The sequence below is a fragment of the Xenorhabdus budapestensis genome (assembly GCF_002632465.1).
In the GTDB taxonomy this organism is placed as follows: domain Bacteria; phylum Pseudomonadota; class Gammaproteobacteria; order Enterobacterales; family Enterobacteriaceae; genus Xenorhabdus; species Xenorhabdus budapestensis.
In genome coordinates this window covers 1-115343 of the sequence record NZ_NIBS01000008.1, presented here as the reverse complement: position 1 = coordinate 115343, position 115343 = coordinate 1, and the positions used below count along the sequence as shown (strand labels likewise).

101 protein-coding genes, 1 other RNA gene and 2 pseudogenes are annotated in these 115343 nt (G+C 42.1%); 59 read left to right on the top strand and 45 right to left on the bottom strand.

What is annotated here, in order from left to right; all coding sequences use genetic code 11:
- Positions 1 to 34: 34 nt before the first annotated feature.
- Genes Xbud_RS09640 through Xbud_RS09630 form a run of 3 tightly spaced genes read left to right on the top strand, consistent with a single transcriptional unit; the run spans position 35 to position 1769 of the window.
- On the top strand, positions 35 to 706 hold the full coding sequence (locus Xbud_RS09640; RefSeq protein ID WP_099135862.1) for a CsgG/HfaB family protein: 672 nt from the start codon (positions 35 to 37) through the stop codon (positions 704 to 706).
- 38 nt (positions 707 to 744) lie between these two features.
- Complete coding sequence (locus Xbud_RS09635) at positions 745 to 1101, top strand: DUF4810 domain-containing protein (RefSeq protein ID WP_099135861.1); 357 nt, start codon at positions 745 to 747, stop codon at positions 1099 to 1101.
- Positions 1101 to 1769, top strand: coding sequence for a DUF799 domain-containing protein (locus tag Xbud_RS09630; RefSeq protein ID WP_099135894.1), 669 nt, complete (start codon positions 1101 to 1103; stop codon positions 1767 to 1769). Before Xbud_RS09635 ends, Xbud_RS09630 begins: the two co-directional genes overlap by 1 nt.
- Positions 1770 to 1859: 90 nt before the next feature.
- On the opposite strand, the gene Xbud_RS09625 is transcribed toward Xbud_RS09630, so the two are convergent.
- Positions 1860 to 3200: an MATE family efflux transporter gene (locus Xbud_RS09625; protein WP_099135860.1), complete on the bottom strand. Its 1341-nt coding sequence runs from the start codon at positions 3198 to 3200 to the stop codon at positions 1860 to 1862.
- 429 nt (positions 3201 to 3629) lie between these two features.
- On the opposite strand from Xbud_RS09625, the gene Xbud_RS09620 reads away from it, so the two are divergent.
- The 3 genes from Xbud_RS09620 (at position 3630) to Xbud_RS09610 (ending at position 7803) form a co-directional block, all read left to right on the top strand.
- Entirely contained in the window at positions 3630 to 4976 is a 1347-nt protein-coding gene (locus Xbud_RS09620; RefSeq protein ID WP_099135859.1) for an NCS2 family permease, read from the top strand.
- Positions 4977 to 5249: 273 nt separating this feature from the next.
- Positions 5250 to 6899 (top strand): Na+/H+ antiporter, encoded by a 1650-nt coding sequence (locus Xbud_RS09615; RefSeq protein ID WP_099135858.1) that lies wholly within the window; start codon positions 5250 to 5252, stop codon positions 6897 to 6899.
- A gap of 4 nt (positions 6900 to 6903) precedes the next feature.
- Positions 6904 to 7803 carry a carboxylate/amino acid/amine transporter gene (locus Xbud_RS09610; RefSeq protein WP_099135857.1) on the top strand — a complete coding sequence of 300 codons (900 nt, stop codon included), beginning with the start codon at positions 6904 to 6906 and terminating at the stop codon, positions 7801 to 7803.
- Here the strand turns inward: Xbud_RS09610 and metR are convergent.
- Positions 7688 to 8644 (bottom strand): HTH-type transcriptional regulator MetR, encoded by a 957-nt coding sequence (metR, locus tag Xbud_RS09605; RefSeq protein WP_145956622.1) that lies wholly within the window; start codon positions 8642 to 8644, stop codon positions 7688 to 7690. The two genes, Xbud_RS09610 and metR, sit on opposite strands and share 116 nt — an antisense overlap.
- Before the next feature lie 107 nt (positions 8645 to 8751).
- Between metR and metE the strand changes: the two genes are divergently transcribed.
- The 15 genes and pseudogenes from metE (at position 8752) to hemB (ending at position 22923) form a co-directional block, all read left to right on the top strand.
- On the top strand, positions 8752 to 11040 hold the full coding sequence (gene metE, locus Xbud_RS09600; protein WP_099135856.1) for a 5-methyltetrahydropteroyltriglutamate--homocysteine S-methyltransferase: 2289 nt from the start codon (positions 8752 to 8754) through the stop codon (positions 11038 to 11040).
- A 6-nt stretch (positions 11041 to 11046) separates the two neighbouring features.
- A pseudogene (locus Xbud_RS09595) lies at positions 11047 to 11268 on the top strand (GntT/GntP/DsdX family permease); the annotation flags it as partial.
- Positions 11243 to 11299 carry a hypothetical protein gene (locus tag Xbud_RS21325; protein WP_422645771.1) on the top strand — a complete coding sequence of 19 codons (57 nt, stop codon included), beginning with the start codon at positions 11243 to 11245 and terminating at the stop codon, positions 11297 to 11299. The pseudogene Xbud_RS09595 and the gene Xbud_RS21325, both read left to right, overlap by 26 nt.
- 160 nt (positions 11300 to 11459) lie before the next feature.
- Positions 11460 to 12839, top strand: coding sequence for a GntP family permease (locus Xbud_RS09590; protein ID WP_099135854.1), 1380 nt, complete (start codon positions 11460 to 11462; stop codon positions 12837 to 12839).
- Between the two features lie 238 nt (positions 12840 to 13077).
- Positions 13078 to 13833, top strand: coding sequence for a uridine phosphorylase (udp, locus tag Xbud_RS09585; protein ID WP_099135853.1), 756 nt, complete (start codon positions 13078 to 13080; stop codon positions 13831 to 13833).
- Positions 13834 to 14018: 185 nt separating this feature from the next.
- Positions 14019 to 14801, top strand: coding sequence for a tyrosine-protein phosphatase (locus Xbud_RS09580; protein ID WP_099135852.1), 783 nt, complete (start codon positions 14019 to 14021; stop codon positions 14799 to 14801).
- A gap of 111 nt (positions 14802 to 14912) precedes the next feature.
- Positions 14913 to 15443, top strand: coding sequence for a DedA family protein (locus Xbud_RS09575; protein ID WP_099135851.1), 531 nt, complete (start codon positions 14913 to 14915; stop codon positions 15441 to 15443).
- Between the two features lie 116 nt (positions 15444 to 15559).
- A complete protein-coding gene (gene rmuC / locus Xbud_RS09570; RefSeq protein ID WP_099135850.1) occupies positions 15560 to 16915 on the top strand; it encodes a DNA recombination protein RmuC in 1356 nt (451 codons plus the stop codon).
- A gap of 73 nt (positions 16916 to 16988) precedes the next feature.
- Positions 16989 to 17744 carry a bifunctional demethylmenaquinone methyltransferase/2-methoxy-6-polyprenyl-1,4-benzoquinol methylase UbiE gene (gene ubiE / locus Xbud_RS09565; RefSeq protein ID WP_099135849.1) on the top strand — a complete coding sequence of 252 codons (756 nt, stop codon included), beginning with the start codon at positions 16989 to 16991 and terminating at the stop codon, positions 17742 to 17744.
- Position 17745: 1 nt separating this feature from the next.
- Positions 17746 to 18399, top strand: a complete 654-nt coding sequence (gene ubiJ, locus Xbud_RS09560) for a ubiquinone biosynthesis protein UbiJ (protein ID WP_099135848.1) — start codon at positions 17746 to 17748, stop codon at positions 18397 to 18399.
- Positions 18386 to 20014 (top strand): ubiquinone biosynthesis regulatory protein kinase UbiB, encoded by a 1629-nt coding sequence (ubiB, locus tag Xbud_RS09555; protein WP_099135847.1) that lies wholly within the window; start codon positions 18386 to 18388, stop codon positions 20012 to 20014. Before ubiJ ends, ubiB begins: the two co-directional genes overlap by 14 nt.
- Positions 20015 to 20224: 210 nt before the next feature.
- Positions 20225 to 20482 (top strand): Sec-independent protein translocase subunit TatA, encoded by a 258-nt coding sequence (gene tatA / locus Xbud_RS09550; RefSeq protein ID WP_099135846.1) that lies wholly within the window; start codon positions 20225 to 20227, stop codon positions 20480 to 20482.
- A gap of 9 nt (positions 20483 to 20491) precedes the next feature.
- Complete coding sequence (tatB, locus tag Xbud_RS09545) at positions 20492 to 20980, top strand: Sec-independent protein translocase protein TatB (RefSeq protein WP_099135845.1); 489 nt, start codon at positions 20492 to 20494, stop codon at positions 20978 to 20980.
- Between the two features lie 3 nt (positions 20981 to 20983).
- Positions 20984 to 21763 (top strand): Sec-independent protein translocase subunit TatC, encoded by a 780-nt coding sequence (gene tatC, locus Xbud_RS09540; RefSeq protein ID WP_099135844.1) that lies wholly within the window; start codon positions 20984 to 20986, stop codon positions 21761 to 21763.
- A gap of 143 nt (positions 21764 to 21906) precedes the next feature.
- A complete protein-coding gene (gene hemB, locus Xbud_RS09535; RefSeq protein WP_099135843.1) occupies positions 21907 to 22923 on the top strand; it encodes a porphobilinogen synthase in 1017 nt (338 codons plus the stop codon).
- Between the two features lie 100 nt (positions 22924 to 23023).
- On the opposite strand, the gene dxs is transcribed toward hemB, so the two are convergent.
- The 3 genes from dxs to xseB form a co-directional block, all read right to left on the bottom strand.
- Positions 23024 to 24889, bottom strand: a complete 1866-nt coding sequence (gene dxs, locus Xbud_RS09530) for a 1-deoxy-D-xylulose-5-phosphate synthase (RefSeq protein ID WP_099135842.1) — start codon at positions 24887 to 24889, stop codon at positions 23024 to 23026.
- A gap of 172 nt (positions 24890 to 25061) precedes the next feature.
- Complete coding sequence (ispA, locus tag Xbud_RS09525) at positions 25062 to 25979, bottom strand: (2E,6E)-farnesyl diphosphate synthase (protein WP_099135893.1); 918 nt, start codon at positions 25977 to 25979, stop codon at positions 25062 to 25064.
- Between the two features lie 4 nt (positions 25980 to 25983).
- Positions 25984 to 26241: an exodeoxyribonuclease VII small subunit gene (xseB, locus tag Xbud_RS09520; protein ID WP_099135841.1), complete on the bottom strand. Its 258-nt coding sequence runs from the start codon at positions 26239 to 26241 to the stop codon at positions 25984 to 25986.
- Positions 26242 to 26491: 250 nt separating this feature from the next.
- On the opposite strand from xseB, the gene thiI reads away from it, so the two are divergent.
- Complete coding sequence (gene thiI, locus Xbud_RS09515) at positions 26492 to 27940, top strand: tRNA uracil 4-sulfurtransferase ThiI (RefSeq protein WP_099135840.1); 1449 nt, start codon at positions 26492 to 26494, stop codon at positions 27938 to 27940.
- A gap of 83 nt (positions 27941 to 28023) precedes the next feature.
- Here the strand turns inward: thiI and yajL are convergent, their stop codons facing one another.
- On the bottom strand, positions 28024 to 28617 hold the full coding sequence (gene yajL / locus Xbud_RS09510) for a protein deglycase YajL (protein WP_099135839.1): 594 nt from the start codon (positions 28615 to 28617) through the stop codon (positions 28024 to 28026).
- The gene (gene panE / locus Xbud_RS09505) at positions 28580 to 29491 is read right to left on the bottom strand and encodes a 2-dehydropantoate 2-reductase (protein WP_099135838.1); all 912 of its coding nucleotides are present in this window, start codon (positions 29489 to 29491) and stop codon (positions 28580 to 28582) included. The genes yajL and panE overlap by 38 nt, the downstream gene beginning before the upstream one ends.
- 178 nt (positions 29492 to 29669) lie before the next feature.
- On the opposite strand from panE, the gene Xbud_RS09500 reads away from it, so the two are divergent.
- Positions 29670 to 30161: a YajQ family cyclic di-GMP-binding protein gene (locus Xbud_RS09500; RefSeq protein WP_099135837.1), complete on the top strand. Its 492-nt coding sequence runs from the start codon at positions 29670 to 29672 to the stop codon at positions 30159 to 30161.
- 130 nt (positions 30162 to 30291) lie between these two features.
- Here the strand turns inward: Xbud_RS09500 and Xbud_RS09495 are convergent, their stop codons facing one another.
- The 9 genes from Xbud_RS09495 to Xbud_RS09455 form a co-directional block, all read right to left on the bottom strand.
- Positions 30292 to 31674, bottom strand: a complete 1383-nt coding sequence (locus tag Xbud_RS09495) for an MFS transporter (protein WP_099135836.1) — start codon at positions 31672 to 31674, stop codon at positions 30292 to 30294.
- A gap of 208 nt (positions 31675 to 31882) precedes the next feature.
- On the bottom strand, positions 31883 to 32767 hold the full coding sequence (cyoE, locus tag Xbud_RS09490; RefSeq protein WP_099135835.1) for a heme o synthase: 885 nt from the start codon (positions 32765 to 32767) through the stop codon (positions 31883 to 31885).
- 12 nt (positions 32768 to 32779) lie between these two features.
- Positions 32780 to 33112, bottom strand: a complete 333-nt coding sequence (locus Xbud_RS09485; RefSeq protein ID WP_038262173.1) for a cytochrome o ubiquinol oxidase subunit IV — start codon at positions 33110 to 33112, stop codon at positions 32780 to 32782.
- The gene (locus tag Xbud_RS09480) at positions 33112 to 33723 is read right to left on the bottom strand and encodes a cytochrome o ubiquinol oxidase subunit III (RefSeq protein ID WP_099135834.1); all 612 of its coding nucleotides are present in this window, start codon (positions 33721 to 33723) and stop codon (positions 33112 to 33114) included. The genes Xbud_RS09485 and Xbud_RS09480 overlap by 1 nt, the downstream gene beginning before the upstream one ends.
- The gene (gene cyoB, locus Xbud_RS09475) at positions 33723 to 35705 is read right to left on the bottom strand and encodes a cytochrome o ubiquinol oxidase subunit I (protein WP_099135833.1); all 1983 of its coding nucleotides are present in this window, start codon (positions 35703 to 35705) and stop codon (positions 33723 to 33725) included. Before cyoB ends, Xbud_RS09480 begins: the two co-directional genes overlap by 1 nt.
- Before the next feature lie 4 nt (positions 35706 to 35709).
- Positions 35710 to 36675: a cytochrome o ubiquinol oxidase subunit II gene (gene cyoA, locus Xbud_RS09470; RefSeq protein ID WP_099135832.1), complete on the bottom strand. Its 966-nt coding sequence runs from the start codon at positions 36673 to 36675 to the stop codon at positions 35710 to 35712.
- A gap of 349 nt (positions 36676 to 37024) precedes the next feature.
- Positions 37025 to 37792, bottom strand: coding sequence for a nucleoside-specific channel-forming Tsx family protein (locus Xbud_RS09465; protein ID WP_099135831.1), 768 nt, complete (start codon positions 37790 to 37792; stop codon positions 37025 to 37027).
- Positions 37793 to 38025: 233 nt separating this feature from the next.
- Positions 38026 to 39552, bottom strand: coding sequence for a muropeptide MFS transporter AmpG (ampG, locus tag Xbud_RS09460; RefSeq protein WP_099135830.1), 1527 nt, complete (start codon positions 39550 to 39552; stop codon positions 38026 to 38028).
- 83 nt (positions 39553 to 39635) lie between these two features.
- The gene (locus Xbud_RS09455) at positions 39636 to 40223 is read right to left on the bottom strand and encodes a lipoprotein (protein ID WP_099135892.1); all 588 of its coding nucleotides are present in this window, start codon (positions 40221 to 40223) and stop codon (positions 39636 to 39638) included.
- A gap of 244 nt (positions 40224 to 40467) precedes the next feature.
- On the opposite strand from Xbud_RS09455, the gene bolA reads away from it, so the two are divergent.
- The 9 genes from bolA (at position 40468) to Xbud_RS09405 (ending at position 51001) form a co-directional block, all read left to right on the top strand.
- The gene (gene bolA, locus Xbud_RS09450; RefSeq protein ID WP_099135829.1) at positions 40468 to 40791 is read left to right on the top strand and encodes a transcriptional regulator BolA; all 324 of its coding nucleotides are present in this window, start codon (positions 40468 to 40470) and stop codon (positions 40789 to 40791) included.
- A 393-nt stretch (positions 40792 to 41184) separates the two neighbouring features.
- The gene (tig, locus tag Xbud_RS09440; RefSeq protein ID WP_099135828.1) at positions 41185 to 42489 is read left to right on the top strand and encodes a trigger factor; all 1305 of its coding nucleotides are present in this window, start codon (positions 41185 to 41187) and stop codon (positions 42487 to 42489) included.
- Positions 42490 to 42747: 258 nt separating this feature from the next.
- Complete coding sequence (clpP, locus tag Xbud_RS09435; protein ID WP_099135827.1) at positions 42748 to 43371, top strand: ATP-dependent Clp endopeptidase proteolytic subunit ClpP; 624 nt, start codon at positions 42748 to 42750, stop codon at positions 43369 to 43371.
- A gap of 144 nt (positions 43372 to 43515) precedes the next feature.
- Positions 43516 to 44787, top strand: coding sequence for an ATP-dependent protease ATP-binding subunit ClpX (gene clpX, locus Xbud_RS09430; RefSeq protein WP_099135826.1), 1272 nt, complete (start codon positions 43516 to 43518; stop codon positions 44785 to 44787).
- A 208-nt stretch (positions 44788 to 44995) separates the two neighbouring features.
- On the top strand, positions 44996 to 47350 hold the full coding sequence (lon, locus tag Xbud_RS09425) for an endopeptidase La (RefSeq protein WP_099135825.1): 2355 nt from the start codon (positions 44996 to 44998) through the stop codon (positions 47348 to 47350).
- A gap of 240 nt (positions 47351 to 47590) precedes the next feature.
- Entirely contained in the window at positions 47591 to 47866 is a 276-nt protein-coding gene (hupB, locus tag Xbud_RS09420; protein ID WP_169923052.1) for a nucleoid-associated protein HU-beta, read from the top strand.
- 170 nt (positions 47867 to 48036) lie between these two features.
- On the top strand, positions 48037 to 49911 hold the full coding sequence (gene ppiD, locus Xbud_RS09415; RefSeq protein WP_099135823.1) for a peptidylprolyl isomerase: 1875 nt from the start codon (positions 48037 to 48039) through the stop codon (positions 49909 to 49911).
- A 147-nt stretch (positions 49912 to 50058) separates the two neighbouring features.
- A complete protein-coding gene (locus Xbud_RS09410) occupies positions 50059 to 50442 on the top strand; it encodes a ComEA family DNA-binding protein (RefSeq protein ID WP_099135822.1) in 384 nt (127 codons plus the stop codon).
- A gap of 148 nt (positions 50443 to 50590) precedes the next feature.
- Positions 50591 to 51001 carry an acyl-CoA thioesterase gene (locus Xbud_RS09405; RefSeq protein ID WP_099135821.1) on the top strand — a complete coding sequence of 137 codons (411 nt, stop codon included), beginning with the start codon at positions 50591 to 50593 and terminating at the stop codon, positions 50999 to 51001.
- A gap of 37 nt (positions 51002 to 51038) precedes the next feature.
- Here Xbud_RS09405 and queC read toward each other — a convergent pair whose 3' ends face one another.
- Together queC and Xbud_RS09395 are read right to left on the bottom strand one after the other, a co-directional pair.
- The gene (gene queC, locus Xbud_RS09400) at positions 51039 to 51737 is read right to left on the bottom strand and encodes a 7-cyano-7-deazaguanine synthase QueC (RefSeq protein WP_099135820.1); all 699 of its coding nucleotides are present in this window, start codon (positions 51735 to 51737) and stop codon (positions 51039 to 51041) included.
- Between the two features lie 32 nt (positions 51738 to 51769).
- Complete coding sequence (locus tag Xbud_RS09395; RefSeq protein WP_099135819.1) at positions 51770 to 52822, bottom strand: PLP-dependent cysteine synthase family protein; 1053 nt, start codon at positions 52820 to 52822, stop codon at positions 51770 to 51772.
- Positions 52823 to 52943: 121 nt separating this feature from the next.
- On the opposite strand from Xbud_RS09395, the gene Xbud_RS09390 reads away from it, so the two are divergent.
- The 5 genes from Xbud_RS09390 to amtB all read left to right on the top strand — a co-directional run bounded on the left by Xbud_RS09390 (position 52944) and on the right by amtB (position 58813).
- On the top strand, positions 52944 to 53405 hold the full coding sequence (locus tag Xbud_RS09390) for an Lrp/AsnC family transcriptional regulator (protein WP_099135818.1): 462 nt from the start codon (positions 52944 to 52946) through the stop codon (positions 53403 to 53405).
- Positions 53406 to 53473: 68 nt separating this feature from the next.
- Positions 53474 to 55222 (top strand): SmdA family multidrug ABC transporter permease/ATP-binding protein, encoded by a 1749-nt coding sequence (locus Xbud_RS09385; protein WP_099135817.1) that lies wholly within the window; start codon positions 53474 to 53476, stop codon positions 55220 to 55222.
- Positions 55206 to 56999: a SmdB family multidrug efflux ABC transporter permease/ATP-binding protein gene (locus tag Xbud_RS09380; RefSeq protein ID WP_099135816.1), complete on the top strand. Its 1794-nt coding sequence runs from the start codon at positions 55206 to 55208 to the stop codon at positions 56997 to 56999. The genes Xbud_RS09385 and Xbud_RS09380 overlap by 17 nt, the downstream gene beginning before the upstream one ends.
- Positions 57000 to 57178: 179 nt before the next feature.
- Positions 57179 to 57517: a P-II family nitrogen regulator gene (gene glnK / locus Xbud_RS09375; protein ID WP_038262238.1), complete on the top strand. Its 339-nt coding sequence runs from the start codon at positions 57179 to 57181 to the stop codon at positions 57515 to 57517.
- 15 nt (positions 57518 to 57532) lie between these two features.
- The gene (amtB, locus tag Xbud_RS09370) at positions 57533 to 58813 is read left to right on the top strand and encodes an ammonium transporter AmtB (RefSeq protein WP_099135815.1); all 1281 of its coding nucleotides are present in this window, start codon (positions 57533 to 57535) and stop codon (positions 58811 to 58813) included.
- Positions 58814 to 58919: 106 nt separating this feature from the next.
- On the opposite strand, the gene tesB is transcribed toward amtB, so the two are convergent.
- Positions 58920 to 59789: an acyl-CoA thioesterase II gene (gene tesB, locus Xbud_RS09365; protein ID WP_099135814.1), complete on the bottom strand. Its 870-nt coding sequence runs from the start codon at positions 59787 to 59789 to the stop codon at positions 58920 to 58922.
- An 878-nt stretch (positions 59790 to 60667) separates the two neighbouring features.
- On the opposite strand from tesB, the gene ffs reads away from it, so the two are divergent.
- Positions 60668 to 60764: signal recognition particle sRNA small type (gene ffs, locus Xbud_RS09360), an RNA gene on the top strand.
- A 131-nt stretch (positions 60765 to 60895) separates the two neighbouring features.
- Here the strand turns inward: ffs and Xbud_RS09355 are convergent.
- The 4 genes from Xbud_RS09355 to Xbud_RS09340 all read right to left on the bottom strand — a co-directional run bounded on the left by Xbud_RS09355 (position 60896) and on the right by Xbud_RS09340 (position 66823).
- On the bottom strand, positions 60896 to 61099 hold the full coding sequence (locus Xbud_RS09355; RefSeq protein ID WP_010845060.1) for an HHA domain-containing protein: 204 nt from the start codon (positions 61097 to 61099) through the stop codon (positions 60896 to 60898).
- A gap of 46 nt (positions 61100 to 61145) precedes the next feature.
- A complete protein-coding gene (gene tomB, locus Xbud_RS09350; RefSeq protein ID WP_099135813.1) occupies positions 61146 to 61514 on the bottom strand; it encodes an Hha toxicity modulator TomB in 369 nt (122 codons plus the stop codon).
- 960 nt (positions 61515 to 62474) lie between these two features.
- On the bottom strand, positions 62475 to 65609 hold the full coding sequence (locus tag Xbud_RS09345; RefSeq protein WP_099135812.1) for an efflux RND transporter permease subunit: 3135 nt from the start codon (positions 65607 to 65609) through the stop codon (positions 62475 to 62477).
- Positions 65610 to 65623: 14 nt separating this feature from the next.
- A complete protein-coding gene (locus Xbud_RS09340; protein WP_099135811.1) occupies positions 65624 to 66823 on the bottom strand; it encodes an efflux RND transporter periplasmic adaptor subunit in 1200 nt (399 codons plus the stop codon).
- 151 nt (positions 66824 to 66974) lie between these two features.
- Here Xbud_RS09340 and acrR point away from each other — a divergent pair, with 151 nt between their 5' ends.
- A complete protein-coding gene (gene acrR / locus Xbud_RS09335) occupies positions 66975 to 67625 on the top strand; it encodes a multidrug efflux transporter transcriptional repressor AcrR (protein WP_145956621.1) in 651 nt (216 codons plus the stop codon).
- A gap of 161 nt (positions 67626 to 67786) precedes the next feature.
- Complete coding sequence (gene mscK, locus Xbud_RS09330) at positions 67787 to 71275, top strand: mechanosensitive channel MscK (protein ID WP_099135809.1); 3489 nt, start codon at positions 67787 to 67789, stop codon at positions 71273 to 71275.
- A 36-nt stretch (positions 71276 to 71311) separates the two neighbouring features.
- Here mscK and rsmS read toward each other — a convergent pair whose 3' ends face one another.
- Both rsmS and priC read right to left on the bottom strand, forming a co-directional pair.
- Positions 71312 to 71482 carry a pleiotropic regulatory protein RsmS gene (gene rsmS, locus Xbud_RS09325; RefSeq protein ID WP_099135808.1) on the bottom strand — a complete coding sequence of 57 codons (171 nt, stop codon included), beginning with the start codon at positions 71480 to 71482 and terminating at the stop codon, positions 71312 to 71314.
- Positions 71483 to 71499: 17 nt separating this feature from the next.
- A complete protein-coding gene (gene priC, locus Xbud_RS09320) occupies positions 71500 to 72042 on the bottom strand; it encodes a primosomal replication protein PriC (RefSeq protein ID WP_099135807.1) in 543 nt (180 codons plus the stop codon).
- Between the two features lie 208 nt (positions 72043 to 72250).
- On the opposite strand from priC, the gene apt reads away from it, so the two are divergent.
- The 9 genes from apt (at position 72251) to Xbud_RS09275 (ending at position 82810) form a co-directional block, all read left to right on the top strand.
- Positions 72251 to 72802 (top strand): adenine phosphoribosyltransferase, encoded by a 552-nt coding sequence (gene apt / locus Xbud_RS09315; RefSeq protein WP_099135806.1) that lies wholly within the window; start codon positions 72251 to 72253, stop codon positions 72800 to 72802.
- A 97-nt stretch (positions 72803 to 72899) separates the two neighbouring features.
- The gene (gene dnaX / locus Xbud_RS09310) at positions 72900 to 74918 is read left to right on the top strand and encodes a DNA polymerase III subunit gamma/tau (RefSeq protein WP_099135805.1); all 2019 of its coding nucleotides are present in this window, start codon (positions 72900 to 72902) and stop codon (positions 74916 to 74918) included.
- A 47-nt stretch (positions 74919 to 74965) separates the two neighbouring features.
- Complete coding sequence (locus Xbud_RS09305; protein ID WP_099135804.1) at positions 74966 to 75295, top strand: YbaB/EbfC family nucleoid-associated protein; 330 nt, start codon at positions 74966 to 74968, stop codon at positions 75293 to 75295.
- Positions 75295 to 75903: a recombination mediator RecR gene (gene recR, locus Xbud_RS09300; RefSeq protein WP_099135803.1), complete on the top strand. Its 609-nt coding sequence runs from the start codon at positions 75295 to 75297 to the stop codon at positions 75901 to 75903. The genes Xbud_RS09305 and recR overlap by 1 nt, the downstream gene beginning before the upstream one ends.
- A gap of 225 nt (positions 75904 to 76128) precedes the next feature.
- The gene (htpG, locus tag Xbud_RS09295; protein ID WP_169923053.1) at positions 76129 to 78018 is read left to right on the top strand and encodes a molecular chaperone HtpG; all 1890 of its coding nucleotides are present in this window, start codon (positions 76129 to 76131) and stop codon (positions 78016 to 78018) included.
- Between the two features lie 173 nt (positions 78019 to 78191).
- Positions 78192 to 78836: an adenylate kinase gene (gene adk, locus Xbud_RS09290; protein WP_099135801.1), complete on the top strand. Its 645-nt coding sequence runs from the start codon at positions 78192 to 78194 to the stop codon at positions 78834 to 78836.
- Positions 78837 to 79008: 172 nt separating this feature from the next.
- On the top strand, positions 79009 to 79974 hold the full coding sequence (gene hemH, locus Xbud_RS09285; RefSeq protein ID WP_099135800.1) for a ferrochelatase: 966 nt from the start codon (positions 79009 to 79011) through the stop codon (positions 79972 to 79974).
- 215 nt (positions 79975 to 80189) lie between these two features.
- Positions 80190 to 81305, top strand: a complete 1116-nt coding sequence (gene wzz(fepE) / locus Xbud_RS09280; RefSeq protein WP_099135799.1) for an LPS O-antigen length regulator Wzz(fepE) — start codon at positions 80190 to 80192, stop codon at positions 81303 to 81305.
- A 194-nt stretch (positions 81306 to 81499) separates the two neighbouring features.
- On the top strand, positions 81500 to 82810 hold the full coding sequence (locus Xbud_RS09275; RefSeq protein WP_099135798.1) for an inosine/guanosine kinase: 1311 nt from the start codon (positions 81500 to 81502) through the stop codon (positions 82808 to 82810).
- Between the two features lie 58 nt (positions 82811 to 82868).
- Here the strand turns inward: Xbud_RS09275 and ybaL are convergent, their stop codons facing one another.
- Positions 82869 to 84581, bottom strand: coding sequence for a YbaL family putative K(+) efflux transporter (ybaL, locus tag Xbud_RS09270; RefSeq protein ID WP_099135797.1), 1713 nt, complete (start codon positions 84579 to 84581; stop codon positions 82869 to 82871).
- A gap of 215 nt (positions 84582 to 84796) precedes the next feature.
- On the bottom strand, positions 84797 to 86041 hold the full coding sequence (locus Xbud_RS09265; RefSeq protein ID WP_099135796.1) for an MFS transporter: 1245 nt from the start codon (positions 86039 to 86041) through the stop codon (positions 84797 to 84799).
- 341 nt (positions 86042 to 86382) lie between these two features.
- Here Xbud_RS09265 and ushA point away from each other — a divergent pair, with 341 nt between their 5' ends.
- Positions 86383 to 88041 (top strand): bifunctional UDP-sugar hydrolase/5'-nucleotidase UshA, encoded by a 1659-nt coding sequence (gene ushA / locus Xbud_RS09260; protein WP_099135795.1) that lies wholly within the window; start codon positions 86383 to 86385, stop codon positions 88039 to 88041.
- A gap of 637 nt (positions 88042 to 88678) precedes the next feature.
- Here ushA and ybaK read toward each other — a convergent pair.
- The 3 genes from ybaK to copA all read right to left on the bottom strand — a co-directional run bounded on the left by ybaK (position 88679) and on the right by copA (position 92714).
- Positions 88679 to 89155, bottom strand: a complete 477-nt coding sequence (ybaK, locus tag Xbud_RS09250) for a Cys-tRNA(Pro)/Cys-tRNA(Cys) deacylase YbaK (protein WP_099135793.1) — start codon at positions 89153 to 89155, stop codon at positions 88679 to 88681.
- Positions 89156 to 89229: 74 nt separating this feature from the next.
- A complete protein-coding gene (locus tag Xbud_RS09245; RefSeq protein WP_099135792.1) occupies positions 89230 to 90033 on the bottom strand; it encodes a TraB/GumN family protein in 804 nt (267 codons plus the stop codon).
- A 128-nt stretch (positions 90034 to 90161) separates the two neighbouring features.
- Positions 90162 to 92714, bottom strand: coding sequence for a copper-exporting P-type ATPase CopA (copA, locus tag Xbud_RS09240; RefSeq protein WP_099135791.1), 2553 nt, complete (start codon positions 92712 to 92714; stop codon positions 90162 to 90164).
- Between the two features lie 86 nt (positions 92715 to 92800).
- On the opposite strand from copA, the gene cueR reads away from it, so the two are divergent.
- Positions 92801 to 93205 carry a Cu(I)-responsive transcriptional regulator gene (gene cueR / locus Xbud_RS09235; protein ID WP_099135790.1) on the top strand — a complete coding sequence of 135 codons (405 nt, stop codon included), beginning with the start codon at positions 92801 to 92803 and terminating at the stop codon, positions 93203 to 93205.
- Here cueR and Xbud_RS09230 read toward each other — a convergent pair.
- From Xbud_RS09230 to tesA, 5 genes are all read right to left on the bottom strand, one after another.
- The gene (locus Xbud_RS09230; protein WP_099135789.1) at positions 93196 to 93654 is read right to left on the bottom strand and encodes an NfeD family protein; all 459 of its coding nucleotides are present in this window, start codon (positions 93652 to 93654) and stop codon (positions 93196 to 93198) included. The two genes, cueR and Xbud_RS09230, sit on opposite strands and share 10 nt — an antisense overlap.
- Before the next feature lie 63 nt (positions 93655 to 93717).
- Positions 93718 to 94638 (bottom strand): SPFH domain-containing protein, encoded by a 921-nt coding sequence (locus tag Xbud_RS09225; protein WP_099135788.1) that lies wholly within the window; start codon positions 94636 to 94638, stop codon positions 93718 to 93720.
- Between the two features lie 45 nt (positions 94639 to 94683).
- Positions 94684 to 95562: a co-chaperone YbbN gene (locus tag Xbud_RS09220; RefSeq protein ID WP_099135787.1), complete on the bottom strand. Its 879-nt coding sequence runs from the start codon at positions 95560 to 95562 to the stop codon at positions 94684 to 94686.
- Positions 95563 to 95672: 110 nt separating this feature from the next.
- Entirely contained in the window at positions 95673 to 96449 is a 777-nt protein-coding gene (locus Xbud_RS09215; protein WP_099135786.1) for an SDR family oxidoreductase, read from the bottom strand.
- Between the two features lie 65 nt (positions 96450 to 96514).
- Positions 96515 to 97147 (bottom strand): multifunctional acyl-CoA thioesterase I/protease I/lysophospholipase L1, encoded by a 633-nt coding sequence (gene tesA / locus Xbud_RS09210; protein ID WP_211283511.1) that lies wholly within the window; start codon positions 97145 to 97147, stop codon positions 96515 to 96517.
- On the opposite strand from tesA, the gene ybbA reads away from it, so the two are divergent.
- Together ybbA and ybbP are read left to right on the top strand one after the other, a co-directional pair.
- A complete protein-coding gene (gene ybbA, locus Xbud_RS09205) occupies positions 97118 to 97804 on the top strand; it encodes a putative ABC transporter ATP-binding protein YbbA (RefSeq protein ID WP_099135785.1) in 687 nt (228 codons plus the stop codon). The two genes, tesA and ybbA, sit on opposite strands and share 30 nt — an antisense overlap.
- Positions 97801 to 100233 (top strand): putative ABC transporter permease subunit YbbP, encoded by a 2433-nt coding sequence (gene ybbP / locus Xbud_RS09200; protein WP_099135784.1) that lies wholly within the window; start codon positions 97801 to 97803, stop codon positions 100231 to 100233. The genes ybbA and ybbP overlap by 4 nt, the downstream gene beginning before the upstream one ends.
- An 86-nt stretch (positions 100234 to 100319) precedes the next feature.
- On the opposite strand, the gene Xbud_RS09195 is transcribed toward ybbP, so the two are convergent.
- Both Xbud_RS09195 and Xbud_RS09190 read right to left on the bottom strand, forming a co-directional pair.
- Entirely contained in the window at positions 100320 to 101375 is a 1056-nt protein-coding gene (locus Xbud_RS09195; protein ID WP_099135783.1) for an LLM class flavin-dependent oxidoreductase, read from the bottom strand.
- Positions 101376 to 101422: 47 nt separating this feature from the next.
- A complete protein-coding gene (locus Xbud_RS09190) occupies positions 101423 to 102709 on the bottom strand; it encodes an MFS transporter (RefSeq protein ID WP_099135782.1) in 1287 nt (428 codons plus the stop codon).
- A gap of 312 nt (positions 102710 to 103021) precedes the next feature.
- Between Xbud_RS09190 and Xbud_RS20470 the strand changes: the two genes are divergently transcribed.
- Both Xbud_RS20470 and Xbud_RS20465 read left to right on the top strand, forming a co-directional pair.
- Positions 103022 to 103351: a riboflavin synthase gene (locus Xbud_RS20470; protein ID WP_244589900.1), complete on the top strand. Its 330-nt coding sequence runs from the start codon at positions 103022 to 103024 to the stop codon at positions 103349 to 103351.
- Complete coding sequence (locus tag Xbud_RS20465) at positions 103348 to 103557, top strand: riboflavin synthase (RefSeq protein WP_244589899.1); 210 nt, start codon at positions 103348 to 103350, stop codon at positions 103555 to 103557. The genes Xbud_RS20470 and Xbud_RS20465 overlap by 4 nt, the downstream gene beginning before the upstream one ends.
- Before the next feature lie 65 nt (positions 103558 to 103622).
- On the opposite strand, the gene purK is transcribed toward Xbud_RS20465, so the two are convergent.
- From purK to ppiB, 4 genes are all read right to left on the bottom strand, one after another.
- Positions 103623 to 104690, bottom strand: a complete 1068-nt coding sequence (gene purK, locus Xbud_RS09175; RefSeq protein ID WP_099135781.1) for a 5-(carboxyamino)imidazole ribonucleotide synthase — start codon at positions 104688 to 104690, stop codon at positions 103623 to 103625.
- Entirely contained in the window at positions 104687 to 105250 is a 564-nt protein-coding gene (gene purE / locus Xbud_RS09170) for a 5-(carboxyamino)imidazole ribonucleotide mutase (protein WP_099135780.1), read from the bottom strand. Before purE ends, purK begins: the two co-directional genes overlap by 4 nt.
- A 144-nt stretch (positions 105251 to 105394) precedes the next feature.
- Positions 105395 to 106117, bottom strand: a complete 723-nt coding sequence (gene lpxH / locus Xbud_RS09165; protein WP_099135779.1) for a UDP-2,3-diacylglucosamine diphosphatase — start codon at positions 106115 to 106117, stop codon at positions 105395 to 105397.
- A 43-nt stretch (positions 106118 to 106160) separates the two neighbouring features.
- Positions 106161 to 106655, bottom strand: coding sequence for a peptidylprolyl isomerase B (gene ppiB / locus Xbud_RS09160; RefSeq protein ID WP_099135778.1), 495 nt, complete (start codon positions 106653 to 106655; stop codon positions 106161 to 106163).
- Between the two features lie 282 nt (positions 106656 to 106937).
- Between ppiB and cysS the strand changes: the two genes are divergently transcribed.
- Both cysS and Xbud_RS09150 read left to right on the top strand, forming a co-directional pair.
- Entirely contained in the window at positions 106938 to 108320 is a 1383-nt protein-coding gene (cysS, locus tag Xbud_RS09155; RefSeq protein WP_099135777.1) for a cysteine--tRNA ligase, read from the top strand.
- 450 nt (positions 108321 to 108770) lie between these two features.
- Entirely contained in the window at positions 108771 to 110063 is a 1293-nt protein-coding gene (locus Xbud_RS09150) for a dicarboxylate/amino acid:cation symporter (RefSeq protein ID WP_099135776.1), read from the top strand.
- Between the two features lie 60 nt (positions 110064 to 110123).
- Here the strand turns inward: Xbud_RS09150 and Xbud_RS09145 are convergent, their stop codons facing one another.
- Positions 110124 to 111605 carry an aldehyde dehydrogenase family protein gene (locus Xbud_RS09145; RefSeq protein ID WP_099135775.1) on the bottom strand — a complete coding sequence of 494 codons (1482 nt, stop codon included), beginning with the start codon at positions 111603 to 111605 and terminating at the stop codon, positions 110124 to 110126.
- A gap of 396 nt (positions 111606 to 112001) precedes the next feature.
- On the opposite strand from Xbud_RS09145, the gene Xbud_RS09140 reads away from it, so the two are divergent.
- Positions 112002 to 112358: a DUF6694 family lipoprotein gene (locus Xbud_RS09140; RefSeq protein ID WP_099135774.1), complete on the top strand. Its 357-nt coding sequence runs from the start codon at positions 112002 to 112004 to the stop codon at positions 112356 to 112358.
- 111 nt (positions 112359 to 112469) lie between these two features.
- On the opposite strand, the pseudogene Xbud_RS09135 reads toward Xbud_RS09140, so the two are convergent.
- Positions 112470 to 112775, bottom strand: a pseudogene (locus Xbud_RS09135) (SprT-like domain-containing protein); the annotation flags it as partial.
- A 592-nt stretch (positions 112776 to 113367) separates the two neighbouring features.
- Here Xbud_RS09135 and Xbud_RS20935 point away from each other — a divergent pair.
- The gene (locus Xbud_RS20935) at positions 113368 to 113496 is read left to right on the top strand and encodes a hypothetical protein (RefSeq protein WP_280176106.1); all 129 of its coding nucleotides are present in this window, start codon (positions 113368 to 113370) and stop codon (positions 113494 to 113496) included.
- Between the two features lie 56 nt (positions 113497 to 113552).
- Here Xbud_RS20935 and Xbud_RS20930 read toward each other — a convergent pair whose 3' ends face one another.
- Both Xbud_RS20930 and Xbud_RS09120 read right to left on the bottom strand, forming a co-directional pair.
- Positions 113553 to 114194, bottom strand: a complete 642-nt coding sequence (locus Xbud_RS20930) for a tail fiber assembly protein (RefSeq protein WP_280176105.1) — start codon at positions 114192 to 114194, stop codon at positions 113553 to 113555.
- The gene (locus Xbud_RS09120; RefSeq protein WP_244589898.1) at positions 114194 to 115288 is read right to left on the bottom strand and encodes a tail fiber protein; all 1095 of its coding nucleotides are present in this window, start codon (positions 115286 to 115288) and stop codon (positions 114194 to 114196) included. Before Xbud_RS09120 ends, Xbud_RS20930 begins: the two co-directional genes overlap by 1 nt.
- Between the last annotated feature and the right edge of the window lie 55 nt (positions 115289 to 115343).

The following is a 115343-nucleotide window of genomic DNA, read 5'->3' as shown; positions in this document are numbered from 1 at the left end:
GCATTTAACTAAAAACTCTCAGGAAGACATAATAATGAAAATTAAACTCACTTTAGCTTCACTTTGCTTCGCTTCACTCATGTTGAGCGGGTGTGCGACGGAGTCGTCATCGACTCTTCAGGTGCAAAAAGTTTCTTCATATAACACCACCTACAAAGGAATTCGTAGCCCTATTGCGGTAGGTAAATTTGAAAACCGCTCAAGCTATCAAAATGGCATTTTCTCTGATGGTATCGATCGTTTGGGTAACCAATCAAAAACTATTCTGGTGACTCATTTACAGCAAACTGGTCGTTTTAATGTGCTGGAGCGTACTAACATGGCTGAATTGAAAACAGAGGCCGGGTTACAAGGCAAAGCACAGAAGCTGAAGGGAGCTAATTATGTTATCACTGGTGCTGTTACTGAATTCGGCCGCAAGGAAGTAGGTGACCATCAGTTATGGGGCATTTTGGGACGGGGAAAATCACAGATTGCCTATGCAAAAGTGATGCTGAACGTTGTGAATGTTGAAACGTCTGAAGTTGTTTTCTCTTCAGCGGGAGCAGGGGAATATAAATTATCCAGCCGCGAAATTATTGGCTTCGGTGGTGCATCTGGTTATGACTCTACTCTGAATGGCAAGGTGTTGGATTTGGCGATCCGTGAAGCTGTTAATGACCTTGTGTCTGGTATTGAAAGTGGTGAATGGAAACCAACGAACTAATATTCTAATAACTAATAATACATAGGGAAAACTTTTTAATGTTTTTGATGAAAAAGACGGGAATGCTGCTGGGCATATTATTATTGGCCGGATGTGTGCAGGCACCTAAAAACATTTATGAATGGGGTGAATATCAGCCAACAGTTTACCAATATTACCAACAGGATAAGACCGGGCCACAAGAGCAGATCCAGGCATTGCAAAAAGTCATTGAACAAGCCAGAGCCAAAGACAAACCCGTTCCTCCCGGGCTGCACGCTCAAATGGGGTTGCTCTATAGTAAAATAGGCAATATTGAAGAAGCCTTTCAGCAGTTTGAAATAGAAAAGAAATTATTTCCTGAATCCGCACAGTATATGGATTTTCTGCTGAATAAAGATAAGGGAGTGAAATGATGAACCGTTTTTGGGGCGCAGTCGGCGCTTTATTATTGCTGGTATTGACAGGATGTGCCAAGCAGACACCTTACGATTATAGTGCATTGAAGGAAAGTGACCCTAAATCGATACTGGTTCTGCCTGCTGTGAATAAATCCGTGGATGTGAAGGCGGCTGGCAGTGTGGTTTCTCAAGTCACTTATCCGTTGGCGGAATCAGGATATTATGTTTTTCCTGTCGCGGTTGTCGAAGAGATATTCCGGCAGAATGGTGCAGTAGATGCGCAGGATATCCACAATATCAGCTATAAAAAGCTACATGATATTTTTGGTGCGGATGCAGCGCTTTATCTGGATGTCACAGAATACGGTACACAATATCAGCTCATTAGCAGTGATACCCGCGTGACAGCGAAAGCTCGCCTGGTTGATCTGCGGACTGGTAAACAAGTGTGGAGTGGTGTAGCGACAGCTTCTACCGCAGAAAATCGTAACAATGGCGGTGGTGGAATTATTGGTATGTTAGTGTCTGCGGCTATTGAGCAAATTGCGAACACTGTGATGGATAAAGGCCACGATATTGCAGGCATTACCAGCAATCGTCTGTTGAGTGCAGGAGGATATCAATATGGCCACCTGCTGTATGGGCCGCGTTCAGAACATTATCGTAAAGAAAAACTAGAATAATTTTAAAATGCCGCAGACAATAACTGCGGCATTTTTTACTGTCATTTTTACAACTAACTTTTACAACTATAGTTTTGCAGTTAAACACGATTAAACATCTAATCGTTTGGTTTGCCATTTCTTAGATTTCCAGCGCCAGGCGTTTACCAGCCCTCGTATCCATTCATCGCAGAAAAAGCCAATCCAGATCCCCAGGATCCCCATCTCCATGGTAATTCCCAGAAAATAGCCAACAGGGATAGAAATACCCCACATGAAGAGCAGAGCAGTACAAAGCGGGAATCTGGCATCACCGGAAGCACGCAGGGCATTGACCATGACGATATTAAAAGTACGCCCCGGCTCCAGAAATACAGACAGCAGGAATAAAGGCAGCAGAAGCTCAATGATCTTTTGGTCTTCTGTCATCAGGCCAAGGAGCGGTTCCCGGAAAATCCAGAAAAATAATACGACACCAACTGTGACAACAACGCCGATTTTCAGACTGTTTATCCCACGGATATAGGCATCTTCAAAACGTTTTGCTCCGACAAGATGGCCGACCATAATTTCATTACCGATACTGGTGGAGATACCAAACAGCATGATGAACAGCGATAATTGAAAATACAGAGTCTGTGCAGCCAGAGAAGTTTCACCCATCAAACCGATAAAAGCCTGTGCGGTCATATATTGTAATATCCACACCAGGTTTTCACCGGCAGCCGGTAAACCGATATGCAGGATTTTGCCAAGCATATTCTTTGACCAGCATATCAGTAATTTCGGGGACAGCTTGATTCTTAAACCATAAAATAACAATCCGCAGAGGAGAATAACAGCAACCGTACGACCAAATACCGTAGACCATGCCACGCCTTCCAGTCCATATTTAGGTAGACCAAAGAACCCGTACAGGACAATCATATTACCGACAATCGTCAGCAGATTGGCAATCAGGGTGACATACATGGCAGATTTTGACTTACCATAAACCCGCAGACAAGCAGCCAAAATAATTGAAATTGCTTCCGGTATCAGGCAGATACCTAAAATATGCAGATAAGCAAATCCATCCTCCATCAGGTTTTCTGGCAGATTCATGATGCGCAAGATTTTATAGCCGAAGAAAATCGTCACCAAGGCACAACTAAAACCCAACACAAAATTAAAGGCGATGGAAATATGGATCGCCTGACTGGCTTTATCTCTTTTTCCTGAGCCGAGATATTGTGCAATTACAACGCTGCAACCAACACTAATGAAATTAAAGATCGTAATGAACAGATCAAAAACATGATTACCAACCCCCATAGCAGCTAAGTAAGCCGAAGAAATATGGCTGACCATATATGTATTGATTAGCAACGTCGCCATATGAAGAAAAATATCGATGAAAATCGGCCAGCTCAGTGAAAAAAGCGAACGATCTGTAACATCAGATTGATGCATTATAAAACCTATTAATTAAATTGAATGGTCTTTTGTGGTGTGAAATACCCAGAAAGTATCTATGATTTTACTTGGTTTACTGGTTGATTGGTAGACAAAATGCGTTATTCCCCGATAGTGATGAAGTAAAAACTTTTATTATAAATATTCACTGATTTCCTGTTTTTCCTTAAGACTGCCAATAGGGGGATTGGCAACAAAATTCATGATTATGACTTGATTCTCATCCCCGATTCACCAGATAATCCTTTGCCTCAAAATATCTCACCATTTTTTACCTCAAAAGCCAAACGATTGCGTATGGAAATGGCTGGACTAATAAGCTCAGCATTTTTGAGATTATCAAATGACGTAATCGTTTTCGTCGGGTAAGAGGGGAAAAATGGTGAGGAATCGGATAGATATTCAACATATTGGCAGGGGATAAACATGTCTGGCACGCAGGCACCAACTCAATGCAAACTTGATAAGTATTTTAAGATAACTGAACGCGGAAGCTCGATACGTCAGGAAATTCTCGCTGGATTAACCACATTTTTGGCGATGGTTTATTCCGTTATTGTTGTGCCAGGTATGCTTGGACAAGCCGGATTTCCCCATACCGCAGTATTTATTGCTGTATGTTTAGTTACAGGGGTTGGCTCATTATTGATGGGATTATGGGTTAATTTACCGATGGCAATTGGCTGCGCAATCTCACTGACGGCCTTTACTGCTTTCAGTCTGGTATTGGGGCAGCAGGTCAGTATTCCTGTCGCATTGGGCGCTGTTTTCCTGATGGGATGTCTGTTCACAGTTATTTCCGTTACTGGTATTCGCGCTTGGATATTACGCAATATGCCAATGGGGATAGCTCATGGAGCAGGTATCGGCATCGGATTATTTTTGTTACTTATTGCAGCAAATGGCGTTGGACTGGTGATTAAAAATCCCCAGGCGGGGTTGCCGGTTGCTTTTGGTTCGTTGACCGCTTTCCCTGTAATAATGACCTTGCTAGGGTTAGCGGGGATTATCGGACTGGAAAGGAAAAAAGTTCCCGGTGGTATTTTGCTGGTTATTATCGCTATTTCAATTATTGGCCTGATTTTTGATCCGGCAGTGAAATATCAAGGATTTTTTAAATTGCCAACGTTGGGGGAAGACGGGCTTTCTTTGATGTTTAGCATGGATATTATGGGGGCTTTACAGCCTGTTGTATTACCGAGTGTTCTTGCACTGGTGATGACAGCGATATTTGATGCTACAGGCACTATCAGGGCTGTAGCAGGGCAGGCCAATCTGTTGGATAAAAGAGGGCAGATTATTAATGGCGGTAAGGCGTTAACGGCTGATTCGGTCAGTAGCATTTTCGCCGGAGCAATTGGCTCTTCTCCTGCTGCCGTTTATATTGAATCCGCAGCAGGAACCGCAGCAGGAGGAAAAACAGGGTTAACCGCAGCGGTTGTCGGTATCTTATTTCTGCTGATATTATTCCTTTCTCCATTATCATACCTGGTTCCTTCATATGCGACAGCGCCTGCTTTGATGTATGTCGGGTTGTTGATGTTGAGTAACGTACGCAAGCTGAATTTCGATGATGTTGTCGATGCAATGTCAGGATTACTGTGCGCTGTATTTATCGTTCTGACTTGTAATATTGTTACTGGTATTATGCTGGGGTTTGGTGCCTTGGTTGTTGGACGTGTTTTTTCTGGTGAATGGAGCAAACTGAATATCGGTACGGTAATTATTGCTATTGCATTGGTGGTATTCTACGCTGGCAACTGGGCCATTTAATTAAAAGGATACTCAAAAGATTATGCGCAAACGATTAAAGTTTGCGCGTGTATTTCCAGGTTAGATAATTTTTAAAATCTGTCAAATTTTCGACAAAATTCCGTAGATAAGTATAAAATAGACAAATGACTTGCTGGTCATTGATTCACAATATGATTGTTTTTTGTTTTTCCAGAATAACTTCAATTTTTGCGGTTATTAGCGCTGTTATTACAAGAAAAAAACAGTCACAATCTCTTCACCGACGGATTTTTGGCAATTTGTAAGGGTAACATGGAAATATTCTTTACTATCTTGATCTTGATTTTGGTGGTGTCAGTTTCTGGTGTTCTTACTAAAGTGATCCCATTCCGTGTCCCTTTGCCGATAGTGCAAATAGCAATGGGGGCATTGCTGGCCTGGCCTCATTTTGGTTTACACGTTACTTTCGATCCTGAATTATTCCTCGTTTTACTTATCCCTCCTCTATTATTTGTTGATGGTTGGAAAACACCGACCAGAGAATTTTTTCAACATGGGCGTGAAATAGTTATTCTGGTTTTAGTATTGGTCCTGGTGACAGTTGTCGGCATTGGTTATTTGATTTACTGGTTACTGCCGAGTATTCCACTCATTGCTGCATTTGCTCTGGCAGCAGTGTTGTCACCAACTGACGCAGTTGCATTATCTTCGATTGTTGGGAAAGGGGGTATTCCTAAAAATATGATGAGCGTGCTGGAGGGTGAAGCATTGATGAACGATGCTTCCGGTCTGGTTGCTCTGAAATTTGCCGTGGCAATTGCTATGGGGACAATGGCATTTACCGTCACGGGTGCAACATTCGAATTTTTTAAAGTGGCTATTGGCGGCTTGGCGTCGGGTATTGCTGTCACCTGGTTGTACAGTAAATCACTACGATTGATGAGTCGCTGGAGTGGTGATGATCCTGCCACTCAAATCATGTTTATGATGTTATTGCCATTTGCTTCTTACATGATTGCTGAGCATATTGGTTTCTCCGGTATTCTGGCCGCAGTTGCTGCGGGTATGACTATCAGTACGGCGGGAGTGATCCGCAATGCGCCTTTGGATATGCGTTTGCGTGCTGATAACGTATGGGGAATGTTGGCGTTTGTGTTCAACGGCCTGGTATTCATCATGCTGGGCTTACAGTTGCCGGGGATTTGGGAGACGTCTGTTGCTCAGGCAGAACTTGATCCACATGTTGAAACCTGGATGCTGTTCGCTGTGGTAGGTATCATTTATGCTGCGTTGGTACTGCTGCGATTCTGCTGGCTATGGTTGATGAAAAATACCAGCAAGGTATTGATGAAGAAAAAACCGCTGGAATTTTCAACCTACACTACACGTGAATTGTTGCTGGCTTCGTTTGCTGGTGTCCGCGGGGCAATTACTCTGGCTGGTGCTTTATCCGTACCTCTTTTCCTGCCGGATGGCGATCCATTCCCTGCTCGTTATCAGTTGATCTTTATTGCCGCAGGTGTGATTCTGTTCTCTCTGTTTGTTGGCGTTATTGCTCTGCCGTTATTGCTGAGAGGCATGAAAGTGGGAGACAAACAGTCTGGTTTCAATGAAATCAGAATGGCGAAAGCGGCGATGGCTGAAGTTGCGATTGTCAGTATGAATAAAATGGAAGAACGTCTGTCTGTCAGCACTGAAGAAAAACTGGATGCCGAAGTGATTAGTGAGGTCGCTTCCCGAGTCACCGGTTATTTGCGACGCCGTACTGCCGGGACTGATGAGGGTGAACACAGCTTGTTGGTTGAAGATCTGGAGCGGCGTTTCCGCCTGACGGCGTTACGGGCTGAGAGGGGAGAGCTATATCACTTGCGTGCAACTCGTAAGATTAGTAATGAAACGCTACAGTCGCTCCTGCATGACCTGGATTTGCTTGAAGCGCTGTTGGTAGGTAAATCTCAATAAAAATATGTGGCTATTAACAATTACAACACTTTTGTGGGCCGCTTCATTCAGCCTGATTGGTGCTTATCTCGCCGGTCAGGTTGATAGCTGGTTTTCTGTTCTTGTCAGGGTAGTGTTAGCTGCTCTGGTATTTCTGCCATTTCTGCGTTGGCGTGGGTTATCACTGAAAGTCATTGCACTGTATATGGCAGTGGGAGCTTGTCAGTTAGGTGTGATGTATTTGTTTGTATTTCATGCCTACCACTATCTGACGGTAGCAGAATTTTTGCTGTTTACGGTCATGACTCCACTGTATGTCACATTAATATACGATTTGATGGGACGCCAACCGCTGCGTTGGGGCTATGCACTCAGTTCGTTACTGGCTGTGGCGGGAGCTGCGATTATTCGTTATGACCGGTTAAGTGAATCCTTCTGGATTGGTTTAATGTTGGTGCAATTGGCAAATATTTTCTTCGCCATTGGTCAAGTTGGTTATAAACGTTTGATGGAAGTGTATCCGATACCACAGAGAATCGCATTTTCGTGGTTCTATTTAGGCGCTTGTGTTGTTGCAATTATCGGCTGGCTAATGTTTGGCGATCCACAGAAACTGCCGACAACCCAATTACAATGGGGAGTTCTGATCTGGTTAGGAGTAGGGGCTTCCGGTATTGGCTACTTTATGTGGAATTATGGCGCAACCCAAGTGGATGCCGGAACACTGGCGATTATGAATAATATGCTGGTTCCGGCGGGGTTATTGGTCAATTTTGTAATTTGGCAGCAGCATCCAAATTGGTTGGGCTTTACCATTGGAGGCAGCCTGATTGTTGCGTCGCTTTGGGTGCATCATCGTTGGATATTGAGACCCGCTTCACAAACGGCAAATTATCCACTGCGTGCTGACGCGCAGAACGAATAAATGTGTCAATAGTCGGTTGGCGTTGCTCCCCTTTACGGCAGGCTGCGTACAACCGGCTCCATAACCCTTCTCCCAATGTCTGAGTGACAACTAATCCTTGTCTTTCGAATGTTTCCACCGCCCAATGAGGCAATGCTGCAATACCTAAACGGGCGGCCACCATTTGAATTAGTAATAACGTGTTATCGACGGTTTTCAAGGTCGGAGTAACATCTGCTGGTTCAAGAAAACGTCTCCAGATATCAAAACGTTGCCGTTGAACCGGATAAATCAGCAAGGTTTCGGGGGAGAGATCCTGTGGCTGGATATCCCGCTGATTAGCCAATGGATGATCCGGTGCAACTACCAGTTTCACTTCATAATCAAACAACGGCGTATAGTGCAGTTTACTGTCTGGAATAATGTCGGATGTCAGTACAATATCCAGCTCTCTCTGTTGCAGCGCCGGCTGTGGATCAAAAGTTACCCCGGATTTAAAATCCACATTGACCTGCGGCCAGCTTTCCTTAAAACGCTTAAGTGCAGGAGTGAGCCACTGAATACAGCTATGACATTCAATGGCAATACGCAAGTTAGTCTCTTGCGGCTCATTGCACTCGTGTAGGGAGGCTGTGATCATAGGCAAAATTTGTTCTGCCAATCTTAGTAGCACTTCACCTTGATGAGTCAGTTTCAGGGGCTGACTTTTACGAATGAAAAGCCTATATCCCAGCCGATGCTCCAGTTCACTGAATTGGTGTGAAAGAGCCGATTGTGTTTGATGCAGATGATTTGCTGCTGCTGCCAACGAACCACAGTGATTTAATGCTTGCAGTGTTTTTAAGTGTTTTATCTCGATCATGAAAAACCTTCAAGTTGATTATGAATAATTTGCGCTTGTGGTTTATACATTACCTGTTGATTATAGAAGTGTAAACATCTAGACGGCTAAAATTTGCGGGTGACAACATGACAGTTTTGAATCATACATTAGGTTTTCCACGTATCGGCTTGAAAAGAGAGCTAAAAAAAGCACAAGAAAACTATTGGGCAGGTAAAATTTCTCAACAAGAATTGCTGGAAACAGGGAGTGAATTACGTGCACGTCACTGGCAACAGCAAAAAGAGGCAGGTGTGGATTTAGTTCCTGTTGGTGATTTTGCTTGGTATGACCAAGTATTGACGACCAGTTTGCTGTTAGGGAATGTACCTCCTCGCCATCAAAATAAAGATGGAAACATTGATTTAGATACACTATTCCGTATTGCTCGTGGTAGGGCTCCTACAGGTACTCCGGCTGCTGCATCAGAAATGACCAAATGGTTTAATACCAATTATCACTATATTGTGCCCGAATTTCAGCAGGGCCAGGAGTTCAGGCTCGGATGGCCTCAATTACTGGATGAAATTGATGAAGCATTAGCATTGGGACATAAAGTGAAGCCTGTTTTGTTGGGGCCAGTGACTTACTTATGGCTTGGAAAGGTGAAAGGAAAAGCTTTTGATCGCCTCTCACTGCTGGAGGATATTCTGCCGGTATATCAGCAAATTCTGGCTGAACTCGCAAAACGTGGTATCGAATGGGTACAGATCGATGAGCCTGCGTTGGTACTGGAACTACCAGAAGATTGGCTGGCAGCATTCCCGGCAGCTTATCAGGCACTCCAGGGGCAGGTTAAATTATTGCTGACAACGTATTTCGATAGCATCAGCCATAATCTGGAAACCATTAAGGCACTGCCGGTACAAGGTTTGCATGTTGATTTGGTGGCAGGGCAGGACTCTCTCAATGAATTGGAAAAATCTTTACCGGAGTCATGGCTGCTTTCGTTGGGAGTTATTAATGGACGCAATGTCTGGCGGGCAGATCTGAGTGCGAAATATGAACTTATTGCACCGTTGGTGGGCAAACGAGATATCTGGGTCGGTACTTCTTGTTCATTGCTGCATAGTCCGATTGATTTGAATGATGAAACCGGATTGGATGAAGAAGTTAAGAGCTGGTTTGCTTTTGCACTACAGAAATGTACCGAGTTATCTCTGTTGTCTCAGGCAATAAACGCACCTGAAGGCAGTAAACAGACCGAATTGAATAAATTGGATAGTTATAGTGCTCCAATTCGTGCCCGTCGTAGTTCCACAAGAGTGAACAACCAGGCTGTGGCTGAACGTCTTGCTAAGATCCAACCACAAGACAGTGAGCGCAATCAGGTTTATTCAGAGCGCGCCAAACTTCAGCGCCAACGGTACAAATTACCTTTGTGGCCAACAACAACCATCGGTTCTTTCCCACAAACAACAGAGATCCGTGGCTTACGTTTAGATTTCAAGAAAGGCCGTGTTGATGGTAATCATTATCGCATCAATATTTGTGAGCACATTAAACAGGCGATCAATGAACAGGAGCGACTGGGATTAGATGTACTGGTGCATGGTGAAGCTGAACGCAATGACATGGTGGAATATTTCGGTGAGCATTTTGACGGTTATGTCTTTACTCAGAATGGTTGGGTACAAAGCTATGGTTCCCGTTGCGTAAAACCACCGGTAATTATCGGAGATATCAGCCGTCCAGAAGCGATTACGGTCGATTGGGCAACGTATGCACAATCTCTGACTGATAAACCAGTAAAAGGCATGTTAACAGGGCCGGTGACCATTCTTTGTTGGTCATTCCCAAGGGAAGATATCAGCCGGGAAACCATTGCTAAACAGATTGCACTGGCTTTGCGTGATGAAGTGGATGATTTGCAGGAAGCGGGTATCGGCATTATTCAAATTGATGAACCGGCATTACGTGAAGGCTTACCGCTGCGCAGAGAAGAGTGGCAGGAATATCTGGATTGGGCGGTGGATGCTTTTAAACTGAGTGCAGCAGTGGCGAAAGATGATACACAGATCCACACTCATATGTGTTATTGCGAGTTCAATGACATTATGCCTTCCATTGCGGCGTTGGATGCGGATGTCATTACTATTGAAACCTCCCGTTCAGATATGGAATTGCTGGATTCATTTGAAGATTTCTCATATCCGAATGAGATTGGGCCGGGCGTGTATGATATTCACTCACCTAATGTGCCGAGTGTTGAATGGATTGAAGCTTTATTGCGCAAAGCTGCCGAGCGCATTCCTGTTGAACGCTTATGGGTTAACCCGGATTGTGGTTTAAAAACCAGGGGTTGGACAGAAACCCGCCAGTCACTGGCGAATATGGTTGAAGCGGCAAAACGTCTGCGTGATTCAGTGAACGACTAAATTAATTTGAGCAACAAGTTGCCCACCACACTAGATAAGCGTGGTGGGCGAGTTGATTTTCTTGGTGAGCCAATTATTGTTTTGGCAATTAGTGTATTATTGGCAATTTATACGCTAATGCCCAAAGTTAACAAGCATGAGGTAATTGAACATCTGGAAAATAGCTTAAAGATGGCAGGTGTTATTCTGTTGGTTACTGGTGCTGGTAGCGCTTTGGGTGCAGTATTACATGAAAGTGGAACCATGTAAGTCGTCGTAATGGCGCTCTGTAAAGGGCGCTTTTCTTTATTCTGGATATTCCAAATAAAATCCTCATTACTTTAATTAAGACTTCAAGTTTTGGTACAGCTTGTAACAAGAACTTTGACTGACATACCATGCACATTTATCACCAATAATACAGATTGAAACGGGGTTTTATGGTGGAATTTTACATTCCAATTATTGGATTGGGAGTGGCGGTATTTACGCTGATTTTTCTGGTTTTACGTACTCGTATTCATGTACTTCTTGCCATGTTAATTGCTGCGGTTATCGCAGGAGTATCCGGTGGTTTAACCATGAGCAATGTCGTTGAGGTTATTGCTAAAGGGTTTGGTTCGACATTGGGCAGTATTGGTATTGTGATCGGATTGGGAAGCATGATGGGGCGAATATTGGAAGCCTCTGGTGCAACTGAACAAATTGCCTATAGCTTGATCAAGTGGTTAGGTAAAAAGCGCGAAGAATGGGCGCTGGCAATCACGGGTTATATCGTCAGTATTCCTATATTTGTTAATTCGGCTTTTGTGATCCTCTATCCTCTGGTGAAAGCATTGGCGAAGAAAGGCAAACGGAATGTACTGACGTTAGGAGTAGCATTGGCCGGAGGGCTGGTGGTGACTCACCATATTGTTCCACCAACACCGGGGCCGCTTGGTGTGGCCGGAATATTCGGAGTAAGCGTAGGTAAAGTGATGCTGGTGGGTATGATACTGGCTATCCCATGCGTTATTGGTATTACCTGTTATGCCAAATGGTTAGAGACTAAATATCCTGAATATCAGCTTGTTGAGACAGAAGAAAATCTGCGACAAATTCATCAAAGTTATATGGAAGATAAATCGAACACGCCATTACCAGGATTATTTATTTCTCTTTTGCCTATTGTTGTGCCTATCGTGCTGATTTTCATTAATGTTGTGAATGGATTATTGTTGAAAACGGCTCTATTTATCGGTAAGGAAAACCATTTTTACTTTCAGGTTTTTAATTTTCTTGGATCACCCATTATCGCTCTGGCAATCAGTGTATTGCTGGCGGTTTATAAGCTCATGCCAAATGTTAGTAAACAAGAGGTTATTGAACATTTGGAAACCGGGTTACAAACCGTGGGTATTATTTTATTAGTGTCAGGTGCAGGAGGGGCGCTGGGAGCTGTATTAAATGAAGGTTCAACCGGGACAATACTGGCACAATATATAGCCAGCCTGCCAATAACTCCTGTCTTGATCCCATTTATCATTGCGACGTTAATACGCATTATTCAAGGCTCTGGTACTGTGGCAATGATTACAGCGGCGTCTATTTCAGCGCCTGTTATTAAACAGATACCGGATATTAATATGTTGGTGGCTGCTCAGGCTGCAATGATGGGAACACTGTTCTTCAGCTATTTTAATGATTGTTTTTTCTGGGTAGTTAACCGGATGATGGGTATTAAGGATGTGAGGCATCAAGTGATCGTCTGGTCGATTCCGACAACAATTGCATGGGGAATTGGACTGTGTGGCATATTGCTTCTTAACTTAATCTTGTAAATGATCCAACGGCGCTCTGTGAAGAGCGCTTTTTTGTGATTATTCTTCGAATATTATTTCCATTTCGGCTCTATACTCACCGTATTATTCATCACACATAAATGTGATATTAGTCACGATTTAATGTATGCGTTTCTTTAGTCGATTAACTAAAGGTGACTTTCATCGCCAAAAAATGTCAGAGTATTCATTAAGTTTAGGCATCTGTATTTTGAATTATTCCTGTTGAGGAGCCAATATGTCTGATGTATTTCATTTAGGTATTACCAAAAACGACTTACAGGGCGCAACTCTGGCTATTGTTCCAGGCGATCCTAACCGTGTTGAGAAAATTGCAAGATTGATGGATAACCCAGTTCATCTGGCTTCTCATCGTGAATTTACAACATGGAGTGCCAAAATTGATGGTAAGCCAGTTGTTGTCTGCTCCACGGGTATTGGTGGCCCATCAACGTCAATTGTTGTAGAAGAATTGGCGCAATTGGGTGTACGCACTTTCTTACGTATTGGTACAACTGGGGCGATCCAGAAGAATATTAATGTAGGTGATGTGTTAGTGACTACTGCCGCAGTTCGTCTGGATGGAGCTAGCCTGCACTTTGCTCCGATGGAGTTCCCGGCTGTGGCTGATTTTGAATGTACCAATGCACTGTATGCAGCAGCAAAAGCATCAGGTTCCACAACTCACGTCGGTGTGACCGCTTCTTCTGATACTTTTTATCCAGGACAGGAGCGTTACGATACCTATTCTGGTCGTGTTGTCCGTCGCTTTCAGGGCTCTATGAAAGAGTGGCAGGAAATGGGGGTGATGAACTTTGAAATGGAATCAGCGACTTTGTTGACAATGTGTGCAAGTCAGGGACTGCGTGCTGGTATGGTTGCGGGTGTGATTGTTAACCGTACTCAGCAGGAAATTCCAGATGTTGAATTGCTGAAAAAAACAGAAAGTAATGCATTAGGCATTGTTGTAGACGCGGCTCGTCGTCTGTTGTAATCACTCTATTCACGGGCCGGAATATTCTGGCCCGATCACCTAAACTTTCTGTTTTCTCCACTTTATTTCATTCTGAAATCTGATAATGTCATAACATTTTGCATTAATAACAACCTATTTCAATTACAGTTTGTTGCGATAACAGTCTGTTCCAATAACGTGTACTTCAATAAGAAAGAGTGATTATGACCACAACATTTCTATCTCACCCCTCATTACTTCCTTTGAATGGCGGGATCAACTTCCGTGATTTAGGCAATAAAACACTGAACAATGGTTCTAAGATTAAGTCAGGTTTGTTATTTCGTTCAGGCTCTCTGGACATGTTGACTGATAACGATCAGGCTTTTTTGATGGAACAAAATCTTTTCCAGATCATTGATTATCGTGATAGTAGTGAAATTGAGGACAGGCCAGATCAGGTGTGGCGTGGAGCGAATTACCATCATGCTCCGGCTAATCCGCTTTCCAAAGAAGTTGATGCTAATCTGGAGAGGCTGAGTCATGAAGCGTTGGAACAGTTTGATGCGAAAGATTTTATGTTGCGTCTGTATCAATTGTTACCAATTAATAATCCTGCTTATAAGACATTAGCTAAGCTATTGCTACAGCCTGAGAAAGGTGGAATTGTACAACATTGTGCTGTGGGTAAAGACAGAACAGGTGTCGGCTCTGCTCTGGTATTGTTTGCTCTGGGGGCAGATCTGGATACAGTGATAGAAGACTATTTGGTGACAAATATCACTCTGGCACCGTATCGTGAATATCTATTGAATGAACATGCAAAAGTGATGAGTGATAGTGTGGTTGAAAAATTGGCTTATGTGTATTCAGTCAGGGAAGAATTTTTGATGATCGCACTGAACAGTATCAATGGACACTATGGTAGTGTGGATATCTGGTTGGAAAAAGACATTGGGCTCAATATTGCAGATCGTGAAAAATTGCAAAGTTATTTCCTCGAATAAATCTATTTTTTGGAATGAATTTTTTTGAACAAAAAAATAGCAGGTTAGTATCGATTGATTAATTTGTTGCTAACCTGAAATCCGGTAAAGATTAACACAGGAAAGATTAATGTGAGCCTGCATGAAATCATCGAAGTCATCACCAATTTTGTAAAAAATCATGAAGTATGGGCAATCCCTATTATTTTCTTGCTCGCTTTTGGTGAATCTCTGGCATTCATTTCTCTGTTATTGCCAGCCACGATCATCTTGTTGGGGCTGGGAGCTTTGATTGGTGAGAGTGGATTAAATTTTTGGCCGATATGGATAGCCGCTGCCGCAGGAGCCTTCTTTGGTGATTGGGTTTCTTATCTATTTGGTTACCATTTCAAGGAAAATGTCGGCAAAATGTGGCCGCTTTCACGCCATCCACAAACATTGGTTCGTGGCCATCAATTTTTTGAACGCTGGGGTGTGTGGGGCGTTTTCATTGGCCGCTTTTTTGGCCCTTTAAGAGCGGCAATCCCATTGGTGGCAGGTATTTGTGCGATGCCAAAACGCCATTTCCAGCTTGCTAATTTCACTTCTGCGCTGATTTGGGCATTTGGTATTTTAGCTCCGGGAGCTTTTGGAATACGTTGGTTAGCAGAGTGGATGGGTTAATTGCGAGCCGCTTTGCAAACTGAAAGAAATCCGGTGAATAATCTGGACATCTATACAGCCTCTATTTAACTTACATTAAAGCAAAGTGGCTGGGGTAAAGTTAGTGGGGGGTATAGGTGGATATCCATTTGTTATACATGTTAATTGGTGGATTAAGTGGATTATTAGGCGGAGGTTTTTTCGTCTGGTTTTCTGTTCACCAACGTATTCAATACAAAGAAAAGGAACTGCGTGAATTACACAGTCAACTTGCGGTTAGTCATGAAAAATTAGAGCAATCCCATTATTGGCGCACTGAATGTGAACAATTAAACCAAGAATTGCTTGCTCAGCGTGAAATCAACAGCGTGCAGGAAGCCGAGTTGCGTGAGTTGAGTACTCGGCTTGAAGAAAGCAGGCTGGCTGCGGAAGAAAAACAACGTCTCTTGATTAATAGTGAACAACGTCTGAATACCCAATTTGAAAATCTCGCCAATCGTATTTTTGAACAAAATCGGCGGCGTACTGATGAATACAGTCGCCAAAGTCTCAATGACCTGTTAATGCCTTTCCGTGAACAATTAGAAGGGTTCCGTCGTCAGGTGCAAGATAGTTTCGGACAGGAAGCACGCGAACGTCATACTCTAACCCATGAAATCCGTAACCTTCAGCAGCTTAATGCTCAGATGGCAAAAGAGGCGATTAATCTGACAAAAGCCCTGAAAGGGGATAACAAAATGCAGGGTAATTGGGGCGAAATGGTCTTGGCACGGGTTTTGGAGGCATCCGGTTTACGTGAAGGACATGAGTTTCATACACAGGTTAACATTAAAACAGAAAATAGAGATCGTTTTCAGCCTGATGTGATTGTGCACTTACCACAAGGAAAAGATGTCATTATTGATGCCAAAATGTCATTGATTGCTTATGAACGTTATTTCAATAGCGATGATGAAACAGAGCAAGTACAGGCATTACAGGAGCATATAAACTCTATAAGAGGTCATATCCGGGGACTTAGCCGTAAAAATTATCAACAGTTACCCGGAGTGCGTTCACTGGACTATGTCTTGATGTTTATCCCTGTAGAGCCTGCTTATCTGGTGGCACTTAACCAGACTCCCGAAATACTCGACGAGGCACTGAAGCATAATATTATGCTGGTTAGCCCCTCTACACTTTTGGTGGCTGTTCGCACTATCAATAACCTTTGGCGCTATGAATATCAAAGCCAGAATGCACGTTTGATCGCGGAAAAAGCGGCCAGAATGTATGACAAAATGCGATTGTTTGTGGATGATATGCAGGGCTTAGGACAAAGCCTTAGTAAAGCACAGGCAAGTTACCATTTGGCAATGAAAAAGCTGACAGAAGGAAAGGGGAATTTGATTAATCAGGCTGAAGGATTTCGTGATTTAGGTGTGGATATTAAACGCCCCATCGATTCACAGATTATTGATAAATCTTTCCAATCGTTATCAATTAATGAGTAAAGTCTGAATAGGGTTTTACCGGAAAGGCTGGTACACTTGCTATAATTTTTTGAATGAAAAGCGGACAAATAACATGGCAGATCAATCGAAAGAAACCACTCATTTTGGTTTCCGTACCGTAGTCAAAGAAGAGAAAAAAGATATGGTGGCAGAGGTATTTCACTCTGTCGCATCAAAATACGATTTGATGAATGACTTGATGTCGTTTGGCATTCATCGTATCTGGAAGCGTTTCACTATTGATGCAAGTGGTGTGCGCCGTGGTCATAGAGTCCTTGATCTGGCAGGGGGAACAGGGGATCTGACAGCGAAATTTTCCCGCCTTGTAGGTGAAAAGGGAGAAGTTGTTCTGGCGGATATCAACGACTCTATGCTGAAAGTCGGGCGGGAAAAATTGCGCGATAACGGCATAGTCGGTAATGTCAGCTATGTTCAGGCTAATGCTGAAGAATTACCATTTACGGATAACTATTTTGACTGCATTACTATTTCATTCGGCTTGCGTAATGTCACGGATAAAGACAAAGCCCTGCGTTCTATGTACCGTGTCCTGAAACCAGGTGGGCGTTTATTGGTACTGGAATTTTCTAAACCTGTGCTGGCACCGTTGAGTAAAATTTATGATACCTATTCGTTCCACATTCTGCCACGTATTGGTCAGGCGGTTGTTAAAGATGCGGATAGTTACCGTTATCTGACAGAATCCATTCGTATGCACCCCGATCAAGAAACATTAAAAGCCATGATGGAAACAGCTGGCTTTGAGCAAGTTTCTTACAACAATATGACGGGGGGAATTGTTGCACTGCATAAAGGGTTTAAGTTCTGAAATGGAAACTCCCTCATTAAGTCACAGTGTGAATTCTACGGTATTATTTCCGGTTCTGACTGCTTTTCTGGAAACAACTCTGAATCATCTGTTGTACCGCGAAACCATATTGAAATCAGCCCGTATGCGACTAGCGGGAAAAATTCTTTCTATCGAACTGAAAGAACTTGAGACACCATTGGTATTGGTTTTCAATGAAAGACAGTTAGATGTTTTAAGCCAATGGTCAGGAGTTGTTAATTGTTCGATGAAAACGACATTACCAGCATTGCTTAAACTACGGGATCGTCAATGTCTTTCATCTCTGATTAACAGTGGTGAAATTGTCATTGAAGGGGATATGCAGGTTATTCAGCAGTGGTCGGCCTTGCTGGATATGCTGGAATGGGATCCTGCCCATTACCTTTCACCTTATGTCGGTGATATTTTGGCAGAAGGTATCAATCGGGTAATGAAAAACAGTATCAGTTTTGCCCGTAATACCATCACAAAGCAAAAAACTTACCTGGCAGAATCATTGACGGAAGAGTGGAGAATGGCACCTGGTGCTTTGGAATTGGCTTATTTCAGTGAAGAAGTTAATGCTGTTGCCAATGAACTGTCTGACATGGAAAAGCGTCTGGCAGTAATGGAGGAGAAATATGACTCCCAGTGAAATAAAACGCCTCTATTTTATCATTAAGGTTTTTCTTACCTATGGGCTGGATGAGTTAATCCCGAAGATCCGACTGACATGGCCGTTGCGTTTTGGGCGTTATTTCCTGTTTTGGCTGCCTAATCGACATAAAGATAAACCGCTCGGAGAGCGCTTACGCTTAGCATTGCAAGAGCTTGGCCCGGTATGGATTAAACTTGGTCAAATGCTTTCTACCCGGCGGGATCTGTTTCCTTCCGCCATCTCTGATCAGCTCTCTTTATTGCAGGATCGGGTCATTTCTTTTGATGGAGCCGTTGCCCACAAATCGATTGAGACGGCATTGGGGGGAAGCCTGGAAACGTGGTTTGAGGATTTTGCTCTGCATCCTCTGGCTTCTGCCTCCATTGCTCAGGTGCACACTGCACGGCTTAAAGAGAATGGAAAAGAGATCGTCATTAAAGTGATCCGCCCTGATATTTTACCCGTGATAAAGGCGGATGTACGGTTAATGTATCGTTTGGCAAATTTGGTTCCTTTATTGCCTGATGGTCGTCGTCTTCGTCCACTTGAAGTGGTTCGTGAGTATGAAAAAACGCTGCTTGATGAGTTGAATCTATTGCGTGAAGCTGCAAATGCTATTCAACTGCGTCGCAATTTTGAAGATAGCCCTATGCTTTATGTACCGGAAGTTTATCCTGATTATTGTCGGGAGAATGTCCTGGTCATGGAGCGTATTTATGGTATTCCCGTGTCTGATGTTGCGGCTTTGGAAGCGCAAAATACCAATATGAAGTTACTTGCTGAGCGTGGTGTTCAGATATTTTTTACTCAGGTATTTCGTGATAGTTTCTTCCATGCAGATATGCATCCGGGCAACATCTTTGTCAGCTATGAACGACCGGAAGATCCCACTTATATAGGTATTGATTACGGTATTGTTGGTTCTCTGAACAAAGATGATAAACGTTATCTGGCAGAAAACTTTATTGCTTTCTTCAATCGAGATTATCGAAAGGTAGCGGAACTCCATGTGGATTCAGGCTGGGTTCCGGTAGATACCAATGTGGAAGATTTTGAGTTTGCTATTAGAACGGTATGTGAGCCTATTTTTGAAAAACCACTGGCAGATATCTCATTTGGTCATGTGTTGTTGAACCTCTTCAATACAGCCCGTCGTTTTAATATGGCAGTGCAACCTCAGTTAGTCCTGCTACAAAAAACACTGTTGTATGTCGAAGGGTTAGGACGCCAGCTCTATCCTCAGCTTGATTTATGGAAAACGGCAAAACCGTTTCTGGAAGATTGGCTGCATGATCAAGTTGGTCTTCCAGCTATTATGCGTGCATTTAAAGAAAAAGCACCCTATTGGGCGGAAAAACTACCAGAATTTCCTGAACTGATTTATGGCACATTGCAACAACATAAACGTTTACAAACGAGTATTGATAAGATATCACAACAGTTAAAACAGCAACGGAATAATCATCGAAAATCTCTTTACTTGCTGGGGATTGGTGCAACATTGTTTATCTGTGGTGGTTTATTTTTTATCACCAACCTGACTCATTTATCATGGGGATTGATGGGCGTGGGAATAATATCGTGGATATTGGGCTGGTTTAAACTTAAGTAACCATTGGCCGGAAAGAAAATAAGTAAAAAGAAGTAAAGATTATTTTGCTGTAGTTTTTGGTATGGTTGCGGGTATTTTCGAACATAAAGTTCGTAGTTTATAATGAAATTATTAATAATATGTACCTGAGGTAGATTTCAAGATGTAGTCAACAAAACTACAAACTGAAAGATGAAGGGTATATTCCCCACGAACATGAGGTAGATCAGTATGGGTGGTATAAGTATTTGGCAATTACTCATTATTGCTGTCATTGTTGTTTTGTTGTTCGGGACTAATAAACTACGTACATTAGGTTCTGATTTGGGAGAGTCGATAAAAGGCTTCAAAAAAGCGATGAGTGATGATGAAAAGTCAGATCAGACTGAGAAAAACAACCATGATGCTGACTTTGAAACTAAAAATCTCACTGAAAAGCCCACCGTTGCTCAGTCTGAAAAATCAGAGAGCAAAGACAAAAAAGAATAGGTATAAATTGTGTTTGACATTGGTTTTAGTGAACTGCTGTTGGTGCTGGTAATTGGCCTGATTGTCCTGGGGCCTGAGCGTCTGCCTGTTGCTGTCAAAACTATAGCAGGCTGGATAAGGGTATTACGATCACTGGCAGTCAATGTCCAGAGTGAACTTGCAAAAGAATTAAAGTTGCAGGAGCTTCAGGATAGCTTGAAAAAAATGGAAGAAAAAGCAGACTTACAGTCTCTTTCTCCAGAATTAAAAGCATCAATGGATGAATTAAGGGAAGCGGCTGAATCGTTGAAGAAGTCGTATCAGCTTACTTCTGAAGAAGCTAAAGAGCTGGAAGAAGACGAAACGCATTTTCACTCTCTTGAATCTGATCCAGTACCAGAGCAGAAACTAAACCAATATAGAGAACAAGTAACAGAAAAAAAGCTAGAAGAAATCTCAAAAGAAAGTACCAAACAGAATACAAAGCAATCTCCTGAAAAATCCAATAGTGAACACTAAAACATGTCTGTGGATGATACTCAACCTCTTATCAGTCACCTGATTGAACTGCGTAAGAGGATTTTGAATAGTTTGATTACTGTGCTGGTAGTTTTTCTGGCATTGGTTTATTTTTCTAACGATATATATCGATTTATTGCTGCGCCTTTAATGGAACAATTACCTAAAGGTGCGAATATGATCGCAACGGATGTGGCATCCCCTTTCTTCACGCCGATCAAACTTACCATCATGGTATCAATTTTTGTTTCGGCACCCATGATCCTGTATCAGGTATGGGCATTTATTGCACCGGCTCTGTATAAACATGAACGGCGTTTGATTGTGCCGCTGTTGTTGTCCAGTAGTGTCTTATTCTACCTGGGGATGATTTTTGCTTACTTCGTCGTATTTCCCTTCGTATTCGGTTTTTTTACTAAAACAGTCCCCACTGGCGTGTTGATTGCGACGGATATCAGTAATTATCTGAGTTTCGTTATGGCGCTTTTTATGGCATTTGGTGTCTCGTTTGAAGTTCCAATCGCCATTATTCTGCTGTGTTGGAGTGGGGTAGTAACACCTGAATCACTGAAAAGAAAACGCCCTTATATTCTGGTCGGGGCGTTTGTAGTAGGGATGCTACTCACTCCCCCGGATGTCTTCTCGCAAACTTTGTTGGCTGTTCCCATGTACTTGCTATTTGAACTGGGGGTTCTGTTTTCTCAATTTTATGTGGGAAAACATAAGCCATCTAAAACGGATGATGAATCGGAATATGATGCAGGTGACAACTCAGGCAGGTGATAACTCAGAAAAGTAATCAGGCTACCTACCAGTCATAATTATCGCCAACTGTCTGATAATGTTAAGATCGGCAGTATTACAAGTAAAGTGATGGCAAAATTAACCCAGTGTATTACCGCTGGGTTTTACATTAGGAGAGCAGAATGAGTTATGTATTTCCAGGTACATTTCCTGGCCGTCGTATGCGCCGTGTGCGTCGTCATGATTTTTCCCGCCGCCTATTCGCTGAAAATCAACTGACCGTTAATGATTTGATCTATCCGGTGTTCGTGATGGAAGGAACTAATCGGCGGCAGGAAGTGCCTTCCATGCCGGGAGTGTATCGTCTGACAATCGATCTTCTGCTGAAAGAAGCCGAAGAGATTGCCCGACTGGGTATTCCTGTTTTGTCTCTGTTTCCGGTTATTGAAGCAGATAAAAAATCACTGGACGCTAAAGAAGCTTATAACCCTGATGGTCTGATCCAACGCTCTGTTCGTGCCTTGAAAGGTGCTGTTCCAGAGTTAGGCTTGTTAACTGATGTTGCATTGGATCCATTTACTACTCACGGGCAAGATGGTGTTATTGATAAGGATGGCTATGTTATCAATGATATCACTAAAGAGATTTTGGGGAAGCAGGCGCTATCTCATGCAGCAGCAGGGGCTGAAATTGTTGCTCCCAGCGATATGATGGATGGCCGTATCGGTGCTATTCGTGATCAGCTTGAGAATGATGGCCATATCAACACGCAGATCATGGCTTATTCGGCTAAATATGCTTCTTGTTACTATGGGCCATTCAGAGATGCTATTGGATCCAGTAGTAATCTGAAAGGCGGTAACAAGATGACTTATCAGATGGATCCGGCAAACAGTGATGAAGCATTACAGGAGATCGCGCAGGATTTACAGGAAGGTGCAGATAGCGTGATGGTAAAACCTGGTATGCCTTATCTGGATGTGATCCGTAGGGTAAAAGATACCTTCGGTGTGCCGACATTCGCTTATCAGGTGTCTGGTGAATATGCGATGCATATGGCAGCCATTCAAAATGGTTGGTTGAAAGAACAACCCGCGATTATGGAATCTTTACTCTGTTTCAAACGTGCAGGAGCAGATGGGGTTCTGACTTATTTTGCCAAGCGTGTAGCACAATGGCTGCATGAACAGAAATATTAATGAGTCCTTATTTACCTTAAAAAATATCGTAACTTGAGATATTGGGTAAAAAACAATAACGGATGAATAAATAAAAAGGATATTCATCCGTTATGACAGGCTATTTATTCAGATATTTTTCGATAGCGCTCAAAATACCAGTTGTATCCAGCCCTAAGTCAGCATGAAGCTCTGCCTGTGTGCCTTGCGGTATAAAGTAGTCAGGTAAACCGAGGTTTAATACCGGAACTGGCTGACTTGCCTGCATCAGCAATTCATTGACGCTACTACCGGCTCCTCCCATGATGGAATTCTCTTCTAACGTCACCAGTAAATCATGTTGAGAAGCCATTTCTAGTACCAATTCTTTATCCAGAGGTTTGATAAAGCGCATATCAACAACGGTTGCATTCAAGGACTCTGCGGCCTGTAGTGCGTTTGGCAGTAATGTGCCGAAGTTCAGGATAGCAATGCGTTCTCCTTGACGACGAACAACACCTTTGCCAATTGGCAGTTTTTCCAGTGGCTGGAGTTCTGCCCCTACACCTGTACCTCGTGGATAACGAACAGCAGCAGGGCCATTTTGATAGTGGTAACCCGTATGCAGCATCTGACGGCACTCATTTTCATCACTCGGTGCCATGATCACCAGATTGGGGATACAGCGCAGGAATGAAAGGTCGAATGCTCCCTGATGAGTCTGCCCATCGGCTCCGACAATCCCGCCACGGTCAATGGCAAACAGGACCGGTAAGTTCTGGATAGCAACGTCATGAATAAGCTGATCATAAGCACGTTGCAGGAAGGTAGAGTAAATCGCGACAATTGGTTTATATCCCCCGATTGCCAGCCCTGCTGCAAATGTCACAGCATGTTGTTCGGCAATAGCAACGTCAAAGTATTGTTCAGGGTACTCACGAGAGAAACGTACCATGCCAGAGCCTTCTCTCATAGCTGGAGTGATCGCCATGAGTTTTTTGTCGGAGGCTGCTTCTTCACACAACCATTCACCGAAGATTTTGGAAAATGTCGGGCGGGTATCTGTACTTTTTGGCAGGGAGCCGGTAGATGGATCAAATTTAGGTACAGCATGCCAACTGATTGGATCTTTTTCCGCAGGAGCATAACCACGGCCTTTTTTGGTCATGATATGCAGAAATTGAGGCCCTTTTAGTTCACGCATGTTTTTCAATGTTTGAACCAGCGCCAATACGTCATGACCATCAATCGGGCCGATATAGTTAAATCCAAGCTCTTCGAACAGTGTTCCGGGAACAACCATACCCTTAAGGTGTTCCTCGGTCTTTTTCAATAACTCTTTGATAGGGGGCAGGCCAGAGAAGACTTTTTTACCACCTTCACGCAGAGTTGAGTACAATTTTCCTGAAAGCAATTGTGCCAGATGGTTGTTCAATGCTCCAACGTTCTCGGAAATAGACATTTCGTTGTCATTGAGGATGACAAGCATATCAGGATCAATATCACCTGCATGGTTCATGGCTTCAAAAGCCATACCTGCGGTAATGGCACCATCACCAATCACACAGACTGTCTTACGGCCCTTACCTTCATGTTCTGCTGCAATTGCCATACCCAATCCGGCACTGATTGAGGTCGATGAATGACCGACGCATAGCGTGTCATATTCGCTTTCATCTCGCCACGGGAAAGGGTGGAGACCATTTTTCTGGCGAATAGTGTCGATACGATCACGGCGTCCGGTCAGAATTTTATGTGGATAGGCCTGATGACCGACATCCCAGACTAAATTGTCAAAAGGTGTTTTATAAACGTAATGAAGTGCGACCGTTAATTCGACAGTTCCGAGACCGGAAGCAAAGTGGCCGCTGGAGCGACTGACACTGTTTAGCAAAAATTGGCGCAGTTCATCGCATAACTTTGGCAAAGTGTCTTTGGGTAGCAGGCGTAGTTCTTCAGGGGTTTCCGCCAATGCCAATGTTGGATATTTCGCTATATCAATGTTCATGCTATGCCTGTTAAAACGCTATGCACGTTATAAATTGAAGATTAAGAACCCTGGAATTATCAGCATGTAATTGTTGGGCTCTCCCTATAAGGCCATGTTCCATTTTATTGATTTTGGATGTATGTAACCGGTAACTTACAAAACGGTGATTGTCATGGTCATGACCGGTTTTTTAGCTGTTTCTTTCAATGATGAAACCTGCCAGTTGTTTTAAAGTCACAGTATTATAGGATTGATTTTCCAGTTCTGTGAGTGCAGCAATAGCATCTTTATAAAGATCTTTGGCTTTTTTCTGGGCTTGCTCCAAGCCCAATAATGCAGGGTAGGTGCTTTTTCCAAGTTGCTGATCATTCCCCTGACGCTTGCCGATAATTTTTGTATCACCAATGACATCCAGAATATCATCATGCACCTGAAACGCGAGGCCGATTGCCTGTGCATATTGATCCAGCCAAGGCAACGCTTCATGGCCACGTGTGCCCGCACCGTAAGCACCCAATCTGACCGCACAACGAATTAATGCACCTGTTTTGTGTCGGTGGATTTGTTCCAGCGCAGCAAGATCAATCTGTTTCCCTTCGGCTTCCAAATCCAATGATTGCCCGCCACACATGCCCGCAATACCACTGGATGTTGCTAATTCAGCAATCATTGCAAGACGGTCAGATAATGCCACATTTGGTATCTCTTGCTTTGCCAGAATTTCGAAGGCTAATGATTGCAACGCATCTCCAGCCAGGATCGCGTGATCCTCGCCAAATTTAATATGGCAGGTAGGTTGGCCACGACGTAAATCATCGTTGTCCATTGCAGGCAAATCATCGTGGATCAGTGAATAGGCATGGATACACTCTAAAGCGATGGCTGGCGCATCAAGGCTCTCTTTGGAAAGACCAAACATTTCACCCACAGCATAAACTAAAAATGGGCGAAGCCGCTTTCCACCCAGTACAGCACCATGTTGCATTGCTGTTGCTAACGGGCTGTCCAAAAAGGGTAATGAAGAAAATGCTGCCATCAACTTATTATTGATATGTTGCTGGCAATTGTTTAATTGCTCTTCAAAAGGAGCCTTATATTGTTCAGACATAAAGTTACTCAGCATCAGGCGAAAATTCATCAAGTGGAGATTGTGCATCATGATTCAATAAAATTTGCACTCGTTGTTCCGCTTGTTGGAGGGTTTTTTGCCCTTGTCTCGCAAGTTGAATGCCACGCTCGAATTCATTTAATGCATCTTCTAAAGGGAGTTCCCCTGATTCCAGGCGAATGACAATTTCCTCCAGCTCTTTCAGGGAAGTTTCAAATGCTGGTGCTTGCTCGGTTTCTGATGTTCGATTTGCATTAGACATAATAATTTTAAAGTGTGATTATTTAACGAATTACAGTAAGATAATTTCGTTACAGACTTGCAGAGTACCCTACTACACTGAAAGAAATAAATCATTCGTTACCACTGTTTTTTTACAGAAGATGATCTGTTTTTACAGGAGATGTAGTGAGATGGTGTTATACTCTACGCCTTATCCAACTGAACCACTTAAAAACAATCATTGATACTATTTGTGATAGTTCAATATTGAATGACTACAATATCTTACTATGAAGTTTATCATTAAATTATTCCCAGAAATTACGATCAAGAGCCAAACTGTCCGTTTACGTTTTATTAAAATCCTTGCTAGCAATATTCGTAATGTGCTGAAAACATTAGGAGAAGAGATTGCTGTTGTTCGCCATTGGGATAATATCGAAGTTCGAGCTAAAAATGATAATCTTGGGGCAGAAATTTGTGATGCACTGACACGTATTCCGGGTATTCACCATATCCTGCAAGTAGAAGAGAGAGATTTTCGTGACTTGCATCATATCTTTGAACAAACCTACGAAGCATATGGGCATTTACTGCATGGAAAAACATTTTGTGTCCGTGTGAAGCGTCGTGGTAAACATAGTTTCACTTCCAATGAGGCTGAACGCTATATCGGTGGCGGCCTGAATCAGCATATTGAATCTGCCAAAGTGAAACTGACTCATCCAGATGTGACGGTAAATCTGGAAATTGATCAGGATAAACTGATCCTGGTTAAAGCTCGTCATCCGGGGAGCGGCGGATTTCCTATCGGAACGCAGGAAGATGTTCTGTCCCTTATCTCAGGCGGGTTTGACTCTGGGGTCTCCAGTTATATGCTGATGCGCCGTGGCTGTCGTGTACATTACTGCTTCTTTAATCTTGGTGGCTCTGCCCATGAAATTGGTGTGAAACAGGTAGCTCACTACTTATGGAACCGATTTGGCAGTTCCCATAAGGTTCGTTTTGTTGCCGTCGATTTTGAACCAGTTGTTGCTGAAATTCTGGAAAAAGTGGATGACGGTCAAATGGGTGTTGTGCTGAAAAGAATGATGGTCAGAGCTGCTTCCAAGATTGCAGAACGTTATGGTGTGCAAGCAATCGTGACAGGAGAGGCATTGGGGCAGGTTTCCAGCCAGACATTGACTAACTTGAGACTGATTGATAACGCTTCGGATACGTTGATCCTCCGTCCACTGATTTCTCACGATAAAGAACACATTATTAAGCTGGCACGCGAAATTGGAACGGAAGATTTTGCTCGTACTATGCCGGAATTTTGTGGTGTGATCTCTAAAAGTCCAACTGTCAAAGCCGTTAAAGCTAAAATTGAAGAGGAAGAGGGTAAGTTCGATTTTAATATTCTAGAGCGTGTGGTAAGTGAAGCCCAGAACTTGGATATTCGTCAGATTGCTGAACAGGCCAGCGAGCAGGTTGTGGAAGTGGAAACAGTCACTGAATTTTCTGCGAATGATGTATTGTTGGATATTCGCTCACCAGATGAACAGGATGATCACCCACTGAGTATGGAAGGTATCGAAATTCAATCATTACCTTTCTATAAGTTGAGTACCCAGTTTGGTGATTTGTCGAAAGAGAAAAATTATCTGCTTTATTGTGAACGCGGTGTGATGAGCCGTTTGCAGGCGCTTTACTTGCGTGAACAAGGTTTTCAGAATGTGAAAGTTTATCGGCCTTAATCTGAGTTAGTACATCTGAAAGAAACATATAAGCTGCTGGCAGAATAGATTTCTGTTAGCAGCTTATATTAACAGATTCACTACTATAGATTTTGGTAGTTATTTATACCGGGTGGTAAGACTAATTGAGCTGCCACTTCTGCTGCCTTGCCTTTTCCTTTCAGTAGTTCAATCAGCTTCAGGGCGAAGTCAAAAGCAGTTGCAGGCCCCTGACTGGTGAGCAAATTAACCCTCTCATCAAAATAAACCCGACGATCGATCCACTTTTCTGGGGCTATTTTATCTTTCATACCTGGGTAGCCTGTCATATTTCCAATCGGGAAAAGCTGATGATATTCCAGTACAACGGCTGGAGATGCACAGATTGCTGCAATGATTTTACCCTGACTTTGGGCTGTGCGGATTTTCTCTACAACTAATAGATTATCGCGAAAACATTCTGCCCCTTTTATCCCTCCTGGCAGAATAACAGCATCAAAATCTTCATCAATAACATCGAATAAGGGAGTATCTGCAACAATTTTAACGCCGCGCGAGCAGGTTAATGTCAGAGCTCCATTGGTCACTGCACTAGCGACGGTGACATTGATCCCAGCTCTGACCAACAAATCAATGGTCGTGACAGCTTCTATTTCTTCACTACCGTGTGCGAGGCAAATGAGAGCTGAAGTGTTCATATTTCTCCTCCTTGCGTTTGATAAAACGATAAATGTGGATGTTTTCTGTAAGCACCAGCCCATGTACACGGGCTCGGTGTAGTAAAAATCCGGTAATGTAATCTATTTCTGTAGGCCGTTGTGCCCGAATATCTTGCCGCATAGATGAAGAGTTTTCAGATGTTCGCTCAATAACATCCATCACGTAATTGATAAGCGTTGGCTTGGTGATCTGAAGGCCCTCTTTTTGCATCACCTGATAGATCTCATCACATAATGAATGGATATTTGTAACGTGATGCGATAATTCGCCATTCTTACAATCATAAATTACGGTGAGTGGATTGATAACACAATTGACGGCAAGTTTTAGCCAGCTGATGGTATAGATATCATCGTGCCATGTTACGTCTGGTAAGGCGTTATGCAAAATATTGGCTAAAAAACTGAATTTATCAGTATCAGGCAATATAGAACCAATATGGGTTATACCTTGTGATTTGTGATAAACAGTACCACTTTCCTGATATGCCCCATGAGTCGTCACTCCCGATAAGATGGGATTGGGCAGAGATAAAAGTTCATCTTGTGTTCCCATTCCATTATGCAGTAAAAGGATCGGACAATGAGGGGAAAGTTTGGGGGCAAGGTTATTGATAGCAGCAGAAACTTGCCAGGCTTTTAGGTAAACAAGTAACAATTCGCTTTCGGCAAGATGTTTTTCATCATTGGCAGGAAGTTGTTGTTCAAATACCTTACCCTGAAAGTTATCAATATGAATGTCGACAAAAGGTTGTGGCGCTTTTAGCCATGCCTGAATTTGGTGATGTTGTCGGGATAAGGCAGCAAGCCACAGTTTACCCATTGCACCACAGCCAAGAACAGTTATTTTCATCGTTCTTCCTTGAGAAATGCCTTCATTGGGAACCTCAAAATTATGCTGATCTGAATTCCAAACGCGCTAAGATAACGTAAATTCCAAAAGATCACTTAGTGTGGGGAGTATAGATCTTTTGCCAATAATGGAAAGCGGTTATCATGCCGGATTATTGATTAGCTGGAGGTGACTGATAATGCCATCATTTGATATTGTTTCAGAAGTTGATATGCAGGAAGTGCGTAATGCGGTAGAGAATGCGCAGAGGGAATTAACCAATCGTTGGGATTTCCGCAATGTCAATGCGAGTTTTGAACTAAACGAAAAGAGCGAATCGGTCAAGATTGCGAGTGAGTCTGATTTTCAGGTTAATCAACTGGTCGATATTCTGCGTGAAAAACTTGCTAAGCGAGGAATTGACAGCTCTGTACTGAATATTCCTGAAAATATGGTGCATAGCGGTAAAACTTACAGTGTGGAGGCAACTTTGCTGCAAGGTATTGATACACCGTTAGCGAAAAAAATCGTCAAGCTGATTAAAGATAGCAAGCTGAAAGTTCAGGCACAAATTCAGGGCGAGCAAGTGCGAGTTACCGGTAAAGCTCGTGATGATCTGCAAGGTGTTATTGTATTAGTTCGTGGCGCAGAGTTGGGGCAGTCTTTCCAATTCACTAACTTCCGTGACTAACTGTTTTCCGTGACTGACTGCTGATATCAGCAGATTTACTTTTTTCTCTGGTCAAAATATTTAAGGGAAGCTGAGTAATTTCAATTGTTACAAATGCTTCCCTAATAAATTCATTATTTATAGAGCCCTATTATCTCAGAGCTTCTTGGGTATGAGAAAACACAATCTGTTCTAGTTGCTCACGATTAGTTTGTTTAGTATCGACTTTGATATAGGCACTCAGTTCGTCCAGTACAATAATGACATCTTTCACACCCGCTTGAGACAATATTTTCTTTTCCAGAATTTCTGGGGCATTTAATTGAGTTGGCAAGATGAGCCTGATACTACTGACATAAGGTGGTTGACGTAATGTGAGGCTGAGAATAAACCAGAATATGGTGAGAATAATACCGCCCATAAATACTAATGATGCGCCTTGCAGTTCATATAGCATTCCACCGATACTGCCTCCCAGCGCGACACCAAGGAACTGGCTGGTAGAGTAAACGCCCATTGCTGTACCTTTGTAGCCTGCTGGTGCTTCTTTGCTGATCAATGAAGGCAAAATAGCTTCCATGATATTAAAAGCAAGAAAGAAAATCTGAATACCTGCAAATATTCCCCAAAGATGTGACCCCAAAGACCACAGAATAAATTCAGCAATGAACAACATGCCGATACAAAGCAAGAAAACCTGTTTTATGCGGCGTTTTTTCTCCGCATAAATAATAAATGGTAAAACAGCAATAAAAGAAATAAGTGTAGTAATTAAATAAACTTTCCAATGTTGTTGGGGAGGAAAACCTACTTTTTTCATGATCAAGGGCAGGGCAACGAAGCTGGACATCAATAAGGTATGTAGGCTGAGAATACCAAAATTGAGTTTGAGTAATTGAGGATCAGAAAGTACACGCCGGAAACTGCCACGGACAATGCCAGATTCACGATTTAATAAATGATTATGTGTTGATGGGACAGCGAATAGTGTTATTAAGATACCACCGCTGGCAAGAATTGCGATCGTACCAAATAAACCATTTAATCCGATGTGATGGGCAATAACAGGGCCGACAACAATAGCAAAAGCAAATGTGATGCCAAAGCTGATACCAATGAATGCCATTGCTTTTGTACGATTTTGTTCGCGGGTAAGATCTGATAATAACGCCATGATTGCAGCAGAGATTGCACCTGCACCTTGCAAAGCTCTTCCGGCGATAATTCCCCAAATAGAGTCGCTAAAGGCAGCAATGATACTGCCTAATACAAAAATGAGTAGTCCACCTATTATCAAAGGTTTTCGACCAATTTTATCTGAAAGTAACCCGAATGGAATTTGAAATATTGCCTGTGTTAAGCCGTAGATACCGATTGCAATTCCTATCAGGGCCTCAGTAGCATCCCGTAATTCTAAACCATAGGTCGTCAGGACGGGTAAGACCATGAACATGCCTAACATGCGTAGAGAAAAAACGGAACCCAAGCCCCATGTTGTCCGGAGTTCAAGGGGAGTCATTTGATTATCGTTCATGGATACCTGATACCTCAAAAAATTCGATATGGCATTTTGCTTAGAAAGGAATAAATTGATGCAATATGCTCATTTCATGCAGATTACCAACGTATTGGTTACTAAATCATATTTATCAAGAGTGATCTAAACGAAGTAATTTATTAATGTTTGTAAGAGATAAAGAAAGGAAAAATGGCAAGGATATGTTTCCCCTGCCATTTTGATATTATCGGACGTAAGTCAGCATTATTTCTGGAGATGCTGCGGAGTCCACAGACATCATGACGCTCAATGACATGATAGCGACAATAGAAAATACAAATAACTTACGAGCCCAGATATGGTCATTAGTGGTTTTATAACCGGATAATGCCATACCCAGCCACCAAATACTTACCGCAGCAGCGACAATCAGGTATTTGTAACCTGCGTAGCCACTGATTGCTAACATCAGAGTGGCAACCATAAATGCCAGAATATAGAGGGTAATATGGTTTTTGGCCACAGAGATACCCTTAATTACAGGCAATACTGGAATATTGGCAGCCTGGTAATCTTTGAACCGAAAAATAGCAATGGCGTAAGAGTGGGGCATCTGCCATAAACTGAAGATCAACAACAGAATGAGAGCCCCTGTGTCAAATTGTCCGGTTACTGAACAATAACCAATGACAGGTGGTGCAGCGCCTGACAAGCTGCCAACCAGCGTGCCATAAATAGACTTCCTTTTCATGTAGAGGCTATAAACCCCTACATAAACGACAAACCCGATGAGAGCTAACTGCATTGCTAAGGCATTGGCTGCCACATTGAGCAGCACAATGCCAACAATACCTAACACTGAGGCGTAAATCAGGCTGATTTTAGGATTGATAAGCCCTTTCACAAGGACCCTTTCTTTTGTTCTTTCCATGATCCTGTCGATATCGCGGTCGATATAGTTGTTGAATACACAACCTGATGCTACCACCAGCGATACCCCGACCATTGTTGCAAAGAACAAGGGGTAATCTATTACGCCCTTGGAAGCGAGTAGAAAACCACCAATCGCAGAAATTAGATTTCCGAAAATAATTCCTGGTTTGGTCACTTGCAGGTATTGCTTAATCATTCAAATCAACCCTTAATCAACCATCATATTGATGTTCAGGTTGTACATAATCCACAGGGAGCCAACAACAACAATAGCGATGACAAGTATTGTGAATATTAAAGCAACGAGATTCCAACGCTCTTCAGACGATGTATTCATGTGCAGGAAGCAGATGAAATGAACAAAGATCTGAATAACAGCCATAACAACTACTGTTGTCAGGATTGTGCTGTGTGAGGCAGTACCATCCATCACCATCCAGAATGGGATCACGGTCAAAATAACTGACAGAACAAAACCAATCATATAGGTTTTGAAACTACCGTGGCTGGCGCCGGAATGAGAAGTATTTGGATGACTCATTACATAGCTCCCATCAGATAAACGACAGTAAATACACAAATCCATACAACGTCAAGGAAGTGCCAGAACAGGCTCAGGCAGTTCAGGCGCGTACGGTTCACGTCAGTCAGGCCACGGCGTGAAACCTGAATCATCAGAATGATGATCCAAATCAGGCCAAAAGTTACGTGCAGACCGTGAGTAGCAACCAGCGCGAAGAAAGCAGACAGGAATGCGCTGCGGTCAGGGCCATAACCTTCTATGATCAGTTTATGGAATTCATAAACTTCCATTGAGACGAAGCCCAGGCCGAACAGGAAAGTAACAAATAGCCACAGGTTAACTTGACCGATTTTGCCTTTGTTCATGCTCAGCATGGCGAAACCATAGGTGATACTACTGAACAGCAGCAGGAAGGTTTCTACCAAGACAAATGGTAGTTCAAAAATCTGTTTACCTGTTGGGCCACCCGCAGTGCCATTAACTAGTACTGCATAGGTAGCGAACAGACTTGCAAACAGAATCAAGTCACTCATCAGGTAGATCCAGAAACCAAATATCTTGTTGGCTCCTGTGTCGTGGTGCCCATGAGCGTCATGGGCAGCTGTACTGTTAAGGGTTTGAGTCGACATTATTTTATACCTGCCTTTCTCAGTTCTTCGTAACGCTGATTTTCAATTTTCTCGACTTCAGCCACTGGAACGTAGTAATCAACGTCTTCGTCAAAGCTTTTCACGATGCAACTGATGATAATGCCTGCGAAACTTGCAATAGCCATCCACCAGATATGCCAGATCAACGCAAAGCCTAAGATCAGACAGAATGCACTAATGATTACGCCAGCACCTGTGTTTTTAGGCATATGAATTTCTTTATATTTAGCAGAGCGCTTATATCCAGTGCCTTTTTCTTTCATGTCCCACCATGCATCACGAGTCTGGATGTGTGGAACTTCTGCGAAGTTATAGAACGGAGGTGGAGATGAAGTTGACCATTCCAGAGTACGAGCACCCCATGGGTCACCAGTCAGATCGCGGTTTTGTTCACGGTCACGGATACTCACGTAGAACTGGATAACCTGGCACAGAATACCAAGTGCGATCAGGACAACCCCGCCTGCTGCAACAACCAGCAGAGGATTGAATTCTGGGTTGATATCCTGGCTCAGACGACGAGTCATACCCATAAAGCCCAGAGCATACAGAGGCATAAAGGCAACGAAGAAACCAGTGATCCAGAACCAGAAGGCACGGACACCCCATTTTTCATTCAGTGTGAAACCAAATGCTTTCGGGAACCAGTAAGTTGTACCAGCGAAGCAGCCGAATACAACGCCACCAATGATAACGTTATGGAAGTGAGCAATCAGGAACAGACTGTTATGCAGTACGAAGTTCGCACCAGGTACAGCCAACAGAACACCTGTCATACCACCAATGGAGAAAGTGACCAGAAAGCCGACAGTCCACAGCATAGGTGTTTTGAACTCGATACGGCCACGATACATGGTGAACAACCAGTTGAAGATCTTAACCCCAGTTGGGATAGATATAATCATCGTGGCGATACCAAAGAAGGCGTTAACGTTCGCACCAGAGCCCATGGTAAAGAAGTGGTGCAGCCATACAATGAACGACAAAATGGTAATAACGATTGTCGCCCACACCAGTGAGGTATAACCAAACAGGCGTTTTTTCGAGAAGGTTGCAGTGACTTCAGAGAAGATACCAAAGACAGGTAGAACCAGAATGTAAACTTCGGGATGGCCCCAAGCCCAGATCAGGTTGATGTACATCATCATGTTGCCACCCATATCGTTGGTGAAGAAATGGGTGCCCAGATAACGATCTAGGGTTAACAGTGCAATAGTAACTGTCAGAATAGGGAACGCAGCAATGATAAGTACGTTGGTGCACAGTGAAGCCCAGGTGAAAACTGGCAATTTCATCATGGACATACCTGGTGCACGCATGCGCAGGATAGTCACGAAGAAGTTAACACCAGTTAGCAATGTACCTACACCGGAGAGCTGAAGGCTCCATATCCAGTAATCAACGCCAACTCCCGGGTTATATTCCAGACCGGACAGAGGCGGGTAAGCCAGCCAGCCAGTTTGAGCGAATTCACCTACACCCAGAGAGAGGTTGATCAGAGCGACACCTACAACAAATAACCAGAAACTCAGAGAGTTCAGGAATGGGAATGCAACGTCACGTGCCCCGATTTGCAGAGGAACCACAATGTTCATCAGACCAACAACGAAAGGCATTGCCATGAAGAAGATCATGATAACGCCGTGAGCGGTAAAGATCTGATCATAATGGTGCGGGGGCAGGAAACCTGCTTCACCAGCGGAAGCCAGAGCTTGCTGTCCCCGCATCATGATGGCATCAGCAAAACCGCGCACCATCATTACCATAGCAACAACTATGTACATGACCCCGATTTTTTTGTGGTCGACGCTTGTCAGCCATTCAGTCCAGAGCCATTTCCATTTACGGAAATAGGTTAGGACACCAACAACTGCCAGTCCCCCAAGAAGTATCCCAATCAATGTCACCACAATAATGGGTTCATGTAATGGGATTGCATCAAGTGTTAATTTTCCCCACATGTCTTTATTCCTCAACACCTGCATGAGCCGGCTGACTCATATTCATATTATGACCCGCAGCTTCACCATGTTCTGTTTTTCCGTGACCAGATACACCAAACATACCACTATGGCCCATATCACCCATAAATTTGGTGATAGTTTCTTGGAACAGATTTGGTTTCACGCTTGAGAAGTATTCAACTGGGTTGTTTTGACTAGGTTTAGCTAACTCATTGAATGCTTGCACAGTATCCAGGGTTTTAGATGATGCTTTAACTTTCTGCACCCACTCTTCAAAACTTGCACGATCCTCAGTTGCTGTTGCAGTGAATTTCATGCCGGAGAAACCATGTCCACTATAACTGGCCGAGAAACCGTCGTATTTACCTGCTGAGTTAGCAATTAAATGCAGTTTTGTCTGCATACCTGCCATTGCATAAATCTGACCACCTAACTGAGGGATGAAGAAAGAGTTCATCACAGAGTCTGAGGTGATTTTGAAGTTAATTGGCACATCTTTAGGGAATACAATTTCATTTACAGTTGCAATACCCTGTTCCGGGTAGATGAATAGCCATTTCCAGTCAAGGGAAATAACTTCAATCGTTACCGGTTTCACATCACTGTCTAGTGGCTTATATGGATCGAGTTGATGAGTCGTTTTCCATGTAATCGTCGCCAAAGTGATGATAATCAGGATAGGCACAGTCCAGACGACAAGCTCAATTTTATTTGAGTGTGCCCAGTTTGGACGATAGGTAGCAGATTTATTGGCTTCCCGGTAACGTAAAGCAAAAACGATTGCCATTACGATAGCCGGGATAACAACGATCAGCATTAGGCCAAACGCTGTCAGTATCAGCGTTTTTTGTTCAACGCCGATCGCCCCTTTGGGATTCATCAATACCATATCGCAACCACTTAGCATTAAAGTGGCTGCGAGTAATGACGATAACCCAATAGTTTTTTTGTATTTCATAAGTCTCATTGAGCGACCCCAGATAACAAAAGCTTTATTGTCGTTTCATCAGTGCGGGCATTCTACGGTAAGGTTACTGGAGTGTAAACAATTGTAATAGAAGCAGGATGGCTTATAGGTTTTTTATGCTAGAGGGATCACATGTAATATGAGATTTAACAAAAAGTTAACTTCAGGTCGTCATTGTATCTAAGAAATCAAAATAGGCAATATTTTTAAAGTAACTCTCTATTTTTAAAAATAATTTTTTTGATGAAAATCACATATTAGTGTTTTTGAACTGACTTTTTATTGTAATGAAATGATCGTTTTTGATATTGATGAGCAGTTCAATACTGCTCATCAGTTAAACTAATTGTTAGAAATTATATTTTACACTGTAAACAATACCATCCTGAAGGAAATCTTCGCCTAGTTTATTATTGGCATAGCGGTATTGGATACCAGTAGTAAAAGAAGTGTGTGGAGTCCACCATAATCCCAGAGCCCCGTTAACACCATCACGGCCACCATTACCATAGCGTTTATTACGGTTCAGTTCGATTTCATTCCAGTTTGTGACACTGAATTTTTGCTCCCAAAGATTGAAATCGTATCCCGCAACCCAGCCTACGACATAACCGTTATTTCCTGAGTAGAAAGTTTGGTCAACATAGTGCAGGGCAACAAAAGGTTTGAACCACAGACCAGCAAAGGTCGTGTTATAGCCCAATCCATAGAGTGTGTTTACTTCATGGAAGTTGCCACCGTTAGCTTTCCCAGGTTGTGAGTAGGTTCCATAAACGTGTCCATAAAGGTTGAAACCTGTTTCTCCCAGATAAAAACGCCCTGTTGTTTTGAAAGCGTAACGTCGATTATCACCAGGTTGTGCAGTTTTGCTGTTAAATGGGTTTTCTAAGTCAAAGAAGCCATATAGCTCTCCCCAACTGAAACCAGCTCCACCTTCTAGTTCCAGATAAGCAAAGTCGTCTTTGTGAGAGGTCTGCCCTGTTTTATGTGTAGTGTGTTTGCTCCAGTCAAGGTAGTTCATGCTGACATTGGCAAACCCCCACTGATATTCCGCGCTGGCTGAAGCAGAAACCAAGGCAGTAGCAACTGCGGTGAGTGTCAGAATATGTTTTTTCATAAATTCCCTTTATGTGTTTTTTTAAACATATAAAAAATATTATGGATAGTTCGAAACAAAATGAATGCGAACATGAGAATAATAATATTTATTAGTATAAATATTTCCCTATAAGAAAAGATGTTTCTTAGGTCACATAATTTCAGTTTTTTATTTTTATTGTGATAATTATCACTAAATGGGAGCAACAAAAGACTGAACTTTGTCAGTCTTTTGTTGCAACGGGCAGAATTTTAAGCAAGTTTACTTTTCTTCAATGCCACATAATCCAAGGTACCTCCCAGTAGCAATCCTATGGCACCAATGACAACACTCCAGGAGAGCATAGGAGATATAAAGTCACTGATCTCATTGAAAAGCAGAATATATTTTGGAGAAATAAACAATATCAAAGTGACTAAATGAGTTATCACAAATAGTAGGCTACTTATAATTAACCAGGTAATAAAAATAAGTGCAGCCAATGTCATGGTCAGGAAGGCTAACCGATAGTAATGACTGAATAATGTTCGAGAAATGAAATTATCAGTTTTTTGGGTATAAGCCAGTGTTTTGCGGCAGACAAGTAAGAGAGCAAGCCCCGGTAATCCAAGCACAACGGAGAACAAATAAAACATTGGCCAACCATGTACTTCGGCAAACCAGCCTGCAACTGGACCAACATAAACCCGTCCTATTGCGGATAGTGCAGAAAGAAGGGCAAATTGGGTTGCTGAAAATGATTTATTACAAAGCGTCATTAGTAAGGCAACAAATGCTGCCGTGCCCATACCGCCACAGATATTCTCCAGAAAAATAGCGCCACCCATAACATAAATATCCTTAGGAGTGACGGCAAGTATCCAATAACCGAAATTTGAAACGGTTTGAAGGAGTCCGAAGATCATCAATGCACGGAACAAGCTCCACTTCTGCATCAAATAACCACCATACAGAGCCCCTATAATGGTGGCAGCCAGGCCAAGGGTTTTATTAATCATACCGACTTCAGCCGGATTAAAACCTACTCCGCGAATAAGAAAAGGGGTACTGAGTGAGAGGGCAAAAGCATCAGCCAGCTTATACATCACTATTAAGAGCAGAATAAGCCAGGCATTGTTTCGACTAAAAAAGTCAAATAAAGGCTCAAATACAGCTTGATGTAATGTTTTTGGTGGCGCTGCGTCAATCTGAGGTTCTTTAGCAGTAAGAGTGGCATAAACGCCAATCAGCATCAGACCTGCCATTAACCAGTACATACTATGCCAGCCAATATAAGTCGCTATCAATAACGCCAAGCCGCCGGAAACCAGCATTGCTAGCCGATATCCCAGTACAGAAATAGCCGCTCCAGCCCCTCGTTCTTCCTGTAGCAGAATGTCAGTTTTATAGGCGTCAAAAATAATATCTTGAGAAGCCGAGAAAAAGGCGACAGCAACAGCTAATGCAGCTAACCACCATAAATGTTGCGATGGGTCGAGAAATCCCATTGCCCCGATACTGACAATGAGTAAAAGTTGGGTAATGAGCATCCATCCGCGCCGACGTCCTAAGAACGAGGGGGAATAACGATCCATTGTAGGTGCCCAGAGAAATTTAAAAACATAGGCCTGACCGACTAAAGTGAAAAAGCCGATAGTTTTGATATCAACGTTTTCGACAGTCATCCATGCCTGTAATGTTCCTGCGGTGAGGGCAAGGGGGAGACCAGAGGCAAAACCCAATAAAAGAAGAATACGGTAGTTGCGTATTGTAGATAAACTCAGTGTGTGATTCGTCATAAGCCCTTCTAATACTTTCTGCCCATAATCTATCAGAGGAAAGTTCAACAAAATCAGGCAGAAAGTCTATATTCTGTTACCTGTTAGCGAACGTTCTGTTTAATGAAGGTGCTGATTGACGAATCTTGAGCCATGTCTGCAATCACATCAGATAGTACAGTAGTAACGGCATCAGCGATTTTGGGGTTAGTTGCGTTTAATGGACCCTGAGCATTATAGCTGGTGCGGTAGTTTTTGATTTGCTTACTACCATCTTGAGCATAAACAATAATTGAGATTTCTGCTTTCGCTGCAATATCGTGGCGTAGGCTTCCTTCCTTTACTGTCGCATAAAGTTGATTCACAACGACTTGTAAATTGGCATTCGCCGGAGAGCCAATCATATAACCACGAGCAACCATTTGCTTTTCCAGTGCTTCTTGCAGTAAAAAGCGTAAATCACGTGAAGGCAGCAGCGTAACTAATTTTGCATCACGGTTAATTTGGGCCAGGGCTTGAGATTGCCGATGATCGACCCCACTAATACTGATTGTAATCGCTTTCATTGTAGGATCTGCCGATGGCAAGGTAATTTTAGGTTGAATAGCCAATGTATTGCTGGTGTCTGCACAGCCAGATAAGTTGGCTAGAAAGAGAAGTGCGATAAATGGAGTCAATATTTTCTTTAGCATGTAAGTGTTCTCATTCAGAATACGGATACCCGATATAGTAATACAGGCAGTATAAACTGTCGCAATCATAGCATTGCCGTAGGTAACGGCATATCCCTAATGCTTACTAACTGAAAGATGTGGGGAAATGCTTAAAGTAAACTCTATAAAAGATATTTGGATGCCCTGATGTTATAAATCACGGGAAATAAACTAGAATCAATATATGGTTGATTAATAACCTTTGGTGACTAAGGAGAATGAGATGGTTCGTCAGGAAATAGAAACAAAGTTACAGGCGGCATTTAAGCCTTCTCATCTGGAAGTGATCGATGAAAGTTATCGTCATAATGTACCAGCAGGTTCTGAAAGTCATTTTAAAATCATTGTGATCAGCAATGCGTTTGTTGAGCAGAGAATCCTCAATCGCCATCGCTCAGTATATAGTGTTTTGGCTAAGGAGATGGAAGAAGGAGTACATGCTTTAGCGCTTCATACTTATACAGAAAAAGAGTGGGCTGAATTGGAAGATACCGTTCTGGCCTCACCTGCATGTCGGGGAGGAAGTTCAACGACATCAACTTTATAAGGTTGTACTGTATAACAATACCGTACAACAACATATTACTTAATTTTTTATTAATCTGGTTTTCAAGTTAGACTACAGCCTTCGGGCTGTATTTTTGTTTATATTCATACCGAATGGTCAATATCATGATGTAGCCATTGGGCAATGCATATCACATTAAGTCAACGAATAGTGCATGCTTTTGTCTGCAATTCTCGACTCATACTGTCTGAATCGCTATAATGCTGCGTCTAAATTTTTACAATAGTTTCGTTCGGGGCGCTTCTGATCACAGGGATTCTCGGTTTTTAAATGCGACCGCCCCGGTTCTTGAAGAGTGATGTAATTAACCTGTTTTAGACGTTGCACCATTCTGAAGTTGACCGAGCACTATGATTTTTTTGAGGTAACAAGATGCAAGTTTCTGTTGAAACAACTCAAGGCCTTGGGCGTCGTGTGTCAATCACCGTTCCTGCTGCCGACATTGAAAAAGCAGTTAACAGTGAACTGGTTAATGTAGCGAAGAAAGTTCGTATTGACGGTTTCCGTAAAGGTAAAGTGCCTATGAATATCGTCAAACAGCGTTATGGTGCTTCCGTTCTGCAAGATGTTCTTGGTGATCTGATGCAGCGCAACTTCGTCAATGCAATCATTGAGAATAAAATTAATCCAGCTGGCGCACCAAGCTACAAACCAGAACAGTTTAAAAACGGTGAAGACTTCACTTTTGCAGTTGAATTCGAAGTTTATCCAGAAATCGAACTGAAAAGTCTGGAAGACATTGAAGTTGAAAAACCAGTTGTTGAAGTAAAAGATGCAGACGTTGACACAATGCTGGAAACTTTGCGCAGACAGCAGGCTGATTGGAAAGAAACTGATGAATCAGCGGTTGCAGAAGATCGTGTAACTGTTGATTTCAATGGCTCTGTTGATGGTGAAGAGTTTGAAGGCGGTAAAGCAACTGATTTCGTTCTGGCAATGGGACAGAGCCGAATGATCCCAGGTTTTGAAGAGGGTATCGTTGGTCACAAAGTGGGTGAAGAATTCACAATCGATGTCACTTTCCCAGAAGACTATCATGCAGAAAACCTGAAAGGTAAAGCAGCGAAGTTTGCTATTAACCTGAAGAAAGTTGAACAGCGTGAACTGCCAGAACTGACTGAAGAATTCATCAAGCGCTTTGGTATTGCTGATGGTACTGTTGACGGCCTGCGTGCAGAAGTTCGCAAAAATATGGAACGCGAACTGAAAAATGCAGTGCGTAACCGCATTAAAACTCAGGTTCTGGATGGTCTGGTTAAGACTAACGAAATTGAAGTTCCGGCGGCGGTTGTTGACGGTGAAATTGATGTACTGCGTCGTCAAGCAGCTCAGCGCTTCGGTGGTTCTGAAAAACAAGCTTTGGAACTGCCTCGTGAGCTGTTTGAAGAGCAGGCAAAACGCCGTGTTGTTGTTGGCTTACTGTTAGGCGAAGTTATCAGCAGCAATGAGCTGAAAGTTGATGATGAGCGTGTTAATGCGCTGATCGAAGAAATGGCTTCTGCTTATGAAGATCCGAAAGAAGTTTTTGAATACTATAGCAAAAATCAAGAAATGATGAACAATATTCGCAACATTGCTCTGGAAGAGCAAGCTGTTGAATTGGTTCTGAGCAAAGCAAAAGTTTCTGAAAAAGAAACTGGCTTCAACGATCTGATGAATCAGAACCAACTGGCATAAGTTTTATTTATTGATTACCTGAGGTAATGAATTTTTCTCTCAGTGATGTAAACCCGCAAGCTTGGCCTGCGGGTTTTTTATTGTTCTTGAAAAAAACAGATTTAACCTCATATCCTTTCTTACTATTATGTAAAGGCTTACTACTTTTTATAGAGGGAGAGTCCTCTGTTAGTTAACTTTGGATCATGGTCATCATCGCTTATCTCACGTAGAATCAGTTATGAATGGCACCAGCGTGAGTTCTATTAGGAGACGGAAATGTCATACAGTGGCAAGCAAGATCAATATGCACCTAACATGTCTTTGGTGCCGATGGTGGTTGAACAAACAGCACGTGGAGAACGTGCGTTCGATATTTATTCCCGCTTATTAAAAGAGCGAATTATTTTTCTGACTGGCCCAGTTGAAGATCATATGGCGAATTTAATTGTCGCTCAAATGCTATTCCTGGAAGCAGAAAACCCAGAAAAAGACATTCACTTATATATCAACTCACCGGGTGGGGTTATCACAGCTGGTATGTCTATTTATGACACGATGCAATTTATTAAACCAGATGTGAGTACTATTTGTATGGGGCAAGCCTGCTCAATGGGGGCCTTCCTGCTAACAGCTGGCGCAGAAGGAAAGCGTTTTTGTTTGCCAAATTCCAGAGTTATGATCCACCAACCACTGGGCGGATACCAGGGACAGGCGACAGATATTGAGATCCATGCGCAGGAAATACTCAAAGTTAAAGCTCGTATGAATGAATTGATGGCAAAACATACGGGACAGACACTTGAGAAGATCGTTGAAGATACAGAACGTGACCGTTTCTTGTCAGCCGCGGAAGCCGTAGAATACGGATTGGTTGATAGTATATTTACCCATCGCAACTAATTTATTGATAATTAATTTATTACTCCAACACTATAATTTTAAGGTGACTTTTTGTGCTAACACCTAATTCGGCGGAGTAATGGCAGCGTTTTTTCTGTTATGCCAGAGAGACTGGGATAACAGCTCATAAAGTGAGGTTGACTGATGACAGATAAGCGCAAAGACGGTTCAGGAAAGCTGCTGTATTGCTCTTTCTGCGGGAAAAGCCAACATGAAGTTCGGAAGTTAATAGCTGGCCCGTCAGTGTATATCTGCGATGAATGTGTCGATTTATGTAATGATATCATTCGCGAAGAAATTAAAGAGCTAGTACCACATCGTGAGCGTAGTACATTACCTACCCCTCATGAAATTCGTCAACATTTGGATGATTATGTCATCGGTCAGGAAATGGCGAAAAAAGTGCTAGCAGTAGCTGTTTATAACCATTACAAGCGACTGCGTAATGGAGACACCAATAGCGGTGTAGAGTTAGGTAAAAGTAATATTCTGCTGATTGGGCCAACAGGTAGTGGTAAGACTTTATTGGCAGAAACCCTTGCCCGTTATTTAGATGTGCCTTTTACTATGGCTGATGCCACGACTTTGACTGAAGCGGGCTATGTTGGGGAAGACGTAGAAAATATTATCCAAAAACTTTTGCAAAAATGTGACTACGATGTACAGAAAGCACAGCGTGGTATCGTTTATATTGACGAAATAGATAAAATTTCTCGTAAATCTGATAACCCTTCAATAACACGTGACGTATCAGGTGAAGGTGTTCAACAAGCACTTTTGAAATTGATCGAAGGCACAGTGGCAGCCGTTCCCCCTCAAGGTGGTCGTAAACATCCACAGCAGGAATTCCTTCAGGTTGATACTTCTAAGATTCTGTTTATCTGTGGTGGAGCGTTTGCCGGTTTAGGCAACGTTGTCAGCCAGCGTTTGAATGTCAGCTCTGGAATTGGTTTTAGTGCTACAGTTAAAGGTGAATCGGATAAGGCGACAGAAGGTGAATTGCTTGCTCAGGTTGAACCGGAAGATTTGATCAAATTTGGACTTATTCCTGAATTCATTGGCCGTCTGCCTGTTGTGGCAACGTTGGGTGAACTTAATGAAGAAGCGTTGATCCAAATCTTGCAAGAGCCAAAAAACGCTTTGACAAAACAGTATCAGGCTTTGTTCAATCTAGAAGGTGTTGAGCTGGAGTTCAGAAAAGAAGCACTGACAGCGATTGCGAAAAAAGCAATGGCGCGTAAAACAGGTGCACGTGGACTGCGCTCAATTGTGGAAGGTGTTTTGCTGGATACAATGTACGATCTTCCATCAATGGAACATGTAGAAAAAGTTGTTGTTGATGAGACAGTTGTTGAAGATAAATCCGCACCATTATTGATATATAGCAAGCCGGATGCTCAAGTTTCTGGTGAGTGACGAAAATGGGGTAGGAAGCACCAGCTATCAATACGCATTGAAAAAATAAAATGAGGGAGAATCCCTCATTTTGCTTTTTGCAGACATAGGCTATTGAATGTCAGATTCCTGTCCCCATATATTTTATATTCTTTGAAGTGAAACTCGTGAAAACCGTGTTTCACGAGATTCCTAAAAACTGGCGAAAGCTAAACGAAGAGAGAGCTCTATGAACCCTGAGCGTTCCGAACGCATAGAAATCCCTGTATTGCCTTTGCGTGATGTAGTGGTTTACCCACATATGGTGATCCCTCTGTTTGTTGGGCGAGAGAAATCGATTCATTGTCTGGAAGCAGCAATGGATCATGACAAACAGGTCATGTTGGTAGCGCAGAAAGAAGCATCCACCGATGAACCGGGAGTTAATGATCTGTTTTCCGTAGGTACAGTGGCTTCTGTTCTACAGATGTTAAAATTACCAGACGGTACAGTGAAAGTTCTGGTTGAAGGCTTGCAGCGTGCTCGTATTACAACATTAACGGATAATGGAGAGTACTTTTATGCGCAGGTTGAATATCTGGATTCCCCGATTGTTGATGAGCGTGAGCAAGAAGTCCTGGTAAGAACCGCCATTAATCAGTTTGAAGGCTATATCAAGCTGAATAAAAAGATCCCGCCGGAAGTATTGACATCATTGCACAGCATTGAAGATGCAGCAAAATTAGCAGATACCATCGCTGCCCATATGCCATTGAAAATCAATGACAAACAGGCTGTTTTAGAGATGTCTGATGTTGTTGAACGCATTGAATATCTGATTGCTATGATGGAATCAGAAATCGATCTGTTACAGGTAGAAAAGCGTATTCGTAATCGCGTCAAAAAACAGATGGAAAAAAGCCAGCGCGAATACTACCTGAATGAGCAAATGAAAGCGATTCAGAAAGAATTGGGTGAGATGGATGATGCACCTGATGAATATGAAATGCTGAAACGTAAGATCGAAGACGCCAAAATGCCAAAAGAGGCACGGGAAAAGGCGGAAGCTGAGTTACAAAAATTAAAAATGATGTCCCCAATGTCAGCAGAAGCAACAGTTGTTCGTAGCTACATTGACTGGATAGTGCAGGTTCCCTGGAATGCACGTAGCAAAGTGAAAAAAGATTTGCTGAAGGCGCAGGAAATACTTGATATAGACCATTATGGTTTGGAGCGAGTGAAAGAACGTATCCTTGAATATCTGGCAGTGCAAAGCCGGGTTAGTAAAATCAAAGGCCCAATTCTTTGTCTGGTTGGGCCACCGGGTGTGGGTAAAACCTCACTGGGACGTTCTATTGCTCGTGCGACAGGTCGTAAATATATTCGTATGGCTCTGGGCGGGGTACGTGATGAAGCTGAAATACGTGGGCATCGTCGTACCTATATCGGTTCAATGCCGGGTAAATTAATTCAAAAAATGTCCAAAGTAGGGGTTAAAAACCCACTGTTTTTATTGGATGAAATTGACAAAATGTCATCTGACATGCGTGGTGATCCTGCTGCTGCTTTGTTAGAGGTACTTGATCCTGAACAAAACGTGACATTTAACGATCACTACCTTGAAGTGGACTATGATTTGTCCGATGTGATGTTTGTGGCAACATCCAACTCTATGAACATTTCGGCACCTTTGTTAGATCGTATGGAAGTGATCCGTTTATCAGGTTATACCGAAGACGAGAAGCTAAATATTGCCAAGCGTCACTTGTTGCCGAAACAGATAGAACGCAATGCCTTGAAAAAAGGTGAATTGACCATTGATGATGGGGCGATTATTAGCATAATCCGTTATTACACCCGTGAAGCCGGGGTGCGTAGTTTGGAACGTGAAATTTCTAAGCTGTGTCGTAAGGCAGTCAAGGCTCTGTTGATGGATAAGCAGCTTAAGCATATCGAAATCAATGCTGATAACCTGAAAGATTATCTGGGTGTTCAGAAAGTGGATTATGGTCGTGCAGATACTGAAAACCGTGTTGGTCAAGTCACTGGGCTTGCATGGACAGAGGTCGGTGGTGATTTGCTGACAATTGAAACAGCCAGTGTACCGGGTAAAGGGAAATTGGCTTATACCGGTTCGTTGGGTGAAGTGATGCAGGAATCCATTCAGGCCGCACTGACTGTAGTTCGGGCTCGCGCAGATAAGTTGGGTATTAGTTCGGATTTCCACGAAAAACGTGATATTCATGTTCATGTCCCGGAGGGTGCAACACCGAAAGATGGTCCAAGTGCAGGCATCGCAATGTGTACAGCACTGGTTTCTTGTCTGACAGGTAATCCGGTTCGTGCTGATGTAGCGATGACAGGTGAAATTACTCTGCGTGGTCTTGTTTTGCCTATCGGAGGTTTGAAAGAAAAACTGCTGGCAGCTCATCGTGGTGGAGTTAAAACGGTCATTATCCCTTATGAAAATAAACGAGATCTAGAAGAGATCCCACAAAACGTAATTCAAGATTTGGAAATTCATCCGGTTAAGCGTATGGAAGACGTTTTAACTATTGCTTTACAGGATCCTGCATTTGGTGCTGAGGTTGTCTCACTAAAGTAGTACAAAAATAGTGAGCTAACTCAAGACTCTTTATAAAAACTAGGTTGGTAAGTCAATTCAGGCTTGCCAGCCTTTTTTTGTCTCATTAAGTTAGTTTAATCTAAAGATCTGATTAAATATTTTGCTGTTCTATAATTTCTTGCTAATACTGGAATTGGTTGAGATGACGGCGAGACTGTCGTGTTATCCGTTCTAAATAGGTATTTGTTACGTTAGTAAAACAAAATGGGGATGATAAGAGTGAATAAGTCACAACTGATCGACAAAATTGCTGCTGATGTAAATATTTCTAAGGCAGCTGCCGGGCGTGTAGTAGATGCATTCATTTCTTCAGTATCTGGTGTATTGAAAGGCGGTGATGATGTCGTTTTGGTAGGGTTTGGCACATTTACTGTACGTGAGCGTGCTGCTCGTACAGGACGCAACCCTCAGACAGGCAAGGAAATCAAAATAGCAGCAGCAAAAGTACCCGCTTTCCGTGCAGGAAAAGGGCTGAAAGATGCTGTTAACGGGTAATGAACATAAATAACCTGTCTCATTTACTATGACAGTTATAAACTGACTGGATCTAACTGATAGGTTGGAATATAAGCGCATCACTTGATTGATGCGCTTTTTTTCTCTTAGCGTTCGAATTAGCGTAAGATGATAGTTTCTTTTTCACTAAAGCGGAGTTTTACGTCTTTATGATGGATAACCTACGCACGGCGGCAAACGGCCCAGTGCTTAAAATCGTGTTGGCTCTAATTATCCTGACCTTTTTGGTGACAGGTGTAACAGGCTACCTGTCAAGTGAAGGCGGTAATTATGCTGCCAAAGTGAATGGTCAAACCATTAGTCGTGCTCAGTTAGAGCAGGTATTTCAACAAGAAAAAATTTCATTACAGGAAAGACTGGGAGATCAATTCTCAACTCTGCTAAGTAATGAGCAGCAAGTGAGACTGCTGAAACGCCAGTCATTGGATAGTCTTATTAATGCGGTTTTGCTTGAACAATATGCAAATAAACTGGGTCTATCAGCAAGTGATGAGCAAGTGAAGGCAGAGATCCGCAAACAACCTTATTTCCAGACCGAGGATGGCAAATTTGATAACAATAAATATCTGGAAACGTTAACCAGAGTAGGCCGGAGTCCAGATGATTATGCGGAACAAGTTCGGCAGGAATTGATTACCCGTCAACTTCGTGCAACGTTATTGGGCTCAGAAATTGCTTTGCCGACAGAAATTAAACAGATGGCAGAATTGTCTTTGCAAGAAAGAACGGTTCGTTTGGCAACTCTTGAACTGAAATCAGTTGAAGCAAAGCAGACAATAACAGAGCAAGAACTGAAAAATTACTATGATATGAATAGTAAACGCTTCACAGTGCCTGAGAAAGTCAAAGTCAGCTATATCAAGATGGATGCTGCGGATGAACTGAAAAATGTTACCGTAACTGATGTTGATATTGAAAAGTATTATAAAAATAACCTGTCAAAATATACACAACCAGAAAGGAAGAAATACAGTCTTATCCAACTTGTATCTGAAGCTGATGCAAAATCGATTCTTGATGAATTGAAAAAAGGTGCCGATTTCAGCAAATTGGCAGCAGAAAAATCGACAGATAAATATTCTGCTCAGCAAGGAGGGGAGCTAGGCTGGATGGAAGACAGCTCTTCACCTGATGAGATTAAATCTGCTCATTTAACGGAAAAAGGGCAACTTTCTGATGCCATCAAATTATCTAATGGGTATGCAATCTTCCGTTTGGATGATATTAAACCTCAGGTAGTTAAGCCATTAGCGGATGAGCGCACAACAATAGAAAAAACGGTAAAACAAGAAAAAGCAATTGATGCGTTTTATGCATTGCAGAGAAAAGTCAGTGAAGCTGCCGCCAATGATAATGAGTCCTTAGCTGCGGCAGAACAGGCCGCTGGTTATAAAGCTGCTACTACTGATTGGTTTGACCGAGATCATATCCCAGCTGATATTAATTTCAGTCAGGTAGTTCAGGCTATTTTCTTTGGTAATCTGATGGATGATAAAGGCGCTTCAGGAACAAATTCTGATGTAATCTCTGTTGATGGTGACAGGGCTTTTATTATTCGGGTGGATGATGTTAAACCTGAATCTATTATGCCATTTGAAGAGGCTAAAACTCAGGTTACTGAATTGGTAAAACGTCAAAAAGCTGAAAAACAGTTACAGGTTGATGGTGAAAATCTTCTTACAGCATTAAAAGAAGGTAAAGGTGAACAAGCTCTAAAAACAGCAGGGCTTCAGTTTGGTGAACCAACAGCAATGACACGTATGCCACAAGCCAGCCCGGTTACTGATGTGGTATTTACCTTGCCTCATCCTAAAGGTGGTAAACCAGTATATGGATTAGCTCATGATGGGCTTGGCAATGCTGTTTTGGTTCAATTGAATAAAGTTGTGCCTGGCTCTGTTTCAGAAGAGCAGATTAAACAATATATGATGATTGAGCAGTACCAGATGGGTAATGCTATGCTGGAATCTGTAGTCGCTAATTTACGTGATAATGCTGAAATTAAAATAGGGCAAATTGAGTAAATTGCGAAGTTACTCGCAACTGATTTTGCAAAACAGTAATTGAAAAAGGCCACTTTCGTGGCCTTTCGCATATTTGAATCTTGCCTGTTGTTCTGAATTTTTATTATGGCACTCTTTCCTCCATCAACAAAACATGGAGACATTTTTATGAAGTATTTAAGGATATTATTTAATTCATTTATTCTTACTTTTGGTATTAGTATGCCGTTATCTCATGCTATTGCAGCAGGAGAGGCTGTTAATAAAGTGGTGCTGACACAATCACCTGATCTGAATAAAACCACTACTGAGAAAAATGAATCGAGGGATAAGGGAGAAAAAGCGCTCTCAGGAAAAGGAAGCATTAATATCAATACGGCGAATGCTGAAGAATTAGCGAAAGAACTTAATGGTGTTGGTGCCAAAAAAGCACAGGCAATTATTGAATATCGTGAAAAGTATGGCCCATTCACAGCAATTGAGCAGTTACAGGAAGTACAAGGTATTGGTCCTGCTTTTATAGAGAAAAACCGGGATAAATTAACCTACTGATTAAAAGCCCTCTTGATGAATGTGCTGATGATTTTATCAAGAGGGTTGTGATACTGATCAAAAATAATTGATTAAACGCTATTGTAATTAAAATGTTTTGCTATTGTTAATAAATTGACTGGTCAGATGAGTTGAAAGGAAAATAGCAATGAGCACGATTATAAAAGTCAGAGGTTATCATATCGATGTTTTTCAGCATGTAAACAATGGACGTTATTTGGAGTTTATGGAGGCGGCTCGCTGGGATTTACTCGCTGAAAGTGACATGTTACGATGGCTAAATAATAACAAAATTGCTTTTGTTGTAGCCAATATCAATATTAACTATCGTCATCCTGCTGTATTAGGAGATGAATTGGAAGTGAAATCGTCCTTGCAGGAGTTGCGTAATAAAAGCGGCTCTTTTTTCCAGGAGATTATACGCAAAGGTGATAACCGAATTATCGCCGATTCTATGACTACATTTGTTTGTGTTGATTTAAAAACTCAACAAACGTTGGTACTGGAAGGTGAATTAAGAGAAAGGTTTGGTGAGTTTAAGAATGAAGCAGTGAAGTGAGAGGTATTTTATCCCCCTCACTGATAGCCTGAATTATTTAGTTAAGCTGTGTTTTGGATTTCATTTCTGCCATTGTGGGCTTGGTATTGTTTAAATAAAGATTTAATCCATTAGCTCGAAGATGGCAGGCGGCGCACTCACCACAACCATCACCCTGTATTCCGTTATAACAAGTGAGAGTTTGAGTGCGAACAAAATCCAGTTTCTGGTAATAATCAGCTAATGCCCAAGTTTCCGCTTTGTTCAGCCACATTAATGGAGTTTCAAAGCGGATATCTCTAGCAATACCGAGACAAACAGCATTATTCAGAGACTTGACAAACTCATCGCGACAATCAGGATAACCGGAAAAATCAGTTTCACAAACACCAGTGATAACGGCTTCAGCTTCAACCTGATATGCGTAAATTGCTGCCAGAGTTAAAAACAAAATATTACGACCGGGAACAAATGTATTCGGTAGGCCACTTTTTTCGCTTTCATTGAAATCTGGTACGGGAATGTTATCTCTTGTCAGGCTGCTGATAGCAAGCTCATTCAATAAAGTAACATCAAGTACTTTATGGGCTGCTGCTCCCAGCTCTTTACTGATACAGCTGGCAACATCAATTTCAGCTCGGTGGCGTTGACCATAGTCAAAAGTGACACAGTGAACTTCATCATATTGGTGAAGTGACTGAATTAAACAAGTGGTGGAATCTTGTCCACCACTGAATACAACAACAGCTCGTTTCATGATACCTGCCTCTTTAAATTAAAGGAGATATGTTACTCATAACTATTGAGCTTGGGTAGTTGCGTGAGATATAGCGTGATGTCACCGATATTATTTTTGACCCATTCTGGGTTGTAATAAGTATCAAGGTAACGCTCCCCACTATCGCATAACAATGTCACGATTGAACCCTGCTGGTTGTTGTCGTGCATTTGTTTGGCTAGTTGCAAAGCACCCCAGACATTGGTTCCTGTTGATGCTCCTGCTTTTCTGCCAATGAGTTTTTCGAGCCAGTAGATGGTGGCAATCGATGCACAATCAGGAACTTGGAGCATGTCATTGATAACATGAGGTATAAAAGATGGTTCGGCACGCGGACGCCCGATACCTTCAATTTTACTGCTTGTATTTTTGCGTATTTGTCTGCAATTTTGATGATAGCAGTCGTAGAAAACGGAGTTCTCAGGATCAACAACAATGAGTTTAGTGTTATACCCTTGATAACGCACATAACGACCAAGTGTTGCGGAAGTTCCGCCAGTCCCTGCACTCATGACAATATAAGTCGGTTCAGGGAATGGTTCTAATTCCATTTGGCGGAAAATGCTTTCTGCAATGTTATTGTTGCCACGCCAGTCAGTGGCTCGTTCAGCATAAGTGAATTGATCCATATAATGACCATTCAGTTCTTTTGCCAGGCGTTCTGACTCTTCATAAATCTGGGCTGAATGTTCTACAAAGTGGCATTTACCACCGTAAAATTTGATTTCCTGAATTTTGCGTTTAGCAGTACAAGCGGGCATCACTGCGATAAAAGGCAAGCCAAGTAAACGAGCAAAATAGGCTTCAGAAACAGCAGTACTACCGGATGAGGCTTCAATAATGGGAGTTTCTTCATCTATCCAACCATTACTGAGTGCATAAAGGAAAAGGGAGCGTGCAAGTCGGTGTTTAAGACTACCAGTGGGATGAGTGCTTTCATCTTTGAGATACAGATGAACTCCAGGAAACATGGGGAGGTTGAGTTTAATCAGATGCGTATCAGCACTGCGTTGATAATCAGCTTGGATAGATTTTATGGCATTGGTAGCCCATAAAGACGACATAAATTGACCCCGGATAAAATACATTTTTGACGTATAGATTACTCTTACATTCGGAGAAATAGATTATTATTTTTCTGATATTGCGTTTTATTATTAGGAAATATTTCTACAGGATATAGGTATGTTAGATAAAACAGACCGTAAGCTACTAGCGCTGCTCCAACAGGACTGTAGTCTGTCACTAAATGCGTTGGCAGAAGCCGTTAATTTGACATCTACACCGTGCTGGAAACGTCTTAAGCGGCTTGAAGATGAAGGATATATTGTTGGAAAAGTTGCGTTACTTAATGGTGAAAAACTTGGGTTAGGTTTGACTGTAATTGTGATGATCAAAACTCAACAGCACAGTAGTGAATGGTATGAGCAGTTTGTTGCTTTTGTTAAAGAGATGCCGGAAGTCTTAACATTCTATCGTATGGCAGGGGAATATGATTATTTAATGCATGTAGAAGTTGTTGATATGAAAAGTTATGATCATTTCTACAAACGCATGGTTAATGGGATCCCTGGTTTGATTGATGTAACATCAAACTTTGCAATGGAAAAAATAAAATATACAACGGCGTTACCCATGCCAGATTAGATAATTATTCAAATCTCTTTGGTGAAGTGGTCGCTGATCCTTTTCATTTTTACCCCGGGAATAGGTTTGTGAGATTATTTTCTCAATTAAGTTGGTATTTTCTCAGCGAATGGCGTCGCTATTTAGGTGCTGTCATTTTTCTTGTAATGGTCGCGATATTGCAATTAATTCCACCTCGTTTGGTTGGAATTATTGTTGATGGTATCAGTGCAAAAACAATGTCATCCAGTCAATTATTGATGTGGATAAGCATTATGCTCATCATTGCGCTGGCCATATATGGTCTACGGTACGTTTGGCGGGTATGGCTATTTGGTGCCTCTTATCGATTAGCTGTTAAATTGCGCAGTGATTTCTATCGGAGATTGAGCAGTCAAGATCCTGAATTCTATTTACGTCATAGAACGGGGGATTTAATCGCTAGGGCGACCAATGATGTTGATAGAGTTGTTTTTGCTGCAGGTGAGGGAGTACTTTCTTTAGTTGATGCCTTAGTAATGGGGTGTGCCGTACTCATTGTGATGAGTGTGGAGATAAGTTGGCAATTGACACTATTATCATTGTTACCTATGCCTATTATGGCGTTAGTGATTAAACGATATGGTCAACAACTTCACCATCGTTTCAAGTTGGCTCAAGGCGCTTTTTCTGCTCTCAATAACCATGCTCAGGAAAGCTTGACCAGTATTCGAATGATAAAGGCTTTTGGGCTGGAAGAATTACAATCCAATCAGTTCGAAGAAGTAGCCACTGAGGCCGGACGTAAAAATATGCGTGTTGCACATGTAGATGCACGCTTTGACCCTACTATCTTCATTGCTATCGCGCTTGCAAATTTATTGGCTGTTGGTGGTGGAGGTTGGATGGTTGTGAATGGTTCTCTGACATTGGGAGAATTGACAAGCTTTGTCATGTATTTGGGGCTAATGATTTGGCCTATGCTAGCTCTGGCATGGATGTTCAATATTGTTGAGCGTGGTAGTGCTGCATATACACGGATCCGCAGCTTGTTACAGGAGCCTCTGGTAATTGAGGATGGTTCACACTCCTTATCTGCTGAGCGCGGCACATTGGTAGCAAATATCCAGTGCTTTATTTATCCAGAGTACAGTGTGCCTGTTCTGCGAGATATTCGTTTTCAGTTACTACCGGGTCAATTATTGGGAATTTGTGGTCCGACGGGGTCAGGAAAAAGTACGTTGCTTGCTTTATTACAACGCCAGTTTGATATTGCTGATGGTGAAATATTGTTTCAATCCCACAATGTTTCTGCACTCAGGCTGGAAGAGTGGCGATCACGATTAGCTGTTGTGAATCAGACTCCTTTTCTATTTTCGGACACGGTTGCAAGGAATATTGCCCTAGGGCGTCCTGATGCGACTCAAGAACAAATCGAAGAAGTAGCCCGTTTGGCGAATGTGCATGATGATATTTTGCAGTTACCACAAGGTTATCAAACCGAAGTCGGAGAGCGGGGAGTGATGCTTTCTGGTGGGCAAAAACAACGTATTTCTATCGCAAGAGCATTACTATTGGATGCAGAGATTCTGATCCTGGATGATGCGCTTTCTGCTGTAGATGGTCAGACTGAGCATCGTATCATGAAAAATCTCAGTCAATGGCGGCAGCAACGAACTGTTATTATTAGCGCACATCGATTATCAGCTTTAGTAGAAGCCGATAATGTTTTGGTCATGCAAAATGGTACGATTTTTCAGCAGGGGCAGCATAAACAGCTTATTGCGCAATCTGGTTGGTATTCAGATATGTACCACTATCAACAACTGGAAGCCGCATTGGATGGTCAATATGAGTAATACTGATATGGAGAAATCTAATACGCGTAAACTCTGGTCATCGTTAAAACGCCTGTTGGCTTACAGTAAAAACTATCGTAAGCCAATTGGTCTGGCTGTATTGATGTTATGGATTGCTGCATTGGCTGAAGTCAGTGGCCCGATGATTATCAGCTATTTTATCGATCACATAGTTTCAACTGGCAATCTTCCACTTGATGTTGTTAGTGGTCTTGCAGTTGTGTTTTTGATATTACAGCTGGTGGCGGCTGCTTTACATTATTTCCAGTCCTTGCTGTTTAACCAGGCATCTATTGATGTCGTACAGCAGATCAGGACGGATGTCATGGATTCAGCTCTACGTCAGCCTTTGAGTACTTTCGATAACCAACCTGTTGGGCAATTAATATCTCGTGTGACGAATGATACTGAGGTTATCAAAGATCTATTTGTGAATGTCATCCCTACTGTTTTTCGTAGTGTTGCGCTGATTGGAGCAATGTTGATAGCAATGTTCTTTTTGGATTGGCGTATGGCGTGTGTTGCACTGATGATCTTTCCTGCTGTTTTTCTTGTGATTATAATTTATCAGCGTTTCAGTACACCGATTATTCGGCGGGTTCGATATTATCTTGCTGATATTAATAATATTTTTAATGAGGCCATTAATGGCATGACTGTCATTCAGCAATTTCGTCAGCAAGCGCGTTTTGGTGAGAAATTGTTTGCCACTAATCGGGCCCACTATCAGGCTCGTATGCAGGCATTACGATTGGATGGCATTCTGTTAAGACCTTTATTGAGCTTGTTTTCTGCTGCAGTGTTGTGTGGTCTATTGTTACTGTTTGGCTTTCAGGGAACGGATTTTATTGGGATTGGGGTATTGTATGCATTCATCAGCTATCTTGGACGTCTAAATGAACCACTGATTGAGCTGACAGCCCAACAATCGTTATTACAGCAAGCCGTGGTCTCAGGCGAACGGGTTTTTGAGTTAATGGATAGTCCACAGCAGAAGTATGGTGTTGATCAACAAGCTTTGGCAAGTGGCAGAATTGATGTCGAAAACTTAAGCTTTTCCTATCGCAATGAAAAAGTTGTGTTACATAATATCAATTTGCATGTACCGTCACGGGGCTTTATTGCGCTTGTTGGTCATACTGGGAGTGGCAAAAGTACGTTGGCCAATTTGCTGATGGGGTATTACCCATGGCAAGACGGTGATATTTATCTTGATGGACGATCAGTATCTTCTCTCTCCCATACTGTTTTGCGCAATGGTGTGGCAATGGTTCAACAAGATCCTGTCGTCTTGGCTACCTCATTCTTCGACAATATTACATTAGGGCGAAATATTAGTGAGGAAAAAGTCTGGCAGGTTCTGGAAGTTGTACAACTGGCTGAGTTTGTTCGTAAGTTACCGAGAGGTATAAATTCAAGGCTGGGAGAACAAGGAAATACTCTTTCTGCCGGACAAAAACAGCTTCTGGCAATGGCACGGGTTTTGGTACAAACACCGCAAATTTTGATTTTGGATGAAGCAACAGCGAATATTGATTCGGGAACAGAACAATCTATACAACAAGCTCTACGGATGATCCGTAAACACACAACCTTAGTGATTATAGCTCACCGCCTTTCAACGATTGTTGAGGCTGATTCTATATTCGTGCTGCATCGTGGTGCAATTGTAGAACAAGGTCAGCATCAACAGCTATTGGCAAGGTGTGGCCGTTATTACCAGATGTATCAGCTTCAACAGGTTGGTGAAACATTAAATGAACCTCTGCACATTTAGCGTGCATATTGGGAGTAACTGAAAAGGTTACTCCCTGTCTTACATTTCCTATCAATACGAATTATTTGTAACTATTTGATTATAAGTAATTTTAAATTCTTGGCATCCCCTTTGCAAATATCTTTGTAATGCGTTCCTGCAAATACCATTTTACAAATACAGACAAAAACGGGGGGAGTATGAAACTGATCACTACCATCATTAAGCCCTTTAAATTAGAAGAGGTACGGGAAGCTCTTTCTGATATAGGTATACAAGGTATGACCGTTACAGAAGTAAAGGGATTTGGGCGTCAAAAAGGTCATTCAGAGCTTTACCGAGGAGCTGAATACAGTGTCAATTTCTTGCCCAAAGTAAAAATTGACATTGCTACTCATGATGAACGAGTAGAAGAAATCATTCATGTTATAAAACAAGCTGCTTTCACTGGGAAAATGGGAGATGGCAAGATTTTTGTCTTTGAATTACAGCATGCTGTCAGGATTAGGACAGATGAAACGAATGATGCAGCACTGTGAATGGGAAGGTGAAAAATGAGAAAACAATGGTTAGCTATTATCAGCATCATAGTCGGTATACCTTCTTGTGCTTTTGCTGCGGGAAACACGGTTGATAAAGCTGATACGGTATTCATGCTGATAAATACGATTCTTGTGATTTTTATGACGATACCTGGTATTGCTTTATTTTATGGTGGGTTGCTGCGTCGTAAGAATGTTCTGTCATTGATGTCACAAGTGATAGTAAGTTTTTCACTTGTTTGTGTGCTCTGGGTTATTTATGGGTATAGCATGGCTTTTGAGGCAGGAAACCCTTTCTTTGGGGGATTAACGCAAGTTATGTTGAAAAACTTATCCATTACTGATTTAAATGGCAGTTTCTATAAATTGATTTATGTCGTTTTTCAGGGAGCTTTTGGTTGTATCACTGTAGCTTTGGTTGTTGGAGCTTTGTGTGAAAGAGTCCGTTTTTCTGCCTTATTGATTTTCATTGTCTTGTGGTTTACTGCTTCCTATATTCCTATGGCTCATATGGTATGGGGTGGTGGTTGGCTGGCCCAGGATGGCGCATTGGATTTTGCAGGTGGAACGGTTGTACATATTAATGCTGCGGTTGCGGGTTTAGTAGGTGCTTACTTACTGGGTAAGCGTTCAGGGTTTGGTAAGGAAGCTTTTAAACCACACAACTTACCCATGACTTTTATTGGCACAGCAGTTCTTTATATTGGCTGGTTTGGATTCAATGTTGGCTCTGCAGGGGCCGTGAATGCTATTGCAGCTCTGGCATTAGTGAACACAATGGTAGCAACGGCAGGCGCAGTACTGTCATGGATTTCTTCAGAATGGTTATTACGCGATAAGCCTTCTCTTTTAGGTGCATGCTCTGGTTGTATTGCTGGACTGGTTGCTATCACTCCTGCTGCTGCAACAGTCGGCATTGGAGGGGCTCTAGTCATTGGTGTGATTGCCGGGTTCATCGGTTTGTGGGGCGTAGTCGTATTAAAACGTTGGTTGCGTGTTGATGATGTTTGTGATGTTTTTGGTGTTCATGGCGTATGCGGTATTGTTGGTTGTTTATTAACAAGTATTTTTACTGCTTCCGCGTTGGGGGGAACAGGGTTTGCGGAAGGAATGACTATTCTAAGACAATTTGGCATACAGGTTATCAGTATATTGGTGTGTGTTGTTTGGTCAGCCGTAACCGCTTATTTCTCATTCAAGATTGCTGACCTGGCGGTTGGATTACGTATTAGCGTTGAATCAGAAAGAGAGGGGTTGGATATTACTTCACACGGAGAAAGTGCTTATAACTGATTAGTTTGTTTAAACGCCCACTTTTCTACTTTTTGTTTTGTTGATTATGTTGTCCCGTTCTCGAAATACCCCAAGGCATAGTTTATCTATGCTCTTGGGGTTTCGTTTATTGAGTATGTTTTCGCTTACGGATCACACCCTCCTGAGTAGTAGAGGCAATAAGTACACCTCCACGGTTATAAATATGACCACGAACAAAGCCACGACCTCCTGATGCTGAGGGGCTCTCAATTGCATAAAGTAGCCAGTCATCCATCCTAAATGGGCGGTGATACCACATAGAGTGATCAATAGTGGCAACCTGGATGCCTTTCTCCATAAAATGAACGTTATGAGGTTGTAATGATGTAGGTAAAAAATTTAAATCTGAGGCGTAACCTAGTAGACAATAATGAATATAGAGTTCTTCCGGCAGCTTGCCATTGCTACGAAACCAGACGTAACGAATAGGCTCTTCTGATGAATTATTAATAGAGCGATGGAAATTAATAGGTCTTATTTCTAACGGGGGAGAAGCTGAAAACACACTTTTCAGTTTGTCAGGCAGTTGATGAGAGATATTCTTAATTATTTCTTGTTGAGGTGCTAACGTTTCAGGTAGAGGAACTTTTGGCATTGGACCCTGGTGTTCAAAACCTTCTTCGTGAGCCTGAAAAGAAGCTGTCATGTAAAAAATAGGGTGGCCATTTTGTATGGCACTGATACGGCGGGCACTGAAACTGGCTCCATCACGTAATATTTCAACATCGTAAATAATTGGTTTATGACTATCACCAGGCCGGAGAAAATAGCTGTGGAAGGAGTTCAGTATGCGCTCATCTGTAACAGTTTGCTTTCCTGCATATAGAGATTGACCAATAACTTGCCCCCCAAAAACTTGAGGAAATCCCAAATCTTCACTTTGTCCCCGGTAAATCCCTTCTTCAATCTTTTCCAGATGCATCAGGTTGATTAAATTTTGCAATGCCTGACTCATAATGTGCCCTTATTTTTGTAATATTAGGTAAGTCTTTATAAAATAATAATATATTAATTTCTGATGGATTTTTTATCTTCTTCATAAAATAAAAAATCTATTCAATTTGTAAAGTTTGTCTTTATGTTTTCATCATGAAATGAAATAGGGTGTTATTAATCTTATCAATACTTATTAAAGAATGCGATAGGTGTTTGGTTTTATTATTATTTTTTGATTTTTATGGCTATTTTTATAGATGTTTTTTATCAGAACTATGTGGGTAAGTGACATGATGGTTGAAGTGAGTATGTTTTGATAGATTTCATAAACTTCATTACATCATTTTAAATTGATATTTTAGCTACCAAGTTTGTTTATTGATTATTATGTTTGTTAGTTGTGCCAGTCATTTTTATTGATTAGATATTTAGGTTAATAGTTTTTTTGATGTGATCAAACACAAATTTTTAAGCGCAATTCTTTAAACACCATTTTTCAAACATGATGTTGATTAAATATATTTAAATAGGAAAGTACTAATGATCTATCTTATTAAACTATTTTATTTGTTATTTTGGTTAAGAGCACGATTGTAACTCTTATGTATTAATCCTTAAAAGATAGCATCTCTATTTTGGTTCGGATAATGATACTCAATCAAATGAATAGGCTCTGATTTCATGGAGCCTGAGTTGCTTTGTTATTACAATTGAACAAATTGCCAGTGATGACATGAACCTATAAGCTGTTTTGTATGTTAAAACAACTTTTTTGAAGATTTACCTATCATTGTGGGTAATAAATGGGCATTTAAATTGGAGTGGCTTGCTATTTGAAGTTGTATGAAAGATAATGGCGGCCGCTTTGAAGTTTAAAGCTAACGTCAATGGGGGCTCTATTGGTTCTCCCGCAACGCTAACTTGTTAACTTGGTCAGGTCTGGAAAGAAGCAGCCATAGCAGGGGATGTGTGTGCTGGAATGTTGCTGGTAGAGCCCTCACCCATTTTCGAGACGCGGTTTTTAACCCACCATCTTTACCCTACAATCGGTTTACATATCGACCGATATATGGGGAGCCGATAATAGTTACCGGCTTTCACTACTTCCTATCTGATCACAGCAGCTTAGCGGACAAATTTCCAAACAGATGATGGGATTTTATCATAGAGTTTATTCATGGTGAGTTCAGCTAAACGGTGATCAGCGGCGGAATAGAACAGTTCTAGTTCATCATCCGAAAGCTCGTATTTATTTTTCTCAATTACACGTTCCAGTGTTTCAATAGAAGTGCATTTTCTCAAACGCATCAGATAGTCAGTTTTAGTCATAATAGCCTTATCTTATTTGGTATAAAAATAGTTAGGAATATATTTATCAGATTTTACTTAAAGAAGCGTTCAAATCATGTAACAGAATGCTAGTTAAGCGTTCATTTGTTCTTTGCCACTTTGTCAGTTCAACAAAGCTTATCTTATCACTTCCAAACAAGTTATATGTTTCATCCAGATATTTATCAATTAAGGTACTGAGGTTGTAGTTATCAGTATATTTAATTTTAAAACTCCAAACAAACACAGTAATGTGTTCGATAAATTCGTTTAGTCTTAAGCTTTTTTCAGAAGTAAGGTCGTTTATCCAATGATTATCAGTGCGATTCAACACTGAAAATGCTTCGGGAATTAAATTTTCACATAAGTACTTTAATTCAGCAATATCATGTCTTCTTGGTGAATATTCATCCATAATCACCCCCGTAAACAACGCACGGATTATTTGAGCTAAGGCTTATACATATCAATTATTATAGTCGTTCTTTTAGAATTAAGCCTATCAAAACATGATTATTATTTATTAATAATAAGACTCTATATTTTTTGCGTTCACCAACACGCTTTTTTAAAGGTGAGCAATTTACACTTAATTAAGGTCAAAAGCTAGCATGCTACAAAAAATATGGATGTAAACACATATGTCATCAAATATATTGGATTATACTAATATAGTAGATGTTATAGCAAGTAGGTACAAAAATCATTATATACCCTCCATCTTTCAAATTGCTACTTTTTTGCTGGTTATAGCGTTGGCTGCGTTCACTCACATATGTTATCTAAGCACAGTTACTGGGTATAGTTATCTATGCTTCTGGAGGCTTGTAAGTTGTTTGTTATCACGCTGCAACTTGAATTTGACTTGGGTATGGGTAATTGTATTGGAACTTTCAAAATCAATATAACGTCATTATTACATATATCATCATCAAGGGGGAACACTTTTTACCATTAAAGGTGTAATCAGAAGAAACAGGTGTCAAGTTACTAACTTATCTTCCATTTATTATAAAAAACGTAAAGATATCACATTTTAAATGTAGGCTATTTTTCATAAATATTTATTTTGACTGTGGTAAAGGTGATTTTCCATGTTGGATACATGAGAAGATGTTTTGTTGTTGATGTTATTGGCTTGATATAAAAGGCCACGGATGTGGCCTTTTAAGTTAATTACTGGATTTATTGAGGAGATGAAATGTATTTTATTCCCGTCATCTTTCAAGTTGCCGCTTTGTTGGCTGTGTTCACTCACCCCGATCACATAGTTATCTGTGTTACCGGGGATTAATGAGAGGCTCCTGCCTCTCACCGGAGGCCTGCCTTTGGATGGGCAAATTCGTTCCCTTGCCGTCGCGCTGCATCTTGAAATCTATAGGGTATAATCCTCATTTTTTTTGCTAAAACGGCGTCTAATTACAACAAAGAATACAGGGACGAAATAGATTGCCAACGATGTTGCAGCAATCATACCTCCCAGTACGCCAGTTCCTACGGCATTTTGAGCTCCAGAGCCAGCACCATTGCTCAAGACCAAAGGCATGACACCTAGCATAAAGGCTAAAGAAGTCATCAGAATCGGACGTAAACGCATTCTCGCGGCTTCCAAGGTTGCTTCTATTAGTCCTTTACCTTCCTTCTCTAGCAAATCTTTGGCGAATTCAACGATAAGGATGGCATTCTTTGCAGACAGACCGATTGTTGTTAGCAAACCTACTTTAAAGTAGATATCGTTGTCCAGGCCACGAATTAAAGTTGCCAGCAATGCACCAATAACCCCTAGTGGTACAACTAACATTACAGAGAATGGTATGGACCAACTTTCATACAGTGCTGCCAGACAGAGGAACACGACAATCAATGATAGAGCGTATAGTGCCGGTGCTTGGTTACCTGATAAGCGTTCCTGATAAGACATTCCCGTCCAGTCATAGCCAACACCCGGTGGCAACTGTGAAGCAAATTTTTCCATCAGGGCCATTGCATCACCGGTACTTTTTCCGCGGGCAGCTTCACCGACGATTTCCATTGATGGTAATCCATTATAGCGTTCCAGACGCGGAGGACCATAAATCCACGGTTCTTTGGAAGTATCTATGAACGCAGAGAATGGCACCATTTCACCGTAGTAGTTACGGACATACAGCTTGCCAATATCTTTTGGCAACATACGGAAAGCTGAATTGGCCTGAATATAAACCTTTTTGACCCGGCCACGGTCGATGAAATCATTGATATAAGCACCACCAAACATCGTACTTAATGTTGTGTTGATGTCATTGACGGAAACACCCAGTGCTTCTGCTTTCTCCTGATCAATATAGAAACGGTACTGAGGAGTATCATTTTGCCCATTTGGACGAACATTCGTGAGCATATCGGGATGTTGAGCGACCATGCCTAGTAATTGGTTACGTGCATTTGTCAGAGCTTCATGTCCAAGGTTCCCTCTATCAATTAGCTGGAAATCAAAACCGCTGGAGGAGCCTAATTCCACAATCGCCGGAATGTTAAATGCGAATACCATCCCTTCCTTGATTTGTGAAAAACGGATGTTAGCTCGGTCTAGGATTGCCTGGACTTTGTCTTTTGCAGCCTTACGTTCATCCCAATCTTTTAAGCTAACAAAGGCCAGCCCCATATTTTGTCCCATACCGGCAAAACCAAAGCCGTTTAAGGTAAATACAGATTGAACAACGTCTTTTTCATCGGTATAGAAGTAATCATTAACTTCATCCAATACTTTTTGTGTCTGCTCCTGAGTTGATCCGGAAGGTAACTGAACCATTGCCAGCAATACACCCTGATCTTCTTGTGGAAGGAAAGAAGAGGGTATACGCATGAATATCAGAGCCATACCTGCGATCAGTACAACATAAATCAGCAGATAACGTCCTGTGCCACGTAACATACGCCCCACACTATCGGTATAGTGGTGCGTACTTTTTTCGAACAAACGGTTAAACCAGCCAAAGAAACCGGTTTGAATGCCATGGCTGCCTTTGGTAACGGGCTTAAGCATGGTTGCACAGAGTGCTGGTGTCAGGATCAAGGCGACAAATACAGACAATATCATTGCTGAGACGATTGTCACCGAGAATTGACGGTAAATTGCACCGGTCGATCCACCAAAGAACGCCATTGGAACAAATACCGCAGAAAGTACCAGTGCGATACCGACCAGAGCACTTTGGATCTGTCCCATTGATTTTTTTGTGGCTTCTTTTGGTGAAAGCCCTTCTTCTTGCATGACGCGCTCAACGTTTTCTACCACGACGATGGCATCGTCTACAAGTAACCCGATGGCAAGTACCATGGCAAACATGGTTAACGTATTGATGGAGTAACCAAATGCGGCCAGTACTGAAAATGTACCCAGCAATACGATCGGAACCGCAATGGTTGGGATCAATGTTGCCCGGAAATTTTGCAGGAACAGATACATGACAACGAAGACCAGCAGGATAGCTTCTGCCAGTGTTTTCACCACTTCGAAAATAGAAATCTTAACGAAGGGAGTTGTGTCATACGGATATACAACGGTCAAACCATGCGGGAAAAATGGTTGCAGTTCAGCCAGTACTTTCTTGACAGCTTTAGACGTATCCAAGGCGTTGGCACCGGTTGCTAATTTGATACCGAGCCCTGACGAAGCTTTACCGTTGAATCGGGCGATGAAGCCATAGTTTTGAGCACCAAGCTCAACAGTAGCTACATCACTCAGACTGATTTTTGAACCATCAGGATTTACACGTATCAGGATCTTGCTGAATTGTTCGGGAGAACTTAGACGTGTCTGGGCAATGATGGAAACATTTAGGCGTTGCCCGGGAACAGGAGGTGTTCCCCCTAGCTGACCGGCTGCAACTTGGTTGTTCTGATCCTTGATGGCCTTCATGACATCTTGTACAGTCATTTTATAATTGACTAACTTGTCAGGATCGAGCCAGATACGCATGGCATACTGAGTACCAAGCAGCATTGCTTCACCCACACCAGTAACGCGGCTGAGTGAGTCTTTGACACTGGCTCCAACATAGTCGGAGATATCATCCTGAGTCATAGAATCATCTTCAGAAATGAAGCCCGCGACCATTAAAAATGAACTGGTTGTTTTATCAACGCTAACGCCTTGCTGTTGAACTTCCTGAGGTAACAAAGGCATTGCCAGTTGCAGTTTATTTTGTACCTGCACTTGTGCAATATCAGGGTCTGTGTTCGCTTCAAAGGTGAGTGTGATACTCACGCGACCGGCAGAGTCACTACTAGAAGACATGTACACTAAGTTATCGATCCCATTCATATTTTGCTCAATAACTTGAGTGACCGTATTCTGTACTGTTGTTGCGTCAGCGCCAGAATAACTTGCTGAGATAGAAATCGATGGCGGTGCAATAGAAGGATATTGCTCCACAGGTAATTTCATTATTGCCAACAGACCAGAAAGCATAGTGATAATCGCAATTACCCATGCAAAGATTGGTCGTTCTATAAAAAACTTAGGCATGAATCCCCAACTCCTTATTGAGATTTTTTGGCTGATTCAGTTTTAGTTGTTGTAGGCTTGGCATCCAAATCAACTTCTGTTGGCTGAACTGTTATTCCCGGCGCGATTTTCTGCAACCCTGTGACGATGACTCTGTCACCCGCTTTCAGGCCTTTGGTAACCAGCCATTTGTTGCCAACGGCCTGAGTGGCATTGATATAACGTAATTCCACTTTGTTATCTTTATCAATGACGAATGTCGTTGCTTGACCGCGAGGTGTTCTAGTCACCCCTTGTTGAGGAATTAAAATCGCATTTTTGCGTACTCCTTCTTCCAGTTTGGTACGGACAAACATACCGGGAAGTAGTTCTTCATTTGGATTCGGGAAAACAGCACGCATTGTTATGGAAGCCGTTGTTTCATCCACAGTAATGTCTGAAAACTCAAGGTGACCAGTCTGGCTATACATTTTCCCTGCATCAGTGATTAAGTGAATTTTGGGCTTACCGTTTTCTCGTTGAACTGTGCCTTTTGCGATCTCATTCTTAAGCCGCAGATAGTCATCGCTGGATTGCGTGATATCAACATAGATAGGATCAAGTTGTTGAACCGTTGTCAAAGCATTTGACTGCCCGCCAGAAACCAGTGCTCCTTCAGAGACGGTAGATTTACCTGCACGTCCTGAGATGGGAGAAGTGACTTTAGTATAAGCTAAGCTTATGCGGGCACTTTCCAATGCCGCTTTCAAAGATTGAACATCTGCCGCAGCCTGAGCATATTCAGAATTTGCTTTATCAAATTCTTGTTTACTAACATATTGTGTACCCAGCAATGACTTATAGCGTTCAACAGTTAAACGAGCGACGCTCTCGTTTGCTTCTGCTCTGGCCAGATTTGCTTTGGCCTTACTGTAATCTGCCTGATAGGTTGCTGAATCAATTTGATATAAAGATTCTCCGGCATGAACATCACTGCCTTCTTTGTAGTTACGTTTCAGAATGATGCCGCCGACTTGAGGGCGTACCTCAGCAACGCGATAAGCTGAAGTTCTGCCCGGTAATTCTGTGATCACTGTCAGAGGTTCAGTTTTCAGCGTTACGATACCGACTTCAGGAACCTGCTCGCCAGCAGCCCCTTGCTGAAAATCTTGACTGTCATTACATCCTGAGAGAATGAAGCTGCCTGAAAGTACCAGTAATGTGGCCAGAGGCACAACCCCTCTGATTTTTCGCATAAGTAAACCTCAATTTTTCAATGTAAACTCTCGAATTGATGAGTGCTAACGAGTGAAATTATTACTTCATTGATGAGCGATGCTATAGTACAAACATACATGAATGTATGTAAATCAGCCTCGGTTAAAAAACAAAGTTTATGGCATAAAAATGGCACGAAAAACTAAACAGCAAGCTAAAGAAACTCGTCAACAAATTATAGAAGCTGCGATAAAGGTTTTTTCTGAGCGTGGCGTTTCTGCTACGTCATTATCAGATATCGCAATTGCAGCCGGTGTAACACGCGGCGCAATTTATTGGCATTTTAAAAACAAAACTGATTTGCTTTTTGCTGCTTGTAAAATGCCCGAAAGCACAATAGATGCTTTTGAAAAAGAGTATCAAGCAAAATATCCCAATAATCCACTCCTTGTATTGAGATCTCTGTTGATTTTTCTGTTAAAAATGATGACGGGTAATTGCCAGAACCGTTTGTTAATGGAAATTTTTTTCCATAAATGTGAGTTTATTGGAGAAATGTCTTTATTGGCTGAGCAGATTCGGGAGGTATGTATTTCCGATTATCAAAAAATAGAAGATGTGTTGGTTGCTTGTATTCAATCGGGAGAGTTGCCTTATGATATCGATCCCAAACGTTCAGCTATTATGCTAAGAGCATTAATGACCGGGTTATTGGAGAATTGGTTATTTGCGCCGGACAGTTTTAATATTCAGGAGCAATCTGTATATCTGGTGGATAGTTTCATCGATACACTAAAATATAGCCATCACTTGCGTCGTATTGAAGAAAACAAATTTTGAATAACATGAGATAAATATGGATGGAATCAATTTTTATTATGACCAGTAGTTATGTGTTCAAAAGTAGATTCTTGACACTGGGCTGAAAAATAAACATAGCAGTGTTGCCCGCACTTCAGTGCTATCATTCCATTATCTGCAAACGATGAGTAGATGAATTCATGGTTCCATTTAACCACTATTTGAGTGTAGTACTCAATAAGGGGGTCTTGTGCAATAAAAGACCTGGGATACTGTATTTTCGCTTTTTAGGACTGTTGAGCCTATTTATTCTTCTGTCATGCTTTTTTCATCCAGCTATGGCTGCATTCAGCAGTGATGTTCCAACGCGTGATGATATCCAGAATCAACTTAAAGTGTTAACAGAGCGTAAAGAGCATACAGTTGAGGAGAAAACCTCAATAGCCGATTTAGAAAAAACGCTCTCTTTCTTTGATAAAATAGATCAGGTTAAGCTGGATTCTGAGCAACTTAAAAAAAATTTACAGGAATTGCCGCAGAAATCACAACAGCTCACCGCTGAATTAGCAAATCTGAAGAATAATTCTCAACAGAATGAGGATGAATATAAGCAAAATCTGGCTACTTTGTCCCTGAAACAACTTGAAACCAAACTGAACAATACACTGAACAGTCTGCAAAAAGCACAGGACAATCTCGCCAGTTATAATAGTCAACTGATTGGGTTACAAACGCAGCCAGAGCGAGCACAAAATTTGCTGTATCATAATGTACAACGGTTGCAGCAAATTCGTAATCAGCTTAATAACGCAATCACGGAACAGTCCGAGGCTCGTCATACCGAAATCGAATTATTATTGGTAGAGCAATCTTTCTTGATGCAACAAAAGGACTACCAGAAAGAGTCCTTGCGAGTGAACACCCAGTTGCAAACCCTTTTACAGCTTCAACGTGATTACACTTCTTTCCAAATTGAACAATTGGAACGGTATGTCCAGTTAATTCAGGATATTGTTAATGGAAGACACCTAATTGTTTCGGAAGAAACCGCCAAAGAGGTGCAGAATTCAGATGATACTAATCCCGATATTCAGTCTAATCCGCTGATCAGGGAAGAAATTGAGATAAATCGTGATTTTAGTGAGCGTTTAGTAGCGGCAACACGGGATAATAACCAACTTGTGCAGAAAAAAATTCAGGTAAAGAATTTTCTGGATAGAGCTATCCAATCTGAGCGTGGTTTGAAAGAACAAGTTAAGGTGTTACGTGGAAGCTTATTGTTATCACGCATTTTGTTTCAGGAGCAGCTCAAAGTACCCCGAAATGCTCTGACAAAGGATTTACCAACAAAAATTGCCGATTTGCGGTTAGAACAGTTTGAAATTGCTCAGCAACGTGATCAGCTTTACTTGGTTAATGACTATATCAATCAACTATTGAACCAACATGCCAGTGAGATAAAAGATGAGCCTCAAGAGGTAGTTGGGGAAATTCGTAATGCGATAGGGCAATTGCTTGAGATTCGTCGGGATTTATTGAACCAACTGAACAATCTGCTTGGTCAGCAGATTACACATGCCATTAATTTGCAGATGGATCAACAGGAGTTATTGGATGTGACTCAATCGCTGGAACAGACGCTCGTCCAGCAGATTTTCTGGGTTAATAGCAATAAGCCTATGAACTGGGCATGGTTGAAATCACTGCCAGCATTAGCTCATGAGGAGCTGACGCATTTTAATGTTCATTTTACGATCAGCGGGCTTATCACCGGGTTACAGAATTCCATTCACTTTGTTATTCCCCTTTTACTTGTAGGGTTTTTTTTACGTTGGCAGACAAAAAGTATTAATGTGCAACTGAAGAAAATTTCTGCTGAGGTAGGGCAATTACGCAGAGATAGTCAATTACATACTCCACTTGCCTTGATTCTAACGCTGATAAAGACACTGCCACTGGCTTTTATTATTCTGGCAATAGGTTACTGGTACTCGAAGTCAGGTGATGAGTTAGGGGAGTTGGTTTGGGGATTCTCCCGTCAAATGGCGTTATTCTGGATTGTCTATGGATGCAGTTACCAAATTCTGGATAAAGGTGGGATCGGAGAACAGCATTTCTCACTGAGCAGAGAAATGTGTTCACTATTTCGCAAGAATCTCGTGAGATTGTCACTCGCTTTATTGCCGCTTCTGTTCTGGGTAACTCTGGGTGTTAAACATCCACTTCGTTTATCTGATGATGTTATTGGTCAATGTACGGTACTGATTTGTCTGTTCTTTGTTTTTATTTTTATTTTTCCATTCTGTCGTCAGGTATGGCGTGAAAAAAGTTCGCATATGATCCAAACCATCGTGATAACGACATTGACTTTTGCACCGTTGGTTCTGATTGTGCTGACAGTATCCGGCTACTTCTATACGGCATTACGTTTATCTGAACGCTGGCTTTACAGTGTTTATCTGCTACTTCTCTGGCATATTTGCTATCAGTCCTGTCTGCGTGGATTAAGCCTTGCAGCGCGTAGTATTGCGTATCACCGGGCGATTGCCCGCCGTCAGGCTCAAGTAAAAGAAGGTGCAGAAGGTGAAGTGGTAGAAGAACCACCAATGGCGTTGGATCTTATTAACCAGCAATCATTACGTTTAACCACGATGGTGCTGTTTCTGATCTTTTTTATGGCCTTTTACTGGACTTGGTCTGACTTGGTGACGGTATTCTCTTACCTTGACGGAATTAATCTGTGGCAATACAGCACGACAACAGAGCTGGGAAATGTCCTGCAACATGTCACCTTGAAAGATTTGGCACTTTCCATAGCGATGCTGGTTATCTCATGGGTCATGATGAGAAACCTGCCGGGTTTGTTGGAAGTATTGGTACTATCCCGTTTACAGTTACAACAGGGTTCCTCTTATGCCATTAAGACAACGCTGACTTATTTTATCATCGGTGTTGGGGGGATTAGTGCACTGGCAACACTGGGTGTTTCATGGAATAAATTACAATGGCTGGCAGCAGCACTTTCGGTAGGGTTGGGATTTGGTTTACAGGAAATCTTTGCCAACTTCGTTTCAGGTTTGATTATTTTGTTTGAACGTCCTGTCCGTATTGGAGATACCGTTACTATAGGAACATATTCTGGTTCAGTCAGTAAAATCCGTATTCGTGCAACAACAATTACTGATTTTGATCGTAAAGAGGTCATTATTCCTAACCGGGCATTTGTTACAGAACGCCTGATTAACTGGACACTTTCTGACACAATCACCCGAATTATCATTAAGGTGGGTGTTGCATATGGTTCTGATCTCGATAAGGTGAAAGAAGTTATGTTACAGGCGGCGAAAAGTAATCCCCGCGTAATGAACGAACCAGAACCACAGGTTTATTTTATGAGTTTCGGGGCCAGCACACTGGATCATGAATTAAGGTTATATGTGCGGGAATTAGGTGATCGCAGCCGCACGGTAGATGAAGTTAACCGCAGTATAGATAAATTGTGCCGGGAAAATGATATCAATATTGCGTTCAATCAGCTGGAAGTCTATTTGCATAATGGACAGGGAAATAGTCTGCAAGAGATTCAAAAGACTATGATGCGAAATCCCGTACCTCAACCCTCCGTGAGCAGTGGCCGACGTCATTCAGATGAACCTCCAGCCTCTGACGACAAGCCGCTCTTACCTTAAGGAATGACTTTAAAGAACATGCCTGATGATTGTTTATCAGGCATTTTTCTCAGTTTGTTGAGACTCTTGTTTTAGCTTCCCTTGGAAATCATGTTTGACGATCTCTAGTGCAGCTAATGCGATTTCAGGGGAAATTTCATTGCATTCGAGTAGATAAATAAGATCTACTGCAAGTTTAACTTCAGCTGGTGCATTTTCGAGAGTCATAACGGTTATTCCTCTAATTAATCTGAATATTCCTGTTTTTCTATCACTTTTTCTATACGCATTAATGCCTGACGGCAACGGGCAAGCCTTCCTGCCAGAGCGGCGATTTCTTTTTGCAGTTTATATTTATTTGCCAATACAACTTGTTGATCTAGTTGTAACTCACGATCATCAATCATTGCTATTAAACGGCGTTGATAATCTTGATGTTCGGCTAATCGTTGGTAAAGATCTCGTTCTTGTGACTGTTGATCAAACTTATCTTCTTGCCTGCGGAGTGATTGGGTGGAAAATTCTCTTTTCAGAGCCTCAATTTGCATTACTAAACGTTCAGAGAGAAATTTGACCTGTACAGTACGATTATCTCTAACACAATGTTTTAACTGGGCCATATTCTGGTTAATTTCCTGCATATATCCACTGAGTCTATTGCTGTGGTGATGAAATAAAGCCTGATCAAAGCGAGCAATTGAAAATGGAGTATCGGGCAGGGAAGTTAACTCGGTTGCCAGCATACTGATTTGTTTTTCAAGCACATCTAATAAATTTTGTATACCCATCAGTATCCCGTTATAGTCAATAATCTTCTTGTTAAATTCTATGCTATCCGATCATCAAAGTTATGTTTAATGATGATGCAGGATGTCATAGAGGATAAGTTTGATACATATCAACAAATATAAGCAGCAACGTGCTTTGTTGTTGCTTTTTTCCGGTAGTTTTCATAGATTTTAGCGTTTTCATTTTTTTAACTGGCTGGCATTAATTATGACCGCTAACGCACAAAAACTGCAATTTATTAAAGATAGTATTGAAACAATACCTGATTATCCCAAAGCAGGCATACTTTTCCGTGATATTACTACGCTATTGGATAATCCCGTTGCGTACCAAGCGACGATTGATTTACTGGTCGCACATTTTGAGGGAAAAGGTATCACCAAAATTGTCGGTACTGAAGCGCGTGGTTTCTTGTTTGGAGCACCTGTAGCACTGCGTTTGGGAGTGGGGTTTGTTCCTGTCCGTAAAAAAGGCAAATTACCCAGAGAGATATTAAGTGAAACTTATGATCTGGAATACGGCACTGATACATTAGAAATTCATAAAGACAGTATCAAAGCCGAAGATAAAGTTCTCGTTATTGATGACCTGCTTGCAACTGGTGGAACAATCGAAGCGACAGTTCGCTTAATCCGTCGCCTTGGTGGAAAGGTTTCTGAAGCCGCCTTTATCATTGGCTTACCTGATTTGGGTGGTACAGAGCGTTTGAAAAATCAGGGTGTTGACAGCTACATTCTCGTCGAATTTCCTGGTCACTGATTGTTCTGATTTTTGTATAATTGATACTTCAGCCTCGCCGTCCATGGTGAGGCTGTGCTAGCATGATAGACAGTCGTGTTCAATTTCCTCGGTATTCATGAGCTATCAGGTACTTGCCCGTAAGTGGCGCCCACAAATTTTTTCTGATGTGATTGGTCAGCAACATGTGTTGACTGCATTGGCTAATGGTCTTGAACACCAGCGCCTCCATCATGCTTATCTTTTTTCCGGCACTCGTGGTGTGGGAAAAACAACTATTGCGCGTCTGTTGGCAAAGGGGCTGAATTGTGAAACAGGTATCACAAAAACCCCCTGCGGACAGTGTACAAACTGCCTTGAAATTGAGCAGGGACGATTTGTTGATCTGATAGAAATTGACGCTGCTTCGCGAACAAAAGTGGAAGATACCCGCGAATTGCTGGATAACGTGCAGTATGCACCTGCCAGAGGGCGTTTCAAAGTTTATCTTATTGACGAAGTACACATGCTGTCACGTCATAGTTTCAATGCCTTACTCAAAACATTGGAAGAACCGCCAGAACATGTGAAATTTCTGTTGGCAACGACTGATCCGCAGAAATTGCCGATAACTATTCTTTCACGTTGTCTGCAATTTCATTTGAAAGCACTGGATGTTAATCAAATCAGTGGTCAATTGGAGCATGTACTTAAGGCCGAACAAATAGAGAGCGAAGCTCGGGCCCGTCAGCTATTGGCTCGTGCAGCGGATGGCAGTATGCGTGATGCATTAAGTCTGGCCGATCAGGCCATTGCTCTCGGTGGAGGGGGAAAACTGACAGCAGAGATTGTCAGCCAGATGTTGGGCACGCTGGATGATGAACAGCCTCTGGAAATGATAGAAGCGTTAGTTCGTGCTGATGGGCAGAAGCTTATGGCTCTGGTTGATCAGGTTGCAGCACGTGGTATGGATTGGGAAAATCTCTTGGTCGAGATGTTATCGTTGTTACATCGCATTGCCATGATCCAATTGTTGCCTCAACAACCAGACATAGAATCGTCTTCAACAGAAGGGCGTTTGCGATGGCTGGCGAAATCAATTTCACCTAGCGATTTACAACTTTATTACCAGGCTTTATTGGTTGGTCGTAAAGATCTCCCCTATGCGCCGGAGCGCAGAATGGGGGTTGAAATGGCATTATTGCGTGCTTTGGCGTTTCATCCCAAAACAATTATTGAAGAAACGCCGGAACCCCATAATGTAGAAATGCCTGCTGCATCGGTTATTGCCGCATCAACACCTGCACAACAGCGTTTTATAGCTCAATCCAAACCTAATAATTCCGAGCCAAATAATCCTGTACCTGACAATGTTGTACCTGACAGTATTGTCAGCAAAAAATCTACTGAACAAAAAACGCCCCAAACATCAGAGGCAGAATCGGTAGCTGACAGTCCGACAGCAAAATTACTGCAAGCGAGGAATCTGCTTTCTCGCCAAGGAAACGCTCCTCCAAAAAAGGTTGAGCCGGCAGCGTCTGTGAAGACGAAGCCGGCAAGTTTGGCACTGGAGCGATTGGTTACGGTGGCTGAACAGCGGCCGCAATCTTTTATTCCCGAGGCACGGGAATCTAAACCTGTAAAACAAGAGGCTTATCGCTGGCGTGCTAAAAATATTGAAGAAAAACCAGTTGCTACAACACCAAAAGCGATCAAATCAGCGCTTGAATATGAAAAGACACCAGAATTGCTGGAAAAGTTGGCTGTTGAATCTAAGCAAAGAGATCCATGGGCCGCTGAAATTGATAACTTGAATATTCCAAAACTGGTTCAACAGGTGGCATTGAATGCATTTAAAGAGCAGGTTAACGAAAGTCAGTTCTGCCTTCATTTGCGTTCAAAACAACGTCATCTTAATTCAGCATCGGTACAGAGATCTTTATCCGAAGCATTGAGTGAATTACATGGTAAACCTATTGAACTCAGTATCATTGAAGATGATAATCCAGCGGTAAAAACGCCGTTGGAGTGGCGACAAGCCATTTATGAAGAAAAATTGGCACAAGCTCGCCAATCCATTATTTCGGATAGAACGATTCAAACACTTCAGCAGTTATTCGATGCAGAATTGGATGAAGAAAGTATCCGGCCTGTTTAACCTCGCAGTGTGTATTTATACTGTGTCTAAAGCAAAGAGAGAGAATTATGTTTGGTAAAGGTGGTTTGGGCAATTTGATGAAACAGGCCCAGCAGATGCAAGAAAAAATGCAGCAGATGCAGGAAGAGATTGCAAATCTGGAAGTGACTGGTGAATCTGGTGCAGGTTTGGTGAAAGTTACCATTAATGGTGCACATAACTGCCGCCGTATCGAAATCGATCCAAGCCTGATGGACGATGATAAGGATATGCTGGAAGATTTGATTGCTGCGGCATTCAATGATGCAGCTCGCCGTATTGAAGAAACTCAAAAAGAAAAAATGGCCAGTGTTTCCAGTGGTATGCAATTGCCACCTGGCTTTAAGATGCCTTTCTGATGCAAACCAGCCCTCTTCTTGAATCCTTGATGGAAGCACTGCGTTGCCTGCCGGGTGTAGGCCCTAAATCGGCACAACGAATGGCGTTTCATCTTTTACAACGGGATCGCAGTGGCGGTATGCGGCTTGCGCAAGCATTGACGCGCGCCATGTCTGAAATTGGTCATTGTCAGGACTGCCGGACATTTACAGAGCAGGAACAGTGCACAATTTGTGCCAATCCCCGTCGCCAGCAAAATGGTCAAATCTGCGTGGTGGAAAGCCCAGCGGACATCCACGCAATTGAACAGACCGGTCAATTTGCGGGGCGTTATTTTGTCCTTATGGGGCATTTATCGCCGTTGGATGGTATTGGTCCAATGGATATTGGGTTGGAGCGCTTGGAAGAGCGTTTGTCTTCTGAAACCCTGTCAGAAATTATTCTGGCGACCAACCCGACTGTCGAAGGAGAGGCAACAGCAAACTATATTGCGGAAATGTGCTCACAATATGGTGTGACTGCCAGTCGTATTGCTCATGGTGTTCCCGTTGGAGGGGAACTCGAAATGGTGGATGGAACAACACTATCCCATTCTCTTGCTGGCCGGCAGAAAATTACTGACTTGTGATTGTTCTCCCATTATTTTTTAATGGGAAATTCCAATGGATGGTGTTGCGGAGAGCCCCATCATCCATAATGTCTTGTATAACTTATTGTTTTTAATGATTTATATAATTAATTTCAAATTCTTCTTGTTATCTGAGCTTGAAACTTTCAGGTTTTATCCCCATTTGATTACCATCTTCCGATTTTACATATCTGAACTGGATTTAGATTGAGGTAATAAATGAGCATGAAAGATCAGGAAACCCGTGGATTTCAGTCTGAAGTCAAACAACTATTGCAATTGATGATCCACTCTCTCTATTCCAATAAAGAAATTTTTCTCCGCGAGCTGATTTCAAACGCATCAGATGCCGCTGATAAATTACGCTTCCGGGCGTTATCTGCGCCTGAATTGTACGAGAATGATGCTGAACTGCGCGTTCGTCTGGCTTTAGATCAAGAGAAGAAAACCATTACCATCAGCGATAATGGTATTGGTATGACCCGTGATGAAGTGATCGATAATCTGGGAACGATTGCAAAGTCCGGTACTAAGGCATTTCTTGAATCTATCGGTTCTGACCAGGCTAAAGATAGCCAGTTGATTGGACAATTTGGTGTTGGTTTTTACTCCTCCTTTATTGTTGCTGATAAAGTGACCGTACGTACCCGTGCGGCAGGTGCGAAGACAGAACAAGGTGTATTCTGGGAATCGACCGGTGAAGGTGATTACACTGTTGCAGATATTGAAAAGACAGATCGTGGTACAGAAATTACTCTGCATCTGCGCGAGGGGGAAAGCGAGTTCCTTAACGACTGGCGTCTACGTTCTATCATTGGCAAATATTCTGATCACATTGCTTTGCCTGTTGAAATTGAAACCCAAACTAAAAACGAAGAAGACGATTCAGTTACTGTCGCATGGGAAAAAATCAATAAAGCTCAAGCCTTGTGGACTCGTGGTAAAGCTGAAATCAGCGATGATGAGTATAAAGAATTCTATAAACACATCTCTCATGATTTCACTGATCCTCTGAGCTGGAGCCACAATCGTGTTGAAGGTAAGCAGGAATACACCAGCTTACTGTATATTCCTTCTCAAGCCCCATGGGATTTGTGGAACCGTGAACATAAACATGGCTTGAAACTGTATGTGCAGCGTGTATTCATCATGGATGAAGCAGAACAATTCATGCCAAATTATCTGCGTTTTGTCCGTGGTCTGATTGATTCCAACGATCTGCCATTGAACGTTTCTCGAGAAATTCTGCAAGATAGTTCAATCACCCGTAATCTGCGCAGTGCATTGACTAAACGTGTATTGCAAATGTTGGATAAACTGGCAAAAGATGACGCAGAGAAATATCAGACTTTCTGGCAGCAGTTTGGTCTGGTGTTGAAAGAAGGCCCGGCTGAGGATGGCGGAAACAAAGAAGCTATCGCTAAATTACTGCGTTTTGCAACCACTTACAATGACAGCTCATCACAAACTGTTTCTCTGGAAGAATACATCAGCCGCTTGGCTGAAGGTCAGGAAAAGATTTACTACATTACGGCTGATAGTTATGCTGCGGCGAAGAATAGCCCACATCTGGAACTGTTCCGTAAGAAAGGCATTGAAGTTCTGTTGTTGTCCGACCGTATTGATGAATGGATGATGAGCTATCTGACTGAGTTCGATGGTAAATCATTCCAGTCAGTTAGTAAGGCTGATGAATCCCTTGATAAACTGGCTGATGAGAACAAAGCCGAGCAGGAAGAAGAAGATAAGAAACTAGAGCCATTTATTGAACGCGTGAAGACACTGCTTGGTGAACGTGTGAAAGAAGTTAAACTGACTCATCGATTGACTGATACTCCGGCGATAGTCACCACTGATGCCAACGGAATGACGACTCAAATGGCAAAACTGTTTGCAGCAGCAGGCCAGTCAGTGCCAGAAGTTAGTTATAACTTTGAACTGAACCCGGAACATAATTTGGTGAAAAGAGCGGCTGACATTCAGGATGATGCTCAGTTTGCTGACTGGATAGAATTACTGCTGGATCAGGCGCTGTTTGCTGAACGTGGAACATTGAATGATCCAAACCAATTCATTCGTCGTATGAATCAATTATTATTAGCTGAACAAGCGTAATTTCGCTGAAATTATGACAATAAACCACGCTTCAACCGAAAATTGAGCGTGGTTTATTTTTTGATGAAAGCGAAAACGTTTACCTGTTTTCTTGAGCCATCCCCCATTCCAATGGTATGGTGGTTCGTTTTCTTTTAAAAATACGAAAAGCAAATAGCAAGGGGATTTACGCGATGCGTATTATTCTGCTGGGCGCGCCAGGCGCCGGTAAGGGGACTCAGGCGCAATTTATCATGGAGAAATTTGGGATCCCCCAGATTTCAACAGGTGACATGTTGCGTGCCGCAGTAAAGGCAGGCACCGAGTTAGGTTTGAAAGCAAAAGAATTGATGGATAATGGCAAACTGGTCACTGACGAGCTGGTGATTGCCTTGGTTAAAGAGCGCATCAAACAAGATGATTGCCGTAATGGATTCTTGTTGGATGGGTTTCCACGTACCATTCCTCAGGCTGATGCTATGAAAGAAGCGGGTATCAAGGTTGATTATGTGCTGGAGTTTGATGTTCCAGACGAAATTATCGTTGAACGCATTATTGGTCGTCGTGTACATGCACCATCAGGCCGTGTTTACCATATCAAATTCAATCCACCAAAAGTGGAAAACCACGACGACATTACAGGCGAAGAATTGACCATTCGTAAAGACGATCAGAAAGATACAGTTCATAAACGCCTGGTTGAATACCATGCACAAACAGCACCTTTGGTTTCTTATTACCAACAAGAAGCTCAGAACGGTAATACAAAATACTTCAAACTTGATGGAACCCGTCAGGTGTCTGAAGTCAGCGAAGAATTAGCCAGAATTCTGGGTTAATCATACAGTCGGTTCTTGATTCATTTTAATCCTGAACTGCCAGAGCGGGCGGTGTGAATACCGCCTGACTTTTACCTCATATACCATGAGACTCTCGCCCCATAAAATGTAATATGTGACTATCATAGTGTTTTATTTTAGATTACCAGTCATTTTGATGGAGTGTTGAGGAATGAGTAATCGCAATTATGGTGTTCTATTGGTCAATCTTGGCACGCCAGATGAACCTACACCAGCAGCAATCAGACGTTATTTGGCGAAATTCTTAAGTGACCGACGGGTGGTAGATATCCCTGCATTGATTTGGAAGCCATTCTTACACGGTGTTATTCTTCCCTTCCGTTCTTCCCGTGTCGCTAAACTATACGAAGAAATCTGGACAGAAGAGGGATCTCCTTTACTGGCTTATAGTATTCGTCAACAAAAACGCTTGAGTGAAAAGCTGAGTAATATTCCTGTGGTTCTGGGGATGACTTATGGCTTACCTTCTTTACCTCAGGCAGTAGATACTTTGTTACAGCAAGGTGTTGATCATTTCATCATACTTCCTCTTTATCCCCAATATTCCAGTACAACATCGGCAGCTGTATTTGATAGTATCAGCAAAATATTGCAGGGATATCGTACTATTCCTCATCTGCATTTTATCCGTGGTTATGCAAGGCACCCTGCTTACATTGCTGCGCTAAAGGAAATAGTAGAGCAAAGTTTTGAAAAACATGGTCAGCCTGACCGCCTTATTCTTTCTTACCATGGAATTCCTGAACGTCTGGTGAAAATGGGGGATATTTATCCAAAAGATTGCCTGGCAACGACTGAGCTTTTGTCGCAAATGTTGGATTATCCGGCAGATAGAATTATGATGACCTACCAATCACGTTTTGGTCGTTTGCCGTGGTTAACACCCTTCACGGATAAGACAATGGCATCGCTGCCAAAACAAGGTGTGAAACATGTTCAGGTATTATGTCCGGGGTTTGCATCTGATTGCCTTGAGACATTGGAAGAAATTAAGCAACAGAATAAAGTTGTTTTTTTGGGTTCAGGTGGGAAAAAGTTTGAGTATATACCTGCACTTAACGATAATGAGGCACACATTTCGCTGTTCGAACAATTGATCAATAACATCGTCAGGTAATGAATTATTGGCAATCATGGATTGTTATCGGACTCCATGCTGGTAAACCCTTAGTTGATATGTATATTTTTGCTTATAGTTAACCAGCATATGTTTTGCGAGTTGTGTGATTTTTAAGGATATTGCTTCAAAATCAAAAGAATCCGTGAGTGGGAGCAGAAACTCGGCGGGCAACAATTGAGAAGCAAAATTATTTTGGATTGGAAATGTAGATAATGAGTAAGAAACCAGTTAAGCACGCAGATTTTTATGAGGAGCATGCAGATTATTATCATTCAAGGCAACAAGAAGATGAAATTGATCTGTTTGAATTGTTTTCCGTAATCTTTCAATCAAAATATTTGATTATTGCAGTATCCTTTGTATTTGCAGTAATTGGCTTTGGTATTGCATCATTCTTGCCACAAAAATGGACCAGTACGGCTGCGATGGTGCAACCAGGGTTGGAAGAGTTTCAGCCATTAAAAAACGTATTAACAGAGCTGCATGTTCTTAATCTTGAACCAAAGCTGACAGAAGAGTCGTTATATAAGCGTTTTGTTGAAAACTATAATTCACGTGTATTACGTGAAGAGTATTTGGTGGATACTGATTATTTCCGAGCACTGCTTGCCAGTAAAGACGAGATTACTGCACAGAGCAAAAGAGGCCTGATCGAACAGATTGTAAATAAAAATATTTCCTCTTCCGTGCCTAAAAAAGATAAAGATGATGAGTCTTATGAAACAACGCTCTCTTTTAGTGCCGGTACAGCGGAAGATTCTTACAAATTATTATCTGGCTATATCAAATTTGTCTCTTCAGTTGTGCGGGATCAGGTGAAAGATGAACTGGATGATATGGTGCATCAGAAGCTGGTTTACTCGAAAAAACTCTATGAGATCGATTTGGCTCGTATCACCAATATGCGTGCTACAGATATTGAACGATTGAAGTATGCGATTTCCATCGCCAACTCTGCGGGTGTCAAAAAACCAGTCTCTAATGGTGGCTCTATCATTAAGGATGATCCAGATTATTCAATTGCATTAGGTTCCGATGCGTTGCAACGAAAATTGCAGATTACTGAAGGAATCACCGATTCAACAATGATAGATGCGGATTTGCGTAACCGTCTTTTGTATATCAAGAATCTGGGAACTGTAAATATTGATAAACTTGATTTCCAGCCATTCAGATATATGCAGGAGCCTTATGAGCCAACAACGAAAGATTCACCTAAACGTCTGTTGATTCTGGTTGGTGCTGGCTTTATTGGCTTTATCCTGTCCATTATGTTTGTCCTGATGCGCCATATGGTGCGTAGTCGTCAGAAGCAGCAAACAGCTTAATATGTTTTATAAACCAATATTTTTTAGGGACTTATAATAACCGTAATTTTAGCGGCTAATGTTGTAATAACGTTGGCCGCTTTTCTTTATGGATACCATTTATGAACATCAGGTTTTTTGTTTCACTGTAGTATTGTGCCAAATGGGATTATGCTAATATGCCGCATGTTTTGGCTCTATAGCAGCAATCAATTATGAAATTCCCCGGTAAGCGTAAATCTAAACACTATTTTCCTGTCAGCCTCAGAGATCCTCTACTCCAGCCCATCAAAGAGATGATGGATACTGAAAATAATCGGGCCTATGTTGTTGGTATTGACCAAATATTGGTAGATATTGAAGCGAAAGTAGATGAAAGTTTTATTCAACGCTATAACCTGAGCCAAGGGCATTCATTAGTTATTGAGGATGATGTGGCTGAGGCACTCTATAATGAGTTAGCAGAAAATAACTTGATCAACCATCAGTTTGCAGGTGGAACTATCGGTAATACTTTGCACAATTACTCTGTTTTAGCTGATGACAAATCCGTATTACTTGGCACTATGTGCAATAACATCCAAATTGGCAGTTACGCCTATTGTTATCTCTGCAATACTTCCAGCCGTATGGATTTAAATCATCTTCAGGGGGTTAATGGTCCAATTGGCCGTTGTTTCACTTTGATAACTGAAAATGGTGAAAGAACATTCGCTATCAGCCCAGGATTAATGAATCAACTCAGTCCAGAAAATATTCCTGAACATATTATTGCGGAAGCATCGGCATTGATAATTACAGCCTATTTGGTACGTTGTAAGCCAGGTGAACCTATGCCGGAAGCGACGATGAAAGCTATCGAATATGCGAAAAAGCATAATGTCCCTGTTGTACTGACATTAGGAACTAAATACGTCATTGCTGATGATCCTCAATGGTGGCGTGATTTTCTGGCAGAGCACGTTTCTGTAGTAGCTATGAATGAGGATGAAGCTCAGGAACTGACTGGTTTTAGTGATCCTCTGCTGGCGGCAGATATGGTTTTGAATTGGGTGGATCTCGTATTGTGTACTGCCGGGCCAGCTGGATTATATATGGCGGGTTACACTGAAGAAGAGCATAAACGTCAGACTTCACATCCATTATTGCCGGGTGCAATTGCTGAATTCAATCGTTTTGAGTTTAGCCGCGCGATGCGTCAGGCTGATTGTCAGAGTCCAATGCGGGTCTATTCTCATATTGAGCCATATATGGGAGGGCCTGAGAAGATTATGAACACTAATGGAGCAGGAGATGGTGCATTGTCTGCATTGCTGCATGATATTACGGCCAATAGTTATCACCGCATGAATGTTCCTAATTCCAGCAAACATATGCGCTCTTATTTGACATATTCTTCTTTGGCTCAGGTATGTAAGTATGCGAATAGAGTGAGTTATCAGGTATTGAGCCAGCATGCTCCGCGCTTGACTCGTGGATTACCAGAAAAAGAAGATAGTCTCGAAGAAGCATACTGGGAACGTTAATAATTATTGCTCAGGAGTATCCCATTAATTTTACCGGGATACTCCATATTGCTAATAATTATGCTGCTGATGGATTGGTTGGTGAAAGTGATGATGGTGGAGTTATTGGGCAACCTGCATCATCTTCCGTTAGTACATTAGCCATAGTTTTGGCGATTTCATGTTCACCAATAATGATGTGATTGGCACCGCGTTCTGTAATGTAAGTGACTTCATCGTCATAATGAGCACGGACGATGATATTGATATCTGGTCTCATTTCCCGCGCATTTTCGACAATTTTACCCGCTTCATAACCATTTGGAATGGTCAGGAATAGTGTACAAGCGCAATCCAGTCTTGCTAATGTCATGATATCTTTTTTGGCCGCATTACCCATTACGGCACTGATGCCAGCTTCTCCTAACTCTTCAAATCCGGCACGTGTATCTTCAATGGCTACCAAGGGAAAATTTCTTTCTTGCAGATATTGGCAAAGCAGACGACCAACCCGGCCATATCCCACGACAATGGCATGACCACAAATATTGACAGGGATCTGAGTTTCTTCTTCTAATGTTTCTTCCAACAGCTGCTCTTCAATGGTTTCTGTTTTTTCCAGATAGCGATCCAGCAGGCTGAATAAAACTGGATTCAACATAATAGAAAGAATGGCTCCTGCAAGTATAAGATTACGAGCATCTTCATCCAACATGCCTAAAGTTACTCCGAGCCCTGCCAGAATAAAGGCAAACTCGCCAATTTGGGCCAGGCTGACGGAAATTGTCAGCGCAGTACGTCGCGAATGACCAAAGATCTTGACCAACAACATAGCGGCGGCTGATTTGCCAATAATGATAATGGCAAGGGTTCCTAAAATGGCAATTGGCTGTTGTAATAGGATCATTGGGTCAAACAACATGCCTACGGACACAAAGAATAGAACTGCAAAAGCGTCTCTGAGAGGCAAAGTATCTTGTGCCGCACGATGACTCAATTCTGATTCATTCAGCACCATGCCGGCAAAAAATGCTCCTAATGCAAATGAGACATCAAACAGTGTCACGGCACCATAGGCGACCCCTAATGCGATGGTAAGGACTGCAAGGGTAAATAATTCACGGGAGCCTGTACCGGCTGTTCTCGCTAAAAGCCAGGGGATAAGACGGCGGCCGACGAAAATCATCAATAAAATAAAGGCGACAACTTTGCCAATTGTAATAGCCAGTCCGAGCAGTAACTGACCTATATCTGCATTCTGATTATCTAAGATACCAGCAGATGCGGGTAGTAATACCAGAGTTAGTACCATTGCCAGATCTTCAACAATTAACCAGCCAATCGCAATCTGACCTCGTTGGCTATCAATGAGTTGACGCTCTTCCAGTGCTCTGAGAAGCACTACGGTACTGGCGGTTGACAGGCAGAGGCCAAAGACAATCCCACTGAATAATCCCCAGCCAAGTAGTTTTGATAAGCCGACTCCCAGAACGGTTGCAACGGCTATCTGTGCAATAGCACCTGGGATTGCAATTGATTTTACGGCTAATAAGTCTTTGAGTGAAAAATGCAGGCCGACACCAAACATCAGTAAGATCACGCCAATTTCTGAAAGTTCGGGTGCCAGAGAAGTATCGGCAACAAAACCAGGTGTAAAAGGTCCGGCGAGTACACCTGCCATAAGATAGCCTACTAAAGGCGAGATTCTCAGGCGCTGTGCAAACATACCGAGCAGATAGGCGAGAAGAAAACCGCCAACAATAGTCGTGATTAGAGGTGTCGAATGCTCCATCAAGGCTCCTTCTAGGTTAGATTGTTATAGATTGTATTATTAGGTGAGGTAATAATTTATTTTACAAATAATTTAAGGTAATTGCTTGAAAAATATTCTTTTATATGGAAATGCAGGCGATCTACATAAATATTATTGTAATGGTATTTTATGTAGATCTTTTCATTATTTACTCATGTTTACAAAGAGAAGTGATATTAAGAAAATAATATTTTTTAGTATCTTGTACTATTTTTCTCATTCTTCTTTTCTATATTTGGCAAGAATAGGGTAAAAATACCAAGAAGTGGTAAAAAAGCACAAATTTTGTAAACTGATTCTATGTTGGTTTTATCTGCTACATAGCCAAGTACTGCTGCACCGATGCCTCCCATACCAAATGCCAGCCCAAAGAATAAGCCCGCAACCATGCCTGTTTTGCCGGGGATCAATTCTTGTGCATAGACCAGAATGGCAGAAAATGCAGATGCCAGTATCAGACCGATAATAACGCTGAGAGCACCTGTCCAGAATAGCGATACATAAGGTAATAACAGAGTAAAAGGGGCAACGCCCAGGATAGATCCCCAGATGACATATTTACGGCCAATCTTATCACCGATTGGGCCACCAATAATCGTGCCTGTAGCCACAGCAAACAAAAATACAAAGAGATGAATCTGCGCACTTTGTACGGAAATACCGAATTTTTGGATCAGGTAAAAGGTGTAATAACTGCTGATACTGGTGAGATAGAAATACTTTGAGAAAATTAGTACCAGAAGAATGATGAATGAACGGATAATAATTTTTTTAGAGAGGCGGGGATGGGGGAGCGTATTGGATATATGGCGTGAAGTGGCATGGTACTGCATTTTGTACCACTGACTGACTTGTAACAAAATGATGATAGCCAACAGGGCCGCCAGAGAAAACCACCCCACATTGCCTTTACCATAAGGTGCTATGATGATAGCCGCTAACAGAGGGCCAAGTGCACTGCCCAGATTTCCACCTACCTGAAATAAGGATTGAGCTAATCCAAGACGGCCACCCGAAGCCATTCGAGCAACCCGTGATGATTCAGGATGAAAAACAGATGAACCTGTGCCGACTAGTGCCGCGGCCAATAATATAATAGGAAAACTGTCTGCGTAGGCTAATAAAAGTAATCCGGATAGCGTAAACCCCATCCCGATAGGGAGTGAGTAAGGTTGAGGGTGTTTATCTGTATATAAGCCGATGAGAGGTTGTAGTAAGGATGCAGTAACCTGATAAGTCAGAGTGATCATTCCGATCTGGATAAAGCTAAGGGTAAATTCAGACTGCAATAGTGGGTAAATTGCTAAAATGAGCGATTGGATCATATCATTCAGGAGATGAGATAAGCTGATCGCACCCAGTATTGAGAAAGCAGTTCCCTGTGTTTTTTTCCGCGGATCTGATAATAAGATAGTCTTATTTTGCCTAATTTTGTTCATTATTTCACCCAGTCTCACCTACGTTGTGGTGGTGTTGAATTGTCATTTAATTGTTACGCCTTAATACATATTAACTTCCTAATAAAATCTTCGCTTATCTTGATATAATTTGATGCTTATCGCAAAAAAATGAAATAACACTCTATTTAATAGCCTGATTATGTAATCTTGATCGAAAAAACACCGTGTCTAACGTCGTGTCGTTATTCCATTCTGTGGTGAATATGTACTTATTCTAGTAAGGTTTCTTGTTATAAAAAAGTAACATGCCTTAAACGGGGTAGGTTTCAACATTCTTGAAAACTAATAACAGATTTATTTAAGGAACATGGAGATACCCGATGAAATTTTCATTTAAAGCGTCAGTATGTGCCCTAGTTGTTTCTCTGTCATTGTCACCGATGATCGCATCTGCTTGGGAAAAGGATAAAACGTACGATATTACAATCCTGCATACCAATGATCATCATGGTCACTTTTGGCAGAATGATCATGGAGAGTATGGTCTGGCAGCTCAAAAAACCGTAGTGGATTCTATCCGTCAGGAAGTTGCTAAAAAAGGCGGCAGTGTATTGTTGTTATCTGGCGGGGATATCAACACTGGTGTTCCTGAATCGGATATGCAGGATGCTGAGCCGGATTTTAAAGGAATGAATCTAGTGGGTTATGACGCGATGGCGTTGGGAAACCATGAATTCGATAAACCTTTGAATGTGCTCTATCAACAGGGAAAATGGGCGACTTTCCCATTCTTGTCAGCGAATATTTATCAAACCAGTACCGGCAAGCGCTTATTTAAGCCATATGTGATATTCGATAAGCAAGCTGTGAAGATTGCGGTTATTGGTTTAACTACTGATGATACAGCTAAAATAGGTAATCCGGCTAATTTCCCTGATGTGGAATTCCGTATACCTGCCGAAGAAGCAAAAAAAGTCATTGATGAACTGAAGAAGAGTGAAAAGCCGGATGTCATTATTGCAGCAACCCACATGGGGCACTACGACGACGGTCATCATGGCACGAATGCGCCTGGTGATGTGGAAATGGCACGTAGTTTACCTGCTGGTTATTTAAATATGATTGTGGGTGGACATTCACAAGATCCGGTTTGTATGTCTGCGGAAAATAAAAACTATAAACAGGTGAATTATGTCCCTGGAACTCCTTGTTCTCCGGATCGTCAAAATGGGACATGGATTGTTCAGGCACATGAGTGGGGAAAATATGTTGGTCGGGCTGATTTCCAGTTTCGCAATGGTGAATTTAAGCTAGTTCACTATCAATTGATTCCCATCAATTTAAATAAAAGGGTCAAAAAAGAAGACGGGAGCACAGAGCGTGTTTACTACACTCACCAAATTCCTCAAAACTCTGAAATGCTGAAATTGTTGACACCTTATCAGGATAAAGGGGATCAGAAATTAGGTGTCAAAATTGGATCTGTTGACGGTCAATTGGAGGGCGATCGCAGCAAAGTTCGTTTTATACAGACCAATATGGCTCACCTCGTGCTGGCAGCACAAATGGAACGGGCAAACGCTGATTTTGCTGTGATGAGTGGAGGAGGGATCCGGGATTCTATTGAAGCTGGGGATATCACTTATAAAGATGTATTAAAAGTTCATCCATTTTCTAATCAATTGGTTTATGTAGACTTCAAAGGAAGTGAAGTTCTGCCTTATTTGACTGCTGCTGCGAATATGGAAGCTGATTCTGGTGCTTATGGTCAGTTCTACAATGTCAGTTTTGTGAAAGATGGTAAAAATATCAGTGATGTCAAAATTGGTGGAAAACCACTGGATCTGAATAAAACTTACCGGATGGCAACGTTGAACTTCAATGCTATCGGTGGTGACGGCTATCCGCGAGTTGATGATTTACCGGGATATGTTAATACCGGTTTTGTCGATGCAGAAGTATTAAAAGGATACATTGAGAAACACTCTCCGCTGAAAGTGGCGGACTATGAACCGAACGGCGAAATTGCTCACAAATGATAATTGGTAAAGATTAATTATTGGTAAAAAAGACCATCGTAAGATAGATGGTCTTTTACTTACTATTGGAAACGGTGATAAATAAGCTAAAATAGGAATGGTTGAAAATAAATAGTTATCTAATTATTGAATATCATGGTTATCAGTGAATTTTTTCCTCCTTCTTTTTCCGATAGTTTTTTAAATCCATGTTTCAAGTATAATGCTATGAGTTTAGGATTGTTTTCACATTCCAAGGCAATAACTCTTCCTCCAATTAGAATTTTTGCTGTGTTAATAATATTCCTTATATAAAGAAAAATATCTTCGAATTTTATTGGTTTTTGATTGAATAAAAAGTTCTTTGCTATTTGGCCGATTAAGTAAACTTTTATCGTATTAGCGTTTTTACTGATGCCATTGAGTTTCCTGATTTTTGTTTTTGAAATAGAAAATGAATATGCTCTCAGCTCCTTAAAAATCAATGAAAAATAAGCAAAAATTAGCCCTTTTTCATTTAAAATTAAGTTACTTGAAAGGGTAAATAATATTGTTTTTGCTATATGGGAAGTATATCGGCATTAGATAATTGAACAAGGCCCTGTTTTCAAGAAAACAGAGCCAGCTCGAAAAATTCAGTGGTAATTACAATTAGTTTTCAAATTTTGGCAATATCAGCAAATGGACAATTAAGTAGTTGGCTCAAATCAGTCGGTGCCAGTTCAATATCCAGGCCACGTTTACCACCAGAGATAAACAGAGTCGGGAGGCTTTGGGCCTGACTGTCAATGACAGTAGGAAGACGCTTTTTTTGTCCTAATGGGCTGATGCCACCCACCAGGTAGCCTGTCACTTTTTGTGCCAACTGTGGATCAGCCATATCAGCTTTTTTCGCTTTAAATACTTTGGCGATTTTTTTTAAATCCAGTTGTCCCGCGACCGGAGTAACAGCAACAGCCCAATTTTTAGGATCACCATTCAATGAAACTAAGAGGGTTTTAAAAACCTGCTTAGCATCTAACCCAAGTTTTTTAACCACTTCATCACCGAAATTATATTCATTAACATCATGTTCATAAGGATGAAGTTTGAAATTAATTTTGTGTTTTTCCAGTAGAGTAACAGCAGGAGTCATGTCGTATTTCCTGTAAAATTATCTGTATAAATAGTAACTATTAGAAATAGTTTTTATTCCTGTTCTTGTAATGGTTATTGTTGTAACAGTTTCAGTAAATTGTTTTCACCATGGAGATGTAATGCTCCGACAGCTACTAAATATTTTCCTGCGGGTAAGTCATGTAATTGTTCACTCCATTGGCGGTTACGTTCAGTCATCAAGGTCTGGTAAATAACTTCACAGAAAGTCTGTGGTAATGCTTCATTTGTTTGGTTTGGTTTGTAATTCATCCACCAGCTAATCATTGTTTGTAAAGCACGGGCGTTAGTATGCCAGTGAACCAGAGTATCCTCTAGCAGAGAGATGCCACCATTCGGTAGTTTGGCGAGTAAATTAACCTGAGTATCGGTTCCTTCCAGCTCGATAATATTTTTATCAATGGCCCTTGCACTACTCAGTAGTTGAAAATCAATGCCGTATTGGGGACGCAATCCTAAGTATTGAGCCTGAGCGGCCTGTAGGATCAGGGCTACTTGCCATGAAGGTAATGGATCCAGTGACTCTACCGGGTGTTGGATCTCGTGGCAGTACTGCTGTAAGACACCAAAATGTTCAGCTGATAAACGTTGTGACAGTATGACCTGTTCAGGAAATATTTTTCCGAATGGTGAACCAGATTGGGTGATATCTGCTTCGACAATCAAAGAATCGCACTGCTCCAGTTGTTCCAACAGGATTTCAGAAAGTGGATACATATTTTCTGTACCCATATGGATACTACCAACAATATGTAATTGTCTATTTTTCGGCAGAGTAACGTCAAAAGCAGGATAGGGGTAATATCGTTGGGAATTCAGGCCTAATACATTGCTGAGATATGTCATTAGTTTTCCCATACTACATACTCCGGTAATTGGCGTGAATGGGTATGCTAACGCGTTAAAGGTTAACAAGAAAGTGATAAATGAAAAGCTAAACTCGGCGTTGTTTAGCTTTTCGATGTCTGCATGATTAATGTGGAATATCAGCGTTTAGTTTTAAAGTACAGTAACCGATTGGCATTACTGACCACAGTAATTGAAGAGAGAGCCATGGCAGCTCCGGCAATTACTGGATTCAATAATGTTCCGGTTAGGGGGTAGAGAATACCTGCTGCAATCGGGATACCCAGCGTATTATAGATGAATGCGCCAAATAAATTTTGTTTCATATTACGCAATGTGCCCTTGGACAATTCAACTGCGTCGGCAACACCATGCAGGCTATGTTGCATCAGGGTAATTGACGCAGTTTCAATGGCGATATCACTACCACTCCCCATGGCAATCCCCACATCTGCTTGTGCCAATGCAGGTGCATCATTGATGCCGTCACCAATCATGGCGACTTTCTTACCTTCAGACTGGAGATTCTGAATGGCTGCGGCTTTACCATCAGGTAGCACTCCTGCTATGACTTGATCAATACCAGCCTCTTTGGCTATAGCATTGGCTGTTACAGGATGATCACCTGTCAGCATGACTAAACGATAACCCTGAAGATGTAAGCGTTGCAGGGCGGAGACGGTATCCTGACGTAGTGGGTCACCTATTGAAAACAGAGCGGCCACTTTTCCGTCGACTGCCAGTATAACGGGAGTAGCACCTTTTTCTGCCTGTTTGTCCACCTGTGATTTAAATTCTGTTGTATCAATTTGATTTTGTTCGAGTAAGTTCAGATTTCCTAACAACAGTGTTGTATTACCAACATTCCCGCGTACACCAGTTCCGGCTAAAGTATGGAATTGTGTTACTTCAGGTAATTGTTGATCTTCAACTTGTTCACTTTCAACTTTCAGAAGAATGGCCTTTGCCAAAGGATGATTTGAACCGCTTTCCAGTGCACCAGCCCACAGTAATACTTGTTCTTCTGTGAATCCGTTGAAAGTTTGAATTTCAGTGATCTGTGGCATCCCTTCAGTCAATGTTCCCGTTTTATCGAAAACAAGGGTATCGAGCTGGCTGGCTTGTTGTAGGGCATCAGCATCACGTATCAGTACACCCAATTCTGCCGCTCTTCCGACACCGGAAATGATGGACATTGGTGTTGCCAGGCCGAGTGCACAAGGGCAGGCGATAATCAACACTGTGGTGATGATAACCAGTGAGTACATGATTTGGGGAGCCGGGCCGATGAAAAACCAAATTGCCCCCGCAATTAGTGCGATAGCAACGACAACAGGTACAAATATTGAGGATATTTTATCCGCCAATTGGCCGATTTCAGGTTTACTACTTTGTGCCTGACGTACCAGCTTGATAATTCTTGCCAAAGTGGTTTGGCTACCCACTGCTGAGGCTTTGAAGAGTACAGTTCCATCTTGTACTACAGTTCCCGCATGAACTGTATCGCCAATTGATTTTTGTTGAGGAACCGCTTCACCTGTCAGCATCGCTTCATCTAACCAGACTGTACCGTGGATGATTTCACCATCCACGGGAACTCGATCCCCTGTTACCAGCCGCAATGTCATATCAGGTTTAACATCAGCTAATGGCAAGGTTTTCTCACCACCTTCTATGATGATCCGGGCTGTTGGAGGTGTTAAATCCAACAATCGCTCAAGCGCTTTTGAGGAGCGTTGGCGTGCACGTTGCTCTAAGGCGTGTCCGAGATTAATTAAGCCAATAATCATAGCGCTGGCTTCATAATAAATGTGGCGCGCCTGAGGCGGGAAAATATCCGGCCATAAATTAACGCTGATAGAGTAGAGCCATGCGGCCCCCGTTCCTAGTGCAACTAATGTGTCCATTGTGGCACTGCCATTTTTCAGGCTTTGCCACGCATTGCGATAAAAATGTCCGCCAGCAAATATCATGACGGCAAGAGTAACCAGTCCGATGCTCAGCCAAATTGTATGGTTATCTGGGGTGAGCATCATATTGTCACCGATCATGCCCCAAATCATGACCGGAACCCCGACAGCCAGAGCGAGGGCTGACTGCCAGCGGAAACGGCGCATATTGGCCTGAGCAATTTGCTGCTGACGTTCCCGGCGCTCGGTTTCATCCAGAATGATTTCTGCGCCATAACCAGCTTTGATAACAGCATCGACCAGAGCATTGGGAGATGCTGTCCCCGTAACCAATGCACTTCTCTCTGCAAGGTTGACTTTGGCGTTTTCAACTCCTGTAACAGATTGCAGGGCTTTTTGTACTTTATTGACACAACTAGCACAGCTCATACCATCTAATAGAAGCTGGATACTATCATGGTCGTTTGAAGTGGATCGTATATCCGGAGTAGGATCTATTGCCGCTGCCAAAAACTCCGGTGTTTGTGAAGTAGATTCTGAGGCAGATGTTGTCAGCGGCTTATTTTTTGGGAAATAGGTTTCCCCTGCTAATTCAGCGTGATAACCCGTATCAGTAATGGCAGCAATCAATGTATCTGGAGTTACACTGCCGCTCACTTTAGCGTATTCAAGAGTGACTTCTGCTTGTTCAACACCGGGCAGATTTTCCAGTGCCTTTTTGACACTGCCGACACAGTGCATACAGGTCAAGCCCTGAAGTGCGAGAATGGTTGTTGTGGACATAATAAAATCTCCTGAAACAGAGTGATATACTTATCGTTATCCTTTTAGGCTAAACCTTCCTGCAAGGGGAAGGTCAAGGGGAAAATATGAATATCAGTGAAATTGCCCGTAAGACTGGTTTAACCAGCAAAGCTATTCGGTTTTATGAAGAGAAAGATCTGATTACTGTGCCGGAGCGGGGAGATAATGGCTATCGTTTTTACCAACAGAAGCATATTGATGAATTGATACTCTTACGTCAGGCAAGAGAAATAGGGTTTACGATTGAAGAGTGCCGGGAGTTATTACGGTTATCCCGTAATCCCAATCGTCACAGTGTAGATGTGAAAACAGCGACACTACAAAAAGTGGCTGAAATAGAAGAAAAAATTGTGAAATTACAGCAGATCAGGGAAAAGCTATTAGCGTTGGCTGCCGAATGTCCGGGAGATGATAGGGCAGATTGCCCTATCATTGAACAACTATCTGGTTGCTATGCCAATCACGATTGATGAGATACAGGCTTAACCTTTAATGTGATCCCGTCAACGGCAATGATTTCAACTTCGGTATTGGCAGTCAATTCGCTGTCACAATAAATGCGCCAACTGCCATCAGCCAGTTTGATACGCCCATAGCCATTTTCGGTATCTGCGATTAAACGAGCGTGCAGCCCAATTAACTGCTGATTTTTCTGATTGAGCATCTTATCGCTATTGCGCTGGCGGTAACGTAGCCAGCTACGCCACGCAATGGCAGAGAGTAGTGTCAAGGCAGCAAACAGAGTGCCTTGCAGCTCCCAGCTCATTTCAGGGAAAAGCCATGTGATCAGGGCGACAATTACGGCAGCGCTCCCTGTCCACAGCAAATATCCTCCTGTTCCCAGCAGCTCTGCAATTAATAGTAACCCACCAAAACAGAGCCAAAACCAGACTGGTTGAGTGGCAATCTGTTCAATCATAGTTAGTTATCCTGAAATAGTAGTTATCCTGAAATGGTCGTTTATACCGAGCCGTTATATATCCTACTTGCCCTTCTTGCTTTCATTGATCAACTCAGCAATGCCTCCTACAGCACCCATCAGATTACTGGCATCCAACGGCATCATGATCACTTTGCTGTTATTTGCTGTGCCAATGCTGGTCAGGGCATCGGTATATTTCTGAGCGACAAAGTAGTTAATCGCTTGCATATCACCGTCAGCAATAGCATCAGAGACCATTTTTGTTGCCCGTGCTTCTGCTTCTGCGGCACGCTCACGGGCTTCTGCTTGCAGGAATGCTGATTGACGTTCACCTTCTGCTTTCAGGATCTGAGACTGTTTTTCACCTTCAGCTTTCAGAATGGCTGCCTGACGAATACCTTCTGCTTCAAGAATATCTGCACGTTTGGTACGTTCAGCTTTCATTTGAGCATTCATTGCGGAAATCAATTCCTTAGGTGGACGTACATCGCGGATCTCAATACGGGTGATCTTCACCCCCCACGGGTTAGTGGCTTCATCAACGATTGTCAGTAAACGGCTGTTGATTGAATCGCGCTGAGACAACATTTCGTCCAGTTCCATTGAACCCAGAACAGTACGGAAGTTAGTCATGGTCAGGTTAATAATTGACAGTTCAAGATTGCTGACTTCATAGGCAGCACGTACCGGGTCGACAACCTGAATAAAGCAGACGGCATCAATGGTGACATTGGCGTTATCGCGGGAAATAACTTCTTGCGATGGGATATCCAGTACCTGCTCCATTATATTGATTCTACGGCCAATACGATCAATAAATGGTATTAGAATATGCAGCCCCGGGGTCAATGTTCGGGTATAGCGGCCGAAACGTTCTACTGTCCACTGATATCCTTGTGGAACGGTTTTCACACAAGTAAAGACGATGACAACCGCAATAATGATCAGAATGGGGACAGCCCCAAGAGAGAGTAAATCCATAATAATTCCTCTATTAGTTAATCATGGAATACAAAAAATCTCTGATTAATAGAGTAAGGAGTATACTTGACGACGATATTTAGATGCCAGTGCATCTCCGGCTCCGAGTGCAGAGATAATATCCATCAACGTTTTTTTCACTTCTCCATTGCTAGCAGAGAGATCTTTTTTCAGGAAACCTAACAGCAGTTCAAGGGCTTCTTCATTACGTCCGACTTCATGTAATTTCGATGCCAGTTGAATCGCAAGTTCTGCATTTTCTGGCTGTGTTGCCATTTCTTGCAGAAGCTTTTGAATTTCAGGTGAATCAGCAGCTTGTTTATGTGATTCAATGGCCATCAGCAAATCATGATAACGCTGATCCTGATTTTCCAATGGAATAGTTTCCAGTATCTTTTGGGCGTCTTCTAACTGATTGAGTGAAATATGGACTTCAGCCAAGAATAAACCCAGTTCAGTATCCTGCGGATCTGCCTGATATGCTTCTTTCAACAAAGGTAAGGCTTCCAGATTTTTGCCTTCAGCAAGCAATTCACTTGCTTGTTCCAACGGCGATTTTTCATGTTGCTGCAAAAGTTGGGCAAACATTTTTCTGATGTTTTCGTCTGTCTGTAACCCTTCAAAACCATGAACCGGGCGGGCCTCACGTACAAAAAGCACTGTTGGTACGGTACGTACACCAAATTGTGCAGAGATATGACTTAATTGATCGCAATTGACCTTAGCCAGAATAAATTGCCCCGCATATTCATGTACGAGCTTATCAAGAGTCACTTCTAACTCGTGACAATGGAGATCTTGTGGTGACCAGAAATAGAATACCACAAGCTGATTTAAGGACTGCTGAACAAGTGGAGCAATATTAGATTCATTGATGTGAACAATCTGAGCAGTGTTGCTGTTAGTATTCATTGTCGATTCCATGGGATGTCTCTCTTTAAGTGCGTTATCAGGCGATTGTCCCCTTCATTTTGCAAATATATGAATGGGTATATATGAACAATAGATAGGGATGACCTATGTCTTTTTCAATCTCAGTTTTGCCAATACACAATCTTATCGATTAGCCTCGCGGGTAACAGACGACGAAGAACCGTGATAGCGTGAGACAATAATGTTACAGGATAGCGTAACTTAGGGTTGGAGCTTTCCAGTGCATGAATTAATTTTGTGACAACATCTTCAGGAGCAAGCGTTAAACGACGTGCAAGCTCAGGATTCTCGACAGGATGGTCGCTTTCGGCCTGAGCAACGTTTTCTGTAAAACGTGTATTAATTGGCCCCGGTTCTATCAGGCTGACTTTGATCCCTGTTCTGAATAATTCCATTCTCAGAGCATCAGACCAGGCTTCGAGCGCATATTTGCTGGCAGAGTATGCACCACGGCAGGGTGTAGAAATTAATCCCAGAACAGAACTGGTTTGGATTATCCGCCCTTCACCATTGGCCCGGATGGCTGGCAATAACAGGCATGTTAGTTGATGGGTGCCAAAGAAATTAGTGGAAAATTGTTTTTCCATCTGTTCACGGGAAATGCTTTCCAACGATCCGTAAACCCCGAACCCTCCGTTATTGAATAGTCCGAACAAACGACCATTGGTTAATTCAATCACTTGTTCAGCAGCTCTTTTGACGCTTTCTTTATCATCCAAATCCAATTCTATAGGTTCTAAACCTAATTCACGCATATGTGCTAAATCAGCAGACTTGCGACAAGCAGCCAAAACACGATAACCGCGTTGATGAAGGGTTTTGGCGGCGGCTAATCCGATACCGCTGGAACAGCCAGTAATAAGAACTGCTTTTTGCATAACTTTACCTGTTAAATTACATCAGCTTACTGAAATAAATGATTTACTATTAATTAATGAATATTTTACTTATGGGTGATATATGCTGACAGTCTATTGAACATCCAATCAGCAATAAAAGGTTGTGCGGTTTGATTGGGATGCAGCCCATCATCTTGCATCCATTCTGGCTTGATAGCAACGTGCTCCATAAAAAAGGGTAATAAAGGGATTTGATTGTGTTTTGATAAAGAAGGGTAAATTTTGGCGAAAGATTCGGTGTAGCGTTTTCCATAATTCGGCGAAATATAGATTTGCATCAATAATGGGTTAGCGTTGGCTTGCTTTATCAAAGTAATGATCTTTTGCAGATCTTGTTCTATTTGCTGGACTGGAAAACCACGTAAACCATCGTTCGCTCCGAGTTCGATCAGAACCCATTTAGGATTGTGTTGTTTCAGTAACTCAGGTAGACGTTCAAGCCCCTGTGCTGCGGTATTACCGCTGATACTGCCATTAATGACGGTTATTTTATTACCTGCTTGCTGCCATTTTTTTGCCATTAGGGTGGGCCATGACTGCTCAATGGGCAGGCGATAGCCAGCACCGAGACTATCTCCCAATATAAGTAGAGTATCAGCTGCCACTACTCTGGCACTGCATAGCATCAACAAGAAAAGGAAAAGTACATGGCTGTAGAAAGTATTCTTGAAGTTCATAATCTCATTAAACATGTTGGTCAAGGGGAACAGGTAATTAATATATTGCAAGGTGTTGAGCTACTTGTCGAGCCGGCACAGACAATTGCATTAATTGGTGAGTCAGGCTCAGGGAAATCCACTTTGCTAGGCATTATTGCCGGTTTGGATGATGGTAGCTCAGGGGAAGTGCATTTACTGGGAAAGAATATCAGCCGTATGGACGAAGAACAGCGGGCACAACTGCGGGCAGAAAATGTGGGTTTTGTTTTCCAATCGTTTATGTTGATCCCTACTCTGAATGCGTTGGAAAACGTTCAGCTTCCGGCACTTTTGCGGGGAGAATCCGAAAGTCATAGTCGTCAACAGGCTAGCGAATTACTTGAACAGTTAGGATTGGGAAAACGCCTGAAACATATGCCGGCCCAACTTTCGGGCGGAGAACAGCAACGAGTTGCATTGGCCAGAGCATTCAGTACTCGCCCAAAAATTCTGTTTGCGGATGAACCGACGGGCAATCTCGACCGTCAAACTGGTGACCGTATCGCAGATCTGCTTTTTTCGCTCAACCACGATTATGCTACGACACTGATTCTGGTGACACATGATAACCAGCTTGCAGCACGTTGCCAGCGTCGTTTACGTCTGGTGGATGGAAAATTACGGGAGGAAGCATGATCTGGCGCTGGTTTTGGCGTGAATGGCGTACACCATCGCTATTGATTGTCTGGTTGTCCCTGACACTAGCTGTAGCGTGTGTATTGGCATTGGGGCGTATTGGTGATCGCATTGATCAGAGTGTCCATTATCAAAGCCGCGATTTTCTGGCAGGCGATCTGGTATTACGTGCATCGTATCCGGTTGATGGATCCTGGCTAAAGCTGGCTCAGGAAAAAGGACTGACATTAAGCCGTCAAATCTCATTTTCAACCATGACTTATGCAGGAGATACCCCGCAACTGGCTCAGGTTAAAGCAACCGATGAACGTTACCCGTTGTATGGTGAACTGGAAACTAATCCAAAGGGATTAAAACCAGAGAAAGGTTCTGTACTGGCCGACCCCCGTTTGTTGGCACTATTGAATATTAAAGTTGGGGATAACCTTGATGTCGGTGATACCACATTGAAAATCAGTGGCGAACTGTTGCAAGAGCCCGATAGTGGTTTTAATCCATTCCAGCTTTCTCCCCGTATTTTAATCAATATTGATGATGCCAGAGCGACAGGCGCAATTCAGCCGGGAAGCCGTTTGACTTATCGTTATATGTTTGCTGGTTCGCCAGAGGCGGTTCAATCATTCCGGCAACTGATCGATCCACAGTTAAAAGCGGATCAGCGTTGGTTGACACTAAAACAGGATAATGGCGCGTTGGCACAATCCATCGAACGTGCCCAACAATTCTTGTTGTTGTCGGCATTACTGACATTATTGCTGGCCGTGGCGGCGGTTGCCGTCTCCATGACTCACTATTGCCGTAGCCGACACAATCTGGTTGCGATCCTGAAAACACTGGGGGCAGGTCGTTGGGCGTTGCGTCAGTGGATCGTTGGGCAGTGGTTGGTGATATTGCTTGCAGCTACGATTTTCGGCTCCATTCTGGGGCTGGTTTTTGAATCGCTATTGATTCGGGTACTGGCCGCCATGCTACCTAAGATGTTACCGGAAGCAGGGATGTGGCCGTGGGTATGGGCGATTGGAGCGCTGTTCAGTATTGCTCTGCTGGTGGGCATTCGACCTTATCGCCAACTGATGGCAACTCAGCCCTCAAGAGTATTACGAAGTGAAGTCACCGCGTCTATCTGGCCATTACGTTATTATCTGCCTGCGGTAGCACTGCTGATTACTGGTGGATTAGTATTATTGGCAGGAACTGAGCCACTGTTGTGGTCATTGCTGGCAGGTGTACCAATTGTTGCATTGTTATTAGGCATACTGGGCTGGAGTGGTTTGTGGTTGCTGCGCCGTATTACATTTCGCCAGTTGAGCCTGCGTCTGGCGGTCAGCCGACTGTTGTGCCGCCCATTCCAGACGATGACACAATTAGCATCATTTTCACTTTCCTTCATGTTATTGGCACTGCTTGTCATGGTGAGAGGGGATTTACTGGGGCGATGGCAGCAGCAGTTACCACCAGATAGCCCGAATTATTTCCTGATTAACATGACCCAGCCGCAACTTGCTCAGGTAAATGATTTATTGGCAAACTATAACGTGAAGCCAACGGAATACTATCCTGTAGTGTTGGCACGTTTAACGGAAATTAATGGGCAGTTGGCAATTGAATGGGCTGATGAAAAGCATCCCAAAAGTACAACAGTACGTCGTGAACTCAATTTAACATGGAAAAAAGAATTGCCACCGTTTAACACCCTTGTGGAAGGAAGCTGGCCGCCGAAATCAAAAGAAGTTTCCATGGAGCAGGGGGTTGCAGAGCGATTACAGATTAAGGTTGGGGATAAATTGACTTTTACCGGAGACACCCGAACTTTTGCGGTGACAGTCAGCAGCATTCGCAAAGTGGATTGGGAAAGCCTGCATCCGAACTTCTTCTTTATTTTTGCCAAAGAAACACTGGAGCACCAACCGCAAACATGGTTGACCAGCTTCCATTATGAGGGGAATGGAAGACTGTTAACGGAACTGAATCGTCATTTCCCAACAATCAGTATGCTGGATATTGGCTCTATGATTAAGCAGATACAAGGTATCTTGCAGCAAGTTAGTCGGGCGTTGGAAATTATGGTTGTGCTGGTGATGGTCTGTGGTGGATTGCTTTTATTGGCACAGATTCAGGTTGGTATGAACCAACGACAACTTGAACTGGTAGTTTATCGAACGTTAGGAGCCAGTAAAAAACTGTTGCGTCGTACATTGTGGAGTGAATTCGCCTTGCTCGGTTTTATGGCGGGTTTGGCTGCGGCATTTGGTGCCGAAATTGCACTTTGGTTGTTGCAGACAAAAGTTTTTGATTTTCCGTGGCAACCGCAGTGGCTGATGTGGCTCGTGTTGCCGATTATCAGCAGCCTGTTGCTTTCGTTGTGTGGTGGTTGGCTGGGTATCCGACTATTGCGCAGTCAGGGGCAATATCGACGTTTACCAGAATAACGTTTGTCAGAATAAATAGTGCTTTAGTTTTATGGGAAGCTTCATCAGGGCTTCCCATGCTTTATAACCGTGTTTTTCAAGAAACATCAGCCAAATTCAGCCCTTAATTTCGGCAGGATTTGATCACCGAATATTTTCAATCCCTCAATATAATCAGGAAATATCAACATTACCCCATCCAATTCACAGGTATGCAGCAAATCTGACAGTTGTTTATAGCAAGTATCTGCCGTTCCGATAGCGGTATGAGTCATAAAAGCGTTTTGAGATCTTTCTACCATCGCATTACTTTTTCCGTCCAAATCGACACCAAAACTGTGCATCATATTTCTGACCGCTTCTACATCCAAACCCTGACGATAGAATTGAGCAAGGGTTTCGGCATAAGCATCACTTTCAGCCAAAATGATTGTACACATGCAGAATGTCTTGGTTTTGGTGTTGTATTCTGAGGAAATGCGTTTGGCAGCTAAACTGATCCTGCGGGTCTCTGCTTCATCTTTACCGCCAATGAAACAGACATCAGTATGGCGTACACTGAAACGCAAGCCGCGTTCGGACTGTCCGGCACAAACTAAATAAGGGCGAGGGCGTGAAAGAGGTTTGGGTTCAGAGACACACTGTTTCAGATTGAAATACGTTCCTTGATAATCAACTTGTTTTTCGCGCCAAAGCCGTTTTATCAGCAGTGTCCATTCCTCTGTCATAGCATAACGTTGATCGTGATCCAACTTGCTGTCCCATTCCCCCATCTGCTCAAATTCATCGCGGAATGAGCCAGAAACAATATTCAGCCCGGCACGCCCTTGACTGATATGATCCAAAGTGGCGATCATTTTGGCAGTAACCGCCGGATTGTGCAGGCCAGCATGAACCGTAGCGATCAACTTGGCGCGATGAGTCACTTCAGCAATACCGGCCATCATGGTGACAGATTCGAGTGAACTGCCCCAATGATCAGTTTCACCGCCAAAACCGCGCCATTTGCTCATGGACATAATGAAATCAAGGCCGATTTGATCGGCAAGAATAGCCGCCTCACGGTTTTGTTTATAAGACGCATCCAGTGGTGGTGTGTTTTTGGAAATAATCCACCCACCTTTGGCGATGGGCAGGAATACACCGAACTCTTTCTTTGACATCACTATTTCCTTATTTGTGTGCTGTTTCAGAGTATAGTAATCATTATTTAGTGAATTTCGTCAGTGAGCTTCTCATTTTCGACTGAATCGTCTCTCATTTTTTGGCTGGGGGGTTTCATCATCAGTGTTACAACTAACACGACAAATACAGGGATAGCAATGATGAGGAAAGCCCAGGTAAAACTACCGGAATAATCTTTTATGGCACCGGCAAAAAAAGGGGCCAGACACGCCAGAGTAGAAATCAGGTTCATGATCGAGAATAGTTCCAGATAAGGCTTACGGCCAAAATAATTGGCGAGCAGGACACTGGAAGCGAGGAAAGTCATACCATAACCCATGCCGACAAACAGCGTGAAGGCAATCAGGAATGGCCATGAAGAGGCGATACTCAAGGCGATTAAGCCAAAAATAATGATAGCCAGACTGCCAACCAGCAGTTTTTTCGGATCAAGCCACTCTCCCACGGCACCACCGGCCAACCTTGAAAAAGCATTGATGAAAGCCATAGCGCTCAGTAACCCAGCGGCAATCACTTCACTGAAACCATTTTCGATAATGTGGGCGACGGCAAAGCTATTCACTGTAATACCACACCACAGAAACGCCGTATAGGTTGCGGCAATGACATAAAATTGCCAGGTGCGCAGTGCTTGTCGGGCTGTCCATAACTGCTTGGTACGATAGATACTGGGGGAATTTTCGCTATTGTGCTTTTGATTTACTGCCTTAGCATGGGCTATTTCCCGCTCTCCTTCCTGAAGAGTAAGAATGGTCAGGATAACAAAAACAGCCAGAACGACGGCAGAGATCATCCAGTGCATTCGCCACGTTCCCCAGACACGGGTTGCCAGAAAATAGATCCACGGGCCAATCACGCCTCCTAATCCGCCAATCGTAAAATAGAAACCAAAAGCAAGGGACTGTTTTTCATATAATCGTGAAATAACATAGGTGCCCGGTACTGTTGCCAGAAAGGTAAATCCGACCCCAATTAAAGCCGTTCCGATAAAATACGATGAAATAGTATGCGTGTGATAAAGGCTGTAGAAGCCAGCCAGAAAAATCAGTAGGCCAATAAATAGCGTGAAGCGAACACCAATTTTGCGAATGCAAACCGTTGGCAGGAAACTGGATAGCCCGCAAGTCAGGCCAAGCAGAGTGAACCCCAGGCCGGCATCAGTCCAACTCCAGTCCAGCTCGTTTATCATGCTGGGCAGGACAACACCCAATGACGTAAAGGTTGTTGCTGTGGACAGAAAATAGACCATGCCTAAAAGTATCAGCAAAAACCACTGATAAATACGCCCGAATTTGTCGTGTTGAATGGACATTGTGACCCCATCAAGGAATAAATCATTAAAAACGGCTCTATTCTAAGTGCTTATTAAAAAAAGCTGTATCGAATAAACATCCCATAGCTAAATTGGTTTGTGCGAAAGTAAGGCATATCTTTTATTTTGTACTTATTTTTTACCGGATTGATGGCAATACCTGTCCACAGATGACCGGGCTGATACCGGGGAAATAGTCATTTTGTAGTGAATTTTGCCAAATACTGTAGACATACATATCACCGATTTTGTAATCACCGAAGCCTTCGACGATAGGGGAGATGGTTTTCTCAGGGGCAACTTTATTTAGTAATGAGTAATAATAATCATTTTTTTGATGATATTGCTATTGGAGCCAGTGTTGCTATTGATGGCACTTGTCTGACTGTCACTCAATTTAGCGAAGATAAAATCACTTTTGATATTTCCGATTTTACTGCTGATATCACAACGTTAAAGTTTCTTTCCATTGGGGATCAAGTCAATATTGAACGCTCACACCATATGTATAAGGAAAATGGGGGGCATAATCTTTATGGACATGTGGAAAGGATTGCTGAAGTAGTCGAATTTACTGCAACAAGTGAAACTTATCGGTTGGTTATTCGGATCCCCCAAGACAATATAAATATTTTTTCTTGAAAGGTTTCATCGGGCTTCATGGCTGTAGTTTAACTATCAATGGTATTGATGAAGAGAATAAAACCATTGCCTTAAATTTGATCCCTGAAACCTTAAGATTAACCAGTCTTAGTAAGATCAAAGTAGGAGATTTCCTCAATTATGAAATCGACCAAAGCACAAGAACGATTGTAGATACACTATCCAGAACGTTATTAAAGAAATAGCTTGTTGCAGTTGACATAAGAAGTGGTAATTTATTTAAAATGATTACCACTTCCTACGGTTTTCTTCAGTTTAATTTGTCTTGTGCCCATTTCAGGCCAGTTTGGTACTCTTCAGGCAATAACGAGCTTAATGTTTGTAGTGCAGCTCTTAATATATTTCTGTCAGAATGAACCAGATTCAGATGCCCTACCTTACGCACTGAGCGAACTTCCTTATCATACCAATGTAAACGAACGAGCGGTAAGCTGAGCCATTCAGGGTTTATTTCTGTACCGATCAGATTGACCATCACTGAAGGAGCCAATATTTCCGGTTGAGGTATAGGTAAATCGAGAATTGCCCGTAGATGAAGTTCAAATTGACTGATGGAAGCACCATTTTGTGTCCAGTGACCGCTATTATGTACCCGTGGTGCCAGCTCATTAATCAGCAAATCATTACCAACAATAAAGCACTCCATCGCCATGACACCCATATAATTCAGATGCTCCATGATAATGGACAGCATTTTTTCTGCTTGTTGTTGTAATTGATGATGTGCATTTGGCAAAGCAACACTTGTACGTAAGATACCTTCCTGATGTAGATTATGGGTCAATGGATAAAATACCGATTTTCCCTGAGCGTTACGGGCACCAACCAGTGAAACTTCCCCTGAAAATGGAATACCTTGCTCTACAATACATTCACCGTAAATTTCGGGCGGCAATGTAGCTTCATCACCCGGTCGGATGCGCCATTGACCACGGCCATCATAACCCCCGGTACGACGTTTAACGATAATGAAATCACCTAACTCGTTAAACAACTGCGGCCATTGGCTGGGATCAGCTAATAACTTCCACGGAGCTGTCGCCAATCCAAGACTATCCAGGAGTTGCTTTTGTGGCAGGCGATCAGCCAGTTGTGGAAAAATATCACGGTTAATAAAAGCATTGTGATGAGCGAGTTCACGGGTTAAGTCCGTCTCAGGCCAACGCTCAATTTCAGCGGTGATGATACTGCTCTGATAGGGAACGGATTCTGGTTCAGCGTCCAGCCCAATCGGATAGACAGCTATTCCTAATGGCTCACCTGCCTGACGTAGCATTCTACCCAATTGACCATTACCCAGTACACAAACAGGTTTCATGCATCCTCCCGAGGATCTGGATTATCCAGAACATCCTGAGTTTGTGTCTGACGCCAATCTGACAGACGTTGGAATAGGGCATCATCATGTAATGCTAATACCTGAGCCGCCAACAATGCTGCATTTGCTGCTCCCGCTTTGCCGATAGCCAGCGTACCAACCGGAATGCCTTTTGGCATTTGGACGATGGAATAGAGACTATCAACACCACTCAGTGCAACACTCTGTACAGGGACACCAAATACAGGAACTAAGGTCTTAGCTGACAGCATTCCTGGCAGATGAGCTGCGCCACCTGCACCAGCAATAATTACATCAAAACCGTTTGCTTTCGCCTGTTCGGCAAAATGAAAAAGTTTATCGGGTGTTCGGTGCGCCGAAACAATTTCAACATGGAAAGGAATATCAAGGGAGGTTAAAACATCGGCTGCATGTTGCATTGTTGCCCAGTCACTCTTTGAACCCATGACAATAGCAATTTTGGCATGATGTGGTGTTTTTGCTGTAAAGGTAACCGCTGTTGTGGAAATAGTTTTTTGGGGCTCAGGGCTTGCCGTCATAAATCAGATGCTCCTGTATTGGATGTCCACCAGAACCAAGATCAAAATAATATTGTAAGACGGTGGATCATATCATGCGAATTGCACAAGGAAAACGTTTGCGTTGCTTGATTCGCCGATTTTTCCAGTAAAAGATCAGAGAATTCAAAAAGGGAAAAATATCAGTTCAATAGATGCTTCTGTCACTTTAAACATCGAACCTTGATTGTGCCAGGCCCCTAATACGCCACGATGCATGGTTTTATCGTTGATTTGGATATCATGGATCGCTGGACGATGAGTATGCCCGTGGATCATCCAATCGACCTGATATTTGTTAAAGTGTTCAATAACAGCCTGTTGGTTGACATCCATGATTGATTCGGATTTCTGGCGGTTAGCATATTGGCTTCCGGCCCGCATTTTGGCCGCAATTTTTAGCCGAATAAACAGAGGAAGAAGTAAAAACAGCCGCTGGATCCACGGGGTATGTACTCGTTTACGATATTGTTGATAACCTGCATCATCGGTGCAGAGCGTATCGCCGTGCAAGATCAGAATACGTTTACCGTATAATTCCAATACCTTTTCTTGCGGCAGCAGAATCAGGCCACTCTCTTTGGCAAACCGGGAACTTAACAAAAAATCACGGTTACCATGAAGAAAATAACAGGAAACCCCTTTTTGTCTCAGTGCATTAAGTGCCTGGGCTATTTCAGTGTGCAGGGAATTGGGATCATCATCACCAATCCAGTAATCAAAAAAATCACCGAGGATATACAGACTTTCAGCATGAATTGCATCTTCACGCAAAAAACGTAGAAAACCGGCAGTAATTGCCGGTTCTTGCGCACTGAGATGCAAATCTGCAATAAACAGTGTACTCATGTAACGATTAACTATTCTCTAATTGTGGATATTGTATAAATAATTATTCGCTGACAGTGACACGTTCAATGATCACATCTTCGTGTGGCACATCTTGGTGCATGCCGCTGCGGCCGGTGGAAACACCTTTGATTTTATCAACCACATCCATGCCTTCCACAACTTCAGCAAATACACAGTAACCCCAGCCGTCCGGGCGCTCTGAGCGGAAATTCAGGAAATCATTATCAACAACGTTGATGAAGAATTGAGCCGTTGCAGAATGTGGATCATTGGTACGTGCCATTGCGATAGTACCATGACTGTTCTTCAGGCCATTATTGGCTTCGTTCTGGATAGGGGATTGAGTAGTTTTTTGCTTCATACCAGGTTCAAAACCACCACCTTGAATCATGAAGCCATTGATGACGCGGTGAAAAATAGTGTTGTCGTAGAAGCCTTCACGGCAGTAATTCAAAAAATTTTCAACAGTTACAGGCGCTTTTTCAGCGAAAGTATTAATTACGATATCGCCGAAATTGGTATGAAAAGTCACCATAATAGAAATCCTAATAATAATTTTGATTGACCCTAATATTCTAGAGTATTCGGAACAAGGGCTTTTATACCATATCTGTGATCTTGAGTCAGTACTCTACAATCTCATGTGAACAAGGCGGATCGCAATGCTTGCAAAGCTCACCATATCAAGGTGAAATAGCCCACCTGGCTTTTTATATTATAGTTTATTTATATAGCTGATAAGGAAGCCTATAATCAGCGGATTTGTTCGCTTTTGTTTTTTATTACACGTACATCAATTTTTACGGAAAACCCACCGATGCTAAAAATTTTCAATACTCTCAGTCGCCAAAAAGAAGAATTTAAGCCGATCCATAAAGGGAAAGTGGGCATGTACGTGTGTGGCATCACCATTTATGATCTGTGTCATATTGGTCACGGCAGAACTTTTGTTGCTTTTGACGTCATTTCCCGTTACCTGCGTTATTTAGGCTATGATTTGACGTATGTTCGTAATGTTACGGATATAGATGACAAAATCATCAAGCGTGCTATTGAAAATAATGAAAACTGTGAAGCGCTGACTACACGTATGTTGAATGAGATGCACAGCGATTTTGATGCACTGAATATCCTGCGTCCGGATTCAGAGCCGCGTGCAACACAGCATGTCCCTGAAATTATTGAGCTCACTGAACTGTTGATCAAGCGTGGGCACGCTTACGTTGCAGATAACGGTGATGTGATGTTCTCCATTGACACCAATCCTGATTATGGGCTGCTTTCTCGCCAGGATCTTGAGCAATTGCAGGCGGGGGCGCGTGTTGAAGTTGCTGATGTAAAACGTAATCCAATGGATTTTGTGTTGTGGAAAATGTCCAAACCGGGTGAACCTAGCTGGGAATCTCCATGGGGCTCAGGCCGTCCGGGTTGGCACATCGAATGTTCTGCTATGAATGCCAAACAGTTAGGACATCATTTTGATATTCATGGCGGTGGTTCAGATTTAATGTTTCCGCATCATGAAAATGAGATTGCACAATCTACCTGTGCTCATGATGGCCCTTATGTGAACTATTGGATGCATTCCGGCATGGTGATGGTGGATAAAGAGAAGATGTCCAAATCTCTGAACAACTTCTTTACTATTCGTGATGTGCTGGATTATTACGATGCTGAGACTGTGCGTTATTTCCTGATGTCTGGTCACTATCGCAGCCAGTTGAACTATACAGAAGAGAATCTGAAACAGGCTCGTACTGCCCTTGAGCGTCTGTATACTTCTTTGCGTGGTACAGATAAATCTGCTCAGCCTGCTGGTGGTGAAGCCTTTGAAGTCCGTTTTGTGGAAGCAATGAATGATGACTTCAACACGCCGGAAGCCTATTCCGTGCTGTTTGATATGGCTCGCGAGATCAATCGCCTGAAAGTAGATGATATGGCTGTGGCAAATGGTCTGGCGGCTGAGCTGCGTAAACTCTCGGGTATTCTGGGTCTGCTGGAGCAAGATCCTGACCAGTTCCTGCAAAGTAGTGCTTATGCGGATGGTGACGTTGCCCAAATTGAAGCGTTGATTAAACAGCGTAACGATGCTCGTAAAAACAAAGATTGGGCTTTGGCTGATGCCGCGCGTGACCAGCTTAATGCAATGGGTATCGAACTGGAAGATGGCCCACAGGGAACAACATGGCGCCGTAAGTAATTAATTTTTCTGAGTTGTAAATAATCTGAAATGAAATCGCCACCTTTGAGGTGGCGATTTCATTTATGAGTATTGAAAAACGCCCCAAAATTTTTGATAAAAAAGTGCGTATTAGTGATTAGGAAGGTTCTTAATATTAATCAGGTGTTTTAATAAAAATCTGCGAATTTTGTGACATTGAATACATTTTCCAGAACAAATTAAATGAAACAAAATAAAAGATATTTTATTGTAAATACTAGATACAGTAACATTTGATAATAGTGACAGTTATAGCATTAAGTTGTTTGTATAACTAATAAAATACGGTAGGTGTTTTATATGTATGCTGATATTTTGGTATCCTTGCGATGGAAATCAGTTTATTTCATCTACACCACCATAAAATTCAATATCATAAAGTAAGAAGAGTGGGATTGAGCCGTAATAACATTAACAATAGGGCACACTATGCATCACAGTTTAAAGAAAAAACCGTTGTATAAGATCCTTTACGTACAAGTCATTTTTGCAATTGTACTGGGTATTTCTCTTGGTCATTTTTATCCGGATATAGGTGAATCACTTAAACCGTTAGGTGATGCTTTCATCAAGATCGTGAAAATGATTATTGCTCCTGTTATTTTTCTGACCGTTGTAACAGGAATAGCGAGTATGAGTAATATGAAAGCAGTGGGGAGTGTCGTCGGAAAATCAATGTTATATTTTCTGACATTTTCAACGCTTGCTTTAATTATTGGTTTAATTGTCGCTAATATTATTCGCCCCGGTGATGGGCTGAATATCTCGCCTGAATCGTTGGATGGGAGTAAGGTCGCGGATTATGTGGAAAAAGCTCACGAATCATCTGTTGTTGGTTTTCTTATGGATGTGATACCTGAAACCGTTGTCAGCCCGCTTGTAAATGGCAATATTCTCCAGGTTCTCTTTATTTCTGTTATCTTTGGCCTCTCGTTAGCATTAACAGGGAAAAAAGCGGAGCCTGTATTAGTATTTTTACAAAGTCTCTCTGAACCTGTTTTTAAGATGGTAAGTATGTTAATGAAACTGGCTCCAATTGGTGCATTTGGAGCAATGGCATTTACCATTGGTAAATATGGTATTTCATCTATTGGTAATCTGATAATACTAATCGCCACTTTCTACATTACATCATTAATTTTTGTTTTGGTTGTTCTGGGGGGAGTTGCAAAATATAATGGATTTTCTATTATCCAATTAATGAAATATATTAAAGATGAGCTGTTTTTAATATTAGGTACATCTTCTTCTGAAGCTGCTTTACCTAGCTTAATGAGGAAAATGGAAAATGCTGGTTGTGAGAAATCTGTTGTAGGGTTAGTTGTCCCAACAGGTTACTCATTCAATCTTGATGGTACTAATATTTATATGACAATGGCTGCATTATTTATTGCTCAAGCCACTGGTATTGATTTAAGTATCACAGAGCAAATTTCTTTATTATTAATTGCAATGATCAGTTCAAAAGGTGCAGCAGGTATTACAGGCGCTGGTTTTATTACTTTGGCTGCGACTCTATCTGTTGTACCAAGTATCCCAATAGCTGGCATGGCACTTATTTTAGGCATTGATAGATTTATGTCTGAATGTCGTGCATTGACCAATTTCGTCGGTAATGCCTGTGCTTGTATTGTTGTAGCTCGTTGGGAAGGTGCTTTGGATAAAGAAAAAATGAATCGAGCATTAAATGGTGAAGTGCCAGGCTCTGTAAAAGAGTTATAAGTGTTTTGAATCGCCACCTTTGAGGTGGCGATTATTTTTCAGGATGATTTTATCTTATGATTATTCTTTGGTGCTGATATAGATATTTTTGACCTGGGTATAAGCATCCAAAATCATTTTATGTGTTTCTCGCCCAAGTCCTGATTTTTTATAACCACCGAATGGTGTGTGGGCAGGAAGTTCATGGTAGGTATTGATCCACATACGACCAGTCTTAACAGCTTTAGCGACACGCAGAGCACGATTAATATCCTGTGTCCAGACCGCACCAGCCAGACCATATTCTGAATCGTTAGCCATCTCCACGACTTCGTCTTCATCACTGAATGGAATAACACAGAGAACCGGCCCGAAGATTTCTTCCTGTGCTACACGCATATCATTGGTCACATTAGTGAGAATTGTCGGCTGAACAAAGAACCCATCGTCATATCCTGTTCCTGTTATGCGTTTGCCGCCAGTAAGGATGGTTGCTCCTTCCTGTTTGGCAAGATCAATATAGCCTAGGATCGTATTCATTTGTTCTTCGCTGACTTGACAGCCCATTTCAGTTGCAGGATCCATTGGATCGCCGACTCGAACGGATTCGAAAACAGTTTTCAACGATTGCAGGAATGAATCATAGATATCTTTATGCAGGAATAGACGTGCACCAGATTCACAAGCCTGTCCCTGATTCAGCAAAATAGCGTTAGCTGCATATTTGACAGCTTTTTTCATATTGGCATCAGGGAAAATGATATTGGCTGATTTTCCTCCCAGCTCCAGCGTGGCCGGAATAAGTCTCTTAGCGGCGGCGGCGGCAACGTTGTAACCGACTTCTGTTGAGCCTGTAAAGGCCACTTTGTCAATACTTTCATGATCAAGGATTGCCTGACCGACAACAGAACCACGACCTGTGACAATATTGACAACGCCTGCAGGAAGAACTTGATTTATGATACGTCCCAATTCCAGCAAACTAATAGGAGTCAGGCTGGCAGGGTTGATAACCACCGTATTACCCGCAGCCAGGGCAGGAGCAAGTTTCCAGGCTGCCATTAGCAGTGGGAAGTTCCAGGGAATGATTTGCCCGATTACACCGATTGGCTCTCTGATCACCAGACTCAGGTTATCATCATCAATGATATCCATTGCATCAGAGTGAGAGCGGATCACACCTGCAAAATAACGGAAATGATCGATAGCAAAAGGAATGTCAAAATTGCGGCATAAAGCTTGTGTCTTACCACCATCTAATGTTTCAAGGGTGATAAAACGCTCTGCTTCTGCTTCCAATAAGTCAGCAATTTTCAACAAAATAGATTGCCTTTCTGCCGCTGAAGTTTTGCTCCAGGTGGGTAAGGCTTTGGTTGCTGCCTGGACGGCAAGTTCAATATCCTGAGCATTTCCCGCCGCATATTCAGTCAGTAATTCGCCAGTTGCCGGATTATAGCTTTTCATTGTTTCTTTTGAAACACTGTCTACCCATTCACCGTCAATCAGCATTTTATAAGACTTAGCAGGTAATAGTTCTTTTGCGATATCATGCAATTTCTTCATTATCTTCTCCAGGTACTTTGATTTTTGGGTATGCTAAACCATCTGTTCAAAGAGTATTATTGGATTAATTCTTAAATTCGGATTTAAATATAAAAATCTTGTATCAATAAATAAGGGGGGGTAATTGATTTTTATAATAAAATAATAAACATGTGAAATAAATTTTGAGAATTATTATTGATATGTGATTACAGTTTGTGTGGTCTATTTTTGCTGTCTTTTTCAAGATGTTATCGGAAGAGTAGTTTAAATGACGATATACAGTTTAATGATACAACATAATAAATAAACAATTTATCAATGCGTTTATATTTAATGACAATTTTTTTAGTTAAGGTGATTTATTTTCTCAGCACTCTGCTATTATTATACGACAAGTCATTGGCGGGGATGATTATGAAAAATTTGTTATTAATTTGTTTGTTAAGTTTTACATTGGTCGGGTGCGATAATCAACTTAAGATTGATGGTACAAATGAAATGGCAGTAAAAATATCCATCGAAAAGATAAGGGATACTTTATCTGAAGATAAAAAATTAAAATTTGATGATTCATTGAATACTGTCATGCTTAATAGTATCGATTTTGATGAATTATTTAAAAATAACAAGCATGGAAGTATCAAATATGAAGATATGGAAAAGCTGGAAAAGAAGTTTTATCAATCACTGAATGGAAAAACAGCAGATCAGGTTATTAGCGAAGCAGGAAGAATTAAGTCGAATACGAATAAAAGTGCTATTAACAAATGAACACAATCATATGCCCGTCATTTTTCAAGTTGTAAGTTCTATTGGGTGTGTTCAATTATAACTACTGATTTCTTAAGTGAAGTGCCCTGATTATAGGGCATTTTGTTACCGTTACTTATGATCTTCTAATAGAGTTAATCGCTCTCCGCATTGGCGGCAAACATAACAATTTTTTCCCCTGATCACTTTATTGTGTTGCCTGATGCTCAGTTCATGCTGTTGGCAGTGGCAAGAATAAATGAATGTCTTACTACAAACGGATTGGACTGAAAATTGGTGTGTTCGATTAGCTGGAACTTTAAACACAGTTTCCATGATATAACGCCACTCCTTGCCATGAGGCGCTACTTTGCCAAACTGATGGTAAACTAATAAATGAGCCAGTTCGTGGGGGATCACTTCATCAATAAATACAATTAAATTTAAAATAATAATAAAAAACAAATAATTATGTTTGTTATTTTCCTGTATTAATTAAAAATGTACTAATATATGTACAAACGAAAACAATATACATAACCTGCAAGGTAAGAAGACGAATGGTTTAACGGAATGCTGGTTTTTTGGGTAAATATAATTCCATTGTTTATTTTCTGTACTAAGGCTGATAGCATGAACTCTGTTACAGCTTTGATGTATCTTCAAAACGTTAAACAAGGTTTATTGTTTGCTGATTCCCTGCTAATTGGGATTGAAAAGTTTGATGCAGAATATTGCGAACGCGCTCACAATGACATTAGAAGCAATACCTTAGTTAGTCCACAATGGTAATATGATAAATCATCAATAAGGGATATCCACATGAAAAGTCTAAATAATCTTTATGAAAGTGCTTTAAAGCTTGAAGCTATTATGAAGGAAATTCATCAAAGGGCGGAAATCATGCGTATGGAGGCCGCTAAAAAAGTCGCTTGACTTGTGAAGTATTTTATTAAGGTGATGTTTTAGTTGATAGTCTAATTTATTTAAATTAAATCGAGTAAATTAATCGCCCATTAAAGGAGCCAATATGACGCAACAATACGATTTTAAGAGAATTTTCGAACTGCTTGATAAAATGGAGTCATGTGTAAATAAAATTAAATATCTAAACCGTCAGTTGGATAAAGGTCTTGATGTAACTTCAAAAGCAGCTTGATTTAAATATAATGAAGCCCTCCTCGCGAGGGCTTTTTTGTACCTGTCACCCCCTCCTCACTTCGGCGGTTCCGGCCATGCGATATCGGGGGCAGTGGAACAGTCGACCCGATAGAGCAACACACGGTATTTTTTCCAGGCAAGGAGTGCGGTTTTTTCTTCGGCGGTGGCCATGTCAAGTTCAACGGCGTCCTGCCAGATATCGATTTTCTCTCTGGCTTCGGCTAACAACGTGCGTTTCTTTGCTTCCGCCCGTTCAACATATTGCTCTTTGCTAACCGGCGGGTTGATGTGGGCCTCGACCTCTTTTTCCGTCATTTTCCTCATATCTTTTAATTTTTCACGAATATTGAAAAAGACAAGGGGGATCGCCGCATATTCCTCTTTCAGTGGCTGGTATTCTGACCGGGCATGATGGAAAGCCGCCAATGCGTCATGGTGTCTGGCTGTGGCTGCATCAATTTGCTGACGCAACACATTAAGCTCACTCTCTGATAACGTATCCCTGGCGGCTTTCTTTAATTGAACGGTTAATTCGTTCAGTGTCGATGCAGCTTGCTGTAATTGTACTTCAGCATTAATAAAAGCCGGTTCTTTCGCAGAAATAAGTGACTCTAATTCCGTGATCCTGCCGACGCTGGAAAGCTGGCCGTCATCGTATCCCCAAACTTCATTATTTTTATTTCTGTAATAATTCATTAGCTTAACTCCAACCATTTAATCAGATATCCTTCACCGGCTGAAATACGTGCTGAATAGGATGACCCGGGCGGCACTATCATGAGAGAAGAGGAAGAAAAGGCATTAACCTTGTAATTGAAGGTGCCCGGGCTGTCAATGCCATCCACACTCGCCCCCACTGAGCAACCGTGTCTTTCCGAGTATGCCGTTACAACAAAAGCTATCGCTTTTTTTGACGAGTTTTCGTACGTTGCGCCTAAAGAACGCCCTTTCGTCACATCACGCCACGATTGATTTATCCCAAAAAGCCTGTCGGTAACCGCTTGCTGACTCATGACCTGTGTTGCAGATGACCCCGTGGCATAAACAACGGATGACTTATCCAGTTTCACACTGAGACCGGATGATAATGAGGCGCTGGTGACGCAGTCTGTGATTTCAAGCCAGTCATTCCATGAACCGTTGCTTTCCTTACGTGTTCTGATAAACATTTTGTTTTCGTAGGCACTGAAAGCCAGCAGCGTAGGCCAGGCGTTATTACCTATTTGCACGACTTTTATCGCGCCATCAACCGTTGGTGCGTCAGCAGGGATTGGCGCACTTCCTCGTATCGCAACACCAAAGCCCCCCATCAATTGTTCAGATATCAAATCTGAGCCATTCAGTACACCCGGTTCAATGTTGACTTTGTGTCTTAATTTGTTATCGACACTTTCATTTGTTGCGGTTCCCGATAGACCCAGGTTGTTGACAAACGCCGCCTTATCCTCGATATCTGCCCCGTTCTGTGCTTTGTCGAGGCGGCGGTTGGCGTTGTCGTTGGCATGGGTCACTAATTTCTGACTGGCGGCCAGTGAACTAGATTGGCCGAAACTGTCAGTCAATGCCACCTGAGAATCAGATACCAATTTTCTTATTGCCTCAGACAACTGGGCGTCATTGGTCTTATCCGGCTTCATTCCGGCTTTCAGCAACACGTTAATCATTTCCCGTTGCACGGTATTAAACCACCCTGACTCTAAAATAGTCGGCGGTATACCCGCTGCAACATTCCCGTTAGTGTATTCACCGTTACTGTCCGCGGTGTTCGTAATATCACCGATTTTTTGCATCGCTAATCCTCACTCACTAAAAGTGATAAAAATGAAATGAAATTGAAATTTATGA

What these genes read in the sequence shown, in the direction of transcription:
- Xbud_RS09640 (WP_099135862.1), top strand. Translation starts at nt 35, where the DNA reads ATGAAAATTAAACTCACTTTAGCTTCACTTTGCTTCGCTTCACTCATG.
- Xbud_RS09635 (WP_099135861.1), top strand. Translation starts at nt 745, where the DNA reads ATGTTTTTGATGAAAAAGACGGGAATGCTGCTGGGCATATTATTATTG.
- Xbud_RS09630 (WP_099135894.1), top strand. Translation starts at nt 1,101, where the DNA reads ATGAACCGTTTTTGGGGCGCAGTCGGCGCTTTATTATTGCTGGTATTG.
- Xbud_RS09625 (WP_099135860.1), bottom strand. Translation starts at nt 3,200, where the DNA reads ATGCATCAATCTGATGTTACAGATCGTTCGCTTTTTTCACTGAGCTGG.
- Xbud_RS09620 (WP_099135859.1), top strand. Translation starts at nt 3,630, where the DNA reads ATGTCTGGCACGCAGGCACCAACTCAATGCAAACTTGATAAGTATTTT.
- Xbud_RS09615 (WP_099135858.1), top strand. Translation starts at nt 5,250, where the DNA reads ATGGAAATATTCTTTACTATCTTGATCTTGATTTTGGTGGTGTCAGTT.
- Xbud_RS09610 (WP_099135857.1), top strand. Translation starts at nt 6,904, where the DNA reads ATGTGGCTATTAACAATTACAACACTTTTGTGGGCCGCTTCATTCAGC.
- metR (WP_145956622.1), bottom strand. Translation starts at nt 8,644, where the DNA reads ATGATCGAGATAAAACACTTAAAAACACTGCAAGCATTAAATCACTGT.
- metE (WP_099135856.1), top strand. Translation starts at nt 8,752, where the DNA reads ATGACAGTTTTGAATCATACATTAGGTTTTCCACGTATCGGCTTGAAA.
- Xbud_RS09590 (WP_099135854.1), top strand. Translation starts at nt 11,460, where the DNA reads ATGGTGGAATTTTACATTCCAATTATTGGATTGGGAGTGGCGGTATTT.
- udp (WP_099135853.1), top strand. Translation starts at nt 13,078, where the DNA reads ATGTCTGATGTATTTCATTTAGGTATTACCAAAAACGACTTACAGGGC.
- Xbud_RS09580 (WP_099135852.1), top strand. Translation starts at nt 14,019, where the DNA reads ATGACCACAACATTTCTATCTCACCCCTCATTACTTCCTTTGAATGGC.
- ubiE (WP_099135849.1), top strand. Translation starts at nt 16,989, where the DNA reads ATGGCAGATCAATCGAAAGAAACCACTCATTTTGGTTTCCGTACCGTA.
- ubiJ (WP_099135848.1), top strand. Translation starts at nt 17,746, where the DNA reads ATGGAAACTCCCTCATTAAGTCACAGTGTGAATTCTACGGTATTATTT.
- ubiB (WP_099135847.1), top strand. Translation starts at nt 18,386, where the DNA reads ATGACTCCCAGTGAAATAAAACGCCTCTATTTTATCATTAAGGTTTTT.
- tatA (WP_099135846.1), top strand. Translation starts at nt 20,225, where the DNA reads ATGGGTGGTATAAGTATTTGGCAATTACTCATTATTGCTGTCATTGTT.
- tatC (WP_099135844.1), top strand. Translation starts at nt 20,984, where the DNA reads ATGTCTGTGGATGATACTCAACCTCTTATCAGTCACCTGATTGAACTG.
- hemB (WP_099135843.1), top strand. Translation starts at nt 21,907, where the DNA reads ATGAGTTATGTATTTCCAGGTACATTTCCTGGCCGTCGTATGCGCCGT.
- dxs (WP_099135842.1), bottom strand. Translation starts at nt 24,889, where the DNA reads ATGAACATTGATATAGCGAAATATCCAACATTGGCATTGGCGGAAACC.
- ispA (WP_099135893.1), bottom strand. Translation starts at nt 25,979, where the DNA reads ATGTCTGAACAATATAAGGCTCCTTTTGAAGAGCAATTAAACAATTGC.
- xseB (WP_099135841.1), bottom strand. Translation starts at nt 26,241, where the DNA reads ATGTCTAATGCAAATCGAACATCAGAAACCGAGCAAGCACCAGCATTT.
- thiI (WP_099135840.1), top strand. Translation starts at nt 26,492, where the DNA reads ATGAAGTTTATCATTAAATTATTCCCAGAAATTACGATCAAGAGCCAA.
- yajL (WP_099135839.1), bottom strand. Translation starts at nt 28,617, where the DNA reads ATGAACACTTCAGCTCTCATTTGCCTCGCACACGGTAGTGAAGAAATA.
- panE (WP_099135838.1), bottom strand. Translation starts at nt 29,491, where the DNA reads ATGAAAATAACTGTTCTTGGCTGTGGTGCAATGGGTAAACTGTGGCTT.
- Xbud_RS09500 (WP_099135837.1), top strand. Translation starts at nt 29,670, where the DNA reads ATGCCATCATTTGATATTGTTTCAGAAGTTGATATGCAGGAAGTGCGT.
- Xbud_RS09495 (WP_099135836.1), bottom strand. Translation starts at nt 31,674, where the DNA reads ATGAACGATAATCAAATGACTCCCCTTGAACTCCGGACAACATGGGGC.
- cyoE (WP_099135835.1), bottom strand. Translation starts at nt 32,767, where the DNA reads ATGATTAAGCAATACCTGCAAGTGACCAAACCAGGAATTATTTTCGGA.
- Xbud_RS09485 (WP_038262173.1), bottom strand. Translation starts at nt 33,112, where the DNA reads ATGAGTCATCCAAATACTTCTCATTCCGGCGCCAGCCACGGTAGTTTC.
- Xbud_RS09480 (WP_099135834.1), bottom strand. Translation starts at nt 33,723, where the DNA reads ATGTCGACTCAAACCCTTAACAGTACAGCTGCCCATGACGCTCATGGG.
- cyoB (WP_099135833.1), bottom strand. Translation starts at nt 35,705, where the DNA reads ATGTGGGGAAAATTAACACTTGATGCAATCCCATTACATGAACCCATT.
- cyoA (WP_099135832.1), bottom strand. Translation starts at nt 36,675, where the DNA reads ATGAGACTTATGAAATACAAAAAAACTATTGGGTTATCGTCATTACTC.
- Xbud_RS09465 (WP_099135831.1), bottom strand. Translation starts at nt 37,792, where the DNA reads ATGAAAAAACATATTCTGACACTCACCGCAGTTGCTACTGCCTTGGTT.
- ampG (WP_099135830.1), bottom strand. Translation starts at nt 39,552, where the DNA reads ATGACGAATCACACACTGAGTTTATCTACAATACGCAACTACCGTATT.
- Xbud_RS09455 (WP_099135892.1), bottom strand. Translation starts at nt 40,223, where the DNA reads ATGCTAAAGAAAATATTGACTCCATTTATCGCACTTCTCTTTCTAGCC.
- bolA (WP_099135829.1), top strand. Translation starts at nt 40,468, where the DNA reads ATGGTTCGTCAGGAAATAGAAACAAAGTTACAGGCGGCATTTAAGCCT.
- tig (WP_099135828.1), top strand. Translation starts at nt 41,185, where the DNA reads ATGCAAGTTTCTGTTGAAACAACTCAAGGCCTTGGGCGTCGTGTGTCA.
- clpP (WP_099135827.1), top strand. Translation starts at nt 42,748, where the DNA reads ATGTCATACAGTGGCAAGCAAGATCAATATGCACCTAACATGTCTTTG.
- clpX (WP_099135826.1), top strand. Translation starts at nt 43,516, where the DNA reads ATGACAGATAAGCGCAAAGACGGTTCAGGAAAGCTGCTGTATTGCTCT.
- lon (WP_099135825.1), top strand. Translation starts at nt 44,996, where the DNA reads ATGAACCCTGAGCGTTCCGAACGCATAGAAATCCCTGTATTGCCTTTG.
- ppiD (WP_099135823.1), top strand. Translation starts at nt 48,037, where the DNA reads ATGATGGATAACCTACGCACGGCGGCAAACGGCCCAGTGCTTAAAATC.
- Xbud_RS09410 (WP_099135822.1), top strand. Translation starts at nt 50,059, where the DNA reads ATGAAGTATTTAAGGATATTATTTAATTCATTTATTCTTACTTTTGGT.
- Xbud_RS09405 (WP_099135821.1), top strand. Translation starts at nt 50,591, where the DNA reads ATGAGCACGATTATAAAAGTCAGAGGTTATCATATCGATGTTTTTCAG.
- queC (WP_099135820.1), bottom strand. Translation starts at nt 51,737, where the DNA reads ATGAAACGAGCTGTTGTTGTATTCAGTGGTGGACAAGATTCCACCACT.
- Xbud_RS09395 (WP_099135819.1), bottom strand. Translation starts at nt 52,822, where the DNA reads ATGTCGTCTTTATGGGCTACCAATGCCATAAAATCTATCCAAGCTGAT.
- Xbud_RS09390 (WP_099135818.1), top strand. Translation starts at nt 52,944, where the DNA reads ATGTTAGATAAAACAGACCGTAAGCTACTAGCGCTGCTCCAACAGGAC.
- Xbud_RS09380 (WP_099135816.1), top strand. Translation starts at nt 55,206, where the DNA reads ATGGTCAATATGAGTAATACTGATATGGAGAAATCTAATACGCGTAAA.
- glnK (WP_038262238.1), top strand. Translation starts at nt 57,179, where the DNA reads ATGAAACTGATCACTACCATCATTAAGCCCTTTAAATTAGAAGAGGTA.
- amtB (WP_099135815.1), top strand. Translation starts at nt 57,533, where the DNA reads ATGAGAAAACAATGGTTAGCTATTATCAGCATCATAGTCGGTATACCT.
- tesB (WP_099135814.1), bottom strand. Translation starts at nt 59,789, where the DNA reads ATGAGTCAGGCATTGCAAAATTTAATCAACCTGATGCATCTGGAAAAG.
- Xbud_RS09355 (WP_010845060.1), bottom strand. Translation starts at nt 61,099, where the DNA reads ATGACTAAAACTGACTATCTGATGCGTTTGAGAAAATGCACTTCTATT.
- tomB (WP_099135813.1), bottom strand. Translation starts at nt 61,514, where the DNA reads ATGGATGAATATTCACCAAGAAGACATGATATTGCTGAATTAAAGTAC.
- Xbud_RS09345 (WP_099135812.1), bottom strand. Translation starts at nt 65,609, where the DNA reads ATGCCTAAGTTTTTTATAGAACGACCAATCTTTGCATGGGTAATTGCG.
- Xbud_RS09340 (WP_099135811.1), bottom strand. Translation starts at nt 66,823, where the DNA reads ATGCGAAAAATCAGAGGGGTTGTGCCTCTGGCCACATTACTGGTACTT.
- acrR (WP_145956621.1), top strand. Translation starts at nt 66,975, where the DNA reads ATGGCACGAAAAACTAAACAGCAAGCTAAAGAAACTCGTCAACAAATT.
- mscK (WP_099135809.1), top strand. Translation starts at nt 67,787, where the DNA reads ATGGTTCCATTTAACCACTATTTGAGTGTAGTACTCAATAAGGGGGTC.
- rsmS (WP_099135808.1), bottom strand. Translation starts at nt 71,482, where the DNA reads ATGACTCTCGAAAATGCACCAGCTGAAGTTAAACTTGCAGTAGATCTT.
- priC (WP_099135807.1), bottom strand. Translation starts at nt 72,042, where the DNA reads ATGGGTATACAAAATTTATTAGATGTGCTTGAAAAACAAATCAGTATG.
- apt (WP_099135806.1), top strand. Translation starts at nt 72,251, where the DNA reads ATGACCGCTAACGCACAAAAACTGCAATTTATTAAAGATAGTATTGAA.
- dnaX (WP_099135805.1), top strand. Translation starts at nt 72,900, where the DNA reads ATGAGCTATCAGGTACTTGCCCGTAAGTGGCGCCCACAAATTTTTTCT.
- Xbud_RS09305 (WP_099135804.1), top strand. Translation starts at nt 74,966, where the DNA reads ATGTTTGGTAAAGGTGGTTTGGGCAATTTGATGAAACAGGCCCAGCAG.
- recR (WP_099135803.1), top strand. Translation starts at nt 75,295, where the DNA reads ATGCAAACCAGCCCTCTTCTTGAATCCTTGATGGAAGCACTGCGTTGC.
- htpG (WP_169923053.1), top strand. Translation starts at nt 76,129, where the DNA reads ATGAAAGATCAGGAAACCCGTGGATTTCAGTCTGAAGTCAAACAACTA.
- adk (WP_099135801.1), top strand. Translation starts at nt 78,192, where the DNA reads ATGCGTATTATTCTGCTGGGCGCGCCAGGCGCCGGTAAGGGGACTCAG.
- hemH (WP_099135800.1), top strand. Translation starts at nt 79,009, where the DNA reads ATGAGTAATCGCAATTATGGTGTTCTATTGGTCAATCTTGGCACGCCA.
- Xbud_RS09275 (WP_099135798.1), top strand. Translation starts at nt 81,500, where the DNA reads ATGAAATTCCCCGGTAAGCGTAAATCTAAACACTATTTTCCTGTCAGC.
- ybaL (WP_099135797.1), bottom strand. Translation starts at nt 84,581, where the DNA reads ATGGAGCATTCGACACCTCTAATCACGACTATTGTTGGCGGTTTTCTT.
- Xbud_RS09265 (WP_099135796.1), bottom strand. Translation starts at nt 86,041, where the DNA reads ATGAACAAAATTAGGCAAAATAAGACTATCTTATTATCAGATCCGCGG.
- ushA (WP_099135795.1), top strand. Translation starts at nt 86,383, where the DNA reads ATGAAATTTTCATTTAAAGCGTCAGTATGTGCCCTAGTTGTTTCTCTG.
- ybaK (WP_099135793.1), bottom strand. Translation starts at nt 89,155, where the DNA reads ATGACTCCTGCTGTTACTCTACTGGAAAAACACAAAATTAATTTCAAA.
- Xbud_RS09245 (WP_099135792.1), bottom strand. Translation starts at nt 90,033, where the DNA reads ATGGGAAAACTAATGACATATCTCAGCAATGTATTAGGCCTGAATTCC.
- copA (WP_099135791.1), bottom strand. Translation starts at nt 92,714, where the DNA reads ATGTCCACAACAACCATTCTCGCACTTCAGGGCTTGACCTGTATGCAC.
- cueR (WP_099135790.1), top strand. Translation starts at nt 92,801, where the DNA reads ATGAATATCAGTGAAATTGCCCGTAAGACTGGTTTAACCAGCAAAGCT.
- Xbud_RS09230 (WP_099135789.1), bottom strand. Translation starts at nt 93,654, where the DNA reads ATGATTGAACAGATTGCCACTCAACCAGTCTGGTTTTGGCTCTGTTTT.
- Xbud_RS09225 (WP_099135788.1), bottom strand. Translation starts at nt 94,638, where the DNA reads ATGGATTTACTCTCTCTTGGGGCTGTCCCCATTCTGATCATTATTGCG.
- Xbud_RS09220 (WP_099135787.1), bottom strand. Translation starts at nt 95,562, where the DNA reads ATGGAATCGACAATGAATACTAACAGCAACACTGCTCAGATTGTTCAC.
- Xbud_RS09215 (WP_099135786.1), bottom strand. Translation starts at nt 96,449, where the DNA reads ATGCAAAAAGCAGTTCTTATTACTGGCTGTTCCAGCGGTATCGGATTA.
- ybbA (WP_099135785.1), top strand. Translation starts at nt 97,118, where the DNA reads ATGGCTGTAGAAAGTATTCTTGAAGTTCATAATCTCATTAAACATGTT.
- tesA (WP_211283511.1), bottom strand. Translation starts at nt 97,147, where the DNA reads ATGAACTTCAAGAATACTTTCTACAGCCATGTACTTTTCCTTTTCTTG.
- ybbP (WP_099135784.1), top strand. Translation starts at nt 97,801, where the DNA reads ATGATCTGGCGCTGGTTTTGGCGTGAATGGCGTACACCATCGCTATTG.
- Xbud_RS09195 (WP_099135783.1), bottom strand. Translation starts at nt 101,375, where the DNA reads ATGTCAAAGAAAGAGTTCGGTGTATTCCTGCCCATCGCCAAAGGTGGG.
- Xbud_RS09190 (WP_099135782.1), bottom strand. Translation starts at nt 102,709, where the DNA reads ATGTCCATTCAACACGACAAATTCGGGCGTATTTATCAGTGGTTTTTG.
- Xbud_RS20470 (WP_244589900.1), top strand. Translation starts at nt 103,022, where the DNA reads ATGAGTAATAATAATCATTTTTTTGATGATATTGCTATTGGAGCCAGT.
- purK (WP_099135781.1), bottom strand. Translation starts at nt 104,690, where the DNA reads ATGAAACCTGTTTGTGTACTGGGTAATGGTCAATTGGGTAGAATGCTA.
- purE (WP_099135780.1), bottom strand. Translation starts at nt 105,250, where the DNA reads ATGACGGCAAGCCCTGAGCCCCAAAAAACTATTTCCACAACAGCGGTT.
- lpxH (WP_099135779.1), bottom strand. Translation starts at nt 106,117, where the DNA reads ATGAGTACACTGTTTATTGCAGATTTGCATCTCAGTGCGCAAGAACCG.
- ppiB (WP_099135778.1), bottom strand. Translation starts at nt 106,655, where the DNA reads ATGGTGACTTTTCATACCAATTTCGGCGATATCGTAATTAATACTTTC.
- cysS (WP_099135777.1), top strand. Translation starts at nt 106,938, where the DNA reads ATGCTAAAAATTTTCAATACTCTCAGTCGCCAAAAAGAAGAATTTAAG.
- Xbud_RS09150 (WP_099135776.1), top strand. Translation starts at nt 108,771, where the DNA reads ATGCATCACAGTTTAAAGAAAAAACCGTTGTATAAGATCCTTTACGTA.
- Xbud_RS09145 (WP_099135775.1), bottom strand. Translation starts at nt 111,605, where the DNA reads ATGAAGAAATTGCATGATATCGCAAAAGAACTATTACCTGCTAAGTCT.
- Xbud_RS09140 (WP_099135774.1), top strand. Translation starts at nt 112,002, where the DNA reads ATGAAAAATTTGTTATTAATTTGTTTGTTAAGTTTTACATTGGTCGGG.
- Xbud_RS20935 (WP_280176106.1), top strand. Translation starts at nt 113,368, where the DNA reads ATGACGCAACAATACGATTTTAAGAGAATTTTCGAACTGCTTGATAAA.
- Xbud_RS20930 (WP_280176105.1), bottom strand. Translation starts at nt 114,194, where the DNA reads ATGAATTATTACAGAAATAAAAATAATGAAGTTTGGGGATACGATGAC.
- Xbud_RS09120 (WP_244589898.1), bottom strand. Translation starts at nt 115,288, where the DNA reads ATGCAAAAAATCGGTGATATTACGAACACCGCGGACAGTAACGGTGAA.